Origin of the sequence: Bizionia argentinensis JUB59, assembly GCF_000224335.1 — a bacterium.
Lineage (GTDB): Bacteria > Bacteroidota > Bacteroidia > Flavobacteriales > Flavobacteriaceae > Algorimicrobium > Algorimicrobium argentinense.
This window is the reverse complement of sequence record NZ_AFXZ01000067.1, coordinates 115,344-230,686: the sequence shown is the minus strand read 5'-3', so window position 1 is coordinate 230,686 and position 115,343 is coordinate 115,344. Positions and strand designations below refer to the sequence as shown.

General features: G+C 34.3%; 107 protein-coding genes and 3 pseudogenes (1 of these 110 only partly in view). 49 read left to right on the top strand and 61 right to left on the bottom strand.

All coding sequences use genetic code 11. The features are described 5' to 3' along the window. Nucleotides 1–290: 290 nt before the first annotated feature. From BZARG_RS14690 to BZARG_RS16210, 3 genes and pseudogenes are all read right to left on the bottom strand, one after another. A pseudogene (locus BZARG_RS14690) lies at nucleotides 291–1,297 on the bottom strand (SDR family oxidoreductase). A 410-nt stretch (nucleotides 1,298–1,707) separates the two neighbouring features. Then, nucleotides 1,708–2,985, bottom strand: a complete 1,278-nt coding sequence (locus tag BZARG_RS14685; RefSeq protein ID WP_008639700.1) for a nucleotide sugar dehydrogenase — start codon at nucleotides 2,983–2,985, stop codon at nucleotides 1,708–1,710. A 723-nt stretch (nucleotides 2,986–3,708) separates the two neighbouring features. Continuing rightward, nucleotides 3,709–3,897 (bottom strand): annotated as a pseudogene (locus tag BZARG_RS16210) (hypothetical protein); the annotation flags it as partial. Nucleotides 3,898–5,011: 1,114 nt separating this feature from the next. Between BZARG_RS16210 and BZARG_RS14680 the strand changes: the two are divergent. Next, nucleotides 5,012–5,911: a metallophosphoesterase family protein gene (locus BZARG_RS14680; RefSeq protein WP_008639718.1), complete on the top strand. Its 900-nt coding sequence runs from the start codon at nucleotides 5,012–5,014 to the stop codon at nucleotides 5,909–5,911. A 450-nt stretch (nucleotides 5,912–6,361) separates the two neighbouring features. On the opposite strand, the gene BZARG_RS14675 is transcribed toward BZARG_RS14680, so the two are convergent. From BZARG_RS14675 to trmB, 7 genes are all read right to left on the bottom strand, one after another. After that, nucleotides 6,362–6,694, bottom strand: a complete 333-nt coding sequence (locus BZARG_RS14675; RefSeq protein ID WP_008639787.1) for a 2Fe-2S iron-sulfur cluster-binding family protein — start codon at nucleotides 6,692–6,694, stop codon at nucleotides 6,362–6,364. 81 nt (nucleotides 6,695–6,775) lie between these two features. Beyond that, nucleotides 6,776–7,837 carry an NAD(P)/FAD-dependent oxidoreductase gene (locus tag BZARG_RS14670; protein WP_008639766.1) on the bottom strand — a complete coding sequence of 354 codons (1,062 nt, stop codon included), beginning with the start codon at nucleotides 7,835–7,837 and terminating at the stop codon, nucleotides 6,776–6,778. A gap of 218 nt (nucleotides 7,838–8,055) precedes the next feature. Then, on the bottom strand, nucleotides 8,056–8,298 hold the full coding sequence (locus tag BZARG_RS14665) for a NifU family protein (protein ID WP_008639672.1): 243 nt from the start codon (nucleotides 8,296–8,298) through the stop codon (nucleotides 8,056–8,058). Between the two features lie 3 nt (nucleotides 8,299–8,301). Further along, a complete protein-coding gene (locus BZARG_RS14660; RefSeq protein WP_008639698.1) occupies nucleotides 8,302–9,444 on the bottom strand; it encodes an Mrp/NBP35 family ATP-binding protein in 1,143 nt (380 codons plus the stop codon). Nucleotides 9,445–9,866: 422 nt separating this feature from the next. Beyond that, nucleotides 9,867–10,196, bottom strand: coding sequence for an MGMT family protein (locus BZARG_RS14655; RefSeq protein ID WP_008639582.1), 330 nt, complete (start codon nucleotides 10,194–10,196; stop codon nucleotides 9,867–9,869). Further along, entirely contained in the window at nucleotides 10,196–10,825 is a 630-nt protein-coding gene (locus BZARG_RS14650; protein WP_008639645.1) for a LysE family translocator, read from the bottom strand. The genes BZARG_RS14655 and BZARG_RS14650 overlap by 1 nt, the downstream gene beginning before the upstream one ends. Further along, nucleotides 10,825–11,502, bottom strand: coding sequence for a tRNA (guanosine(46)-N7)-methyltransferase TrmB (gene trmB, locus BZARG_RS14645; protein ID WP_008639782.1), 678 nt, complete (start codon nucleotides 11,500–11,502; stop codon nucleotides 10,825–10,827). Before trmB ends, BZARG_RS14650 begins: the two co-directional genes overlap by 1 nt. 80 nt (nucleotides 11,503–11,582) lie before the next feature. Between trmB and BZARG_RS14640 the strand changes: the two genes are divergently transcribed. Then, nucleotides 11,583–12,644, top strand: a complete 1,062-nt coding sequence (locus tag BZARG_RS14640; RefSeq protein WP_008639422.1) for a glycosyltransferase — start codon at nucleotides 11,583–11,585, stop codon at nucleotides 12,642–12,644. Here the strand turns inward: BZARG_RS14640 and BZARG_RS14635 are convergent. Further along, the gene (locus tag BZARG_RS14635) at nucleotides 12,618–13,655 is read right to left on the bottom strand and encodes a sensor histidine kinase (protein WP_008639810.1); all 1,038 of its coding nucleotides are present in this window, start codon (nucleotides 13,653–13,655) and stop codon (nucleotides 12,618–12,620) included. The genes BZARG_RS14640 and BZARG_RS14635 overlap by 27 nt on opposite strands. Then, nucleotides 13,643–14,338: a response regulator transcription factor gene (locus tag BZARG_RS14630; RefSeq protein WP_008639784.1), complete on the bottom strand. Its 696-nt coding sequence runs from the start codon at nucleotides 14,336–14,338 to the stop codon at nucleotides 13,643–13,645. The genes BZARG_RS14635 and BZARG_RS14630 overlap by 13 nt, the downstream gene beginning before the upstream one ends. Before the next feature lie 192 nt (nucleotides 14,339–14,530). On the opposite strand from BZARG_RS14630, the gene BZARG_RS14625 reads away from it, so the two are divergent. Continuing rightward, complete coding sequence (locus BZARG_RS14625; RefSeq protein WP_040288914.1) at nucleotides 14,531–14,866, top strand: T9SS type A sorting domain-containing protein; 336 nt, start codon at nucleotides 14,531–14,533, stop codon at nucleotides 14,864–14,866. Nucleotides 14,867–14,988: 122 nt separating this feature from the next. Further along, entirely contained in the window at nucleotides 14,989–15,969 is a 981-nt protein-coding gene (locus tag BZARG_RS14620) for a LuxE/PaaK family acyltransferase (protein ID WP_008639703.1), read from the top strand. A 109-nt stretch (nucleotides 15,970–16,078) separates the two neighbouring features. Here the strand turns inward: BZARG_RS14620 and tyrS are convergent, their stop codons facing one another. Then, the gene (tyrS, locus tag BZARG_RS14615; RefSeq protein ID WP_008639447.1) at nucleotides 16,079–17,386 is read right to left on the bottom strand and encodes a tyrosine--tRNA ligase; all 1,308 of its coding nucleotides are present in this window, start codon (nucleotides 17,384–17,386) and stop codon (nucleotides 16,079–16,081) included. Between the two features lie 90 nt (nucleotides 17,387–17,476). On the opposite strand from tyrS, the gene BZARG_RS14610 reads away from it, so the two are divergent. Then, the gene (locus BZARG_RS14610) at nucleotides 17,477–18,472 is read left to right on the top strand and encodes an NAD-dependent epimerase/dehydratase family protein (protein WP_008639652.1); all 996 of its coding nucleotides are present in this window, start codon (nucleotides 17,477–17,479) and stop codon (nucleotides 18,470–18,472) included. Nucleotides 18,473–18,488: 16 nt separating this feature from the next. Here the strand turns inward: BZARG_RS14610 and BZARG_RS14605 are convergent, their stop codons facing one another. Genes BZARG_RS14605 through BZARG_RS14595 form a run of 3 tightly spaced genes read right to left on the bottom strand, consistent with a single transcriptional unit; the run spans nucleotide 18,489 to nucleotide 21,000 of the window. Beyond that, nucleotides 18,489–18,926: a DUF4296 domain-containing protein gene (locus tag BZARG_RS14605; RefSeq protein ID WP_050807320.1), complete on the bottom strand. Its 438-nt coding sequence runs from the start codon at nucleotides 18,924–18,926 to the stop codon at nucleotides 18,489–18,491. Then, the gene (locus BZARG_RS14600) at nucleotides 18,923–20,272 is read right to left on the bottom strand and encodes a dihydroorotase (RefSeq protein WP_008639556.1); all 1,350 of its coding nucleotides are present in this window, start codon (nucleotides 20,270–20,272) and stop codon (nucleotides 18,923–18,925) included. The genes BZARG_RS14605 and BZARG_RS14600 overlap by 4 nt, the downstream gene beginning before the upstream one ends. A 5-nt stretch (nucleotides 20,273–20,277) precedes the next feature. Then, nucleotides 20,278–21,000 carry a polyprenol monophosphomannose synthase gene (locus BZARG_RS14595; protein ID WP_008639469.1) on the bottom strand — a complete coding sequence of 241 codons (723 nt, stop codon included), beginning with the start codon at nucleotides 20,998–21,000 and terminating at the stop codon, nucleotides 20,278–20,280. A gap of 107 nt (nucleotides 21,001–21,107) precedes the next feature. Here BZARG_RS14595 and BZARG_RS14590 point away from each other — a divergent pair, with 107 nt between their 5' ends. Next, nucleotides 21,108–21,755: a DUF4271 domain-containing protein gene (locus BZARG_RS14590; RefSeq protein WP_008639771.1), complete on the top strand. Its 648-nt coding sequence runs from the start codon at nucleotides 21,108–21,110 to the stop codon at nucleotides 21,753–21,755. Nucleotides 21,756–21,779: 24 nt separating this feature from the next. After that, nucleotides 21,780–22,529 carry a uroporphyrinogen-III synthase gene (locus BZARG_RS14585; protein WP_008639574.1) on the top strand — a complete coding sequence of 250 codons (750 nt, stop codon included), beginning with the start codon at nucleotides 21,780–21,782 and terminating at the stop codon, nucleotides 22,527–22,529. Nucleotides 22,530–22,597: 68 nt separating this feature from the next. Here BZARG_RS14585 and BZARG_RS14580 read toward each other — a convergent pair whose 3' ends face one another. From BZARG_RS14580 to BZARG_RS14570, 3 genes are all read right to left on the bottom strand, one after another. After that, nucleotides 22,598–23,572: a T9SS type A sorting domain-containing protein gene (locus BZARG_RS14580; RefSeq protein ID WP_008639632.1), complete on the bottom strand. Its 975-nt coding sequence runs from the start codon at nucleotides 23,570–23,572 to the stop codon at nucleotides 22,598–22,600. A 106-nt stretch (nucleotides 23,573–23,678) separates the two neighbouring features. Continuing rightward, entirely contained in the window at nucleotides 23,679–25,292 is a 1,614-nt protein-coding gene (gene pckA, locus BZARG_RS14575; protein WP_008639440.1) for a phosphoenolpyruvate carboxykinase (ATP), read from the bottom strand. 59 nt (nucleotides 25,293–25,351) lie between these two features. Beyond that, a complete protein-coding gene (locus BZARG_RS14570; RefSeq protein ID WP_008639538.1) occupies nucleotides 25,352–25,747 on the bottom strand; it encodes a DUF423 domain-containing protein in 396 nt (131 codons plus the stop codon). A gap of 78 nt (nucleotides 25,748–25,825) precedes the next feature. Between BZARG_RS14570 and BZARG_RS14565 the strand changes: the two genes are divergently transcribed. The 3 genes from BZARG_RS14565 to BZARG_RS14555 all read left to right on the top strand — a co-directional run bounded on the left by BZARG_RS14565 (nucleotide 25,826) and on the right by BZARG_RS14555 (nucleotide 28,349). Beyond that, entirely contained in the window at nucleotides 25,826–27,190 is a 1,365-nt protein-coding gene (locus BZARG_RS14565; RefSeq protein WP_008639439.1) for a saccharopine dehydrogenase family protein, read from the top strand. Nucleotides 27,191–27,221: 31 nt separating this feature from the next. Then, nucleotides 27,222–27,692, top strand: coding sequence for an Lrp/AsnC ligand binding domain-containing protein (locus tag BZARG_RS14560; protein WP_008639723.1), 471 nt, complete (start codon nucleotides 27,222–27,224; stop codon nucleotides 27,690–27,692). A gap of 129 nt (nucleotides 27,693–27,821) precedes the next feature. After that, a complete protein-coding gene (locus BZARG_RS14555) occupies nucleotides 27,822–28,349 on the top strand; it encodes a hypothetical protein (RefSeq protein WP_008639736.1) in 528 nt (175 codons plus the stop codon). 72 nt (nucleotides 28,350–28,421) lie between these two features. Here the strand turns inward: BZARG_RS14555 and BZARG_RS14550 are convergent, their stop codons facing one another. From BZARG_RS14550 to BZARG_RS16175, 3 genes and pseudogenes are all read right to left on the bottom strand, one after another. Beyond that, nucleotides 28,422–29,393, bottom strand: coding sequence for a T9SS type A sorting domain-containing protein (locus BZARG_RS14550; protein ID WP_008639457.1), 972 nt, complete (start codon nucleotides 29,391–29,393; stop codon nucleotides 28,422–28,424). A 483-nt stretch (nucleotides 29,394–29,876) separates the two neighbouring features. Next, a complete protein-coding gene (locus BZARG_RS14545; RefSeq protein WP_008639657.1) occupies nucleotides 29,877–30,572 on the bottom strand; it encodes a zinc metallopeptidase in 696 nt (231 codons plus the stop codon). A gap of 622 nt (nucleotides 30,573–31,194) precedes the next feature. Next, nucleotides 31,195–34,220 (bottom strand): annotated as a pseudogene (locus BZARG_RS16175) (leucine--tRNA ligase). A gap of 202 nt (nucleotides 34,221–34,422) precedes the next feature. Here BZARG_RS16175 and BZARG_RS14535 point away from each other — a divergent pair. From BZARG_RS14535 to BZARG_RS14515, 5 genes are all read left to right on the top strand, one after another. Continuing rightward, nucleotides 34,423–35,301 (top strand): cell division protein FtsX, encoded by an 879-nt coding sequence (locus BZARG_RS14535; RefSeq protein WP_008639611.1) that lies wholly within the window; start codon nucleotides 34,423–34,425, stop codon nucleotides 35,299–35,301. A gap of 283 nt (nucleotides 35,302–35,584) precedes the next feature. Next, a complete protein-coding gene (locus tag BZARG_RS14530; RefSeq protein ID WP_040288913.1) occupies nucleotides 35,585–35,854 on the top strand; it encodes a DUF3098 domain-containing protein in 270 nt (89 codons plus the stop codon). Between the two features lie 77 nt (nucleotides 35,855–35,931). After that, entirely contained in the window at nucleotides 35,932–36,744 is an 813-nt protein-coding gene (locus BZARG_RS14525) for an undecaprenyl-diphosphate phosphatase (protein WP_008639635.1), read from the top strand. Continuing rightward, the gene (gene truB, locus BZARG_RS14520; protein WP_008639527.1) at nucleotides 36,745–37,440 is read left to right on the top strand and encodes a tRNA pseudouridine(55) synthase TruB; all 696 of its coding nucleotides are present in this window, start codon (nucleotides 36,745–36,747) and stop codon (nucleotides 37,438–37,440) included. A gap of 58 nt (nucleotides 37,441–37,498) precedes the next feature. After that, complete coding sequence (locus BZARG_RS14515) at nucleotides 37,499–38,221, top strand: hypothetical protein (protein WP_008639462.1); 723 nt, start codon at nucleotides 37,499–37,501, stop codon at nucleotides 38,219–38,221. Here the strand turns inward: BZARG_RS14515 and BZARG_RS14510 are convergent. Then, nucleotides 38,218–38,838, bottom strand: a complete 621-nt coding sequence (locus BZARG_RS14510; protein WP_008639489.1) for a thioredoxin family protein — start codon at nucleotides 38,836–38,838, stop codon at nucleotides 38,218–38,220. The genes BZARG_RS14515 and BZARG_RS14510 overlap by 4 nt on opposite strands. A 168-nt stretch (nucleotides 38,839–39,006) precedes the next feature. Between BZARG_RS14510 and BZARG_RS14505 the strand changes: the two genes are divergently transcribed. Continuing rightward, the gene (locus tag BZARG_RS14505) at nucleotides 39,007–39,570 is read left to right on the top strand and encodes a DNA-3-methyladenine glycosylase I (RefSeq protein WP_008639653.1); all 564 of its coding nucleotides are present in this window, start codon (nucleotides 39,007–39,009) and stop codon (nucleotides 39,568–39,570) included. A gap of 40 nt (nucleotides 39,571–39,610) precedes the next feature. Here BZARG_RS14505 and aat read toward each other — a convergent pair whose 3' ends face one another. The 3 genes from aat to BZARG_RS14490 all read right to left on the bottom strand — a co-directional run bounded on the left by aat (nucleotide 39,611) and on the right by BZARG_RS14490 (nucleotide 41,581). After that, nucleotides 39,611–40,237, bottom strand: coding sequence for a leucyl/phenylalanyl-tRNA--protein transferase (aat, locus tag BZARG_RS14500; RefSeq protein WP_008639751.1), 627 nt, complete (start codon nucleotides 40,235–40,237; stop codon nucleotides 39,611–39,613). Between the two features lie 74 nt (nucleotides 40,238–40,311). Next, nucleotides 40,312–40,689, bottom strand: coding sequence for a DUF3127 domain-containing protein (locus BZARG_RS14495; RefSeq protein ID WP_008639671.1), 378 nt, complete (start codon nucleotides 40,687–40,689; stop codon nucleotides 40,312–40,314). Between the two features lie 22 nt (nucleotides 40,690–40,711). Then, nucleotides 40,712–41,581: a flavin reductase family protein gene (locus BZARG_RS14490; RefSeq protein ID WP_008639694.1), complete on the bottom strand. Its 870-nt coding sequence runs from the start codon at nucleotides 41,579–41,581 to the stop codon at nucleotides 40,712–40,714. A gap of 121 nt (nucleotides 41,582–41,702) precedes the next feature. On the opposite strand from BZARG_RS14490, the gene BZARG_RS14485 reads away from it, so the two are divergent. After that, nucleotides 41,703–42,872, top strand: a complete 1,170-nt coding sequence (locus BZARG_RS14485; RefSeq protein WP_008639702.1) for a sensor histidine kinase — start codon at nucleotides 41,703–41,705, stop codon at nucleotides 42,870–42,872. A gap of 2 nt (nucleotides 42,873–42,874) precedes the next feature. Next, nucleotides 42,875–43,228, top strand: a complete 354-nt coding sequence (locus BZARG_RS14480; protein WP_008639560.1) for a hypothetical protein — start codon at nucleotides 42,875–42,877, stop codon at nucleotides 43,226–43,228. Here the strand turns inward: BZARG_RS14480 and BZARG_RS14475 are convergent. Beyond that, entirely contained in the window at nucleotides 43,223–43,612 is a 390-nt protein-coding gene (locus BZARG_RS14475; RefSeq protein WP_008639615.1) for an HIT family protein, read from the bottom strand. The genes BZARG_RS14480 and BZARG_RS14475 overlap by 6 nt on opposite strands. A gap of 302 nt (nucleotides 43,613–43,914) precedes the next feature. Next, a complete protein-coding gene (greA, locus tag BZARG_RS14470; protein WP_008639501.1) occupies nucleotides 43,915–44,388 on the bottom strand; it encodes a transcription elongation factor GreA in 474 nt (157 codons plus the stop codon). 270 nt (nucleotides 44,389–44,658) lie between these two features. On the opposite strand from greA, the gene BZARG_RS14465 reads away from it, so the two are divergent. Beyond that, a complete protein-coding gene (locus tag BZARG_RS14465; protein ID WP_008639786.1) occupies nucleotides 44,659–45,114 on the top strand; it encodes a hypothetical protein in 456 nt (151 codons plus the stop codon). Nucleotides 45,115–45,334: 220 nt separating this feature from the next. Here the strand turns inward: BZARG_RS14465 and BZARG_RS14460 are convergent, their stop codons facing one another. The 8 genes from BZARG_RS14460 to BZARG_RS14425 form a co-directional block, all read right to left on the bottom strand. Next, nucleotides 45,335–47,563 (bottom strand): TonB-dependent receptor, encoded by a 2,229-nt coding sequence (locus BZARG_RS14460; protein WP_008639748.1) that lies wholly within the window; start codon nucleotides 47,561–47,563, stop codon nucleotides 45,335–45,337. A gap of 280 nt (nucleotides 47,564–47,843) precedes the next feature. Next, nucleotides 47,844–48,248: an alternative ribosome rescue aminoacyl-tRNA hydrolase ArfB gene (gene arfB, locus BZARG_RS14455; protein ID WP_008639717.1), complete on the bottom strand. Its 405-nt coding sequence runs from the start codon at nucleotides 48,246–48,248 to the stop codon at nucleotides 47,844–47,846. Between the two features lies 1 nt (nucleotide 48,249). Further along, the gene (locus BZARG_RS14450; protein WP_008639778.1) at nucleotides 48,250–49,806 is read right to left on the bottom strand and encodes a DUF4301 family protein; all 1,557 of its coding nucleotides are present in this window, start codon (nucleotides 49,804–49,806) and stop codon (nucleotides 48,250–48,252) included. A gap of 3 nt (nucleotides 49,807–49,809) precedes the next feature. Next, nucleotides 49,810–50,370, bottom strand: a complete 561-nt coding sequence (locus BZARG_RS14445) for an AAA family ATPase (protein WP_008639456.1) — start codon at nucleotides 50,368–50,370, stop codon at nucleotides 49,810–49,812. Continuing rightward, nucleotides 50,331–50,963, bottom strand: a complete 633-nt coding sequence (pnuC, locus tag BZARG_RS14440; protein ID WP_008639460.1) for a nicotinamide riboside transporter PnuC — start codon at nucleotides 50,961–50,963, stop codon at nucleotides 50,331–50,333. The genes BZARG_RS14445 and pnuC overlap by 40 nt, the downstream gene beginning before the upstream one ends. Next, nucleotides 50,947–51,207, bottom strand: coding sequence for a thiamine-binding protein (locus BZARG_RS14435; RefSeq protein ID WP_008639740.1), 261 nt, complete (start codon nucleotides 51,205–51,207; stop codon nucleotides 50,947–50,949). The genes pnuC and BZARG_RS14435 overlap by 17 nt, the downstream gene beginning before the upstream one ends. Nucleotides 51,208–51,299: 92 nt before the next feature. Continuing rightward, nucleotides 51,300–52,025 carry a geranylgeranylglyceryl/heptaprenylglyceryl phosphate synthase gene (locus BZARG_RS14430; RefSeq protein WP_008639639.1) on the bottom strand — a complete coding sequence of 242 codons (726 nt, stop codon included), beginning with the start codon at nucleotides 52,023–52,025 and terminating at the stop codon, nucleotides 51,300–51,302. Beyond that, nucleotides 52,025–52,657, bottom strand: coding sequence for a 4'-phosphopantetheinyl transferase family protein (locus BZARG_RS14425; protein WP_008639497.1), 633 nt, complete (start codon nucleotides 52,655–52,657; stop codon nucleotides 52,025–52,027). The genes BZARG_RS14430 and BZARG_RS14425 overlap by 1 nt, the downstream gene beginning before the upstream one ends. Nucleotides 52,658–52,790: 133 nt before the next feature. Here BZARG_RS14425 and ahcY point away from each other — a divergent pair, with 133 nt between their 5' ends. Both ahcY and BZARG_RS14415 read left to right on the top strand, forming a co-directional pair. After that, nucleotides 52,791–54,107, top strand: a complete 1,317-nt coding sequence (gene ahcY / locus BZARG_RS14420; protein ID WP_008639709.1) for an adenosylhomocysteinase — start codon at nucleotides 52,791–52,793, stop codon at nucleotides 54,105–54,107. Nucleotides 54,108–54,491: 384 nt separating this feature from the next. Beyond that, nucleotides 54,492–54,956: a DUF1569 domain-containing protein gene (locus tag BZARG_RS14415; RefSeq protein WP_008639495.1), complete on the top strand. Its 465-nt coding sequence runs from the start codon at nucleotides 54,492–54,494 to the stop codon at nucleotides 54,954–54,956. 52 nt (nucleotides 54,957–55,008) lie between these two features. Here BZARG_RS14415 and rpmA read toward each other — a convergent pair whose 3' ends face one another. The 3 genes from rpmA to BZARG_RS14400 form a co-directional block, all read right to left on the bottom strand. Next, nucleotides 55,009–55,269 carry a 50S ribosomal protein L27 gene (gene rpmA / locus BZARG_RS14410; RefSeq protein WP_008639552.1) on the bottom strand — a complete coding sequence of 87 codons (261 nt, stop codon included), beginning with the start codon at nucleotides 55,267–55,269 and terminating at the stop codon, nucleotides 55,009–55,011. 34 nt (nucleotides 55,270–55,303) lie between these two features. Then, nucleotides 55,304–55,990 (bottom strand): 50S ribosomal protein L21, encoded by a 687-nt coding sequence (gene rplU / locus BZARG_RS14405; protein ID WP_008639607.1) that lies wholly within the window; start codon nucleotides 55,988–55,990, stop codon nucleotides 55,304–55,306. A gap of 102 nt (nucleotides 55,991–56,092) precedes the next feature. Continuing rightward, nucleotides 56,093–56,536: a DUF4199 domain-containing protein gene (locus BZARG_RS14400; RefSeq protein WP_008639737.1), complete on the bottom strand. Its 444-nt coding sequence runs from the start codon at nucleotides 56,534–56,536 to the stop codon at nucleotides 56,093–56,095. Nucleotides 56,537–56,712: 176 nt separating this feature from the next. Here BZARG_RS14400 and BZARG_RS14395 point away from each other — a divergent pair, with 176 nt between their 5' ends. Further along, nucleotides 56,713–58,032: a M16 family metallopeptidase gene (locus tag BZARG_RS14395; protein WP_008639506.1), complete on the top strand. Its 1,320-nt coding sequence runs from the start codon at nucleotides 56,713–56,715 to the stop codon at nucleotides 58,030–58,032. A 1-nt stretch (nucleotide 58,033) separates the two neighbouring features. Next, nucleotides 58,034–60,100 (top strand): M16 family metallopeptidase, encoded by a 2,067-nt coding sequence (locus tag BZARG_RS14390; RefSeq protein WP_008639820.1) that lies wholly within the window; start codon nucleotides 58,034–58,036, stop codon nucleotides 60,098–60,100. 46 nt (nucleotides 60,101–60,146) lie between these two features. On the opposite strand, the gene BZARG_RS14385 is transcribed toward BZARG_RS14390, so the two are convergent. Then, the gene (locus tag BZARG_RS14385) at nucleotides 60,147–61,025 is read right to left on the bottom strand and encodes a DMT family transporter (RefSeq protein WP_008639731.1); all 879 of its coding nucleotides are present in this window, start codon (nucleotides 61,023–61,025) and stop codon (nucleotides 60,147–60,149) included. A gap of 91 nt (nucleotides 61,026–61,116) precedes the next feature. Here BZARG_RS14385 and BZARG_RS14380 point away from each other — a divergent pair, with 91 nt between their 5' ends. Continuing rightward, nucleotides 61,117–61,635, top strand: coding sequence for a heavy-metal-associated domain-containing protein (locus tag BZARG_RS14380; protein WP_008639662.1), 519 nt, complete (start codon nucleotides 61,117–61,119; stop codon nucleotides 61,633–61,635). 52 nt (nucleotides 61,636–61,687) lie between these two features. Here the strand turns inward: BZARG_RS14380 and gldD are convergent, their stop codons facing one another. From gldD to mutY, 4 genes are all read right to left on the bottom strand, one after another. Then, nucleotides 61,688–62,272: a gliding motility lipoprotein GldD gene (gldD, locus tag BZARG_RS14375; RefSeq protein ID WP_008639603.1), complete on the bottom strand. Its 585-nt coding sequence runs from the start codon at nucleotides 62,270–62,272 to the stop codon at nucleotides 61,688–61,690. 49 nt (nucleotides 62,273–62,321) lie between these two features. Beyond that, complete coding sequence (locus BZARG_RS14370) at nucleotides 62,322–63,626, bottom strand: gliding motility-associated protein GldE (protein WP_008639596.1); 1,305 nt, start codon at nucleotides 63,624–63,626, stop codon at nucleotides 62,322–62,324. Nucleotides 63,627–63,648: 22 nt separating this feature from the next. Next, nucleotides 63,649–64,122 carry a single-stranded DNA-binding protein gene (locus BZARG_RS14365; RefSeq protein WP_008639617.1) on the bottom strand — a complete coding sequence of 158 codons (474 nt, stop codon included), beginning with the start codon at nucleotides 64,120–64,122 and terminating at the stop codon, nucleotides 63,649–63,651. Between the two features lie 74 nt (nucleotides 64,123–64,196). Then, nucleotides 64,197–65,237 carry an A/G-specific adenine glycosylase gene (gene mutY, locus BZARG_RS14360; RefSeq protein ID WP_008639712.1) on the bottom strand — a complete coding sequence of 347 codons (1,041 nt, stop codon included), beginning with the start codon at nucleotides 65,235–65,237 and terminating at the stop codon, nucleotides 64,197–64,199. Nucleotides 65,238–65,372: 135 nt separating this feature from the next. On the opposite strand from mutY, the gene BZARG_RS14355 reads away from it, so the two are divergent. Both BZARG_RS14355 and BZARG_RS14350 read left to right on the top strand, forming a co-directional pair. After that, complete coding sequence (locus BZARG_RS14355; protein WP_008639609.1) at nucleotides 65,373–65,663, top strand: HU family DNA-binding protein; 291 nt, start codon at nucleotides 65,373–65,375, stop codon at nucleotides 65,661–65,663. Between the two features lie 388 nt (nucleotides 65,664–66,051). Next, a complete protein-coding gene (locus tag BZARG_RS14350; RefSeq protein ID WP_008639738.1) occupies nucleotides 66,052–67,602 on the top strand; it encodes an Rne/Rng family ribonuclease in 1,551 nt (516 codons plus the stop codon). A gap of 124 nt (nucleotides 67,603–67,726) precedes the next feature. Here the strand turns inward: BZARG_RS14350 and BZARG_RS14345 are convergent, their stop codons facing one another. From BZARG_RS14345 to BZARG_RS14335, 3 genes are all read right to left on the bottom strand, one after another. Further along, nucleotides 67,727–68,764, bottom strand: coding sequence for an aldo/keto reductase (locus BZARG_RS14345; RefSeq protein ID WP_008639572.1), 1,038 nt, complete (start codon nucleotides 68,762–68,764; stop codon nucleotides 67,727–67,729). 156 nt (nucleotides 68,765–68,920) lie between these two features. Next, complete coding sequence (locus tag BZARG_RS14340) at nucleotides 68,921–69,880, bottom strand: OmpA/MotB family protein (RefSeq protein WP_008639816.1); 960 nt, start codon at nucleotides 69,878–69,880, stop codon at nucleotides 68,921–68,923. A 22-nt stretch (nucleotides 69,881–69,902) separates the two neighbouring features. Next, nucleotides 69,903–70,664 carry an exodeoxyribonuclease III gene (locus BZARG_RS14335; protein ID WP_008639577.1) on the bottom strand — a complete coding sequence of 254 codons (762 nt, stop codon included), beginning with the start codon at nucleotides 70,662–70,664 and terminating at the stop codon, nucleotides 69,903–69,905. 173 nt (nucleotides 70,665–70,837) lie between these two features. On the opposite strand from BZARG_RS14335, the gene BZARG_RS14330 reads away from it, so the two are divergent. From BZARG_RS14330 to BZARG_RS14310, 5 genes are all read left to right on the top strand, one after another. Next, nucleotides 70,838–74,296, top strand: coding sequence for a hypothetical protein (locus tag BZARG_RS14330; RefSeq protein ID WP_008639470.1), 3,459 nt, complete (start codon nucleotides 70,838–70,840; stop codon nucleotides 74,294–74,296). Nucleotides 74,297–74,350: 54 nt separating this feature from the next. Continuing rightward, a complete protein-coding gene (locus BZARG_RS14325; protein WP_008639666.1) occupies nucleotides 74,351–74,740 on the top strand; it encodes a hypothetical protein in 390 nt (129 codons plus the stop codon). 71 nt (nucleotides 74,741–74,811) lie between these two features. Beyond that, nucleotides 74,812–79,116 (top strand): CusA/CzcA family heavy metal efflux RND transporter, encoded by a 4,305-nt coding sequence (locus BZARG_RS14320; protein ID WP_008639760.1) that lies wholly within the window; start codon nucleotides 74,812–74,814, stop codon nucleotides 79,114–79,116. An 11-nt stretch (nucleotides 79,117–79,127) separates the two neighbouring features. Further along, entirely contained in the window at nucleotides 79,128–80,273 is a 1,146-nt protein-coding gene (locus tag BZARG_RS14315) for an efflux RND transporter periplasmic adaptor subunit (RefSeq protein ID WP_008639464.1), read from the top strand. 10 nt (nucleotides 80,274–80,283) lie between these two features. Continuing rightward, nucleotides 80,284–82,248, top strand: coding sequence for a heavy metal translocating P-type ATPase (locus BZARG_RS14310; protein ID WP_008639675.1), 1,965 nt, complete (start codon nucleotides 80,284–80,286; stop codon nucleotides 82,246–82,248). Nucleotides 82,249–82,376: 128 nt separating this feature from the next. Here the strand turns inward: BZARG_RS14310 and BZARG_RS14305 are convergent, their stop codons facing one another. Both BZARG_RS14305 and BZARG_RS14300 read right to left on the bottom strand, forming a co-directional pair. Continuing rightward, nucleotides 82,377–83,918 carry a glycine--tRNA ligase gene (locus BZARG_RS14305; protein ID WP_008639634.1) on the bottom strand — a complete coding sequence of 514 codons (1,542 nt, stop codon included), beginning with the start codon at nucleotides 83,916–83,918 and terminating at the stop codon, nucleotides 82,377–82,379. A 134-nt stretch (nucleotides 83,919–84,052) separates the two neighbouring features. Then, a complete protein-coding gene (locus BZARG_RS14300) occupies nucleotides 84,053–84,649 on the bottom strand; it encodes a hypothetical protein (RefSeq protein WP_008639651.1) in 597 nt (198 codons plus the stop codon). Between the two features lie 158 nt (nucleotides 84,650–84,807). Here BZARG_RS14300 and BZARG_RS14295 point away from each other — a divergent pair, with 158 nt between their 5' ends. Together BZARG_RS14295 and BZARG_RS14290 are read left to right on the top strand one after the other, a co-directional pair. Next, entirely contained in the window at nucleotides 84,808–85,485 is a 678-nt protein-coding gene (locus BZARG_RS14295) for a ComF family protein (RefSeq protein WP_008639785.1), read from the top strand. Between the two features lie 56 nt (nucleotides 85,486–85,541). Beyond that, the gene (locus tag BZARG_RS14290) at nucleotides 85,542–87,152 is read left to right on the top strand and encodes an Ig-like domain-containing protein (protein ID WP_008639706.1); all 1,611 of its coding nucleotides are present in this window, start codon (nucleotides 85,542–85,544) and stop codon (nucleotides 87,150–87,152) included. Here BZARG_RS14290 and BZARG_RS14285 read toward each other — a convergent pair. From BZARG_RS14285 to BZARG_RS14270, 4 genes are all read right to left on the bottom strand, one after another. Further along, complete coding sequence (locus BZARG_RS14285) at nucleotides 87,139–87,918, bottom strand: amidohydrolase (protein WP_008639818.1); 780 nt, start codon at nucleotides 87,916–87,918, stop codon at nucleotides 87,139–87,141. The two genes, BZARG_RS14290 and BZARG_RS14285, sit on opposite strands and share 14 nt — an antisense overlap. A gap of 4 nt (nucleotides 87,919–87,922) precedes the next feature. Beyond that, nucleotides 87,923–88,465: a hypothetical protein gene (locus BZARG_RS14280; protein WP_040288909.1), complete on the bottom strand. Its 543-nt coding sequence runs from the start codon at nucleotides 88,463–88,465 to the stop codon at nucleotides 87,923–87,925. A 142-nt stretch (nucleotides 88,466–88,607) separates the two neighbouring features. Continuing rightward, nucleotides 88,608–89,087 (bottom strand): HlyD family secretion protein, encoded by a 480-nt coding sequence (locus tag BZARG_RS14275; RefSeq protein ID WP_008639531.1) that lies wholly within the window; start codon nucleotides 89,085–89,087, stop codon nucleotides 88,608–88,610. 83 nt (nucleotides 89,088–89,170) lie between these two features. After that, on the bottom strand, nucleotides 89,171–90,313 hold the full coding sequence (locus BZARG_RS14270) for a methionine aminotransferase (RefSeq protein WP_008639780.1): 1,143 nt from the start codon (nucleotides 90,311–90,313) through the stop codon (nucleotides 89,171–89,173). Nucleotides 90,314–90,392: 79 nt separating this feature from the next. Here BZARG_RS14270 and BZARG_RS14265 point away from each other — a divergent pair, with 79 nt between their 5' ends. Beyond that, nucleotides 90,393–92,528 (top strand): S46 family peptidase, encoded by a 2,136-nt coding sequence (locus BZARG_RS14265; RefSeq protein WP_008639677.1) that lies wholly within the window; start codon nucleotides 90,393–90,395, stop codon nucleotides 92,526–92,528. Nucleotides 92,529–92,708: 180 nt separating this feature from the next. Further along, a complete protein-coding gene (locus BZARG_RS14260; RefSeq protein ID WP_008639519.1) occupies nucleotides 92,709–93,602 on the top strand; it encodes a tetratricopeptide repeat protein in 894 nt (297 codons plus the stop codon). Between the two features lie 55 nt (nucleotides 93,603–93,657). Here BZARG_RS14260 and BZARG_RS14255 read toward each other — a convergent pair whose 3' ends face one another. The 6 genes from BZARG_RS14255 to brnQ all read right to left on the bottom strand — a co-directional run bounded on the left by BZARG_RS14255 (nucleotide 93,658) and on the right by brnQ (nucleotide 101,523). Beyond that, on the bottom strand, nucleotides 93,658–95,430 hold the full coding sequence (locus BZARG_RS14255) for a MutS-related protein (protein ID WP_008639429.1): 1,773 nt from the start codon (nucleotides 95,428–95,430) through the stop codon (nucleotides 93,658–93,660). 15 nt (nucleotides 95,431–95,445) lie between these two features. Continuing rightward, nucleotides 95,446–96,360 (bottom strand): M20/M25/M40 family metallo-hydrolase, encoded by a 915-nt coding sequence (locus tag BZARG_RS14250; RefSeq protein WP_008639701.1) that lies wholly within the window; start codon nucleotides 96,358–96,360, stop codon nucleotides 95,446–95,448. 86 nt (nucleotides 96,361–96,446) lie between these two features. Then, nucleotides 96,447–97,193: a succinate dehydrogenase/fumarate reductase iron-sulfur subunit gene (locus BZARG_RS14245; RefSeq protein ID WP_008639696.1), complete on the bottom strand. Its 747-nt coding sequence runs from the start codon at nucleotides 97,191–97,193 to the stop codon at nucleotides 96,447–96,449. A gap of 9 nt (nucleotides 97,194–97,202) precedes the next feature. Beyond that, on the bottom strand, nucleotides 97,203–99,200 hold the full coding sequence (locus tag BZARG_RS14240; RefSeq protein WP_008639789.1) for a fumarate reductase/succinate dehydrogenase flavoprotein subunit: 1,998 nt from the start codon (nucleotides 99,198–99,200) through the stop codon (nucleotides 97,203–97,205). A 14-nt stretch (nucleotides 99,201–99,214) separates the two neighbouring features. Next, complete coding sequence (locus BZARG_RS14235; RefSeq protein WP_040288906.1) at nucleotides 99,215–99,892, bottom strand: succinate dehydrogenase cytochrome b subunit; 678 nt, start codon at nucleotides 99,890–99,892, stop codon at nucleotides 99,215–99,217. 350 nt (nucleotides 99,893–100,242) lie between these two features. Next, complete coding sequence (gene brnQ, locus BZARG_RS14230; protein WP_008639642.1) at nucleotides 100,243–101,523, bottom strand: branched-chain amino acid transport system II carrier protein; 1,281 nt, start codon at nucleotides 101,521–101,523, stop codon at nucleotides 100,243–100,245. 75 nt (nucleotides 101,524–101,598) lie between these two features. Between brnQ and BZARG_RS14225 the strand changes: the two genes are divergently transcribed. Continuing rightward, a complete protein-coding gene (locus BZARG_RS14225; RefSeq protein ID WP_008639565.1) occupies nucleotides 101,599–102,372 on the top strand; it encodes an alpha/beta fold hydrolase in 774 nt (257 codons plus the stop codon). A 61-nt stretch (nucleotides 102,373–102,433) separates the two neighbouring features. Then, the gene (locus BZARG_RS14220; protein ID WP_050807319.1) at nucleotides 102,434–102,718 is read left to right on the top strand and encodes a hypothetical protein; all 285 of its coding nucleotides are present in this window, start codon (nucleotides 102,434–102,436) and stop codon (nucleotides 102,716–102,718) included. Here BZARG_RS14220 and thiL read toward each other — a convergent pair. Then, nucleotides 102,715–103,761 carry a thiamine-phosphate kinase gene (gene thiL, locus BZARG_RS14215; RefSeq protein ID WP_008639455.1) on the bottom strand — a complete coding sequence of 349 codons (1,047 nt, stop codon included), beginning with the start codon at nucleotides 103,759–103,761 and terminating at the stop codon, nucleotides 102,715–102,717. The two genes, BZARG_RS14220 and thiL, sit on opposite strands and share 4 nt — an antisense overlap. A 370-nt stretch (nucleotides 103,762–104,131) precedes the next feature. Between thiL and BZARG_RS14210 the strand changes: the two genes are divergently transcribed. The 12 genes from BZARG_RS14210 to BZARG_RS14155 all read left to right on the top strand — a co-directional run bounded on the left by BZARG_RS14210 (nucleotide 104,132) and on the right by BZARG_RS14155 (nucleotide 115,253). Beyond that, the gene (locus tag BZARG_RS14210) at nucleotides 104,132–104,461 is read left to right on the top strand and encodes a HesB/IscA family protein (protein WP_008639540.1); all 330 of its coding nucleotides are present in this window, start codon (nucleotides 104,132–104,134) and stop codon (nucleotides 104,459–104,461) included. Between the two features lie 174 nt (nucleotides 104,462–104,635). Next, entirely contained in the window at nucleotides 104,636–106,081 is a 1,446-nt protein-coding gene (gene sufB / locus BZARG_RS14205) for a Fe-S cluster assembly protein SufB (protein WP_008639646.1), read from the top strand. Between the two features lie 19 nt (nucleotides 106,082–106,100). Continuing rightward, nucleotides 106,101–106,532, top strand: a complete 432-nt coding sequence (locus BZARG_RS14200) for a hypothetical protein (protein WP_008639476.1) — start codon at nucleotides 106,101–106,103, stop codon at nucleotides 106,530–106,532. Nucleotide 106,533: 1 nt separating this feature from the next. After that, complete coding sequence (sufC, locus tag BZARG_RS14195; protein WP_008639708.1) at nucleotides 106,534–107,289, top strand: Fe-S cluster assembly ATPase SufC; 756 nt, start codon at nucleotides 106,534–106,536, stop codon at nucleotides 107,287–107,289. A gap of 121 nt (nucleotides 107,290–107,410) precedes the next feature. Beyond that, a complete protein-coding gene (sufD, locus tag BZARG_RS14190) occupies nucleotides 107,411–108,724 on the top strand; it encodes a Fe-S cluster assembly protein SufD (RefSeq protein ID WP_008639441.1) in 1,314 nt (437 codons plus the stop codon). Nucleotides 108,725–108,861: 137 nt separating this feature from the next. Further along, a complete protein-coding gene (locus BZARG_RS14185) occupies nucleotides 108,862–110,076 on the top strand; it encodes an aminotransferase class V-fold PLP-dependent enzyme (RefSeq protein ID WP_008639713.1) in 1,215 nt (404 codons plus the stop codon). A gap of 87 nt (nucleotides 110,077–110,163) precedes the next feature. Beyond that, a complete protein-coding gene (locus BZARG_RS14180; RefSeq protein ID WP_008639505.1) occupies nucleotides 110,164–110,961 on the top strand; it encodes an META domain-containing protein in 798 nt (265 codons plus the stop codon). A gap of 50 nt (nucleotides 110,962–111,011) precedes the next feature. Next, entirely contained in the window at nucleotides 111,012–111,434 is a 423-nt protein-coding gene (locus BZARG_RS14175) for a SufE family protein (protein ID WP_008639486.1), read from the top strand. A 75-nt stretch (nucleotides 111,435–111,509) separates the two neighbouring features. Further along, nucleotides 111,510–111,833: an iron-sulfur cluster assembly protein gene (locus BZARG_RS14170; RefSeq protein ID WP_008639563.1), complete on the top strand. Its 324-nt coding sequence runs from the start codon at nucleotides 111,510–111,512 to the stop codon at nucleotides 111,831–111,833. Between the two features lie 80 nt (nucleotides 111,834–111,913). Beyond that, nucleotides 111,914–113,749 carry an ABC transporter ATP-binding protein gene (locus BZARG_RS14165; protein WP_008639598.1) on the top strand — a complete coding sequence of 612 codons (1,836 nt, stop codon included), beginning with the start codon at nucleotides 111,914–111,916 and terminating at the stop codon, nucleotides 113,747–113,749. Nucleotides 113,750–113,767: 18 nt separating this feature from the next. Next, nucleotides 113,768–114,274, top strand: coding sequence for a DUF2480 family protein (locus BZARG_RS14160; RefSeq protein WP_008639670.1), 507 nt, complete (start codon nucleotides 113,768–113,770; stop codon nucleotides 114,272–114,274). A 43-nt stretch (nucleotides 114,275–114,317) separates the two neighbouring features. Further along, entirely contained in the window at nucleotides 114,318–115,253 is a 936-nt protein-coding gene (locus tag BZARG_RS14155) for a DUF3078 domain-containing protein (RefSeq protein ID WP_040288900.1), read from the top strand. An 84-nt stretch (nucleotides 115,254–115,337) separates the two neighbouring features. Here the strand turns inward: BZARG_RS14155 and BZARG_RS14150 are convergent, their stop codons facing one another. Beyond that, a protein-coding gene (locus BZARG_RS14150; protein WP_050807318.1) for a transglycosylase domain-containing protein crosses the window boundary here: on the bottom strand, nucleotides 115,338–115,343 show its final stretch. It continues 2,250 nt past the right edge of the window; only the last 6 of its 2,256 coding nucleotides appear in the window; its start codon lies off the right edge, out of view; its stop codon occupies nucleotides 115,338–115,340.

Below are 115,343 nucleotides of genomic sequence, written 5' to 3'. Positions count from 1 at the left end.
TATAAATATGCAGTATTGCGTCACAAATTGCTCGTTTTATAAATTCAATAATCGTAATCTGTATTTTCTAACTGGCTTATAATAAGCATATTTAATATGAAATAAAACTTTCCATTTATAAAAAGTGATTTTTGAAATTTCTTGAAACTAGTTATAGTATTACCTTTATTAATGGCCTCCAAACTAATTGGAATAAAGATAATGACACGAAAGTTTACAAAAGGACTTATTCTTTTTTACCTTTAAAATAAATCTTTAAGCTTCACATCTAAATTACTTTATAATTATACTTAAGAATCTATTTTCAAATTCCCCCAATACCATTCTACAGCTTCTTCAATCCCATTATCAATAGTATGGCTGGGCTCATAATTTAATAAGCGTTTGGCTTTCTCTACAGAAGCCAATGAATGCGGAATATCACCTTGACGGCTTGGCCCGTGAACGATATTAACATCTACTATTTTAGAGTCGTATTTTAATAAGTTTTTTTTAGTAAGTCGGTTAATTGTACCAAAGTGGTACGATCTCCCACCGCAGTATTATAAATTTGGTTGAGGGCAGCATTATTGGTGGTGGTGATGGCGAGTAAATTCATTTGCACCACGTTATCGATGTAGGTGAAATCGCGGGAAAAACTTCCATCCCCATTAATAATTGGGCTTTCGTGACTCATAAATTGTTTTACAAATAAGGGGATTACTGCTGCGTACGCACCATTAGGGTCTTGACGTCTGCCAAAGACATTAAAATAGCGTAAACCAATGGTATTTAGTCCGAAAGTATTGAAAAAATTCTCGGCGTATAACTCGTTCACGTATTTAGTAATAGCATACGGTGATAAAGGTTTGCCTATAATCTCTTCCACTTTTGGCAAAGCTTCAGAATCCCCATAAGTTGAGGAACTGGCAGCGTAAATGAATCGGTTTACTTTATTGTCACGTGCTGCAACAAGCATATTTAAAAAACCACCAATGTTGACGTTGTTGGTGGTAATGGGATCGGCAATGGATCGTGGTACGGAACCTAATGCTGCTTGGTGTAATATGAAATCTTGACCCTTACAAACTTTTTGACAGGTTTCTAAATCGCGGATATCGCCTTCAATTAGCGTGAAGTTTTTGTTTTCTAGAAAAGGTTGGATGTTGTGGCGGTGGCCTGTAGCAAAGTTATCGAGACAGGTTACTTTTGCATTTATTTGCAATAGGGTTTCGCAAAGGTTGGAGCCGATGAAGCCTGCTCCTCCTGTTACTAATATGCTTTTGTTTTTTAAATTTTTAAATGGGTCTAAATTCATGTATTTCTAGCTTGAATTATAATTGTATAGTTATTCTTAATGTTCATTTTTTTACTCACGCACCTATTGTTTTATTGTTAGTGTTCGTGAATCTTCAATTTCATTGATGAAAAAACGAACCAAACCTGCCTACCGTCAGGCCGGAAAATCCAGGCTGATTTTAGTTTTCTTGAAAACGGCATACAAGTCTTTTCCTGCGGATGGCAACCACTGCGCTAGGCCATCCTCCTCTGCCATAAGCTAAATCTTTTATTTATTTTGCTACGAAAACGAAAAGTAGGCCATTTGGCAGTTTTATTAAAATGGTTTAAGATCTTATTAAACTACGATAATAAACCTAATACCTCAAACCTAATGCCTTTTTAATGCTGTGAATGAAACTGAACACTGCGACTCCACAACTAACAACTTTACAGCGTTCCGCAGGCATTTGGTAACACGCCTTTTACATCATAGATAATTCCTTTATCCGATTTTATAGCTTCTAAATCTAAACTTAAAAACTCGTTATGGGCTACCGCTAAAACAATAGAATCATACGGGCCTGTTGGCAATTTTTGTGTGGTGGTTAGGTTGTATTCGTGAGCCACTTGTGCTGGATTGGCCAAGGGATCGTAAATACAAATATCGGCGCCGTATTGTTTTAATTCGCGAACGACATCTACGACTTTGGTGTTACGAACATCTGGACAGTTTTCTTTAAAAGTAATTCCTAAAATTAAAATCTTGGAGCCTTTTACTTTTAAATCGCTTTGCAGCATGAGTTTCACTACTTCTGAAGCTACATACGCGCCCATAGAATCATTCATACGACGACCTGCTAAAATAATTTCTGGGTGATAGCCTAATTCTTGTGCTTTTTGTGCTAAATAATACGGATCCACTCCAATACAGTGTCCGCCGACTAATCCTGGTTTGAAGGGTAAAAAATTCCATTTGGTGCCGGCAGCTTCTAATACCGCTTTGGTATCGATATCCATCCGATTAAATATTTTTGCCAGTTCATTTACAAAAGCAATATTAATATCACGTTGTGAATTCTCAATGACTTTGGCCGCTTCCGCTACTTTTATACTCGGTGCTAAATGGGTTCCTCCTGTAATTACGGATTTGTATAGTTGGTCTATTTTCACACTCGCTTCTGGTGTTGAACCCGAAGTGACTTTTAATATTTTTTCCACTGTATGCTCTTTATCACCTGGATTAATACGTTCTGGAGAATACCCCACAAAGAAATCAACATTGAATTTTAAGCCGCTATGTTTTTCTAAAACAGGCACGCATTCTTCTTCAGTAACACCAGGATATACGGTAGATTCATAAATAACGGTATCGCCTATTTTTAAAACGCTGGCAACGGTTTCACTGCTTTTATATAAAGGTGTTAAATCGGGGCGGTTATTCTTATCTACGGGCGTTGGAACGGTTACCACGTAGTAGTTACAATCGGAAATAGCTTCCAACTGATTGGTACAAAATAAGCCGTTAGCACTATCTGTTTCTACTGATTTCTGCAATAAAACCTTTTGCAGGTCAGCATCATCCACTTCCAATGTGCTATCATGTCCGTTTTGTAATTCAGCAATACGATGTTGGTTTATATCAAAACCAATAACTGGGTATCTGGTGGCAAATAATCGCGCTAATGGTAATCCTACGTAACCTAATCCGATGACAGCTATTTTCATTTTATATGTTTTAACCTTTTATGAGTATATTTTTTAATCCTTAATGTGTAATGCAGCATTAGGACCACTTCACTTTGATTGTAAAGACTGAATTCATAAGGCATTAAAAATAAACAATTTCTCTGTATTAATTTGTTTAAAAAGAGCTTTAAACTTTAAAAACATTCTACAATTGTTGTTTTAACATCTAAACAAGTTAAACTTCTATTATTAGAAAAGGAGTTATAACCATTAAAATACTTACGGGTAAAAAGATGGCAAAGACTATAAGCTATAGGCAAATCATTTTAAAGAAATACTGGGGTCTTAATCCAAACCGTATAAAATGTAATTATTAAAATCGCTTATTTATGTTGGAAATCAAATTCCAATAAACGATGATCTTTATGGCTTTTGTCCGCCATAAAAGGACTTTATTTATTCTTAAATATAATTATAAATACATGTCGAGTTTCAAACAAAGGATAAGATAAAAATTGTGCATTTTTAAACACTGTGAATTCTGGATCTTCAGAAATTTAATATTAAACCATTTGATATACCCATACAAAATCAAAAACCATACATCGGATATCGCAAAGAAACATTTTGCGTTTGCGAGAAGAATTAGTAATTAAGAACTCTATTAAATCTCCGACAAATGATAAAGACAAGCCGCAATAAAGGAAGTGATTCCTAAAAAAAGAAAATTAAGTCCATAACACCACATGCAATAAAACCCAACTAACCAGCTAAACCGTCAATTAAATTGTAGCTATTAATACCTAAAACAGTAACAAAGACCGTAGAGATAATAGCGAATATTGTTGGTAAATCATTAATAGTAAACAGGCACGCAAAAGAATGAATGTAGATACTGATTTCGAGTATCGATATTAAAGCAATTAAGAGTTGTAAGAGGATTTTTTCTTTATTGCTAAAATGATAATCTCGTCCGGAACACCAATTAGCAACAAAATGAGAGCAAAAATATTAAAAATTAATGAATTAATTATTTGGCTATAATCAGCAAACATTAAAGGACATATAGAGTGTTAGCAGCAGGCCTGTAAAGCACCAACAACTTAAATAATGGTTACTATGCCTTTATGAGAGGTTCGGTCATTGGATGCCGTTAGACGAATTTTCGCCTTACTTATAGCTATAATTTTAGGTGCATTTTGCCTACCAAAAAGTTTTAAATGTTAGATTAAATTAAATCTTTTGTCTAAAAACCATCCAATTAAAATAAGCTCTTACCATGAAACGTAATAAGTTTTAATTAGTGGATTTACCATTACCCGTAAAATAAAGAGTTTGACTAAAATAGTTTTTTAATAAACCTATTTGCAATAATTTTATATTTTGAATTTAACACCATTTTTAAAAAACACTTGAATTGTTCAAGTAATTAGATATAACTTCCATAGGTTGGGCTTAAAAGTTATTATGCACCTAAACTTTCATCTTCAAATATAAGTGCTGTTTTCCGAAACTTCATTCAATATCATACTTTCTAAAATAAATATAAAATTTAAAATCAATTATGTTTTGTTATTTACTACACATTCTTTTTTATTCATTCTTTCTCCTTAATACAAAAAGAACCAAACTTGCCTTTCAGCAGGTAGGAAATTAAAACCATTTAAAGAAAATGACTACGCCAAGCAAGCCAGTTCCTTAATCTTATTCAGGAATATTCACAGAATTTTAGTCATAACTCCCTTGAACCTTTATAGCTCAATTCGTTATATAGTTTGATGTTTCTAAAAATAGCTGAACTGGCATATTAAAATCGTTTAGAATTTTGAAATTGTGACTGGAAATGCAACTAAAAATTAGACGAATAAACCTCATACCTTTTTTAGCCGTTTAGACTGTCTACCCGTCGGTAGACAGGGTGATTAACCCGTCATTCGTTTTAAATTATGACTTCAGATGAATACCACAGACATTTACTTAACACACAATAACGCAGACCCCTTTAGCCTGTATTTTCCCATCTGCCAACAAGCTAGTTTCTTACTTTTTTGTTTACATTTACTAAATGCTATCCAGTAAAAAACGTTTAGACCGCGCTTATAAAGAAGCCAAAATCATTGATTTTGATAATACGAGTAAATTTGTATTGTTTAGCGATGTGCATAGAGGTGATAATAGTTTTGCTGACGATTTTGCAAACAATGCAAACACTTATTTTCACGCTTTAAAACATTATTACGCGGAAGGTTTCACATATATTGAATTAGGTGATGGCGATGAACTTTGGGAACATCGAAACTTTAAAACTATTTTTGAAGCGCATAAACATGTGTATCTATTACTCAAGGAATTCCATAAAAATAATAGGCTGCAGATTCTCTATGGTAATCACGATATGGCTTATAAGGATCCTGATTATGTAAAAAAACATCTTTCTACCTATTTTGAGCCTATTACTGGAAAAAAGGAAGCGTTGTTTACAGACATTACTATTAATGAGGCGCTGATATTAAAGCATACTGAAAACCATCAGGAATTATTTTTAACCCATGGACATCAAGCCGATTGGTGGAATTATACCTTTTGGAAGTGGAGTCGGTTTTTAGTTCGCGTACTTTGGAAACCACTCAATGTTATGGGGATTTCGAACCCGACAAGTCCGGCAAAAAATCGTATGGAATTAATGCGCATTGAAAAACTCTTGAAACACTGGATTATTAGTAAAAATAATATGGTGACTATTGTCGGACACACCCACAGGCCGCGTTTTCCAGAAACAGACGATATTGCTTTTTTTAATGATGGTTCTTGTGTTTTCCCACGAAGCATAACAGGCATTGAAATTGAAAATGGTGAAATTGCACTTATTAAATGGCAGATTGCAACAACCGATGATGGCACGCTGAAAGTGGTGCGTGTTTTATTGGAAGGGCCGCGGAAGTTATTGGATTATGAGGGGGGCTAGTTTTTCTAAATATGAAATAAGAATCTATAAGAAGAAGCTAGACCGTCTCGATAAAAATCATATGTTTTAAAGAATAGAGAAGAGAGTATACTATAGTTGAAAATTGCTAGATTAAAGTTAGATTTACATGCTTTTGCATTATTTTAAAATCCCACGACTTCTCGGCTCTTGCTAAAACCTCACAGTCCCGACGTTTCGGGATTAAAACCTGTGAGGTCTGTTTTTAGAATGCTCCCTGATAAATAAATCACTAGGAAACTTTAGTCCATAGATTTTTAAAACAGACTGAAATCTGTAGCATTGGTTAAATTTATAGAAAATGATTTGCGCCGATTCTTTCAAGGAACCAGTGAATTTTTGAAATTCGTAAAATTAGTCTCAAAACTTTTTAGAAGCTAAAGCGAGATGCCATAAAGCACATATTTTTAACTTGATTTCAGACCAATAAATCTATTCAGCTGGTGCCAACTTAACTTCCAAACCTTCCATAGCCGGTGTCATCTGAATTTGACAACCTAAACGTGAATTATCTTTAACAAAAAAAGCTTCGGAAAGCATCGCTTCTTCATCGTCTTGCATTTCTGGCAATAGTGTATTGCTTAATACATAGCATTGACAACTGGCGCACATAGCCATGCCGCCGCAAATACCAATAGTTCCCTCTGGAGCCAGCTCGTAAACTCGAACAACTTCCATAAGGTTCATAGCCATATCGGTTGGCGCTTCAATTGTATGCGAAATGCCTTCGCGATCTATGATTGTTATATTTATATCTTGCTCCATGTTTTCTTCCCGTGAAAACGGGAACCTGTTTTTAATTATACGCTAATATCAAGCTTTGTCGCTAAAAGCAATAAGAAACCACTAATCGAATGCTTTAACAACAGCCTTCGGTGCTTCTTTTCTGGTTCCATCAAAACCATCGACACCAGCTACCGTTGTATATTTTAATACATATCGTTTTCCAGGATTCATAATTTGATAAGCCGCTTGACACATTAATGTCGCTTCATGGAAACCACAAAGAATTAGCTTTAATTTACCGGGATAAATATTAACATCGCCAATGGCAAAAATACCAGGAATATTTGTCTGATAATCCAACGCATTATTAACTTTAATGGCATTTTTTTCAATTTCTAATCCCCAGTTGGCTATCGGTCCTAGTTTAGGAGACAAGCCAAATAGTGGAATAAAATGATCGCATTCTAATTCAAATTCTTTTTCTATATGTTTTGCTTGTGAAACGACCACAGCTTTAACCGCACCATCTCCAACAATACCTGTTACTTCAGCAGGTGTAATTAAATTTATTTTACCTAAATTTTTTAGCTCTTGAACTTTGTCTACCGAATCTAAATGGCCTCTAAATTCATTACGACGGTGAATAAGCGTTACTTCACTAGCAATATCACTTAAAAAGATACTCCAATCTAAAGCAGAATCGCCACCACCAGCAATAACTACTTTTTTATCGCGATAGAATTCTGGATCTTTAATCATGTATTCCACACCTTTATCTTCAAAATCGGCAATATTATGAATTAGCGGTTTACGCGGCTCAAAGCTTCCCAATCCACCAGCAATAGCCACAACGGGTGCTTGGTGCTGCGTGCCTTTATTAGTGGTAACTATAAAACTACCATCTTCTTGTTTCTCTATAGTTTCGGCACGTTCGCCAAGCGTAAAGCCTGGTTCAAATTGTTTACATTGCTCCAACAATTTCATGGTAAGATCGCCTGCCAGAATTTCTGGATAGGCTGGAATATCGTAAATCGGTTTTTTAGGATATAATTCGGTACATTGTCCACCTGCTTGTGGTAATGCATCGATAAGGTGACATTTTAATTTTAGTAATCCTGCTTCAAAAACGGTGAATAATCCGGTTGGCCCTGCGCCAATAATAAGTATATCTGTCTTTATCATAGTCATTCCCAAAAATGTTGGGTACTTCTTTTATTCGACTTTTGTTTCAGTTGCAAATTTCGGATAATTATCACGGGTTTTTCATGATATTTATCAGTTTGTATGATGGATTTGGTCTCGACGATTCTAGGTTGTTAACGCTCCCGAAATTCTCATGGGTTAAGCGGGTAGTGAAAGTCAAAGGCTAAAGCAACACTGTTTGCTAGCAATAATCTGCTTTAAGCCTCTACATTGACAACCTGTTCTATTTGAGGCGCATATTTTTTGATAGTCATTTCCACTCCCATCTTAAGCGTCATTTGGTTTACGCTACAACCTACGCACGCGCCTTCTAACTGCACTCTTACAAGTTTACCATCCTCTATGGAAAGCAAGGAAATATCGCCACCATCACTTTGTAAAAATGGACGAATTTCATCAAGTGCTTTTTCAATATTTAATGTGAGTTCTTCTGTGGTCATAACCTATTTTTTAACGGCGGAACATCCAGCCATGGTTGTAATTTTAATGGCTTCAGTTGGCGGCAATCCATCATTTCGTTTTACCACTTCTTCGACCACATTTTGTGTGAGTTTTTCAAAGGCTTTTTCCAATAGCGTACCTGTTTGCATAGCTGCTGGACGACCTAAATCTCCCGCTTCACGAATGCTTTGTACCAATGGAATTTCTCCTAGAAAACGTACATCTAAATCGGAAGCTAAATTTTTAGCACCTTCTTTTCCAAATATATAATATTTATTGTTTGGCAACTCCTCTGGTGTAAAGTAGGCCATATTTTCTATAATCCCTAAAACAGGCACATTTATACTTTCCTGTTGAAACATAGCAACTCCTTTTCTAGCATCGGCAAGTGCAACATTTTGAGGCGTACTGACTACAACAGCGCCAGTAATTGGCAAGGATTGCATAATACTTAAATGAATATCGCCTGTTCCTGGTGGTAAATCGATTAACATAAAATCGAGTTCGCCCCAATGTGCATCAAAAATCATTTGATTTAATGCTTTCGAAGCCATAGGGCCACGCCAAACAACCGCTTGATCGGGTTGCGTGAAAAAGCCAATAGATAATATTTTAACACCGTAATTTTCTACAGGTTTCATTTTAGACTTTCCATCCACAGTTGTAGCTAAAGGTCTTTCATTCTCGACATCGAACATAATAGGCATAGATGGTCCGTAAATATCCGCATCAAGAATTCCAACTTTAAAACCCATTTTGGACAAGGTTACCGCTAAATTAGCTGTAACTGTCGATTTACCAACACCTCCTTTTCCTGAAGCAACGGCGATTATATTTTGAATACCTGGAATAGATTTGCCTTTAATCTCATTGGCCGTTTTAGGTTTAGCTGGCGGTGCATCTACTTTTGTGTTGATCGTGATTTTTGCTTTCTCATAAACCTGATCATGAATAGCTTTCAATATTTCAACTTCCATTTTCTTTTTAGCTTGTAGCGCTGGGTTGCTAATGGTAATATCTACAATAACCTCATCACCAAAAGTCATAATGTTTTTAACGGCACCACTTTCCACCATATTTTGGCCTTCGCCAGGAACGGTTATGGTTTCAAGTGCTTTTAATATATCTTCTTTATTTAATTTCATAATGCTACTATTTATACACAGATAAAACAGCTTATGAGTATGATATCTATACGATTTGCTGTTTATTTATTCAGAACTATTCTAAACTACAAATATACAGTGAATTGTTTAGAATTTGAAATGCTTTAATTGAAATGATTGATGTTTAAATTTGATTTTGTTATGAGGTGTTAATTATTTCTAAAAATAGAGAATAGAGCCTAAATCACCGCGCTTTTTTTTAAAGATTAAAAATAGAAATATTTAGAATTGAATGGTGAGTTGTCGCGTTTTAGGAATAAAATATTGTGTTATGCCGAATGATTGTGGGCGGATGGAAAAATGTACATGACCAATTAAACGAGGTGACTAGTAAGATTTATATAATGACATTTTTGTAATTATCTCCTAATTCTTAACAAATTAGTAAATAACAGGAAGTTCTATAAGGCTTTACGCGGTTCCCAAAACACGCTATCGAAATCCTGAATTTGATTATCGATGACTTGTATGCCTTCACTTTCTAAAAGCTGTTGCATCAGGTTAGTACCATCAAAATGATGCTTGCCAGTTAATAAGCCTTTTCTGTTTACTACCCGATGGGCTGGAACATCTTTATTATGTGAACCATTCATTGCATAACCAACCATTCTAGCACTTTTGGCTGCGCCGAGAAATGTGGCAATAGCACCATAACTGGTTACGCGTCCAAAAGGAATTTGTCTAGCAACCTGATAAACTTTATCATAAAAACTTACCGTTTCAGGCTTCATTACAAGTCTTTTAAAATACTAATTAGAGTATAAATAGCTACCACTCCCGTAATAGCGCCAATCATATAGTTCATAACTTTCTTTGAGGCTATTTTATGGTCTTTTATCTTTTCAAAAAAGTGCATATATAAATATAAGGATACAAAAGCGCCAAAACTAGAACTTATTACAAAAGCGGCAATATCTAAATTCTCGAATTTCATAAAACCGTATGAGGCCATAGTCATAGCTACATATGCTTGAAACGGAATTGGAAAAAAGTTAATACCAGACAAAAACATGCCATGAAAAAAGCGTTTGGTTTTACTACGTGAATCATCCTCTTTTTTATTCTGTTCATTATGCTTAGCAATAAACAAAAAGTAAATACTCAATAACGCAAAAATAATCATAGCCACAATACGCAAAACACCTACAACGTCCGGATGATTACTTAAGTAACGAGCAGAAATAGTTGCTATTAAAGCTTGAACAATAATTACTAAACACGCGCCTAAAGCAAACATAACACCTCTCGTGTGACCTTCGTTTAAACTAATCTTGGCAGACGTAATATTTATCAAACCGGGCGGTAAAGTTGCAATAAAAGTCGCCAGAAAACCGAATATTAATACAAGAGCTAAATCCACTAATTTTTAATTTTAAATTGAATATACGTAATTGGTTTGTTCTGTTCTAAATACTGACTTTCGTAAAAAGTTTGTATACGCGTTACATCTTCCGGGCTGCCTTCCTGTTTATAAACATTATGATTGGCATATAATACTTCATGTCCCGCGCCATGCAACAACCCTAATGTATAACCGTGCATAAATTCGCTATCTGTTTTTAAATTAACAACGCCGTCTGGTTTTAATATGGTTTTATAGCGTGCTAAAAACTCTGCATTGGTCATACGGTGTTTGGTTCGCTTGTATTTTATTTGCGGATCTGGAAAAGTTATCCAAATTTCGTCAACTTCGTTTTCTGCAAAAGCATGATCGATTAATTCAATTTGCGTACGTAGAAAACCCACATTGCTCATGTTTTCTTCGAGCGCTGTTTTAGCACCACGCCAAAAACGTGCTCCTTTAATATCCACTCCAACAAAGTTTTTATTCGGATACCTTTCTGCCATGGCAGTTGTATATTCTCCCTTACCACAACCCAACTCTAAAATTATTGGGTAATCGTTTTTGAAAAAATCGCGATTCCAATTTCCTTTTAAAGGAAATTCTTTATTAACGAGTTCTTCACGTGATGGCTGCACCACATTTTTAAAGGTCTCGTTTTCGTTAAAACGTTTTAATTTATTTTTACTTCCCACTTTTACTAAACTGATTTATAAAACTTTTGGCAAAATTACGGAATTAAGTGGAAGCTCTTATATGCTTACCTTTGTTTTTAATGTTAGAGAAGAAACACATTTTAGTGGCGCCATTAAATTGGGGTCTTGGTCATGCCACCAGATGCATCCCGATTATTAAAGAATTAATGCACCATAAATTCACGCCTATACTGGCTAGTGATGGCGCTGCTCTAGCTTTACTTCAAACTGAATTTCCGAATCTTACTTGTTTAACATTGCCTTCATACAATATTAAATATGCCAAAAATGCTCGTTTTTTTAAATTTAAATTGCTGACCGATACGCCTAAAATTTTAAGAAATATGGCTGCTGAAAAATCGGCAATCGACAAAATTCTTAAAGAACATTCTATTTCGGGCATTATTTCAGATAATCGATTTGGTGTTTTCTCTTCTAAAGTCCCTTCGGTATTTATCACGCATCAGCTAAACGTATTGAGCGGAAACACCACTTGGCTAAGCAGCAAAATTCATAGAAATATTATTAAAAAATTTGATGAATGTTGGATTCCTGATGCTGAAGGAGCAATTAATTTAAGTGGTAAATTGGGTCATGTGAAGAAATTGACTTCAACTATTAAATACATGAATCCTATAAGCCGATTCACTAAAAAAGACACGCCTATAATTTATGATATTCTCGTTTTATTATCTGGTCCGGAACCACAACGACAATTTCTGGAAACGAAACTTTTAAAGGAATTAGCTAATTACCCTGGAGCAATCTTATTTATTAAAGGCTTAGTTGAAAACGAAATTAAAAAAGAAGTTATCGGCAATTTTACGATTTACAACTATTTAACAAGCAGATTATTGGAAGATGCTTTAAATAAAAGTCAGCTCGTTATTTCAAGATCCGGTTATACCACACTCATGGATTTGGCAAAACTAGAAAAGCAGGCTTTTTTTATACCAACACCCGGACAGTTTGAACAAAATTATTTAGCAGAACGATTACAACAAAATGAAATGGTTCCGTATTGCCAACAAAATGATTTTACGGTAGAGCAATTAAAGCGTGTTTCTAAATTTAAAGGATTGCGTAGTTTTAAAGAAGCGACTAATTACACCGAATTATTTAGCCTTTTCCATACTAAATGAAAACTCGCTACCTACTTCGGCTTCGCTTTCAATATAGATGCCTTCGTCATGGGCTTCAATAATATGTTTTACAATAGATAAGCCTAAACCAGAACCACCTTCTTTACGCGAGCCGCTTTTATCGACCCGGTAAAAGCGTTCAAAAATTCGTGATAAATGTTCTGCAGCTATGCCTTCGCCATTATCGGTAACGCGTACAAGGACTTTATTTTTAATTAGATTTTCTATACCAATTTCAGTCGTCCCTTTTTCTCTGCCGTATTTAAGGGAATTTACTACAAGATTGGTAATAACTTGTTCAATACGCTCTTTGTCGGCATAAACAAAAATAGGATCTGGATAATCGGCGTCGAAAGTCAAGGTTATTTTTTTTCTAGCTGCTTTCATTTCCAGCAATTCAAATACGTTTTCTATGAGTTCAATAATATCAAAAAACTCTTTGTTCAAGCTTAAATCGCCTACTTCCAGTTTGGTAATCATATCCAAATCTTTCACAATATAAATAAGGCGCTCTACACCTTTACTTGCGCGATTTAAATAGCGCTTGCGAATGCGTTTATCATCTATTGCGCCATCCAATAATGTTAAAATGTAACCTTGAACGGTAAATAAGGGCGTTTTTAATTCGTGAGAAACGTTTCCTAAATATTCTTTACGGTATTCTTCACGGACTTTTAATGTTTCAATTTCTAATTTTTTGTCTTTCGCATACTTATCAATTTCTTTAGTAAGCGTAGCCATATCGGTAGTAATTGGCTGTTTTGTTAAGCTAGCAGATTCCAGAAGTGTTAAATCGTCATAGATTTTTTTCACCCGTCTGTAAATAAAACGCTCTACACGATATTGAATAATTACAAATGATAGGAACCCGAAAAATAAAACAAAGGGAAATAACCACCAGGTCCAAACCTGCAGCGCATAAAGAAAAACACTTAAAAAAAATGTTAATAGTAATGTAGAAAGTAAGGCTGTTTTAACAGCAAATTTATAAGTTTTCTTTAGTTTTTGCATGTTTCGATAAACTTATAGCCAACACCTTTTACGGTTTTAAAAGAATCATCGCCGATTTTCTCACGAAGTTTTCTAATATGAACATCAATCGTGCGGCCACCAACAACTACTTCATTTCCCCAAACGCTATCCAGAATATCTTCGCGTTTAAAAACCTTACCAGGTTTAGATGCTAATAAAGATAATAATTCAAATTCTTTACGTGGTAAAATCAATTCATCACCATTTAAAACAACTTTATATTCATCTCTATTAATTATAAGATTCCCAATTTCCACTATAGATTCCGCAGAATCTTCTTCTTTAAAACGACGTAGTAAGGATTTCACCTTGCTTACTAAAACTTTTGGCTTTATGGGTTTAGTAATATAATCATCGGCACCTGCATCAAAACCTGCAACTTGAGAATAGTCTTCACCACGAGCGGTTAAAAAGGTAATAATGGTTTCGCTTAAATCGGGCACTTTTCGTATTAATTCGCAAGCTTCAATACCATCCATTTCTGGCATCATAACATCCATAATAATAAGATGTGGTTTTATTTTTTTTGCTTTTTTTACGGCTTTTACGCCATTTTCAGCTGTAAAAATCTCATAGCCTTCAGCAGATAAATTATAACCAACTATTTCTAAAATATCTGGTTCATCATCCACTAATAATATCTTAATATCGCGTTTTTTCATAGAAATTTAATGGTTCAAAAAGGTAAAGATAAAACTAATCGGCTAGTGGAAACAGCTTATCTCGTATTAATAACATTATGGTAACCTTTAGGTTAACTGTTGATAATATAACAACAAATTTCTTAAAATAGAATTTTGGTGAACTATTTGCAGTAATATTACGTATATTTATCTTTATTTTAATTTGACCACATGAAAAAAACTACTTATTTAATTTTTCTTTTTTTTACCCTTTTCTCGATAAGCGAAAGTTTTTCGCAATCGTTGGATAGGGAAGCTACGGCAAATTCTAAAAATATAGAAAACCTTTTAATCTACCCAAATCCGGTAAGTAATGGTAAATTGTATGTTGCTACCAAGAATAACTTTGTAAAACAAATTTCTGTTTATAATGTTTTAGGCAAACAAGTCATGTCTCAATCACTTTCTGGTAAAGAATTAAATATATCCGAATTAAAAGCAGGTATATATATTATTAAAATTACCGAAAACAAGTTAAACGCAACCAGAAAACTGATTGTCAAATAAGTAGCTCCATGTTATTTATTTGTAAAATTTAAATTAATTTAAAAAATCAGCACTTAAAATAGCATCTGTTTTTAAAGTGTTACCAATTGGTAGCGCTTTTTTATTTTCCATACTTTTGCACTATGATACATTCGTCGGACATATTCGAAATCGATTCTGCGGAAGCATTCGAAAAAAAAGCTTTACAGGTTTTTAAATTTCAATTTGAAAACAATGGCGTTTATCGTTCCTTTTGCGATTTATTATATAAAAACCCAAGTGATATTCATCGTATTGAAGACATTCCTTTTCTGCCTATTCAGTTTTTTAAGTCGCATGATGTCGTGAGTTCCTCCGCTCCTGTTCAAAAAATATTTGCTAGTTCAGGAACTACGGGACAAACAACCAGTAAACATCTAGTAACAGATTTATCGGTTTATGAAAAGAGTTATGAAAACGCTTTTCAAAAATTTTATGGTAACAATGAAGACTATGTAGTATTAGCTTTACTACCGAGTTATTTAGAACGCGACGGCTCTTCCTTAATATATATGGCGGATGCACTTATAAAGCAATCCAAACAGCCTGAAAGTGGGTTTTACCTGGATGATCTGGAGGCTTTAAAGAATATACTTTTAAAATTAGAATCTGAAAACAGAAAAATTTTACTAATTGGCGTGTCGTTTGCCTTATTAGATTTGGTAGAGCACCATCAATTCCAGCTTAAAAGCACCATTATTATGGAAACCGGTGGTATGAAAGGCAGGCGAAAAGAATTAATACGAAATGAGCTTCACGCTATTTTAAAAAATGGCTTTGGCGTTTCGGAAATCCACAGTGAATACGGCATGACAGAACTGTTAAGCCAGGCTTACTCCAAAGGTGATGGCCTTTTTAATTGTCCTCCGTGGATGCGTATTTTAACGCGCGACACAGAAGATGCGCTAACTATTCACGACGCTAACAAAACAGGTGGTTTAAACATTATAGATTTGGCTAATGTTAATTCTTGCGCCTTTATAGCCACACAAGATTTAGGAAAGGTCCATGCTAATGGATCTTTTGAAATTATTGGCAGATTCGATAATTCAGATATACGTGGCTGTAACTTAATGGCTTTGTAAGGAACTTAAACTTTTTACGACTAAATAAGTGCTATGAAAAAGATTAATTTTTTTTAGTTAATTGGTTAATAAGAGAAACGCCCCGATATTTATCGAGGCGTTTCTTATTTTATAACACTTTTATGATATACGTGTTTTTCTTTCCTTTGTTGATAATGATATAATGATCATTAATTAAATCATTATTTGAAAGCGAATAATTCTCGGTTACTTTTTCTTTATTAACGGAAATAGCGTTTTCTTTTAGCGCTCGCCTGGCCTCACCATTGGAAGCTAAAAAATTAGTATGGGCCGATAAAGCACCAATCATATCAATACCGTTTTCAAAATCTGCTCTTGAAATTTCTGATTGCGGTACACCTTCAAAAACATCTAAAAACGTTTTTTCATCCAAGGTTTTAATATCTTCTTTAAACGATTTACTAAAAAGAATATTAGATGCTTTTTCAGCGTTTTCATAGTCTGCTTTAGAGTGAACAAATGTGGTTAACTCTTCTGCTAAACGCTTTTGAAGTAATCTTAAATGCGGGGATTCCTGATGCTCTTTGATTAAAGCTTCAATAGTTGACTTATCTAAAAACGTGAAAATTTTAATATACTTTTCAGCATCTTCATCAGAGGTGTTTAACCAAAATTGGTAGAATTTATAAACAGAGGTTTTATCGGTATCTAACCAAATATTACCACCTTCACTTTTTCCAAATTTAGAACCATCGGCTTTTGTAATTAACGGACAAGTCATAGCAAAGGCTTTACCTTCTTCACCAACCGTCATCCGCCTTACCAATTCGGTTCCTGTGGTAATATTCCCCCATTGGTCACTACCACCCATTTGTAATAAAACGTTATGGTTTTTATATAAATAATAAAAGTCGTAACCCTGAATTAGCTGATAGGTAAATTCAGTAAAAGACATCCCAACATTCCCATCTTCACCTGAAAATCGTTTTTTAACCGAGTCTTTGGACATCATATAATTTACGGTAATACGCTTACCAACATCTCTAGCAAAATCGATGAATGAAAAATCTTTCATCCAATCGTAATTATTTACTAAAACAGGTGCGTTTTCCGCTTTGGAATCGAAATTTAAAAAACGTGATAATACGCTTTTAATTCCCGCTACGTTTTTACTTAAAGCTTCTTCGTCTAAAAGATTACGCTCATCACTTTTTCCAGATGGATCGCCAATCATTCCAGTAGCACCACCTATTAAAGCCATAGGCTTATGCCCTGCTTTTTCCAGATGAACCAACAAAATAATAGGTACTAAACTTCCAATATGTAGAGAATCGGATGTGGGATCGAAACCTATATAAGCGGTTGTCATTTCTTTTGAAAGTTGCTCTTCCGTTCCGGGCATGATATCATGTAACATACCGCGCCATCTTAAATCTTCAACAAATGCATTTGCCATTTTATATACTAATAAAATTAAATAAATGCAAAGATAAAAATCAATACATTAACGGCTGTACTTTCTGAATAATTCTTTACATTGTAACCTATGATTTTAGTCACAGGAGGAACCGGTTTAGTCGGATCGCATTTATTATACCAACTCGTTTACGCAAATAAGTCGGTAAGAGCTATTTACAGAACAGAAGAGAAGCAAGATGTTGTAAAACGTGTGTTTTCTTACTATTCCGATGATTTTTTAACACTTTTTAATAAAATTGAATGGGTAGAAGCCGATTTATTGAATATCCCGAAACTTTCGGATGCCTTTAAAAACGTGGATTACGTCTATCATTGTGCTGCTATGGTTTCCTTTGCGCCTAATGATTATCATAAACTTCGCAAAACCAATATTGAAGGCACAACCAATATTGTTAATTTAAGCATTAGCAACCATATTAAAAAGCTTTGCTATGTAAGTAGTGTTGCTGCCATTGGAGAAAATATTAAGAACGAACCATCAAACGAAGAAAATTCCTGGAACAAGGAAAAAGATAACAGTGTATATGCCATTACAAAATATGGTGCTGAAATTGAAGTTTGGCGTGGTACGCAAGAAGGTTTAGATGCGGTTATAGTAAACCCAGGTGTTATTTTGGGCCCAGGGTTATGGAATCAGGGAACAGGTGAGATTTTTAAACAGGTTAAAGGTGGTTTACCATTTTACACCAAAGGTCACGTGGCGTGTATAGACGTATTTGATGTGGTTAAGATCATGATTGACCTTTTAGAAAGCCCTATTAAAAATGACCGCTTTATCCTGGTTGCTGACCATGTTTCTTATAAAGAATTTTTAGGAATGATTGCTAAAAACCTGAATGCTAAAGCGCCTTATATAGAAGCGAAATCATGGCTATTAGGTATTGTCTGGCGATTAGATTGGTTAAAACATAAACTAACTGGAAAACCAAGAAAACTAGTAAAACACATGGTTAAGTCCACACAGAATAAAGTGGTTTACGATAATACCAAGATAAAAAATCAGTTAAATTATAAATTTACGCCTATATCTGAAAGCATTGCGTCTGTAGCAGAAAAATTTTAAAAATATAATAAAACTATTATGGGGCTTTCGTGCCTTTAATTTCACTCGCTTCTTTGCCCACACTGTCCGCTATTATCTGTTTAGCTTCTCGTTCTTTAATTAAATTTTCTTCAAACTGTGTATTGTATTTAACTTTCAGTTTATTTAAACTGTCTTCAACACGATCTATAATAAGACTATAATCTTCAGTATACCAAGAATAGTATTTATTACTATTTAAAAACTGTAAACTATCTATATTATGCGTTTTATAAACATAGGCTTCTGGTGAAATTCCGTTAGTTTCAAGTATTTTCTTATTAATACCTTTCGCGGAAGATAATATAGACAAATCCACCAAAATAGATACCATATCATTTTTTGTGATTAAATTCTTGGGTTTTTTAGGTTTACTAAAAGGATTGCATCCAACTAAAATTAAAGTTAATAAAGAATAAACTACAACTTTTTTCATCTGTTAAAAGTTAAACGTTTTGCGGCCTTTTCTGCGCTAAACTTATTTTGTTCAAAAACCAAACGACCATTTAAAATTGTATGTGTAACACGCGATTTAAATGTAGCTCCTTCGAATGGAGACCAACCACTTTTACATAAAATATTTTCTTTTTTAACGGTCCAAGGATTATTAATATCTACAATTACCAAATCGGCAAAGTAACCTTCCTTAATATAACCCCGTTTTTCAACTCGAAAAAGAATTGCCGGATTATGACACATTTTCTCCACTAATTTAGGAATAGATATTTTTCCTTGATGATGCGTTTCCAACATTGCCACCAGTGCGTGCTGAACTAAAGGGCCTCCAGATGGCGCTTTTGTATAAACATTATTTTTTTCATCTAATGTGTGCGGCGCATGATCGGTTGCAATAACATCTATCCGGTCATCCAAAAGTGCTTTCCAAAGACCATCACGGTCTTTAGCTGTTTTTACCGCTGGGTTCCATTTAATATGTGTTCCCTTTTTCTCGTAATCTTCATCGCTAAACCATAAATGGTGTACACACACTTCAGCCGTAATTTTCTTATCTTTCAATGGAATTTTATTACTAAATAACGTCGTTTCCTTTGCAGTAGACACATGAAAAACATGTAAACGCGCACCTGTTTTTTTAGCGAGTTGAACAGCTTTGGACGAAGATAAATAACAAGCTTCTTCGCTACGAATTACGGGATGTAAACTCATAGGAATATCCGCTCCATAAAGTTCTGTATAGGTTTCTAAATTCGCTTTAATAGTATCTTCATCTTCACAATGCACCGAGATTACCATATCCGTGCTGGAGAATATTTTTTCTAAAACTGCTGGATCATCGACCAACATGTTTCCAGTAGACGATCCTAAAAACAACTTTAAACCAGCCACTTCTTTCGGGTTAACCTTTAAAATTTCGTCTAAATTATCATTAGTTCCTCCAAACATAAAAGAATAATTAGCGTAAGATGTCTCGGCAGCTATAGCAAACTTTTCTTCTAATTTTTCAATGGTTGTAGTCTGTGGATTGGTATTTGGCATTTCAATAAAAGACGTGATTCCTCCGGCAATCGCTGCCTTGGATTCGCTTGCAATATCACCTTTATGTGTTAATCCTGGTTCTCTAAAATGCACTTGATCATCAATAACACCCGGTAAAATATAATTTCCTTCGGCATCAATTACCTTAACATTAGAGGATTTAACGCTTATAAGTGGGGCTACTTCAATAATGATATCATTTTCAATATAAATATCGCCTTCTAAAATAGCACCTTCATTAACTATTTTACCGTTTTTAATTAATAACGCTGTTGATAAACTCATATTTATTATTTTTTAAAAAAGCTGTTAATCTTCATACTTATAACACCTAAAATAGCTTCTGAAATTATACCGCCACTCATTTTAGATTTCCCTTTAGATCTATCCGTAAAAATAACGGGAACCTCAACAATGGTAAATTCCTTTAAATAAGCTTTGAACTTCATTTCAATTTGAAAAGCATAACCTACAAACTTTATAGCTTTCAAATCAATGTTTTCTAATACATGCCGTTTATAACATACAAAACCGGCTGTGGTATCGTGAATTTTCATTCGCGTTACAAATCGCACATATTTTGACGCAAAATAGGACAATAATATCCGACTCATAGGCCAATTAACCACATTAACCCCTGTTATATAACGGGATCCTACAGCAACATCTGCGTTTTCTGTATGACATGCATTATACAACCGAATTAAATCGTTTGGATTGTGTGAAAAATCAGCATCCATTTCAAAAATGTACGAATAATCTCGTTTCAAACACCATTTAAATCCGGCAATATAAGCCGTACCCAAACCTGTTTTTTCTTCACGCTCTAAAAGATACAACTGTTCTGGAAATTCTCTTTGTAATTCTTTAACTTTCTGGGCTGTTAAATCGGGTGAATTATCATCAACTACAAGCACATGAAACAATTTATCTTGAGAAAAGACAGCCCTAATAATGGCCTCAATATTCTCAATTTCGTTAAAAGTGGGGATTATGACAATAGTGTCTGACATGACAAAGCGTAATTTTTAGCAAATGTAAACTATTTAAAAGATAGTTTTTTTTAAATATTACTTAAAATAGTAGATACAAGTACAATAAATTATAATAATTTTACATCATGCTTCGTAATTACATTTCAAACGACTTATTTACCATTTTAATTGTTGTAGGCTTTATTCTCATAACAATTACAAAGGTTCTTTTCACCAAACGTTTTCAAGATTTCGTGTTGGTTTTAGGTAATTCTAAATACCTTAAAATCTATTCAAAAGATCAGAAATTTTTTGATGTTTTTGACAGCTTATTATTCTTAAACTTCGCTCTTGCCGTTACCATCTTTGGCTTTATTACCTTTAATCAGATTTCTCCGGATTTAGACATGTCAGGTATTGTATTATTAAAACTGATAGCTATAACCGCCATCTACCTAATCATGAAGACACTAATAGAGAGACTTATAGGAAGTGTTTTTGACATCGATTTTATTATCGAAAATTACCTGTTTCAGAAAACAAGTTATAAAAACTTTATAGGCCTAATTCTAATGCCTCTAAATGCTATTGTAATTTATGGCGATTTAGCATCTAAAGCTATCATATACGCTACATGGAGTATTATTTTAATAGTCTTTGTAATTGGCATTATAACAACGATTAAGACTTATCATAATCTTATTAAAGAGAACATGTTTTATTTTATTTTGTATCTTTGCACACTTGAAATAGCACCATACATCATTTTATACCAAATGGCTATAAATGTTTAGTGCTTCAAATTAAAGAAATATCCTATGAAAGTGAAAACAATTTTAGTATCTCAACCGGAACCTAAAATAGAAAATTCGCCATACTTTGATCTCCAGGAAAAGCAAAAGGTAAAAATTGACTTTAGACCGTTTATACATGTAGAAGGCGTTGATGCAAAAGAAATTAGACAACAAAAAGTTGACTTAAATAAATTTACAGCTATAATTTTGACCAGTAGAAATGCTGTAGATCATTTTTTTAGAGTGGCTGATGAAATGCGTTTTAAGGTACCTGATAGTATGAAATATTTCTGCCAGTCTGAAGCTGTTGCTTATTATCTTCAAAAATATGTAGTATACAGAAAACGAAAAATTTATGTAGGAAAACGAAATTTCGCTGATTTATCACCTTTAATTAAAAAATACAAAGGCGAATCTTTTTTATTACCAACTACGGATAAATTGAAGCCTGAAGTTCCTGAAACCTTAAACGCTTTAAACGTGGAATGGAAAGAGGCTATTTTTTACAAAACAGTTATTAGCGATTTATCAGATTTAGCTAACGTATCCTATGATATTTTAGTGTTTTTTAGTCCTTCAGGAATTGAATCTTTATTTCATAACTTCCCGGATTTTGAACAAAAAAATACACGGATAGCTGTTTTTGGAAACACAACAATTAAAGCAGTTGAAGAGCATGGTTTACGTGTGGATATTTCTGCTCCCACGCCTGAGACGCCATCTATGACTATGGCTTTAGACAAGTATATAAAAGAAGCAAATAAAAAGAAATAGGAAATATTTTATACCTAAAAAAGCTCAATTGAATTTTCAATTGGGTTTTTTTATGTTCTTTTTAAAACCTATTTTATAATGAGCTTTTTTGTAATTGTTTTAGCTGGTGTAGAAACCCGCATTAAATACACTCCGGACGATAATGATGAAATATTTAATCGGTTTTCACCAAAGGAGATGGTGTTAGATAATACTAGCTTGCCGGTAATGTTGTAAACCGCTAACTTCGTTTTTTGATTTAAGTTGGAAGATATATTTATTGAACCAGAGGCCGGATTAGGATAAATTGAAAATGCGACTACGTTTGTTTTTCCGGTACTAAAAGTTGGACAAGCTCCTTCGGTTTCATACAAAGTCAATTCACCGAGGTTCCAAGAAACTAAATTAGATTCAGTTTCATCATCTACAATTATACAACCAGGCCCAACATTATTATCAGCCCTGAAAACCGTATTTGCATTATTGCCGTTTCTCATATCAATAAACAGCAAAGCATTATTTCTTACATTAACATTGGATAGTAATGTATTACCGGAAAAATCAATAGATTGAAGTGACGCATTTCGAGCATTGAATGTCAAGAGTCCTGTATTCGTCAATAAATCTACCGTAGTTAAAGCAGTATCATAAACATTAATCTCCTCCAAAAAAGTCAGTCCTGTAACGTTTAAGCTACTCAAACCAGAACACCCTTCTAAATTAAGCTCAACCAAATTTACATTAGCGGATAGATCCAAAGTAGTAATACCCGTATTATATGATAAATTAAGTTCTTCAAGGTTAACAAAAGCTTCTAATCCAGTTAAATCAGCAATACCTTTATTAGAAAAGCCAAATGTGCCTGTTACCGCTATTGCATCAGCGGTTAAAATTTGCCCATCTAAAACACCTAGACTGTCATAATTATAAGTAATTAAAGCTTGTTCAAATGCTACATCAGGAACACAGGTATATCCAGGATCTGGAGTGCCAGGACATTGCGCGAACGTCCATGATTGAAAAGCAGTAAAAATTGCGAGTAATAAAAATGTAGTTTTTTTCATAAAAAAAAGGTTTAAAAAATTAGTTTTATTAAAACTACAATTTTAAACCTTTTCAAACAAGTAAAAGAGAAACTTTTTTAAACCAAATCAATTGGCTTGCAATGGGTTACAACTTTACTTTTGGAGCTCCAGACATGATATCATCGTTTGCATACTCCTCATATTTCTTGAAGTTTGCTTTAAATGAATCGGCTAATTTGTAAGCTGTCTTATAATAACCTTCGTCATTATTCCATGTTGCTCTCGGACTTAATACTTCCGAAGGCACATTTGGACATGTATGTGGTTGCAACACGCCAAAAACAGAATGCTCATGATAACTATCTTTATTAGCAGCCTCTAAACTACCATCCATTGCGGCAGTAATCATTGCGCGCGTGTATTTTAATTTCATTCGTGTTCCTACGCCATAAGGACCACCGGTCCAACCCGTATTTACCAGCCAAACATTTACACCAGATTCTTGCATTTTATTACTTAACATTTCTGCATATTTAGTTGGGTGCAACGGCATAAAAGGTGCACCGAAACACGCTGAAAAACTTGGTAATGGCTCGTCAATACCTGCTTCCGTTCCAGCGACTTTAGCCGTATAGCCAGAAATAAAATGATAAGCCGCTTGCCCTGGCGTTAATTTTGAAATTGGAGGTAACACACCAAAAGCATCAGCTGTTAAAAAGAAAATGTTTTTAGGATTCTTACCTGTTGATGGTACTTGAATGTTGTTTATATGATAAATTGGATAGCTAACACGCGTATTCTGAGTGATAGAAGTGTCCGCGAAATCCACATCGCCTTTTTCGTCTATAATAACGTTTTCAAGAATAGCGCCTGGCTTAATAGCGTTAAAAATATCTGGCTCATTTTCTGCCGATAAATTAATTACTTTCGCGTAGCAACCACCTTCAAAATTGAAAACGGTATTTTCATTCGTCCAACCATGTTCATCATCACCAATTAATTTACGATTAGGATCTGCAGAAAGAGTAGTCTTTCCTGTTCCTGATAATCCGAAGAAAATAGCAGTATCGCCATCCTCTCCAACGTTAGCACTACAGTGCATTGGCAAGGTATTTTTAAATACTGGTAAAATGAAGTTTAAAGCAGAAAATATACCTTTTTTAACTTCACCTGTATATCCTGTTCCACCAATTAACACAATTTTTCGAGTAAAATCTAAAATCGCAAAGTTGGATTGACGCACACCATCAACTTCAGGGTCTGCCATAAATCCCGGTGCATTTACAATAGTCCATTCTGGATCAAAATCCTTAAGTTCAGATTCCTCTGGTCTTAAAAACATATTATGCGCAAACATATTGATCCAAGGAAATTCCGTAATAACGCGGATATTTAATCTGTATTCATCATCAGCGCAAGCATAACTGTCTCTGACAAAAACTTCTTTATCCGATAAGTAGTCGGTTACTTTGTTATATAATTTGTCGAATGCATCAGATTTCATTGGGATATTAATATCTCCCCACCAAACACGATCTTTAGTAACATCGTCTTTAACAATAAAGCGGTCTTTTGGCGAACGTCCAGTAAACTCTCCTGTGTTTACAGCTAAAGCACCTGAAGATGCTTCAACCCCTTGCCCTTTTTTAATTGTTAGATTGTGTAGTTGTTCTGATGATAATTGATATTGAACTTTAGCATTTTTAATTCCATATTCTTCTAATGAAACTGTTTTTGATGCTTGAGTATGATCCATCATAATAATTTGTGTTGTTTATACTGCAAAATTAAACATTATTTTAACCTATGCACTTAATTTCAAGAAATTTCAGGTTTGTTTTTTAAAAACTTCAATAATAATAGGAACCAAGAAATAATTAATAGTAAGCCACCTATTGGCGTAATAAATCCTACTGATTTAAAATTGAATCCTGTTAAATTATTTGTTGCCAAACCATATATAGAGCCCGAAAACAATAGTACACCTCCAAGAACCAAGTAAAAAACAACCTTCTTGGTTTTTTCATCTATTGAAGAAAGACTTCCTACAACAAGTAAAAACAAGGCGTGATACATTTGATAACGTACACCTGTTTCAAATGTTGTAATCTGCTCTGGTAAAATTAACGCCTTAAGGCCATGTGCTCCAAATGCGCCCAAAATTACAGCTGTTAACCCTAAAAAAGAACCTAAAATTAACATCTTCTTATCCATATTATTTATGATTTCCGTTTATAAAACACTTACTATTTCTTACTTTCGTGACTACAAAAATACTCAACATAATTCATTATGCGAAAGATATTGCTCATTGGTGCCGGAAAATCCGCATCTTACCTTATAAAATATTTACTAGAGAAATCTAAAGAAGAGAATTTAAAAATCATTGTTGGCGATTTAAATCTTGACAACGCCAAAAAACTCATAGACAATCACGAAAATGCAGAGGCGATTACTTTGGATGTTTTCGACAAGGAATCACGCCAAAACGCGATTCAAAAATGTGATATTGTTATATCTATGTTACCAGCTCGCTTCCATATTGAAGTAGCCCGCGATTGCATCACCTTTAACAAAAATATGGTAACGGCTTCTTATATTAGTAAAGAGATGCAAGAACTTGATGAAGCTGCTCGTAATAAAGGCTTAATTTTTATGAATGAAATTGGCGTAGATCCAGGAATTGATCATATGAGTGCCATGCATGTTATTGATAGAATTCGCGATGCTGGCGGTAAAATGATTCTTTTTGAATCCTTTACAGGTGGTTTAGTAGCTCCAGAAAGCGATAATAATTTATGGAATTATAAATTCACTTGGAACCCAAGAAACGTAGTTGTTGCTGGACAAGGAGACGCTGCAAAATTCTTACAAGAAGGCACTTACAAATACATTCCTTACAACCGTCTATTTAGAAGAACTGAATTTTTAGATGTTGAAGGATACGGCCGTTTTGAAGGTTATGCAAATCGTGATTCGTTAAAATACCAATCTGTTTATGGTTTAGATCATGCACGTACATTATATCGAGGAACCATGCGTCGCGTTGGCTTTAGTCGTGCTTGGAATGTGTTTGTTCAATTAGGAATGACAGATGATAATTATACGATGGATGATAGCGAAAACATGAGTTACCGCGATTTTGTAAACGCATTTTTACCATACAGCCCAACAGATTCTGTTGAGCTGAAATTTAGACATGCTTTAAAAATTGATCAAGATGATATGGTTTGGGATAAACTTTTGGAATTAGATCTTTTTAATGGCCAGAAAGCTGTTGAATTGAAAAAAGCCACACCCGCTCAAATTCTTCTTAAAATACTTATGGATAGTTGGACTTTATCTCCAGAAGATAAAGACATGATTGTTATGTATCATAAATTCGGATATGAATTAGATGGTAAAAAACACCAAATAGATTCAACCATGGTTACTCTTGGCGAAGATCAAACTTACACCGCCATGTCCAAAACAGTTGGATTACCGGTTGCTATTGCAACGCTTGCTATTTTAAACAAAAAAATTGTTACGCCAGGTGTTCAAATGCCCATAACAAGAGAGGTTTACGAACCTATTTTAAAAGAATTAGAAACATACGGAATAGCTTTTAGCGAAAAGGAAGTGCCATATTTAGGCTATAATCCATTAAACTTATAGCATTTTAGTAGCGCTCATGAAATACTAAACCATGAAAGTAAAAGACAAAGAAATAACCATAGATGGTATTGATAAAACCATCTTGCGCTCCTTAATGAAGGATGCTAGAACGCCGGTTCTAGGAATTGCACGTGAAGTAGGTATTTCAGGAGCTGCTATTCATCAACGCCTTCGAAAACTTGAAAAATCGGGTATTATATCAGGCTCTAAATTTGTTATAAACCCCAAATTTTTAGGCTATACTACCATGGCTTTTATTGGAATTTATTTGGATAAAGCCATGAGTAACCCCGAAGCTGTAAAACAGCTTCAGAAAATCCCAGAAGTTTTGGAATGTCATTATACAACGGGTAATTGGAGTGTTTTTATAAAAATACTTTGCAAAGATAATGAGCATTTAATGCATTTACTGAATAAAGAAATTCAGTCTATTGCAGGAGTTTCTAGAACAGAAACCTTTATTTCTTTAAACCAACAAATTGATAGACAGATTGAAATTTAAATTTAAAAGGGGTTTTAATTACTTCCAGAACTTTAATGTATTAATTTTGCTCCCAGAATAAATTAACTCCCAAAATCTAGTATCTAAAAAATAAAAGGTACTATTTACACGTAACCTAAATTTTATATTATGAAAAAACTGTGTGTATTTACATTTATTTTCTTTTCTGTTAACATTTTGCTATCCTGCAGCAGTGATGACGATAATGGTAATGATAATTCCCCTGCACAAGATGCTACTTTTCAAGCAGTAATTAATGGAGGTAATTACAGTGAGTACTCTTTTACATTGGGCATTTACGACGTTTCAAAAGGAACAAATGGAAACACTTTAAATATCGAAACTGTAGATACTCAAGGTGAATTAATTACTTTATTCTTAAATGGAACTGGTGGTTTTGGAAGCGGTACGGTTAAAGAAATGGGAAATGTAGATTCAAATAAATTTACAAACTATATTTTAATAAGACAAAAACAGCCACAAATCTCTTATTACTCTTCTAACGGGAATGTTACCATTACTAAAAACAGAGAACATCCAACAAAACCTGGTTATCGTTTAATTTCTGGCAAATTTAATACAACTGCAACCTCTCCGGATGGAAATCATACAACAACCATGTCCGGTACCTTCAAAGAATTAGAGTACGAAGATTAATTTTCTTTTAGAAATTTTCTAATACTGAAAAAGCTCTTAAATTATTTAGGAGCTTTTTTTATTTCTATTTGCCTATTGAATAATAATTTTCTTAATTATTGAATTACTACTGGATGTTATTGTCATAAAATACATACCTGAAGATAGTAATGAGCTTAAATCCAAACTGGTAATTGTCGTTGTCCCGTTAAAATTCTGAGTACTAATTGTTCGTCCATTAATATCTTTGACGGTGACTTGATCGAAAACCACTCCAGAACTTTTAATAGTTATTAATCCTTTTGAAGGATTGGGCGCTAATGTAATTTGGTTTTCTAAAAACGCATGATTGGCGACATTTAAAGTAGCCAAAATATCACATAATACTGGATACTGCATATAGGGAAACTCATCATCTCTTTCCCAGTTTACAGCTGTATTAAGCAGCGTTCTAAGTGAGGCTACATCGGTAAAACTTCCACAACTAGCGGCTGAAATTCGTGCATTATCAATTTCAGACTCGATAGACACTGCATTAATTCCTTCGGTAAAAATATCAGGCTTTTCTGTAGTTGTTGTGTTTCCTAAAAGACTTCCACTAGTTGACCATTCTCCAGTCATATTAATAGCAGCAATGAAACCAGAGTCATCAGTTGTTGTAAGTACTGCACCAACATTATAAGCAAAAATAGAATCTCCTCCTGTTGCAAGACCTAAACCCGTGCCAGTTACTGCTCCTGCACTATCCCCATTTTGATCTACTGCTTCAAAAGGTATTCTCGAAATAATAATTTGTGTCCCTGCAGCGTATGCATTTCCAAAAGTAAAAGTTAAAACACCCTCACCAGTTCTTAATCCCCCCAGTTGAAAGAACCAACCGTTTTCATCAAATACAATTTGTTCGCCGACAACAACATCTCTTAATACAACAAAAGTAAAAGCGTCATCTTTTATTGTTGAATCAGAATTATAAGCTGAAAAAGCAATGTCTCCCAACGCAAATTGAGCGCTAGCAAATTGATACGTTGTAATTAGAGCCACCGTAAAAAGTAGTTTTTTAATCATAAATATTTGGTTTTAAGAAGATTAGTGAGTTATAAATGTACAAAAAAATATTCCTGAAAAGATAAATCTCTTAAATAAAAACCAAAAAGATCAGGAGGAAACACGAATACATACTCCTTATCTGCAATGAATTACGAATATTATTAGGCTATATTTTTTTAGAAACAGCAGCATATTCTTATGCGCGATTTGCTAAAACATAAAGTTTAACTTGAAGAGTCGTTTTTAACCCTGGATCATTTATAAAATGAATGCTTCTATGAGAACATTTTGAAGTAAAAGTGCTCAAAACAAATAAAGATATCAATTAGCACACATGCATAGGTGTTTTTGGAAAAAAAATATAAAAATCAGATAAGTGCTCAAGAAAAATTTATACTTAAACTTATTTTGTATAATAAAACTGAATGGTAGTTTGAATTTAAAAATAAAAAAAGTCAGATGTATAACACCTGACTTTTAAATATTACACTAATTTTTGTTTTAATCGCGACCTCCAAAAATTTGAAGAGCCCAATATGCCAATGATGCTAATGCACCAATAGCCGCAACCAAATAGGTTCTGGCAGCCCATTTTAAAGCATCTTCTGCTGCAGCATGTTCATCACGTGTTAACAAGTGTTTGTTTTCTAACCATGCTAATGCACGGTTGCTGGCGTCGTATTCTACCGGCAAAGTAATAAAACTAAATACCGTTGCTAAACCCATCATAGTTACTCCGGCAGCTGCAACCCACCAGCCAATTCCGATTCCTGCAGCACCACCAAGAACTAAACCACCAATAATTAACCACTGAGACATACCCGATGAAACACTTACCACAGGCACTAATTTTGAACGCATAGTTAACCAACTATAAGCTTGCGCATGTTGCACAGCATGACCACATTCGTGAGCGGCCACAGCAGCCGAAGCAGCATTTCGTTGGTTATAAACCGATTCACTTAAATTAACTGTTTTGTTTTTTGGGTTATAATGGTCTGTTAATTGTCCGGGTGTAGAAATAACCTCAACATCATAAATACCATTATCAGAAAGCATTTTTTCTGCTATCTCTTTTCCGCTCATCCCATTTTTTAAATGGACTTGAGAATACTTTTTAAACTTCTTTTTTAATTGATTACTTACCGCCCAGCTTACTAATGCTATAACACCAATTAATATATAATATCCAATCATTTGTTTTCTTTATTTGAAGGGTAAATTTACAGAATATATAGCAAATAGTGCGCCAAATACATGTTAAGAAATTATGTCAGTTTTCCGAATTCTCGAGACACTCATTTTTTAGAAAATCACTACTTTTTTTAATAGAAGCTTTTGATCAAAAAAAGGCTTCACAACTAATTTGTGAAGCCTTTTACGTGAATAATATGTTTAATAAGGTTGTTTTCGCTGAACCTAAAAGGTTTCTGCCTGCAACTTAACAGCAATCACTTTTTTATGAGACAAAACAGTTTTCTTGATGTGTTCTTTGCATATTTCTCGTTGCAACTCCTACTTAAAACAAATTGCATCATTAAAATATTTTGACTTTTTTTATAATGAGATACCTGCTTGCCTGTCTGCCGACAGGCAGGCAGGAGTGCTTAACCAACGATATTTAAAATCTTCCCAGGAACAACGATTATCTTTTTAGGTGTGCGTCTCCTAGCTGTTCTTGTGTGTTTTCATATGCCATAACGCATTTTCTAATATCTATTTCACTCAAATTCATTGATAATTCTAATGTGAAACACATTTAACGAGTAAATAACTTTGGCATTTAGTATAATGAGATTCCTGCTTTCGCAGGAATATGTTACCCGACTATATTTACAATCTTCCCAGGAACGACAATCACTTTTTTCGGCGTACGACCTTCCAGTTGTGCTATTGTTTTTTCGTGAGCCATTACGGCTTTCTCAATATCCTCTTTACTCATATCCATAGGCAACTCTAATGTAAAACGCATTTTACCATTAAAGGAGATTGGATAATTTTTACTGCTCTCCACCAAATGCTTGGCTTCAAATTTTGGGTAATCTGTTATTGAAATAGACTCTTCATAACCCAACTGACTCCATAATTCTTCAGCAATATGCGGCGCATACGGCGACATTAAAACAATAAGCGGTTCTAAAATAGCACGACTTGTACATTTCTGGGCTGTTAATTCGTTAACAGCAATCATAAACGTAGATACAGATGTATTGAATGAAAAACTCTCAATATCTTCTTCTACTTTTTTAATGGTTTTATGTAATGTTTTTAAAGCATCTTTTGTCGGTTCAGAATCCGTTACTTTAATGCCATTATCATCAACATACAATTTCCATAGTTTTTTAAGGAAACCGTGAACACCGGAAATACCAGCTGTATTCCATGGCTTATATTGTTCTAATGGGCCTAAAAACATTTCGTAAAGTCTTAAACTATCTGCGCCGTAATCCTGACAAATACTATCTGGACTTACAACGTTATATTTGGATTTAGACATTTTTTCGACCTCACGACCCACTTTATAAGCCACTCCTAAATCATTTTCAGAAGAAATAACTTTGCCGTTTTCTCCTATAAAAATCGCGTCTTTATAATCTGAACCAAATTCACCGTCATTTTTTAAACCTTCAATATCCAATTCATCAGACGCATTTACATATTGTACTTTTACATGAATAGGTAGTGGTACAACTATTAAATTCTCTAGTGTATCAGCATTTGGTAAACCAGCAATTTCTGCAAGCGTATTTTTAAGTTCTTTTAAAGCGTCTTTATCCGATGCTAAATCTCCTTTACTAATAAAATCTGAATGCGAAATAAAAATATTTTGTAATTTCTTTAATAGTTTGGCCCCAACTACTTCCTCAACTTTAGGATCAAGAAACATATAGCTCAACCTATAAACATAAGCACTTGTGCCCAAAATCATCCCTTGGTTTATCAGCTTTTTAAAAGGCTCTTCAATTTCAACAAAACCACGATCTTTCATAAACTTCACCCAAAAACGCGAGTATAATAAATGACCTGTAGCATGCTCGCTACCACCAATATATAAATCGACATTTTCCCAATATTTGAGTGCATCTTCACTTGCAAAGTCCAAGTCGTTCTGCGCATCCATATATCTAAAGAAATACCAAGAGCTTCCCGCCCAACCTGGCATAGTGTTCAATTCTAGAGGAAACACCGTTTTATTATCTATCAGTTCATTGCTAACCACTTCATTTTTATCAGCGTCCCAAGCCCAAACATCAGCACGACCTAAAGGCGGCTCACCAGTTTCGGTTGGCAAGTACTTTTCTACATTTGGTAAACGAATTGGCAGATGTTCTTTATCAATCATCTGCGGCATACCATTTACATAATAAACAGGAAATGGTTCGCCCCAATAACGTTGTCTGGAAAACACTGCATCACGTAAGCGATAATTTGTTTTTCCTTGGCCTTGGCCTATTTTTTCCAATTCGAAAATAGCACGTTTTGAAGCTTTTTTATACGGGAAACCATTTAAAAATCAGAATTAGTAATAACCGTTTTCTCCTTATCTGAAAAAGCTTCTTCAGAAATATCTACTCCTTCAAAAATATTAGGAATAGGAATATTAAAATGTTTTGCAAAATCGTAATCACGTTGATCACCACAAGGAACAGACATTACTGCGCCAGTTCCATAACCTGCCAAGACGTAATCGCCAATCCAAATTGGAATTGGCTCTTTAGAAAAAGGATGCTCCGCATAAGCACCGGTAAATACACCAGAAATGGTTTTTACATCGGCCATACGATCACGCTCACTTCTTTTTGCTGATTTTTCAATATAAGCGGCAACTGCATCTTTTTGTTCTGGCGTAGTAATTACAGACACTAATTCGTGTTCTGGTGCTAGTGTCATAAAACTCACACCGAAAATGGTATCAGGACGTGTTGTAAAAACTTCGATGTTTCCTTTAAAATTATTATTTTCAACAATAATTTTAAAGGAAACAGAAGAACCTATCGATTTCCCAATCCAATTTCGCTGACTTTCCTTTAAGGAATCCGTCCAGTCAATCGTATCTAGGCCTTGGAGTAAACGTTCCGCATAAGCAGAAATTCGCATAGACCATTGGGTCATTTTTTTTCTAACAACTGAGTGACTTCCGCGTTCGGAAACGCCATTAATAATTTCATCATTAGCTAAAACGGTTCCTAATCCCGGACACCAATTTACTTCGGTTTCTGCTAAATAAGTTAACCGATATTGTAATAATATTTCTTGTTGTTTTCCTGATGAAAAGCTATTCCACACGTCTGCAGTAAACGCTTCAATATGATCATCACAAACGGCGTTAACAGTAGCATTTCCTTCCGAAGAAAATTTCGAAATCAACGTATCTATTGCTTCTGCTTTTTGCGTATCATTATTATACCAAGACTCGAATAATTGAATAAAAATCCACTGTGTCCATTTATAATAACTAGGATCCGATGTGCGTACTTCTCGACTCCAATCAAATGAAAATCCTATTTGATCTAGCTGACGTCTGTAGGTTTTAATGTTTTCTTCTGTCGTAACCGCAGGATGCTGACCCGTTTGAATAGCGTATTGCTCTGCCGGTAAACCAAAGCTATCATAACCTTGTGGATGCAATACATTAAAACCTTTATGACGTTTATAACGCGCATATATATCGCTGGCAATATAACCTAGCGGATGTCCAACATGTAGTCCAGCACCACTTGGATACGGAAACATATCCAAAACATAATACTTGGGTTTTTCGGATTGATTTTCGGCTTTAAACGTTTCGTTTTCTGCCCAATACTTTTGCCACTTGGCTTCTATGTCGTTAAAATTATATTGCATCTATATTGTTCTAAATATTAAAGGTCCTAAACAAATAAGCTTAAGGATTTCGGCATCAAATTACCTGGTATTTATCCTAGCAATCATTCCTTTTAGGAGCGCAAATTTAAACTTATTATAACAATGTTGAAAGTTTAAACGTTGTAATCCTAAAGGAATAGGATTTCTTTCATATTTTTACAGCATTAACGTATCTAAATTTATGAGTTCATCTTTTGAAAATTATCAAAAACGCCGTTTAATATCATCTTATTTTTCAGTGGTATTAAGTATTGGGTTGGTTTTATTCCTTTTAGGTTTGTTGGGGATGCTTGTTTTAAATGCAAAAAAAGTATCTGATCATTTTAAAGAGCAGGTAGTTGTTACCATTTACTTGAAAGATACAGCCAAAGACGTTGAAACAAAACAGTTAGAAAAAAGCCTAGCGATGTCCGATTATGTAAAATCGACAGAATTTGTTTCCAAAGAACAGGCTGCCGAATCTATGAAAGCAGAAAACGGCGAAGATTTTATGGCTTTTTTAGGTTTTAATCCACTACAAAACTCTATTGATGTTCATGTAAAAGCAGATTTTGTCACCGCAGAGCAATTAGATATTATTGCCCAAGAAGCACTTAGCAAAAACTTTGTGGATGAAGTCCGTTACGATAATGATCTAGTTAATTTGATGAATGACAACGTTAAAAAAATCAGCTTTTGGATTTTAGTTATCAGTGGTTTATTTACACTTATTGCAGTATTATTAATTAATAGTTCAATTCGTTTATCAATTTACTCCAAACGTTTCACCATTAAAACCATGCAAATGGTTGGTGCTACCAAACAATTTATTAGACGTCCATTTGTATGGAAAAGTGTTCGACTAGGGGTTATTGGCGCTGTTTTAGCAATCACAGGTATGGCAATTGTGCTTTATTACATTGATAAAACTTTCCCGGAATTAGAGCTTTTAAATAACAGAATTCTATTGGGTGTTTTATTTATGACCATATTTGTTTTAGGCGTAATTATTACATGGATCAGCACATTTATTGCAACCCAACGATTCTTGAATTTAAAAACCGATCAGTTATATTATTAAAAAAGTAAGGATTAAAAGCACTTTTAGAAATTAAAGAAACCTCATTAAACCCGACTATTTTAGCCTTCAGCATTTGCTTAATTTATTATATAAATTCGGGTTTTGAAGGCTAGTTAAATTTCGATTCTCTTAACGTGAAAGTTTTAAATAATTCAGTTACTTTGCAGAGATTGAAAAAATTAGCTGTGTGTATGGTAAAACATGCTGCACTTAGCACTTCAATGACACTATTTTTAAAGAATTTTTATCTGGATTTAAAATTTCAGAAAATTAATTACGAATTATGGGCGAACAAAAACAAAAATCAGACACAAAAACCGAATTTGTTTTCGGAAGAAAAAACTATAAATTCATGCTAATAGGTTTAGCCTGTATTGCTCTAGGATTTATTCTTATGTCGGGTGGTGGACATGACGACCCCAATTTTTTTAACCCCGAAATATTCAGCTTTCGTCGTATTCGTTTGGCACCAACATTAGTACTGTTAGGATTTGCCATCGAAATTTACGCTATTTTACTGAACCCAAATAAAGCTAAAAGCTCAAATCAATAACTTTAAACATTCCTTTTTTACAATCAAATTCTGTTTACAAATAGAGTTTGCTGCCTAACTATCGATTACTTTTCTACATGGATTTATTAGACGCTATTATACTCGCAATTATTGAAGGTATTACGGAGTACTTACCAGTATCTTCAACAGGGCATATGATTATTGCTTCATCATTTATGAAAATTGCCAGTGACGATTTCACCAAGCTTTTCACTATTGTTATTCAACTGGGTGCTATTTTAGCCGTAGTTGTTTTATATTGGAAACGCTTTTTTCAAAGTATGGATTTTTACTATAAATTATTAGTGGCTTTTATTCCTGCAGTTATTCTAGGCCTGCTACTAAACGATGTAATTGATGGTCTTTTAGAAAGCCCATTAATAGTTGCTACCTCCTTAATTATTGGTGGTTTTATCTTATTAAAAGTAGATGATTGGTTTGCAGCAAATGAAATAGAAGACGAAAAAAATCCCACAGCACACACAGAAATAAGTTATGCAACTGCCTTAAAAATTGGATTTTTTCAATGTTTGGCTATGATTCCAGGAACCTCAAGAAGTGGCGCATCTATTGTAGGTGGTATGACACAAAAACTGAATAGAAAAACAGCTGCCGAATTTTCATTCTTTCTAGCTGTACCAACCATGTTCGGTGCTACAGCAAAAAAATTATTCGATTATTACAACGCAGGTTTTGAACTAAATAGCGACCAAATCAATTATTTAATCCTTGGAAATGTTATAGCTTTTATTGTTTCTTTAATTGCTATTAAATCATTTATAGATTATTTAAGCAAAAAAGGATTTAAAATCTTCGGTTATTATAGGATTGTTGTAGGTATCGCTTTATTTGTAATTCATTACTTTATTTTCCCTCTAACCACTATCTAAATGCTAACAGCTGAAGATTATCTTTCCGGACAAGTTTTACTCATAGACAAACCTTTAAACTGGACCTCTTTTCAAGCCGTTAACAAGCTACGATGGGAAATACGTAACGCCTTTGATATTAAGAAAATAAAAGTTGGCCATGCGGGCACTTTAGATCCTTTGGCTACAGGTTTACTTATTATTTGTACAGGGAAAATGACCAAGCAAATAGACTCCTTTCAAGGTCAAGATAAGGAATACACCGGCACGATTGTTTTGGGCGGCACTACGCCGTCTTATGATTTAGAGACCGAAATAGATACTACTTTTCCAACCGAGCATATTACAGAAACAATGATTCATGAAGCTACCAAGCAGTTTATTGGTGATATCGATCAATTTCCACCTGTTTTTTCGGCTCTCAAAAAAGAAGGAAAACGTCTTTATGAATATGCACGTGCTGGTGAAGAAGTCGAAATTAATTCGCGTAAGATTCATATTTCAACTTTTGAAATCACCAAAATTAAAGACTTAAATATCGATTTTCGCATTGTTTGTGGGAAAGGAACTTATATTCGTTCCATAGCACACGATTTTGGAAAAGCCTTGAGTTCTGGTGGTCATTTATCGGTTTTGCGACGAACCAAAATTGGTGATTTCCATGTGGATAAAGCACTTTCACCAGAAGCATTTATTAAAAGCATAGCAACTAAATAGCTACTTTTTTTGTATATTAATCTGATATTTAACTATTAAAAAAGATATTTCACAAACATTGAACATTTCAGATCAACATAAAGCAATCCTTCTTACAGCCCTGATTTCGGCAACGGTTTTAATGATGCTATTTGGCTTTCATATTACGCAACACCGCGAAAAACTTGCAGAAAGCTATTATGTAATGGAACCTAAAACTGAAAAAGAATTAGAAGCCGAAACCTTGGAGAAAATAGCAGCTGAACAGACTGAAAAAGCCGAAACCAATAAAGCTTATAACGAAACCGAAGACTATAAGAAATTCAGCCAAGCTTATCAGCCAATTGCTCCGCCTAAAGATTACGAATATACCAAGCCAGATACTGCCACAGAAGAAACCACGAGTGAAGATACAGGAGAAGGGTTCAGTTCTGAAATAAATGAAGATTTAATGACCTCATATAACGAGGCAAATGCCGTGCTTAAACAACAGCAAGGAAATTTAGCCGCACAATCGGTTAACAACAAAAGTAGCATGCATTATTCATTGGTGGGGAGAACGCATAAATATTTACCAACGCCAATTTACCTGTGCGATGTAGGGGGAAAAGTAGTCGTAAATATTGCCGTAAATAATAAAGGAATTGTTACTAAATCAACGATTAACAAAGCTGCCTCTGTCAACAATGATTGCTTACATGAACACGCTATTGAATATGCCAATGAGTCGCGTTTCAGTATAGATAATTCTAAAAAAACGCAACTCGGCTCTATTACTTTTTATTTTGAAGGCAAGCGTTAAACGCCTAACATTTGAAGTAAATCTTCAATAGTACTCTGACCTTTATCGTTGTTGTACCAGACTTGCAGATCTTCTTTAATCTCTGCTGTTATTTCACCATGTTTCGCTTTATAATCAGCTACTAATTTATTGGCAGCTGCTGGTCGAGGCCCATAAGTATTTAAAACCTCAATCGTTTCCGTGTCAATCATAATTAGTTTAGGAACAGATTTTCCGCCATTGGTTAGAAATTGGTTCATAAGCGCTTCATTCGTATCACGCAGCACTAGTTTTAAATCGATATGATCGCTTTGCTCGGCTACTTTATGGATGGCAGGCACCACATGAGCAGCATCTCCACACCAACTTTCTGTAATAACAATCCAGGTAGCGTTTCCTTTAAAATTAGAAATACGCATTAAAGTATCTTCCGATAATTTAACCGTTTTATCCCAGCGCTTCATACGTCTATCGTTCAGCTTGGTATATTCTACCATGTCTTCAGATTTGTCGTTACCGGTGGTCGATTCATTAGCGACCAAATTTATTACCAAATCGCGATAATCAGGGTACGTATAACTCGTTTTTAAACTTGCTTTAATGATATCTGAAATGTCAGTTGTATTCAAAGTTTCCATAGAATTTATTTCATTTTATATTACTACAAAGGTACAGTCTTATCTTATTGCTAATGGTAACCTTTATTACATAGCATGGTCAAAAATAATAAGTTTCACCTTCTTAACTTATGATTTATATCATATCTATGTCTATCTTTAAGTTGAAAACTTACAATTTTTATTTTTATGAAAAAGCATAGATGCGGATGGTGTGTTGGAGATGATTTATTCGAAGCCTATCACGACAAAGAATGGGGTGTTCCAGTTTATGATGATGCGATTCTTTTTGAATTTTTAGTATTGGAAACTTTTCAGGCAGGGTTAAGTTGGATTACTATTTTACGAAAGCGTGAAAATTTCAGAGATGCTTTTGATGATTTCAACTATAAAAAGATAGCAAACTATCAGCAACCAAAAATTGATAGTTTATTGCAAGATACTGGTATTGTTAGAAATAAACTAAAAGTAAATGGCACCGTTACTAATGCAAGGCTATTTATGGAAGTTCAAGAGGAATTTGGAAGTTTCAGCAACTATTTATGGCGCTTTGTAAATAATAAACCCATAAAAAATAATGTAGAAAATTACAAAGAAGCAGCCACTACAACGGCAATTTCGGATACGTTGAGTAAAGACTTAAATACACGTGGTTTTAAATTTGTAGGTTCTACTGTAATGTATGCTTTTATGCAGGCTGTAGGTTTAGTTAATGATCATGAAGTGGCTTGCTTTAGAAATGAAGAAGTTTAAACGCGGGCTACAACAGGAATTTTGCCAAACTAGACTAAAATTACTTTAAATACGCCAAAAACGATTCTCTAGCAATCTCTTCCGCACCCAATCTTTCCAAATGATTGGTGTAAACCTGGCAATCAATTAACTTATAATTAGTGTTTTGGATAAAGGTTATAAAAGCCACTTTACTAGCATTGCTGACCTTAGCAAACATACTTTCGCCACAAAAAATGCCGTTTCCTAAATCTATTCCATAGAATCCGCCCACCAATTCATCGTTTTGCCATACTTCTACCGATTTGGCATAACCTGTTATATGCAGTTCATTATAAGCAGCAATCATACTATCTGTAATCCAAGTGCCAGCTTGACCAGATCGTTTTACTCGTGAACATTCCGTAATAACCTGATTAAAATCTTGATTTATTGAAACGGTAAAATCAGCATTTCGCAACACCTGTTTCATACTTTTAGAAACTTTCAACTTCTCTGGAAATAATACAAATCGTGGATCTGGCGACCACCACAAAACAGGCTGTCCGGCTTCAAACCACGGAAATATCCCTGATTTATAGGCGAGGAGTAAGCGCTCAACAGATAAATCGCTACCCATAGCCAAAAAACCATCGGCATCAGATTGGCTAACATCGGGAAACCATAAATCTTGATTGAGAAATTGCATAAATTTTAATCTTAAAAATCAAAAACCTCAACGCAGTAAAACGTTGAGGTTTATTATACGTGATTAGTCACTAATTAAAATGGTAAATCGTCGTTATCTTCTTCGTTCAAATCGCTAGCAGGCTCAAAAGCTTGTGCTGGTGGAACAGGTGGCATTTCTGGACTTGAAGCATCTGCTTGAGCTACTTCAATACGCCATCCCTGAATAGAGTTAAAATATTTAGTTTCACCTTGTGGGTTAACCCATTCTCTACCGCGTAAGTTAATATTTATTTTTACTTGCTGTCCTACTTGATAGCTGTTTAATAAATCCGTTTTATCTTGAACAAATTCAACCATTATAGTTTGTGGGTACTGCTCTTCTGTTGTAACGACTACTTCTCTTTTTCTAAAGCCATTGCTACCAAACGATTGAGTTTCACCAATAACTTTAATTCTTCCTTGTACTTCCATTGTTAAAATTTGATTTTCTGTGTTATGATAATAATATTTTCCAGGCACTATCTAAATCGCCGAAGCTTAAATAGTTTTGTGCCAATTTATGTTTATTTCTGTGTGAAGCTTCCTTAATATTTGGATGGTTCTGACTAACCGTTTCCAAAAATTCCTTTACAGCTTCGGCTGTTGGCAATTTCTCTACATTACCTAACATACCTAATTGGTTCCCTGTTAAAATCATGCTATTTTTTACATGATCTGGCATAACATCTACACCAATTCCTAATGTTGTTAATGGCTTCGGAATTTCAAAAAAGCCATTTTTAGCGCGGCTGTAATAACTTCCACCAGCACGAGATACTAGATCCAATTTCTCTTGATTAATTTGATCATTTTCATCTAAAACATCCTCTTCGATGTGTAATTTTACAACTTCGCAAATTATTAAATTTCCAGCGCCACCTTCTGTTCCAAGATGAATAATATCATTTACCTTGCATTCAAACTGAACAGGCGATTCTGCAACACGAAATGGTTTTACAATATCCGATTTCAACATATTAAAACCAGCCTTTTCAAATTCATTTACGCCTATAGGATAATCTGTACTACTTAATGACATTTGCTGAACCATATCAAAACTCACCACATTTATCACGACTTCTTTAGTTGCTAATATATTTTCTAATGTATGTTTAGTCGTATTATCACGAACACGACGTGCTGGTGAAAAAACCATAATCGGCGGATTTGCACTAAAAACATTAAAAAAACTAAATGGCGATAAATTTGGATTTCCATCCGCATCAATCGTACTAGCAAAAGCTATAGGCCTTGGCGCTACGGCACTTAACAAATAACTATGCAACTTGCCTGTTGATAACTGATTAGGTTCGTATGAAATCATGGGTACTTTATAATTTTGTACAAATGTAATTAATCTAAGAATGAACTAAAAACGATTTGCTAGGCATCTCACACAATATTATTAACAGATTTCCATTATATTGACATTACAAACTATACCTATGCTTTTTTATAAATACCGAAACCTTACTCATTGGATTATTGTTGCCGCCAGTTTTGTTATTATATCCCTTATTCTGTGGAACACTTTTGTGTTCTTTCAATATTTTAAAGAAGAACAACGACAGAAAATGGATATCTGGGCATATGCTCAAATTGAATTTCAAAAAAACATGTTAGAAGATGATGTAAACCCAATGGTTGCCCGTGTTTTAATCAGTGCAAATGACAACAAAATTATTGTTGTAGATAAAGCTGGAGCCGTTGGATTAACTAATAATATAGAAGATAAAAGCCTGAAAAATGAAACGAGTACAAAAAAACTAATAGAACAATTAACAGCTGAAAATGTACCTATTGAATTTTCTTATATTGACCCCAAAACGAATCAAAAAGTACATGATGGTTATCTATATTATGGCAACTCACCCTTAATAACTAAACTAAAATATTATCCTCTCGCACTCCTACTCATTATCATATTATTTGGGGCGGTTGCATATTTCTTTTACCGAAGCACAAAAATTGCCACTCAAAACAAATTATGGTCTGGTATGGCCAAGGAAACTGCACATCAAATTGGTACGCCATTATCCTCTTTAATTGGTTGGACGGAAATTTTAAAAATAGAACACGTTAATCCTGAATATATAACTGAAATAGAAAAAGACATTAGTCGCTTGCAAACTATTACCGAGCGCTTTAGTAAAATTGGTTCTTTGCCAAAATTAGAAAAAGCAGATATTGTAGCCGAAACTTTAGAGTCTTACGATTATTTAAAAACACGGTCATCCAAACTCATTCAATTTGAAATATCAGTTCCTGAAAATCCTATTTATGTCCAATTAAATAAGCAGCTGTACAGCTGGACAATTGAAAATATAGTGAAAAATGCTATAGATGCTATGCGTGGAAAAGGCAAATTAATTATCCAGATCTCCCAATTAGAAGACAACGTAAAAATAACCATTATAGATAGTGGAAAAGGGCTTTCTAGAACGCAATTTAAACGTATCTTTGAACCTGGATTTACAACTAAAAAACGGGGTTGGGGATTAGGTTTATCGTTAGCCAAGCGTATTATAGAAGAATTCCATAATGGTAAAATTCATGTGCTTGAATCTGAAATTGATAAAGGAACCAGCATGCAAATCGTTTTTAAATCTATTTAAGTATGGACGATCAATTTATTACTATTAAAGAAGTTGCTATTAATAATAACTGCCCAGAGTGTTATAACACTAATGGTTTGCAACTTACTTTTAAGCAAAAATTTAAGGACACACGTTTTTACAAAACATTAACTAGTGAAACTGCTCATCAGTTATTTTGTAAAACCTGTGAAACAGCTATATACCCCATAAACTGGACAGATGATATTGATCGTGTTTTTGATTATCACCAACGCGCATTTGAACCTAAAAAAGCATCTTTAAAACTAAAAAGATCTGCTTATATTGCCATTGGCACTCTAGTTGGAATTATAGTAATTGCTATTGCTGTAACTATATACCTTACTAATTTATAAGTGGGCTCGAATAGCTTCAGCAACCGCTTCAAAATCTTGTTCCGTTAATGTTTCTTTAGTCATAAATCGAGCATCATCCATTGAGTTTAGTGGAATTAAATGCACATGTGCATGTGGTACTTCCAATCCTATAACTGTCATTCCCACACGTTTGCAAGGCACTGCTTTTTCTATAGCCAATGCAATTTGTCTGGAAAACTCCATCAAACCGTGATAACCTACCTCATCTAAATCAAATAATTTATCTACTTCCTGCTTAGGAATACAGAGTGTATGTCCTTTAGCATTGGGGTTAATATCTAAAAATGCGAAATAATCGTCTGTTTCCGCAATTTTATAACACGGAACTTCGCCATTAATAATTTTTGTAAATAGTGATGCCATAGCTTCTATTATTGATATACCTGTAAATATAACAAGATTCCTGACATGCAAAGAATCATCCATACCAAATTTTTACAAATTATAAGTAAATGAAATACGCTTAAGAACCAAAATAAAGTTAGGGTTATGGTATAAAAAAACAGCGACATGTTGGATTAACATGTCGCTGTTAGTATATTGAATACTTTTTTTCCGGAGATCGTGTGTTAAAACAGCGGCTATTTCTACTTTATTAGCAGATTAGCTTCACTAATTTTCAGTTTACCTACTTTCATGTTAACTGACAGGTAGACGTAGGAATTTTATCTAGATATTTCTAGAACATCAAACTTAATGATCCCACTTGGCACGTGCACTTCGGCAACATCGCCAACCGATTTGCCTAGCAAACCTTTTCCAATTGGAGAGTTAACCGATATTTTACCTGAAGCTAAATCTGCTTCACCATCGGCAACCAATGTATATATAACTTCCACACCATTGGTTTGGTTTTTAATTCTCACTTTAGAAAGCACCAAAGCTTTCGTTAGGTCTAATTGCGATTCATCAATAAGGCGTGCTCCAGCTAAAACACCTTCTAGTTTCGAAATTCTCATTTCTAACATACCTTGTGCTTCTTTGGCGGCATCATATTCAGCGTTTTCACTTAAATCTCCTTTATCTCTAGCTTCTCCAATAGCTTGTGATGCTTTTGAGCGCTCAACATCCTTTAATTGGCGCAGATCATCACGTAATTTCTTTAACCCCTCGGCGGTGTAATAAGATATTTTACTCATAATTTTATGATTTATAATAATAATAAAAAATGCTGAAAACAAATATTAGCTAGCACCAAATCTGTTCAGCATACAAAAATCCCGCTTCCACGAGATATGAATACAAAGCTACACAATTTTTTTGATTTCTATAAGTTTAAGAATTGTTAATAATATGATAAGTAGCTTGCTCATAATCCTTTTGAATAGAAATCTTACAAAAGACGTTAAGAAACGAAGTTTTACGAACTTCACTTTTTGTTGTAAATTGCACCTAAAAAACAATCAGTTATGAAAATTATAAAATACCTATCGCTCCTCGCTTGTATTACTTTCATATTTACGTCTTGCAGTAAAAATGATGACAACGTACGGCAAAATGAGTTTATACCAGATTATCAATTTGATACAGGCTCTTTAATCAACACCAATTTACCGCAGTATAACGATATGGAGTTCCCTAACAACTTTATAATATTGAGTAACACATACGGTATTAATGGTGTGGTAGTGTTTTATGCAGGCGGAAATAATTATAGTGCTTTTGAATTAACTGATCCCAATCACGTTATCCGTGATTGCTCAAAATTAACCGTTACTGGTGTTATAGCGACTTGTAATTGTGATGATGCTAAATCCTATGATATTCTAACAGGCCAACCTCAAGAGGGCACAACTGGACGTTATGGTTTAAAGCGTTATTACGTTGAAAAAACTGGAAACATTATTCGAGTTTATAATAATTAGAAGTTTATTTATTCTTCTTAAAAAAGCTTACAAACAAAAACTGCTTGGAACCATTATAAGTTTCAAGCAGTTTTTTGAGTTTAGAAAATTGTCAGTTTAAGTGTTATTGCAAACTAATATGTTAATGAAATATAAAACTTTTTGATTCCACTAGAACTGACGGTTGACTTACTAGAAATAGAGATCTCTGTTTTCGCCTATCTGCCGACAGGCAGGAATTCTAAAACTTCAAAGTCATTCCCAACAAGAAATTAGTTGTTGATTGCGGGTAAAAACCAGCACCATGAATTGTGGTTACCTGAGGTGGGTTTGAATAATCATCATCATATGTGTAATAAAAACCATTAGAGGCATATTTTACATTAAATATGTTATTCACCAATCCTGAAAATAAGATAGATTTTAAAATACGATTCGTTTTAATTTCATAATTAATATTAAAATCATTTATAAAATAATTATCCAATTTAGATGCTTTTGCTTCCGTGTTACTCATAAATTGATCGCCAACAAACTTACTTAATAGTGTTAGCTGTAAATTATTTATAGGTTGAAATGTTATCGCATTCGATGCAATCCACTCTGGTGAAAACGAAATAGACGTTTGTCCTAAATTCACCAAGCTTCCATCAATTTCCGTAATCGTTTCCTTATTTTTATTGGAACTCCAAGTAACACTAGGCTGTAAACTCCATTTTTCACCTAACTGAACAGCCGCTTCTATTTCCAAACCTAAACGGTAACTGTCACCACTATTAGTCCGAATAGGACTGCCCGACTGATCGAGGTCTCCAGTAAGTATTAACTGCTCATTATACAACATATAGTAGGCATTGACATTAATTCGGAATGCTTGCTTATCATGGCGCCAGCCTAACTCGAAATCATTTAACTGTTCCGGCTTAACGTCTGCATTATTTTCAAAATCATCACGACTAGGTTCACGGTTAGCACGGGCATACGAGAAATACATGCTGTTTTCAGCATTGAACTTATAGTTAATTCCTGCTTTCGGATTAAAAAACGTGTAGTTTTCGTCTACTTGAAGTAGCGTCATATAAGAGTTTATTCCATTAATTTCATAATCAACTAATCGTATTTGTAAGTCGGCAAACAGACTCATTTTATCATTCAACTTAAAAGTTCCTTTTCCGAAGAAATTAATATCTGTTTTAGTCCCTTTATTATCGTAATAACGATCCGTATTCATACTATTACTGGCAAATTGCGACCAGATAATTTCACCAAAATGATCGCCATTATAATAGCTATAAGAACCTCCAAAAAGCAAATCAGCAGCATTCTTTTTATAATTGGCATTGGCATTTACAACATAGAAATTATTATCTAACCAACGGCGGCGAACCAAATCCGTTTCCAAAATGGTTTCACTACCAATGGTTACATCATTAAGTCCATAATCGGCAAAAGAGGCGTCTTCCTTATATTGCTCGAAATAACCATGACCGGCTGTATAATTTAGAGCCATATTGGTAGACCAATTATTATCAAAACGTTGATTCCAGTGCAACTGATAATGGTCTTGCTGATAATCGTCTACTTCATTTTCATAAAACTGGATATCGCCATTTTCATCGGTGTATTCTCCAGCGGTGTTATAGGTTCTATCATTTTTTAATTTGTCCTTATCTTCCAAACCATTCCATGATTGGTATGTGACTTCTTTACCAGAAAATGTAATTGCTTTTATTAAGGTATTGTCGGTTTTATAAGATCCTTGTAGGAAATAGGATTTTAAATTAGATGTGGCGCGATCAATATAACCATCCGATTTAATATTCGATAAACGTCCAGCAAATTCAATACGATCATCCAGTAAACCTGTACTAAATTTCATGGTATGTTTACGTGTATTAAAACTCCCAAAAGAGTTAGATAACTCGCCATATGCCTCTTTTGAAACCGCATCCGTTAGCACATTAACACTCGCGCCAAAAGCTCCAGAACCGTTGGTTGATGTTCCTACACCTCGTTGTAACTGTAAACTTTCAACTGATGAAGCAAAGTCGTTTAAATTAACCCAAAACGTCCCTAGCGATTCCGAATCGTTATAAGGGATACCATTAATGGTTACATTGGTAGATTGTGCATTAATTCCACGCACCCGAATACCAGTATAACCAACGCCTGCACCAGCATCTGTAGTGGTTACAACAGATGGTAAAAAGTTTAATAAAATAGGAATATCTTGCCCTAAATTACGTTCTTGAATATCTTCTTTTGAAAGATTGGAATGTGTAATAGGTGAATCTGCCTTCACACGTACTGCGCGCACTAAAACCTCGTCTAAAGTTTCCAGCTTTGTGGAATCCTTTAGTTTTTCTTGTGCAAAACCAACAATTGAAGACGTTAAAAAAATGGAGAGTAAACTTACTTTTTGAAAATGTTGCCAGCGAAAAATTGACGCGTTGTTGAATAAAAATTTCATCCGATAAATAAATTTAGCGAATAAAAAGAGGTGATTATTCTGATTAAAATTAATTGTTTTTGCTGCTACACTTTATTACAAAGTACAACATCACAAAAGTTTGTGTTTTTCCTAAACAGCATTATCTGTTCTAGGTTCAATGGGTATGATCTCAGCCGTTTTGGGCACCCCTTTATGAGAACGCCGCAAAGGTAGTCTAGTTTTTCGGTTTAAAAAACACGAATGAAGAATATTTGTTTTATCAAAAGCAGTATATAAAATAGTGGCTAAAAACCATCAGCTATATTTCAGGTGGTTTCCTATTCGTCTTTTTATCCGCTTGCTTTTTCTTATTGGAAAGTCGTTTGAGCTTTACAGATCTTGGAACTTTTGTTGGTCTTCGTTTTTTAGGCACAATAAGTCCTTGCCTAATCAATTCTAAAAAGCGTTTGATAACCAAGTCTTTATTCTTATGCTGACTCCGACTTTCTTCGCTACTTAAAATTAAAACACCTTCCATTGTTAAACGATTACGTAAGCTTTTTTGAAGGCGTTCTTTTTGTCTTTCTGAAAAGACTTGTGAATTTGGTAAATCCCAATTCAAAACTACTTTAGAGGACGTTTTATTCACATGCTGACCGCCAGCACCCGAGCTTCTAGTTGCTTTAAATGATAATTCCGTTATAAGAAAGGCGGCATCAAACATATTATTTTATTTGGTGCGGTGATTTTAGTAAATCGTTAACCGTTTTAACAGGGTTAAAAGTAATTAGCGGTACTTCAACAAAAATAGTATTCCAATTCGCCATACTACCATTCCATAAACCTGGAATCTCTAGAGCTTTCAACTCTTTTCCTAAACGCGTTTTTTTAGATATAAATGCCGTATTATGGTCAACGAATTCAGTCAGATCGAATTTATTTCCTTTATAATCTTTAACACCACAAACCAAGTCGACAGGATTAAAATGAGTTGCGCTTTTTAATATACTTTTTTGCTCCTTATCCTTTTGATTAATTTGTGCCGACTCTACAATTTGAAGTGAAACTGTACCGGCTTCATCTTTAACCCAAAATGGACCACCACCAGGTTCTCCCTCATTTTTAACCATTCCACACACGCGAATTGGTCTATTTAATTTATCGTGAAGGTATTCAATCTGATACTTTTTGGCATATTTTTCAAATTCTGATGAAATATTCACTTGTAATTTACGTGATAAGAATTCGGCAATAATTATAATTTCTTTATGGCTTAAATTACCTGCTTCAATTTTATTTAAATATTGAAATGCCTGTTGTTGAAGTGTTATAAGAATGCCTCCTAAAATCTTTTTGTTTTTAGCTACCTCTTCCTTGTATTTATAAACGACGACATTATCAATGTTTTTGATAAAAATGATATCGGCATCTAAATCGTTTAAATTTTCAATTAATGCACCATGACCGGATGGGCGAAATAGCAATTCACCATTTTCCAAACGGAAAGGTTTATTTTCCATCGTTACCGCAATAGTATCCGTACTCGCTTTTTGGTAAGAGTACGTAATATCAAATTGTGAGTTTGTTTTACGCTCAACTTTATCTTCAATTCTCTCAAACTCTTGACTAAATTTATCTTTATGAATTTCAGAAATCGTGAAATGTAATTTAGCTTGTTTATTACAGGATGCGTACAAAGCAGATTCAAACAAATGCTCTTCAAAAGCGGTTGACACAATTTGATTTTTATACTCATGAAAAGGTAAAAGCCCTTTGGGGAAATCACTATAATTTAAGCCATCTTTATCCAGCATTGCCTTTACAAATAACTGCGTTCGATAACTGACATCAAGTTCTGAAAATTCAGGATAGGTTTTATTTAAAAGTTCCATAACCTCATGGTAAAAAGGAAATTTCTCTAATCCAACGAAGAAAATATGCAAATCTTTTGCGTCACGGTTGTTTAAATAGGAATTGATAGTTTCTTCAGCTGGATCATACTCCTCCAAAAACTGAAATAAAAACTTAAACATACGTGTAGCAGCGCCGGAAGCTGGAACAAATTTTATAATATTAAAATGATCTTTCTTTTTATTAAATAATGAAATTATTTCATCAATTTCAGTAACGTCAAGGCGTAAAACACCATGATTAACAGTCGCGGCAGCAACCAAATTTGAAAATGGTAAACCGGTAACAAATTTTTTTAATTGCTGATTAACCTGTTCTACTTTTAAACCTTTAAGCTGTATTTGCTCTATGTCTTTTTCGGAAAAAGTCATGCGTTATTTTTTTAATAATTCATCAATATGCGATACGGCAGTTATAAAACGATTAGTCATATCTCCTTCTAATAAGACATAGGGTTTTTTATGTGATTCCAAAGCGTTTTGGAACGCTCGAAACATCGATTCTCGTTCATGTGGTTTATCGCGAATGCCGTCAGATTCCCAAGGAAGATCAATATTAGTCAAAAAATAAAGATTATAGTAATTTTCCGATGCAAATCTATCTAATGCTTCCGAAGTAAAACCCTGATAATAAGCTTCACCATAAACTTTTGTTTCTAATAGATCGGTATCGCAAATTAGTAACTTATTGGCTTCTAAAGTCAATTTATTTTCCAATGCCATCTGACCTTCTGCTATTGGCAATACATCATCTTGGGTTAGAACCTCATTCTTTTGCGCCTTCTTTTCGGCATAAATTCTTGAAAATTCAGGCACCCAAAGCGTATTATAATGAGCAGCTAGTTTTTTAGCTAAAACGGTTTTTCCCGTCGATTCCGGGCCAAACAAAACAATTTTCAAGCAATTACTGTCTCTTTGTTTAAGTGTTTTTTCCATGCTATATAACCATAAATTGCTAAAACTGTAAAGCCTAAATACTGCAGGCTTGTAAAGGTAAATCCTTTATAAAAATATAAAGGCACTGAAATAATATCGCCTATAATCCAGAAAATCCAGTTCTCTACTTTTCGCTTGGCCATAAGCCACATACCGACGAAAAATATGGCTGTTGTTAAAATATCTACATAAGACACAAATCCTGACCATTTATCAAAAATCGTATAGATTATAATGACAGCAATAATGGCAGCAATAAAAATACCAACTGAAATTTGTCTATCTTTTTTAGTGGTTAAAGTAATAGGCGTTTCATGTGTGTCATCCACTTTTCGCGTCCAAATATACCAACCATAAATACTCATGGTAAAATAGTAGATATTAATCATCATATCGCCAAGTAAGCCCCATTTTAACAATAGATATACAAAAATAGCTGTGCTAATAATACCTGTGGGAAAAACAAAAATATGATTCTGTTTAGAGTACCAAACCGACATAAAACCGAAAATAACGGCTATGATTTCTAAAACAATATCTAAAGTATCGTACGTACTGTACTGACCGAATAAATAATCAAAAATGAGGTTCATAATCCTGTCTGTCCGATTTTGCAATTTTCATATGAAGCAAACCACGCTCAATAAGTTGAAAAGCTTCTTTAATTTCTACAGTTAGTAAATGCATAACTGCATCATAATCGCCATAAACTTGTGTGCTTAAAGGGTTTTCAAGAACGGTTAAATCTGACGCTCGTAATTTTTTAATAAAATGAATGATGGCTGGTTCATAGTCATCATGCAATGGCGTTAAGGTTAATTCTACTGATATTTTCATATTTATTTGTCTTGTCGCAAAAGCGGTGATCTATTTTGTAATTATTATTATTTTAGTTTTTCTATCTCTAAACTCTGCTCGAGGTGCCACAATCAATTTTGAAGTTCTTGAAAAAACGTTTCATCATCTTCAAAAGCGGTTCCTATCACGACCATATCGGCTCCAGCTTGATAAGCTTGTTTCATTTGTTTTACACTTCGAATACCGCCGCCGACAATTATTGGTAAATTAACATCTGTTTTTACCGCGTTTATTATTTCTGAAGAAACAGGTTTTAAAGCACCACTACCCGCTTCTAAATAAATTAATTTCATACCGAGTAATTCGCCAGCTTTGGCAGTATCAGCAATCAATTGAATATTTTCATTTTGTAGCGGCTTCGTTTCTGTTACACGCTGTACCCCCGTTTGTTTCCCATTTTCAATGAGCAAATAACCTGTTGGAATAATTTCCATCGTAGAGTTTTTCAATTTGGAAACCGCTTGTACATGCTTACCTATTAAATAATCAGGATTTCTTCCAGAAATTAATGATAAAAATAAAATAGCATCTGCATGGTTCGTTATTTGAGAGACATCACCAGGAAATAAAACGATTGGTAACTTTGTGTGTTTCTTAATTTCTTGTACTAACTTATCCGTGAGCTGTTCTTCGACTTCACTTCCGCCTACAAATATATGTGTGGCAATAGATAGGTTTGCTTTCTTAATAAAACCAGGCACATGACTTAAATCCATTTTATCGGGATCGATTAAAACGGCTAATAATTTTTCATTATTAGAAAAAGACTGAGTTATATTTTTATAAACCGCTTTCATTAGGACTTTGGTAAGGCAAAAGCGCATGTAAAACCTTCGAATTCTAAAAACGTTGTTTGATAATCATATTTTCTATTGTTGTAATCTATCCAAGCAATAGTTTCACAGTCTTCTATTTCAAACGGAATGACTAAAGTATGCTGTAAAAAGCTTAAACCTGGTGTGGCAAATAATTTATAAAGCGATTCTTTAACACACCAAATAACGGTTAGTTTTCTAATATAATCTGTACAATCAGTATTCAAATACTGACTTTCATAATCCATGAATTTATGGGCAATAACACCAATTTTATCGCGCTGCTTTTCAATGTCAATACCAACTTCACAATCACTAACAACAACCCCTGAAAACGTAAAAGAATGCGTAATGGAAATATGCTTTCCGTCTTTTAAATGTGGTTTCCCATTTTCATCATAAAACAAATCGGAATCCGTATAACCAAACTCCGCTAGCAAATGCCTAACACTTAAAAATCCACGCTGGTGCAGTTCACTTTTCATACCTAAAACACGCTTTAAACTTTCTGGTTTTAGACTAATAGGCTGAATCAAGTCATCATACGACTCCTCTATCTTCCAGATTTTAACAGTAGTTTGTGAGTTGGGATTAAGGGTTTTATAAAGCGGCATTTAATTTTCTAAAAGTTATTAGTTATCTTTGCAATGCTTAAGGCAGGTTTGACAATTATGACAAGCGAATTTAACTATTTTATGTCCTATTGCCAAAGTTGTTAGACTTTAAAAAAATTAGAAAAAAATTATTATGACTACAAAAACTGTTACTTATATACCGAATAAGGTAAAAGATATGTCGCTTGCGGCTTGGGGAAGAAAAGAGATGAATTTAGCCGAAGCAGAAATGCCAGGACTAATGAGTCTTCGTGAAGAGTACAAAAACGAACAACCATTGAAAGGTGCACGTATTGCAGGATGTTTACATATGACTATCCAAACGGCTGTTTTAATTGAAACACTACAAGCTTTAGGCGCAGAAGTTACTTGGAGTTCTTGTAATATTTTCTCGACACAAGATCAGGCTGCTGCAGCTATTGCAGAAGCAGGAACGGCTGTGTACGCATGGAAAGACATGACCGAAGAAGAGTTTGATTGGTGTATTGAACAAACCTTATTTTTTGGCGAAGACCGCAAACCTTTAAACATGATTTTAGATGATGGTGGCGATTTAACCAATATGGTTTTAGATAGATACCCAGAATTAGCTGCTGGAATTAATGGTCTTTCTGAAGAAACGACTACCGGTGTTCACCGTTTATACGAGCGTGTAAAAGCTGGAACATTACCAATGCCTGCCATTAATGTGAATGATTCGGTTACTAAATCGAAATTCGATAATAAATACGGTTGTAAAGAAAGTGCAGTTGATGCCGTTCGTCGTGCAACAGATATTATGTTAGCTGGAAAACGCGTTGTTGTTTGTGGTTACGGCGATGTTGGTAAAGGTACTGCTGCTTCTTTTAAAGGTGCTGGAAGCATTGTAACCGTTACAGAAATCGATCCTATATGTGCGCTTCAAGCGGCCATGGACGGTTTTGAAGTTAAGAAACTAGAAACGGTTGTTGCTAATGCAGATATTGTTATTACTACAACAGGAAATAAAGATATCGTTCGTAGCGAACATTTTGAAGCTATGAAAGACAAAACAATTGTATGTAACATCGGACACTTTGATAATGAAATCGATATGGCTTGGTTAAACAAAAACCATGGTAATACCAAAGACGTTATCAAACCACAAGTTGACAAATATACTATAAACGGAAAAGACGTTATTCTTTTAGCGCAAGGTCGTTTAGTTAATTTAGGTTGTGCAACAGGTCACCCAAGTTTTGTAATGAGTAACTCTTTTACAAACCAGACGTTGGCGCAAATTGAACTTTGGAAAAACAAAGACGCTTACGAAAACGATGTGTATATGTTACCAAAGCATTTAGACGAAAAAGTAGCTAAATTGCACCTAGAAAAAATTGGCGTGGAGCTTACGGAACTTAAAGAAGATCAAGCCAAATATATTGGTGTTGATGTTGCTGGTCCTTATAAGCCGGAATACTACAGATACTAACAAATTCCTGCGAAGGCAGGAATCTCATATTAAAAATCCCAAGCAGCAATGTTTGGGATTTTTTTTGGGCAATTGCCACTTCACAAAAGCTACGTAGCAACACGCCTTCCACTATATCTTTTTATCCTGCCTCAAAAAAGGATGTCGTTACAAATGCACAGCATTCACGATTTCTTATTTATTAAAGTAGAAATACATGAGTAATCCCTATCACGAGCATATCTCTAAATAAACAATTTTGATCCAGACCTCACAGGTTTTATCCCGAAGCATCCGGACTGAGAAGTCTTTAAAAAAAAGGTTCTTTTTTAAATAAAAACCTCATATCAATACACACCTACAATAATTCTAAAATCGTAACTTGGTTTACTTAAAACGTCATTTATGAGTTCACAAAAAATAGATAATTTAATAAATATTTTAGAAAATAATATTGAAAACCGCGATATGGCAAACTCAAAAGTTTCCAAAGCAAATGTTGCATGGCATATAGATCATAGCTTTAAGGTAATTAATGGGGTAATTAAAACCCTTCAGACTTCAGATTCTTCTTTATATAAAAATAATTTCAGTTTTTTAGGGAAATTATTTTTCTCTTTAGGCTTTTTTCCAAGGGGAAAAGCACAAGCACCAAAAAATGTAAAACCGCCCGAAATAATTTTAGAAGAAGACCTTATAAATCAACTGGAGCAATCTAAAATACTTATTAAAGCCCTACCTGATTTAGATAAAAATGCGTTTTTTAAGCATCCCATGTTTGGAGACATTAACAAACCAAAGATTTATCGTTTTTTAGAATTACATACAAATCATCACGTGAAGATTATAAACGAGATTATGGCCAAATAAAAAACCCTCTCTGTTGCCAGAAAGGGTTTTAATATATCAAAGAATCTGTTTCTTAAGCCTCGAAAGGTTCAATAGAAACATAAGATTTGTTATCTTTTTTCTTTGTAAATTTCACAAGTCCGTCTACTTGAGCATGTAACGTGTGATCTTTTCCGCCATACACATTTTCACCTGGGTGATGTGTATTGCCTCTTTGTCTTACGATGATATTTCCAGCAATAGCAGCTTGTCCACCAAAAATCTTAACACCTAGGCGTTTTGATTCTGATTCTCTACCGTTTTTAGAACTACCAACTCCTTTTTTGTGAGCCATTGTCTTAAGGTTTTATTTATTAATAAAAACGAAATTATTTTTCGATTCCGCCGTCTAATTTATCTTGTAATTCTTTAAGTTCATCCCACTTACCATCAGCAGCTAAAGCTGCTTGTTTTGGCCAAGTGTCAGTCACAATGTGAGCTAATCTTGAACTTGCATCTGATAACACAGTGCTTAATGCTTCAGGTGTCGCTTTAGCTATTTTAGCAAAAGTTTCAAATCCTGCATTTACCAAAGCTTCTGCAGCTTTTGGTCCAGCACCTTCAATTTTCTTTAAATCGTCTGCTTTTGCGGTTGATTTTTTAGGAGCAGCCTTTTTAGCTTCCGCTTTTGGCGCTTCCTTTTTAGCTGGAGCAGCTTTTTCAGCTGGTTTAGCTTTTTCAGTTTTAGCAACAGGCTTTGATCCCGAAGCTACAATGCTTTCAATTACGATTTCAGTTAAAGCTTGTCTGTGTCCATTTTTGACACGGTAACCTTTACGTCTTTTCTTTTTGAAAACGATTACTTTATCACCTTTAAGGTGCTTTAAAACTTTTGCTCCTACTAGAGCTCCGTTTATAGCTGGGGCGCCTACAGTTATATTGTCACCATCTGCAATTAAAAGAACGTTATCGAAAGAAACTTCCTTACCTTCTTCTGTTGCTAAACGATTAACAAAAACTTTTTGGTCTTTTTCAACTTTGAATTGATGCCCTGCTATCTCTACAATTGCGTACATAGCGTAACGTTTTTATTAAATTAGTTTATAAATTTGCTAACCTCACGGAAAGCGGATGCAAATATACTTCTAAATAATTAAACTACAAACCTTTTACTTATTTTAAGAAACATTCCAACTTTTTTTATAATACTGCATAACTGTAAATGCCGAGATAACGGTTGTTGCAATTCCCATAATTCCAACTACAACCGTTATTACACCAATACTTACAGGTGTTCCAACATTAACAACTTCTAAAAGCTGCGGTAAAAAATCACTATTAATTTCTGTAATATAAACTAAAAAAAATATTGTAAAAATAACTGTTGCCATAATTCCCGTTGTCAAAGCGGCCATAAACCCACCCGTATAAGTATATTTATCACCTTGCTCTAATTTATAGTAACGTACCGTTTCAAAAATCCCAAAAGCCGTAATAAAAGCATTTAAAAAGCTAAAAACTGGATTTGTATGCTTATCAATAAGTGCTAATAGTAAAAAATAGGCGATAAGTACTATACTCGTTATCAAACCAAAACGAACCGGTAATATTAAATTCTTCATATATCATTGTTTTTAGTGGTTCTTAAATTTCGTGAAAATTTATGTCAATAAATAATTTGTTTATGTTTTTTTAGCAATCAGCAGGAAAGCGCTAAGTATTTCTTATTTTTGAAAAACTGTAACATTTTCATTACAACATAGACATATATTATGTCATTTAACAAAAACAAACACATATGAAAAAAGGATTATTAACTTTTTCTGCATGTTTACTAGCCTTAATAGCTAGTAACGCTCAAGAAGTGAAATTTGAAGAATTTGATTTAGATAATGGATTGCACGTTATTCTTCATCAAGACAATACAGCACCAGTAGTATCTACTTCGGTAATGTATGATGTAGGTGGAAAAGACGGTGATAGAAGTCGTACTGGTTTCGCTCACTTTTTTGAACACCTATTATTTGAAGGGTCAGAGAATATTGGTCGTGGTGAATTCATGAAAATTATTCCTGCAAACGGCGGAACATTTAATGCCAACACAATGCAAGACAGAACCTATTATTATGAAGTATTTCCTTCTAATAAATTAGAGTTAGGCTTATGGTTAGAATCTGAACGTATGCTACACCCTGTTATTGATCAAGTTGGTGTAGACACGCAAAATGAAGTGGTAAAAGAGGAAAAACGTCAAAGTCTTGACAACAGACCTTATGGAAACTTACTAAATTCTATTGGCGAAAACTTATTTACATTGCACCCTTACAACGGATCGCTTATTGGTGAAATGGAACATTTAGATGCTGCAACTCTTGAGGAGTTTATGGCATTTTTCAACAAATACTACGTTCCTAATAACGCTGTATTAGTTATTGCTGGTGATATTGATGTGGCAAAAACAAAATCTTTAGTTAAAGATTATTTCGGTGCTGTTAAAAAAGGTCCAGCTGTAGTTCGTGATTTCCCTATGGAAGAGCCAATTACTGAAACTATTAAAGCAACCACCTATGATAAGAACATTCAAACACCTGCAATTATTGCTGCATACAGAGCACCTGGAATGGCAACTAAAGACGCTCGTATTTTGGATATGATTTCAACCTATTTAAGTGGCGGTAAGAGTTCAGTTTTATACAAGAAATTAGTAGACAACCAAAAACAAGCGCTTACAGTACAAGCTATAAACTTAGCACAAGTTGATTACAATATTTTTGCTTTGTTTGCTTTACCACTAGGTGATGTACCACTTCAAACAATTCTATCTGAAATGGATGAAGAAATTGTAAACCTTCAAAACGAATTAATTTCAGAACGCGATTACCAGAAGCTTCAAAATCAATTTGAAAATCAGTTTGTAAATGCAAATGCTAGTATTGCTGGAATTGCAGAATCATTAGCCTCTTACTATTTATTATATGGCGATGTTAATTTGATTAATAAAGAAATAGAGATTTACCGTTCTATTACAAGAGAAGATATACAAAACGTGGCTAAAAAGTATTTAAATACTAATCAGCGCGTAGAAATAGAATATTTACCAAAAAAAGATGATCAATAAGATGAATACATATAATATAAAAACAAAACTATCTGCTTTTGTTGTCCTATTTTTTATAGCTTTTAGTGTTTCGGCTCAGATAGACCGATCAAAGCAACCAAAAGCAGGACCTGCACCAAAAATAATTTTGGAGGAGCCTGGCGAATTTCAATTAAAAAACGGCCTAAAAGTATTAGTTGTAGAAAACCACAAACTACCGCGCGTTTCCTATTCTTTACGTATAGATAACAGCCCAATTTTTGAAGGTGATATCGCTGGTGTAACAAGTGTATTAGGTGCTATGCTAGGAAACGGAACAACATCTATTCCTAAAGATGCATTTAATGAAGAAATTGACTTTTTAGGCGCTAGCCTTAATTTAGGTTTCGGTAGCGGTTATGCAAGTTCGTTATCTAAATACTCGGAGCGTATTTTGGAATTAATGGCGGATGCCGTTATGAATCCATTATTAGTGGAAGAAGAATTTGAAGCTGAAAGAAATAAACTTATTGAAAGTTTAAAAAACAGCGACAAAAACCCAGACGCTATTGCAAGTCGTGTTGGTAGTGCTTTATCTTACGGAAAAACACATCCCTATGGTGAGTTTACAACGGAAGAAACGCTTAAAAACATTTCTTTCAACAACATCAAAGCTTACTACCAACAATACATGAATCCTAATGAAGCGTATTTAGTGGTTATTGGTGATGTAGATTTTAAAACTGTTGAAAAGCAAGTAAAAAAATACTTTAAGAAATGGGAAACTGGCGCTAGTGTATCGTCTACGATTCCAAAGCCAGCTGAAAGTTTACCAGTACCACAAATTAACTTTATTGATGTACCTGGTGCTACACAATCCAATATTTCTGTAACAAATAATGTATCGTTAAAAATGAACGATCCAGATTATTTTTCAGCGTTAATAGCAAACGAAATCCTTGGTGGTGGCGGTGAAGGTTATTTATTTTTAAATCTTCGTGAAAAGAATGGTTATACGTACGGTTCTTATTCTAATGTTGGCGCTAACCGTTACGGTATGTCTCGTTTTAGTACAACAGCTAAAGTAAGAAATGCGGTAACAGACAGTTCTGTTGTTGAAACTTTAAAAGAAATTAAACGTATTAATAACGAGCCAGTTGATGCTGAAGTATTACGTAATGTAAAAGCAAAATATACGGGTAACTTTGTAATGGCTCTAGAGCGTCCGCAAACTATTGCGAGCTATGCACTGAACATTAAACTAAATAATTTACCAAAGGATTTTTACGAAACATATCTTCAAAGAATAAACGACGTAACAATTAAAGACGTTCAGGCTGCTGCAAACAAATTTATGCGCCCAGCGAATGCGCGTATAATTGTAGTTGGAAATGGTAGCGAAGTGTTAGAAAACCTAGAAAAAGTAGGTTTACCTATTCGTTATTACAGCAAATTTGCTGACTTAACTGAAAAGCCTGAAACAAGTATTGAAATGCCAGCTGATATGGATGCAAGCAAAGTGCTTAACAACTATATTAATGCTGTTGGTGGTTCAGATGCTGTAAACAAAGTGAAAACTGTTTATTATTCTGCGGAAGCGGAAGTGCAACCGGGTGTTGTGGTTAATTTAGAAATGAAAAATTCTACTAAAAACCAATCTAAACAACAAGTTAGTGCAATGGGACAAACGCAACAAATCCAAGTATTAAATGGTGATGCGGGTTATTCAATTGTGCAAGGTACACGTACCGAGATGACTGAAGAGCAAGTTAAAGCAGCACAAGTTAATTCATCTCCTATTCCAGAATTAAACTACTTAAATAGCGGTGTTACTCTTGAGAAAATCGAAAAGGTTGACGGTGCAAATGCTTATAAGATTAAAGTCGACGAAGAAACATCTATTTATTACAGTGTTGAAACAGGCTTAAAAATCAAAGAAACTAAAACTTCAGAAAACGGACAATCGTCTACATTATTTGGCGATTACAAAGAAGTTAAAGGCGTTAAGTTTCCATTCAAAATATCTCAATCAATGGGACCACAATCTATTGATTTAATCGTAAAAGAAATGAAGGTAAACGAAGGTGTTTCGGATGCTGATTTCAAATAAATAAAATCGATTAGATACTTAAAAGCCTGAAGGAAACTTCGGGCTTTTATTTTTTACGCTTATGAGATAAGTAAACACCTATTAAAATAATAAACGATCCAAATCCTTGCAACAAACTAAATCCTTCTCCATCTAAAACTCCCCAAAACAAGGCAATAACAGGCATTAAAAAGGTTACAGAGGATGCGAACACAGGTGTAGACATTTGCACCAATTTAGCAAACAGTACTTTTGCCAAAGCAGTTCCAAAAAAGGCTAAAATTGTTACATAAACCATGGCCATTTTCAAGTTTGGGTTCTCAAACGTTTCTGAGGTAAAGAAATCGGAGAAAAACAAAACAATCAGTGCTGGTATACTAATTACAGCATAGTTTCCCGCAGCAATAGCCAAAGGCTTTACATCTTGTAAGTACCGCTTAATAATATTCACATTAGCAGCATACATAACTGTTGAAATAATAATAAAACCAGCATACAAATAGTTTTGCTCCGGATTTAACTCTGCTCCTTTCAAAATAAGAATGGCCGTCCCTACAAAACCGACAATTACACCTAAAACTTGACGTTTAGTTGAAGCAATTCGAAAAACAGCAAAACCTAGTAAAATAGTATTCAAAGGCACTAATGAATTTAATATGGAAGCCACAGCACTATCTATTTCCGTTTCGGCGATAGCAAATAGAAAAGCTGGAAAGAAAGACCCTAATAAACCTGAAAGCCCAATCCATTTCCATTGTCGCTTATCAATCGTTTTAAGCTTATTAAAACCGACAGCTAACAGAAAAAATCCCGTGATAATAGTTCGTAAAGCACCTAATTGATATGGTGTTAGCCCTAAAAGTGATTTTTTAATAAGAATAAACGATGTTCCCCAAATCATGGAAAGCACCACCAAATATAACCACTTGCTATTAATTTCCTTCATGTAAAATAGTTAAAGGCACAAAATTGGAGTTTTAAATGCAATAAATGGCAATATTTAGTAAATTTGTAAAGAACTTAATAAACGATTTAAAATGAAGAGCTTAAAAAACATAATGACGCTTGTTGTATTAATTTTAGTATTTGCAAGTTGTAAAAATGAAACAACACCGGAGGTAGTAAACGTTGAAACAACACCGACTCCAGAAGTTACTAAAGCAGAATTAGATCCAAATGCGACTTATGCTAAAGCAGAATTTACCATTGAAGGTATGACATGTGCTATGGGATGTGCTAAAACAATTGAAAAGAAAATGGCAAGAATGGATGGTGTAAAATCGGCTAAAGTTGATTTTGATACCCGTTTAGCTATGGTAGAATATGATGAAGCCAAAGTAAACGCAACATCTTTAGAAGAAGCTGTTAAAAAATCTGGAGAAATCTATTCTGTAAAAGACATGAAAACGGTTGATAGTTTTGATGCCGATATGAAAACTTGCGATAAAGATTGTAAAAAAGCTTGTTGTGCTGATAAAACAGAAGCGGAAAAAACAGAATGCGCTGAAGACTGTAAAATGGCTTGTTGCGCGGATAAAAATAAGGCCAAAGCCTAATCAAACACATTATATTGTAAAACAAGAAAGCCACTCTATTGAGTGGCTTTCTTTATTTCCAAGTAATCGTTTCCATAATTTGCTGGATATCCTTTTGTAAATATTTAGCAGCAGGCAGAATAGAGTCGAAATTAGGTTTTGCGTAAAAGTAAAGCGAACCTGTTAAAAAATGATTAATGCTATCGGTCACATAAAACTGGGATTGTGAAGCGGCATTCCCACCTACTTCATAAAACATACCATAAACGCTTCGATCTTTGTTAGCATAAAGTTGTTCTACAATCGCATCTGCTTTAACAGTGTGTTCTTGAGTAAAACCTTGAGCATCTCTTAGCAAAGTTGTTAAACGTTCTTTACTATTATTTATGGGCTTGTATGTTAAATATATGGTTCCCTTTAAAGATGGATACTTGATATCAATACCATAACTTCCCGAATCATTAGATATAGATCGGGCTTTAAATTGAGTAGCTAACTCATTTTTTTCAAACGTAAACGGAAAACCTGCTTCCATTTTTTTATACTCCGCCTTTGGGTATTCTAACCGTAAATGTGCTGCAGGTTTTGGCATAGTGTCGTTGCCACAGGCAGTCAATAATAAGGTTAGGAATATAATTGATAAGCTTTTAAATTTCATGCAATTCGATTTAATAAAAGATAATATAACTGTTTTTTTACGACCTATTTTAAGGTATTGTCACCTTTACACGTGTAATCCGTTTATTATCCAAGGCTTCAATTATAAAAACGTAATTATCAAAAAATATTTTAGCGCCTTTCTTCGGAAAGCTTTTAGAAAACTCTAGAATAAATCCTGCTAAAGTTTCAGCATCACCTTTCCCTGATTCAAATAAACTATCATCTTCTAATTTAATGATTTTATAAAAATCCTTTAAAGCTGTTTTCCCTTCAAAAACATAGTTATTATTGTCTAATTTGGAATAAATCAAATCTTCATCATCAAACTCATCGCTAATATCACCTACAATTTCTTCAATAATATCTTCTAAAGAAATCAGTCCGGAAGTTCCGCCATATTCATCTACAACAACCGCTAAATGGACTTTCTTTTCTTGAAATTCCACCATTAAATCATCCAGTTTTTTATTCTCTGGAACAAAAAATGGCTCACGTAATAAGGTTGTCCAATCAAATTGCTTTCTATCTATATAAGGCAACAGATCTTTTACATATAGAATTCCTTTTATTTTATCGATGTTTTCTTCATAAACGGGAATTCTAGAATAGCCGTTATCCACAATTTCTGGAATAATCTCCAAATACTTTAAATTAATGTTTAAAGCAAAAATATCTATCCGCGGGCGCATAACTTGTTTGGTATCCGTATTTCCAAAAGAAACGATACCTTTTAATATTTTCTGCTCTTCTTGCGTGGTATCGGCTTCGCTGGTAAGTTCTAATGCTTGAGATAATTGATCGACACTTAAATTAGATTTTTGTTTCCCTAACTTATGATGAATTCCTAAAGTTATGCTGCGCATTGGCAAGCTTAATGGTGAAAAAACAATATCTAAAACCCGTAAAGGATATGCCATTAATACAGAAAACTTCATCCGGTTTCTACTGGCATAAATTTTAGGTAAAATTTCTCCAAAAAGTAGTATTAAAAAGGTTACAACAACAACTTTTAATAGAAACTTTAAAATTGGTGAAGCTATACCCTGAAATAGAGTTTCCCCTAAAAAAGCAAAGAGAATAACGATACCGATATTAATGAAATTATTAGCCACTAGAATAGTTGCTAGCAATTTTTTAGGTCGCTCTAGTAATTTGATAATAATATTAAGCGCTGTAGTATTTGGTTCCGTTTCATCTTCAATATCCGATCTAGTTAATGAAAATAGGGCGACTTCAGCTCCTGAAACTAATGCCGAACAAAGAAGCAAAACAAATAATAAGACTGTTCCAAATAGTAGGGAATAATCGACTGAAATAATTAATGATAAAAAACTGGGAGGTTCTATGTCCAATGATCGTTTGTATTAAAAGCGTTTAAAATGGTAAATCGTCTTTTGGCATATCCACTTCCGGTTTGGGTGTAATAGGCTCTTGACGCGGTTGCGTACTTTGTGTTGGTTGTTGCTGTTTTTGCTCTTGTGGCTGGTTGGCTTGTGTGTTACCACTTTCGCCTTTAGTAGTTAAAAACGTAAAATCTGTACACTGAATTTCGGTTGAATATCTATCATTTCCACCCTCATCTTGCCATTTTCTAGTTTTTATACGGCCTTCTATATATACTTTATCACCTTTACTTAAATATTGTTCGCAAATTTCAGCAGCTTTATTTCTAACCACAATATTATGCCATTCCGTGTTAGTAACACGCTCATTAGTTTGCTTACTTGTATATGTTTCGTTGGTAGCCAAAGGAAAACGGCCAATACAGCCACCACCTTCAAAGTAGTGCATCTTAACCTCATCTCCCAAATGCCCAATTAGCATTACTTTATTTAATGTTCCTGACATGATAATTTATTTGTTTGGCAAAATTACGCTTTTGCTATTCATAAACTTAAATTTAGTAAAAAAATATGAGCTTGCTAAATTTCATATTCAAAATTAAATTCTTCAATAAAATTTTTAATTAGAACGGGCACCGCATAGTCTTCAATTTGTGAAATATCAGTGCCCTTTTCAGGCAACTCTTGCGTTTTTATTATCCAAAATTTCGTGTGTAAATGTTGATGTGACAATTTATGAACAATATCAACCGAATTAAACAAGGTAACGTCCTGAAAACTTTCAACGCTATTAAGGCGTTTTAAAAATTCAGTTTCATCAATACTTTTTTCTGTTTCCATTAAAGGAAACTGATACAAATTTTGCCAGATGCCTTTACCTACTCGCTTCTCTATAACCGTTTTGTCACTATCTGATATATAAACCAAAAAATTAAAATACTTATTTTTAGGTTTTTTATTCTTTATCTTAACCGGCAGAATACTAATTTCATTTTTCCTGTATGCCGCACAGCTTTCAATTAAAGGACAAATTAGACAATCGGGACCGCTAGGTTTACATTGTATAGCACCAAACTCCATGATAGCCTGATTATACTCTGCTGGATTTTCAATATCTATAGCGTCATTCGCTAACGCTTTAAACACCTTTTTACCTTCTGTACTATTTATAGGCGTATGAATACCATAATATCTTGACAAAACTCGATATACATTGCCATCCAAAACGGCAGCAACCTCATTAAAACAAAAAGATGCAATGGCACTCGCCGTATAATCGCCAACTCCTTTTAATTTGAGTAAATCTGTATAATTATCAGGGAAAATCCCGTCCAATTCAACCGCAACATATTTAGCCGTGGCATGTAAATTTCGAGCTCTAGAATAATAACCTAAACCTTGCCAAAGTTTTAAAACAGCCTCTTCTTTTGCGTTTGCTAGCTCAAAAACGGTAGGATATTGGTGCACAAAGGCTTCATAATAAGGTAAACCTTGCTTGACTTGAGTTTGTTGTAAAATAATTTCGGACAACCATATGTAGTATGGCTCCTTGGTATTTCGCCATGGCAACTCACGCTTATTTACTGAATACCAAGCTATTAAAGATTTATTAAATTGCATTTATTAAAAGGGCTAACGGCAAAAGTACAGGTTTATAATCTTAAATTTTAATGAATTAGGTTTGAAATATTGAATTATAAATTCCTATATTTGCATCCCTTAATAGATTAATAGCAATACATTAAAATAATTAACATGACAAAAGCTGATTTAGTAGCAAAGATTTCTGAAAAATTAGGAATTGAAAAAGGCGATGTACAGGCAACTGTTGAAACATTTATGGAAGAAGTGAAATCTTCATTAGAGAGTGGTGATAATGTTTATTTAAGAGGTTTTGGAAGCTTTATAATAAAAGCTAGAGCAGAGAAAACTGGTAGAAATATTTCTAAAAATACCACTATTAAAATACCTGCTCACAATATCCCTGCATTTAAACCTGCAAAAGTATTTGTAGAAGGTGTTAAATCGAACGTTGAGATCAAGTAAAAACATTAAATTATTAACTTAAAACAAGTAACTTATGCCAAGTGGTAAAAAGAGAAAGAGACACAAGGTAGCAACGCATAAGCGTAAAAAGAGAAGACGCGCTAACCGTCACAAGAAGAAGAAGTAAGCTAAAAAAGTAGTTAATTTTAACTACTTTTTTGGTTTATAAAACAAAGAGTTCTTTGAAATTGAGTTACTCGAAATGCATGTATATGTTATTTTGAGTATCTCTTCGGATTTAAAAAAATCCTGTGAGATGCCTTAACTATGTTCAGTATTAAAGCTGTTTATAGTTTGGGTATTCTTTCTACTGTTTTGTTTTAAACAGTAGAAAAAATAGTATTAATCCATCTGTCATACTTTTGTATGGTAGATAAAAATTAACATAATGGATAAAGAATTAATTATTCGGTCTGGTACAGACACTGTTGATTTTGCCTTATTAAAAGATGGAAGACTAGTTGAATTACAGAAAGATGAAGGCGGTAATAACTTTTCCGTTGGCGATGTGTTTATCGCCAAAATACGAAAAGCTGTTCCGGGTTTAAATGCTGCATTTGTAAATGTAGGGTATGAAAAAGATGCCTTTTTACATTATCATGATTTAGGACCCAAACTCCCTTCCCTTTTAAAATTCACAAAAAGTGTAAGCACAGGTAAACTAAAAGACTATTCTTTAAAGAATTTCCCATTTGAAAAAGATATTGATAAAAACGGCAAAATTAGTGACGTTATCAAATCTAATCAGTCTACATTAGTACAAATAGTAAAAGAGCCAATTTCCACCAAAGGACCTCGGGTTAGTTCCGAGTTATCCATAGCTGGTAGATATATAGTTTTAGTGCCTTTTTCAGATCGTATTTCTGTCTCTCAAAAGATAGAAGACAAAGAAGAAAAAGACCGCCTAAAACGCCTTGTAAAGAGTATTACTCCCCAAGGTTTTGGTGTAATTATACGTACAGTAGCAGAAGGCAAAAAAGTCGCAGAACTAGATAAAGATTTACAAAACTTGATTGGTCGTTGGACCGCAATGAGTAAAAAACTAGACAAAGCAAAACACCCCAGTAAAGTACTGGGTGAAATGAATAAAGCCTCGTCCATTTTACGAGATATTTTTAACGATACGTTCACAAATATCCATGTAGATGATGAAGCGCTTTATCTTCAAATAAAAGATTATGTGCATGAAATTGCACCAAATAAAGAATCAATAGTGAAATTATATCAATCCAATGTTCCCATTTTTGAGAAGTTTGGTGTAGAAAGACAGATTAAAACCTCTTTTGGAAAAACTGTTTCTATGTCCAAAGGCGCTTATCTGGTTATAGAACACACTGAAGCACTGCATGTGATAGATGTTAACAGTGGTAATCGTTCCAATAAAGCAAAAAATCAAGAAGACACGGCATTGGAAGTTAATATGATATCGGCTACAGAAATTGCTAGACAACTTCGTCTACGTGATATGGGCGGGATAATCGTAGTTGACTTTATTGATATGACGAAAGCTGAAAACAGAAAAACGCTTTACAATCATCTTCGTGATGAAATGAAAGATGACCGAGCGAAACACAAAATATTACCACCAAGTAAATTTGGTTTAATACAGATTACAAGACAACGCGTACGTCCAGAAATGAACATTAAAACGCGTGAGGAAAATCCTGATACTACTACAGGTGCAGAAGCAGAAGTTGAAGCACCAATAGGAATAATTCCGAAAATAACTCACGATCTTGAGCAATTATTAAAAAAAGACTATAAGAAGGTGACCTTAAACACACATCCCTTTATAGCAGCCTTTTTAACAAAAGGTATTCCATCAATACGTTCAAAATGGTTTTTTGAACATAAAAAATGGGTCAAAGTTTTACCAAGAGATGCTTACACATACTTAGAATATCACTTCTTTGATGAAGATGGTAATCAAATTAAATAATAAAAAAGCGTCCTTGCTATTAATTTAGCAAGCTTTTTTTATTTCTAGTCATCACTAAAATAAAATTACGTTAAAATCAGTTCCTAAAAGGTACAACCTAACGCGTTCCTCCTACTTATTAATATTAAGGGGCCGGATTTGGTAAAATGTTGTGAATATCATTAATAGACTCTATTAAAGAGTCGTTCAATTCTAAATCTATACTTTTTATATTCTCTTTTAGTTGAAGCATGTTTGTAGCACCAATTATTGTACTCGTAACAAATGGTTGCTGCGTTACAAAAGCTAAAGATAATTGGGCTAAACTTATTTCATGTTTCTCGGCCAGTTTTAGATACAATCGGGTGGCCTCCGAAGCTTTCTCACTACTATATCTTGAAAATCTAGAAAACAGTTTTAATCGCGAGTTATCAGCTGCTTCATTTTTTATATATTTTCCAGAAAGAACACCAAATGCCATAGGAGAATATGCTAGTAAACCAATATTTTCACGAATAGCAATTTCCGCCATATCGCCTTCGAAAACACGGTTTAGCAAAGAATATGCATTTTGAATACTTACCATACGTGGCAAATTATGGTTTTTAGATTCTTCCAAAAAACGCATCGTTCCCCAAGCCTTCTCATTAGAAGCGCCAATATGCCTTATTTTACCGTCTTTAATTAGGCCTTGAAAAGTGTGAAGAACTTCGTTAAAATTATCTTCCCATTTATCTTCTAAATGATGCTTATAGTCTCGAATTCCAAACGTGTTGGTTTGGCGCTCTGGCCAATGCAACTGATACAAATCAATATAATCCGTTTGAAGCCGCTTTAAGCTTTGATTAACGCCATCCACCAAAGCTTCCTGACTGAAGCCATTGGTTCTAATATGCGCTGTATAATCGCCAGGGCCGGCTATTTTAGAAGCTAAAACAACCTTATCACGATTTCCATTTTTCTGGAACCAATTACCAATTATACGTTCGGTTTCAGCGTAAGTTTTTTCTTCGGCAGGAACGGGATACATTTCAGCCGTATCAAAAAAATTAATACCGCTGTCTAATGCGTAGTCCATTTGCTCATGACCTTCGGCTTGGGTGTTTTGATTTCCCCAAGTCATAGTTCCTAAACATAATTTACTGACTTTAATATCGGTTTGTGATAAGTTGGTATATTTCATCTTCATTTCCCGTAAAAACAGGAATCTATTTTTTAGTTAAACTTAAATATAAGAAAGTCTTTCATGTTTTAACTCTATTAGCTATCCAGACTGTGAGTTCCAAATGAATGTTAAAGCTTTATTTATTAAAGAAACTCCTACTTTTGCAGGAACTGGTTAAATATCATTCAACAATCTCGAAATCTCATCTAATTTCGGTGTCAATATCACTTCAATACGTCTGTTTTTTGCTTTACCATCCGCAGTATCATTAGTAGCAACTGGCGCATATTCGCCACGTCCTGCTGCCGTTAAATTCTCTGGCTTAATAGATGCGTTCTCACGCAAAATATTTACAATCGCCGTAGCACGTTTGGTCGATAAATCCCAGTTACCACTTAACTGTCCGCTTCCACCGTAAGGTACGTTGTCCGTATGACCTTCAATTAAAATAGCTATCTCTGGATTATCTGCCAACACAGATCCTAATTGATTTACAGCCTTTTTACCTTGAATTCCCACTGCCCAACTACCTGAATGAAATAATAATTTATTCTCCATAGAAACATACACTTTTCCACCGCGCTGCTCTACTGTTAATCCTTTCCCTTCAAAATCGGTTAATGCACTCGAAATAGCATCTTTTAAACGTTTCATATCAGCATCTTTCGCTGCTATCATGCTTTCTAGTTCCGCTACACGATTGGAACGCTCTCCTAATTCCCTCTTTAATTTTTCTAATCGTGCATTTTCAGTTGCAAGCGCTTGCTCTTTAGCTTCTAATTGCGCTAACAATTCACGGTTTTTATTAGAGTTTTTAGCAATTGCTGCCGAACTGTTTGTTTCTAAAGCGTTATAAGATGCTTTCAAAACATCAAATTTCGACTGTAAACCATTATAATCCTGTTGCAATTTATCGCGTTGTGCTACTGTTTCGTCATAAAATTTCTGTAAGGCTTCTAGTTCATTTAGAGCCTTGTTTTTTGCTGAAGTTAAATCGGTGTTTTCTGAAGACAAGTCGCTATTCTGACTCTTCAGTGTATTATATTTTTCTTCTAAATCTTTATAAACTTTTGGCGACACACAAGCTGTTGATAAAGCAACCAGTAGTACTGATACTATAAAATGTTTTTTCATTCTTATTTTGTTGATTTGGGTATTAATTATTTATTTCTAGTAATATAGGACAATGATCACTATGAACCGCATCCGTAAGTATAACGGCTCTTTCAATCTTTTCGTGTAAGGGTTGCGAAACCATTGCATAATCTAAACGCCAACCTTTATTATTGGCTCTGGAATTGGCACGATAACTCCACCAACTAAACACCTGTTTTTCAGGGTGTAAAAATCGAAAAGAATCGGTAAAACCACTATCAATAAATTTACTTAACCAATCGCGTTCTTCTGGTAAAAACCCTGAAACACCTTTCATTTTCGGATTATGAATATCGATAGCTTCATGGCAAATGTTATAATCTCCACATATAACCAAGTTTGGAATTTCACCACGCAGGTTGGCAATATATTCATGAAACATATCCATATAATCAAACTTATGCTGCAGTCGTGCATCGTTTGTTCCAGAGGGCAAGTATAAACTCATAACAGATACACCAGGGAAATCGGCACGAATATTACGACCTTCATGATCCATAGACTCAATTCCGGTTCCATATTCCACATGATCGGGCTTGGTTTTACTTAAAATAGCAACACCACTATACCCTTTTTTCTGTGCCGAATACCAGTATTGGTATTTATAACCAGCTTCTTCAAAAAGCGTTAAATCTAATTGTTCTACTTGGGCTTTAATTTCTTGTAAACATATTACATCTGGATCTGCAGCTATTAACCAATCAATAAAACCTTTTTTTAATGCAGCGCGAATACCGTTTACATTGTAAGAAATAATTTTCATGAATATTTGTGTTTTTTTGCGATTAAAATGCGCGTTTACCGATGCTTTTTAAGGCAGACCGAAATAATTTTAGCTAAAATAAATAATGCGTTACTTTTACGCTATTAAATTATGGCACTTTTAACAAAAGCTATCAACAAAATATATTCCTGAATCCACAGTTTTAGTAATACATGAACTACCGTTTTACTTGTATCGTTTTTTTTATTTGCTTTTATGCATTTGCACAGGAGACGGATTCTAATTACAAAACAAAAACGGTTGCAGTAACTGATTCAATTAGAATTGATAGCGTTAGTATTAATTCTAGTTTCTTCTCCTTAAAAAAATTAGATGCCTCTTTTATTGATGAATCTTATTATGAAGTCGATTTTGCCAAAGCCATCCTAAAACTCAAAAAACCGATTGATGCCGATTCCATCGTGATTAACTATCTAGCATATCCAGAGTTTTTAACCAAGACTTACCGACAATTAGATGATAAAATCATTTTAGCGAACACAAATAATCAGCAACTTTTATATAAATTTTCGCAATCTAGCGAGCAATCCAATTTCATGCCTTTTGATGGATTAACAACTACTGGAAGTATTTCACGAGGTGTTGTTATTGGAAACAATCAGAACTCGGTTTTAAATAGTGAATTAGATTTGCAAATCACTGGTAAATTAAATGATAAAGTTTCGCTCCGTGCTTCCATTCAAGATTCAAATGTTCCACTACAAGAAGCTGGTTATTCTCAAAGGCTAGATGAATTTGATCAGGTTTTTATTGAATTGTTTAGCGATAATTGGAAAATTCGTGCTGGCGATGTGGATTTAGAAAACACCGACTCCTATTTTGGAAATTTCACCAAGCGTGTTCAGGGTTTAGCGGTTAACGCGAAATTGAATCACGACGCAGCATCTACTAACCTGTTTGCTGCTGGCGCATTAGTTCGTGGACAATATACAACTAGTCAGTTTACAGCTCAAGAAGGTAATCAAGGGCCTTATAAATTAAAAGGTTCTAATGCGGAATTATATGTGTTAATCGTTTCTGGAAGTGAAACCGTTTATGTAAATGGTATTGCATTGGAACGCGGTGAAAACAAAGATTATATCATTAATTATAATGCAGGAGAAATTATATTCAACTCTACCTTCCCTATTACTTCGGAAATGCGAATTACCGTAGATTATCAATTTAGCGAACGGAACTACTCGCGATTAGTCGTTTTTGGTGGCGCTAAATATGATAGTGAGAAATTTAAAATCGGGGTTTCTATTTACAGCGAAAACGATTCAAAAAATAGTCCACTGCAGCAAAACCTTTCCGAAGATCAAGTGGAAATCCTTGCAAACGCTGGAGATGACAAAAGCCTAATGGTAGCACCGTCAAGTTCACCAGAAGCTTATAATGAAAATCGTATTCTATATAAAAAAGAATTGATAAACGGTATAGAAGCCTTCGTGTTTTCTAATAATCCAGAAGATGAATTATACAGTGCTCGTTTTATGCCTGTTGGTTTTAATCAAGGGAATTATATTATTAGTGATGAATTTAATGGTGAACAAATTAACGCTATTTCCACTATTTTTAAATATATAGAACCCATTGCTGGTGAACCCCAGGGAAATTACGAACCTATTATTCAACTCGTAGCGCCCACCAAATTACAAATGGCCATAGTAAATGGTAGCTACGCGCCTACAGAACAAACAAATATTGATTTTGAAGTGGCTGGTAGTAAAAACGACCTCAACTTATTTTCTAATATTGATAATGAGAATAATGACGGTTTTGCTGGTAAAATTAAAGTCGATCAAGCCATCATAAAAAAAGATAGTCTGTGGAATATAAACGCCATGATTGACACAGATTTTGTTCAAGAGGATTTTCGCTCCGTACAACGTATTTATAATGCCGAGTTTAATAGGGATTGGAATTTAGATCAACCCACAATGGCGAATCAAACAGTTGTTCCCCAATTAGGAAATCAGCTATTCTTTAAAACTGGTTTACGCACTTTTCACCCTGAAAAAGGATTAGCCAGCTATCAATTTGAACATTTAAATTATTCCGAAAATTTTAATGGTAATCGCCATGTTACTTTTGCCGATTTACATTTGAATAAATGGCATATTCTTTCAAATTCCAGTTTTTTAACAGCTAATTCTATTAATTCTACTTCTAATTTTATTCGTTCTTATAATCGAATTACTTATAGTTTAAATAAAGCATGGGTCGGCACTCGTTTAGCCTTGGAGGACAATGAGCAAAAAGATAAAATCACTAAAGAATACACCGCTTTAAGTCAACGTTATAAATCCTACGAAGTTTTTACAGGAATTGGCGACAGCACAAAAGTTTTTGCAGAAATAGGATACAAACACCGCGTCAATGACAGTGTTCGCGATGGCAACTTGCAGAAAGTAAATACCTCAAATACCTTTTATATCGATTCGCGAATTATTAAAAATACAAAAACCAACTTGTCCATTTACGCCAATTACCGAACTTTAAAAGACACCGGAAAAAATACCGAAAATGAAAACTCACTCAATTCTCGTATAATTTTTAGTCAGCGCTTTTTCGATCAATTAGTTTTTTGGAATACAGTTTTCGAAACTAATTCTGGAACCTTACCGCAGCAGGAATTCACCTATATAGAAGTCGAATCTGGACAAGGTGTTTATACCTGGATTGATTACAACAGCAACGGCATTCAAGAATTGGAAGAATTTGAAATATCGCAATTTCCTGATGAAGCTGATTATATTCGTGTACTTTTACCTAATCAAGTCTTTATAAAAACGCATCAAAATCGTTTAAGTCAGTTGTTAACATTAAATCCACAACAATGGATTAATAGTAAAAATAGCTTTAAAAAACTCCTATCTCGGTTTCATAATCAAACGTCATATTTAGTGGATAGAAGAGAGAAACGATCTGGAAATAATTTCAACTTAAATCCGTTTGAAGGCAGCGAAGTTGATCAATTAGCTTTACAACTAAACTTTAGAAACGTCTTATTTTTCAATCGTGGGAAGCAACATTATACGACGTCTTACACGTATTTGAGCAATAGCTCCCAAAACACGCTGTCATTTGGCTTTATTGAAAATAATTTACAAAGTCATAAGTTACAATTCACCCATAAGTTTGCCACAAGTTGGTTAGCAAATTTGGAATCGAGTTTTAATAATAACATCAGTATTAGTGAAAATTATGCGAGTAAAAATTTCGATATTGATGAGTCAAACATCAACCCAAAAATCTCCTATTTATTAAATGACAATACGCGTTTTGATATCTTTTATCAGTACACGAGCAAAGAAAACACCATCAGTAATTTTGAAACTTTAAAGCAGCAAAAATATGGAGCGGCTTTTACATTTGCCAATTTCCAGCAATCGGCCATTAGCGGAGAATTTAATTATTTTAAAAATGATTTTGCTGGTAGTGCTAATACCGCAGTTGCTTATCAAATGATGGAAGGTTTACAACCAGGAAAAAACTTTACTTGGAGTGTGTTGGCACAGAAGAAACTAACTAGTTTTTTAGATTTGAATCTTACCTATTACGGTAGAAAAAGCGAAACAAGCACTATTATCCACACCGGAAACGTACAGTTAAAAGCTTATTTTTGAGAACTGTAACATAAGTTACTTAAATACTCGTAAAAATTTGTACTTTTGCATAGTATGTCAAAACTAGTATCCATAGCGTTTTCATTCCTAATTCTTTTTCAGAGCGTCAACATTAGCTTTGAAGATTTTGCGCGTTTTGGAGTCCTTTTAGAACATGCCGAATATCACCAAGAACAGTATGGCGATTCGTTTTTCGAATTTCTAGCCGAACATTATGGTGATGCCGAATTTCATCCTGCCAGCGAGCATAAAGAACACGAAGAATTACCGTTTAAAGAACATCATAATACCTGTGTTCACAGTGCGACCGTTTTCACTTTAACAGTTCAAGATTATCAAATTGCATATCCATCTTTTATAGAAATTCCTTTTAATTTCTTTTATCAGGATTCTATTTCCCTATTTGAAAAGCCAGCTGTTTTTCAACCGCCCAAACACGCATAATTCAATTTTATCTTTTTTAAATCACTAGTTATGCAGTTCCTGTATGACTAGCAACTCTATTAAAATGAATTATGTTAGAAAAAATCATAAAATTCAGCTTAAACAATAAGCTGATTATACTGTTGGGCGCAGCTGCCATTGTAGCCTTTGGCGCGATTTCCTTAACGCAAATATCTATTGGAGCCGTTCCAGATATTACCAACAACCAAGTACAAGTTATTACCACGTCTCGAAATTTAGCAACCCAAGATGTGGAACAGTTTATCACCTATCCTATTGAGCTAGAAATGGCGAATTTACCCGGCGTTCAAGAAATTCGGTCGGTATCAAAATTTGGACTTTCCGTTGTAACCATTGTTTTCGATGATGATTTAGGAACCTATTTACCGCGACAGCTAATTGCTGAAAAAATAAAATCGGCTTCCGAGAAAATCCCTGAAGGTTTTGGCTCACCAGAAATGGGACCTATAACCACTGGTTTAGGCGAAATCTATCAATACATTTTAGATGTTAAGCCCGAATTTAAAGATCAGTACACAATTACAGATTTACGTACCATCCAAGATTGGATTGTTAAAAGGCAATTATCTGGAATTCCTGGTGTGGTAGAAGTCAATACTTGGGGAGGCTATTTAAAACAATATGAAGTTGCTATCAATCCGCAGAAATTAACGGCCATGAATATTTCTATTTCATCTATTTATGATGCATTAGAAAAAAACAACAGTGTTGCCGGTGGTGGTTATATTGAAAAAACCAACAAAGCCTATTTTATTCGTGGCGAAGGATTAGTCACTTCTTTAAAAGACATAGAAAATATTGTTGTTAAAAACGACGGTACGCCTATTTACATTAAAGATGTGGCTAATGTTGGTTTTGGTCATGCTACCAGATTTGGTGCTATTACAGGAAATGGCGAAGGCGAAAAAGTTCTTGGCCAAATCATGATGCTTAAAGACGGGGATTCTAAAAAAATTATCGATGCCGTTAAAGAACGTGTGGCAAGCATTGAAAAAACACTTCCTGAAGGTGTTTATATTAATGGGTTTTTAGAGCGGAGTGAACTAATTAACAAAACAACCTTCACCGTTGCCGAAAACCTCATCCTAGGTTCACTGATTGTTATTTTTGTGGTGGTTTTATTACTCGGTAATTGGCGTTCGGGATTAGTAGTGGCATCGGTTATTCCATTGAGTTTACTATTTGCAATTTCCCTGATGAATGTTTTTGGTGTAGATGCTAACCTAATGAGTTTAGGTGCTATTGACTTCGGAATTATTATTGATGGCGCCGTAATTATCGTCGAATTTATAGCTTTTCAAATTACAGCGCAGAGTGCCAAATTGAAAACAGTTACCAAAGAAGCAATTGATAACATTACGCTGAAAAGTGCTTCAAAAATGATGAATTCGGCTATTTTCGGACAGCTGATTATTTTAATCGTTTTTATTCCTATCCTTTCATTAAGTGGCATTGAAGGTAAAATGTTTAAACCCATGGCTATGACTTTCAGTTTTGCACTGATTGGGGCCATGATTTTATGTTTAACCTATGTGCCTGTTGTGTCGGCCATGTTTTTAAAACCGTCTAGTCAGTCACCTAAAAACATTTCGGTTAGACTGATGAATAAGCTAACAAGTTGGTATGAGCCAATTATTAATTGGGCCTTACATAGTAAACGTTTAGTTATTGGTTTAGCTGTAGCGCTTTTAGTTTTTAGTGCTGTTATTTTTAATAATATGGGTGGTGAATTTGTACCAACTTTAGATGAAGGTGATTTTGTTATTCAACCCGTTTTAAAAACAGGAACGTCTTTAAGTAAAACCATAGAAATCACCACTAAAATTGAAAGTATTCTTCTTGAAAACTTCCCAGAAGTAGATCAAGTTGTAAGTAGAATTGGTGCTGCTGAAGTTCCAACCGATCCCATGTCCATGGAAGAAAGTGACGTGATTATTAAATTAAACCCTAAAAATACCTGGGTTTCTGCAAGTTCTAAAAATGAACTAGCCGAAAAGTTTAAAGAAGCTTTAGCCATAATTCCCAATATGGAGGTGGAGTTTACACAACCTATAGAAATGCGTTTTAATGAACTTATTACAGGTGTTCGTGCCGACGTGGCGATTAAAATTTTTGGTGACGATTTATCAATTTTGGCATCCAAAGCTGATGAAATAAAAAATGCCATTGCAAATATTGATGGTGCCTCCGATATTATTGTCGAAAAAGTAGAAGGGCTGCCGCAAATGAGTGTCAATTACGATCGTTATAAAATTGCCCGCTACGGACTCAACATTTCCGATTTGAACAGTATTGTGTCCATGGGGTTTGCTGGCGATGTAGTTGGTCAAGTCTTTGAAGGTGAAAAACGCTTCGATTTAGCTATTCGACTCGATGAGAAGAATAGAAAAAACATTACCGATTTGCAAAACCTATATGTAGATGTGCCAAGCGGTGGAAAAATTCCTTTAAGTGAATTAGCAGATATTTCATACACAACTGGTCCGGCGCAAATATCAAGAGACGATACTAAACGTCGAATTGTAGTGGGCGTTAATGTTAGAAATCGAGATTTACAGTCGGTAGTAACCGATATACAGGAACGCATTAATGCAGATATTCAATTACCAGTTGGTTATAGTATTACCTATGGTGGTCAATTTGAAAATTTACAAAGTGCTAAAGACCGTCTATTAATTGCTGTTCCAGTAGCTCTAGTACTTATTTTTATACTACTCTATTTTGCTTTCCATTCAGTAAAAGATGCCTTGATGGTGTATTCCGCTATTCCTCTAGCCGCCGTTGGTGGCGTTTTACTATTATGGATGCGTGACTTACCGTTTAGTATTTCCGCAGGTGTTGGCTTTATTGCCTTATTTGGTATTGCTGTATTAAATGGCATTGTACTTATTGAACATTTTAAAGAACTGAAATCTCAAGGTGTAACAGACATTGAAACTCGCATAAAACGTGGTACAACCGAACGTTTACGTCCTGTATTATTAACAGCTTCAGCAGCGGCTCTTGGATTTTTACCAATGGCAATTTCAACAAATGCTGGTGCCGAAGTTCAACGACCTTTAGCAACAGTTGTTATTGGTGGATTGGTAACGGCTACTATTTTAACGTTGGTGGTACTTCCAGTTTTATACGCTTGGATTGAAGAAAAGAAAACACTTAAAATGAAGAAAAATCATATAACAACTTTAATCGTTCTATTGGTTTCTTTGTCTGGATTTTCACAGCAAGCACCAATAAACGTGAATGAAACTTTTGAGTTAGCTTTAAAAAACAATGCACAACTAAAAGCGTCCAGATTACAACTCAATGAAGTGGATGCCAGAATTTCTGGTGCGTTTGATTTCGATAAAACGCATGTTTTTTATACCTACGACGAAAATAATCTAGCCATTAATAATGAGCCTTTAAAAATATATGGCGTGGCACAAGACTTTATGTTTCCGACGCGCTATTTTGCTGAAAAGCGCGTAAATAAAGCTGCCTATAATTTGAAAGCTTCAGAAAACACAATTCAAATTTTACAGCTCAAACGCAATGTGTATTCAAATTACTACGCTTTAAGCTATGCTAAAAATAAAGCTAAAAGCTACAAGTATTTAGATAGTCTGTATTCCAAGTTCGCTCAAAATGCCAAGAGACGTTTTGAGTTAGGTGAAAGCAATTATTTGGAAACCATTACGGCCGAATCTAAAGAAAAACAAATGGAAACGCGGTATATTCAATCGCAGCAGGAGGTGATGATTCAAACGGAACAATTAAAGAAAATCGTTCAAATCGACTCTTTAGAAACTTCCAATGAACCATTAGAAAAACTTACGTTAACTGCATTAGCAGTTTCCGAAGAAAACCCCGGTTTGTTGTATTTTGAAGAATATAAAAATTACTATCAAGCTTTAAAAAACAAAGAAAAGCAGGCGTTGTTACCAGATATTTCAGCTGAATATTTCGTAGGCACCAACCGCACTTTAAACTCCAATATTCAAGGCTATCAAATAGGATTAAAAATCCCCTTATTTTTCTCTGGAAATGCATCACGGATTAAGGCTTCAAAGATCGCAGAAGAGGTTGTAACCATGCAGCAAATAGATTATAAAACCAAACTGCAAGGGGAATATCAACGTCTTTTAGCACAATTAGAACAGCATCAAGCGGCTATTTTTTATTATGAATCGCAAGGAAAAACACTTCAAGAAGAAATTATAAAAACCGCTAACCGTAGTTTTCAGGAAGGTGAAATAGATTTCTTTCAATACATACAGAGTGTTGAAACGGCTAAAGATATGGAGCTGGAATATTTGAGCCAATTAAACAATTACAACCAGACGATTATTACATTAAATCATTTAACTTTATAATATTCAAAATTATGAAACCACTATATATAATTACATTTTTATTACTTTTTATGGCTTGTGGCAATAGCGAGAGTGACACAACAGAAGCTGTAGAAACAGTATCTCACAACGACAAAATTAAACTATCTAAAGAACAGTTTAACAGTGAAGGCATGGAATTAGGAACCATAGCTGAACACACGTTTAACGAAACCGTTATCGTAAACGGGATGATTGATGTTCCACCACATAACAAATCGCGAGTTAGCACATATCATGGCGGTTATATTACGAAAACACCTTTATTAGTTGGCGACAAGGTAAAAAAAGGTCAACTTTTGGTGACACTTGAAAATACTGAGTATGTAGAAATTCAACAGCAATTTTTAGAAGTAGCGGAACAGTTAAGCTATTTAAAAAATGAATATACGCGCCAGAAAACACTTTTTGATGAAAAAATAACCTCGGAAAAGAATTATTTAAAAGCTGAAAGTACGTACAAGAGTAATCTGGCGTTTCACAACGGATTGGAAAAGAAACTGCAGATGCTAAATATTAATCCAAAGTTCGTATTAGCAGGAAATATGAGTTCTACTATTAATATTTATGCCCCAATTAGTGGTCATGTTACTAAAGTTAATGTGAGTAATGGCGCCTTTGTTTCAGCAAGCGATGTTATTATGGAAATTGTAGATATTGACCATATGCACTTGGAACTTTCCGTTTTTGAGAAGGATATTATGAAGATCAAAAAAGGCCAGAAAATTAATTTTACTATTCCGGAGTCTTCACAAAAAACCTACTCTGCCGATGTACACTTGGTTGGTACAACTATTAATGAAACGACTAGACGCGTTCAAGTTCACGGTCATATTGACGATGCGGAATCTAACTTTATAGTTGGTATGTTTGTAGAAGCAGAAATTAATATTGATGAAGTAAAAAGCATGGCTTTACCACAAGAAGCCGTTATTAAAACTGGTGACGGTTATTACATTCTTATGTTAGAAGAGAAAACGGCAGATGGTTATGTTTTCGAAAAAAAGGAAGTGAAAATAGGAAAGCAAACCGAAGATTTCATGGAAATATTAAACTCTGAAAATTTACTTATTAAACAACTAATTATTCAAGGCACCGCCATGCTACTTAATGATAGCGAAGGTGGTCACGGCCATTAATTAATACACTATGTCAAACGATCATAATCATGACCATTCTAGCGGTTTTTTTGGTAAAAACACCGAATTATACTTTTCATTTTTATCCGGATTTTTTCTAACGCTCGGTTTTAGTTTAGATACTTGGGGAGGATTAGAAAGCTATTTTCACCTTACCTCTTATATTATTTCATATGGTTTTGGAGCTTATTTTATAAGTCAAGAAGCTGTTCAAAAACTGCGACAAGGTATATTTGAAATTGATTTTCTAATGATTGCAGCTGCTATTGGCGCAGCTTATATTGGCAGTTGGGCGGAAGGAGCACTTTTACTATTCTTATTTAGTTTAGGGCATGCTTTAGAACATTATGCCATGAATAAAGCTGAAAAGTCTATAAAGTCCTTGGGGAATTTATCGCCAAAAACAGCATTGCTTAAAACTGGTGATTCGATTGAAGAAATAGCAATTGAAGATTTAAAAATCGGCGATGTTATTGTCGTAAAACCCCACACCAAAATTGCCGCGGATGGCGTTATTATCTCTGGCGAAAGCAGCATAAATCAAGCACCTATTACTGGTGAAAGTATGCCTGTTGATAAAAGTCCATTTCCTGAAAATCAGCAAATTCCTAGTTTTTCAGATATAGACAAAGATCATACGGTGTTTTCAGGAACTATAAATGGCAACAGTGCTTTGGAAATTCATGTCCTTAAATTAACAAAAGACTCTACCGTTTCTAGACTGATTAGTTTAGTTAACGATGTGGAAACTAAAAAGTCACCAACGCAACGCTTAACCAAGAGATTTGAAAAAGTTTATGTTCCAATCGTTATCATACTGGTAGCACTATTATGCTTTGCCTTTCTGGTTATTAACGAAACGTTTAACGAAAGTTTATATCGTGCCATAACAGTTTTAGTAGCTGCTAGCCCTTGTGCTTTGGCTATTTCTACGCCAAGTGCCGTATTGAGTGGAATTGCTCGTGCTGCGCAACGTGGTGTTTTAATTAAAGGCGGGAAAGCTTTGGAAGATTTAGGTAGTATAACAACTATTGCTTTTGATAAAACGGGAACGCTTACTGAAGGAAAACCAAGTTTAAAACAAGTCATAGCTTTTAATGACTTTAATAAAGAAGAATTACTTCAATTGTTATATGAAGTAGAACGTTTAAGCAATCATCCATTAGCAAAAGCTATTGCAAAATCTATTAAAGAGCAGGAAAAACTAGAGGATGCAAATCTGGCATCAAATGTTCAAGCCATTCAGGGCAAAGGTGTTGAAGCTATTTATAAAAATGAACCGGTTTATATTGGAAATACCCGACTCATGACTGATAATAGTCTAGTGATTTCTGAAGCTATTGAAACCCAGATTAACCAACTATTGGAAGTAGGCGAAACCGTTATGTTGGTTGGTTATCAGAATCAGATTATCGGTTTGGTAAGTGTTATGGACATTCCGAGAAAAGCCGCAGCCGAAACACTAAAAAGGCTAAAAAGTATAGGCGTTAAAAACATGATTATGCTTACCGGTGATCATGAACGTGTAGGTCAAGCTATTGCCAAACAAATTGGATTAACCGAAAGTCGCGGAAATTTATTACCAGAAGATAAAGTAGATGCCATTCGATTATTAAAGGAACGCGATGGGAAAGTCGCCATGGTTGGCGATGGTGTAAACGATGCGCCTGCAATGGCCTTAAGCACGGTAAGCGTCGCAATGGGAGCAGCAGGAAGCGATGTTGCATTAGAAACTGCCGATGTAGCCCTTATGTCGGATAAAATTGAGATGCTACCATTTGTAATTGGCTTAAGTCGCGCATCTAAACGTATTATTAAACAAAATATATTTATAAGCTTGGGTGTGGTTGCCATTTTGGTTCCAGTAACCATTTTAGGATTAACAAATATTGGACTAGCGGTTCTATTTCATGAAGGCTCCACTATTGTGGTTGTTTTAAATGCTTTGCGGTTGTTGGCTTATAATGAGGATTAGTAAATTTGTTTTCAACAATAAAATAGATATGAATAAAAAATCCCAAGCTATAGCTTGGGATTTTTTTGTGACTTTATATTTCTATTAAATTAATGGGTTTTGAGGCACCTGTTTTCACAGGTGTTGGGTTACATTCTCATCAACCACTCTTTAACATCTACTTCTTTTTTAATAATAGCAGTTAAATCGCTAATATTAACACGTGATTGTTCCATAGTATCTCGATGACGAATAGTTACCATTTGATCATCTAAAGTATCATGATCTACAGTAATACAAAATGGTGTTCCATTGGCATCTTGACGTCTGTAACGTCTTCCAACAGCATCCTTCTCATCATAAGTTACATTGAAATCCCATTTCAAATCATCAAAAATTTGACGTGCAACTTCAGGTAAACCATCTTTTTTCACCAAAGGTAAAATAGCTGCTTTTACTGGTGCTAAAACTGCTGGTAATTTCAAAACAGTTCTCGTGGTATTATTCTCAAGCTCTTCTTCAACTAATGAATTAGAGAAAACTGCTAAAAACATACGGTCTAAACCAATTGATGTTTCTAAAACATACGGAGTATAGCTCGCATTATCTTCATGGTCAAAATACTGTAGCTTTTTACCTGAAAACTCTTCGTGTTGTTTTAAATCGAAATCAGTTCGTGAGTGAATTCCTTCCAATTCTTTAAAACCGAAAGGAAATTTAAACTCAATATCAGTCGCTGCATCAGCATAATGCGCTAATTTATCATGATCATGGAAACGGTAATTTTCTGCTCCCATGCCTAATGACATATGCCATTTCATTCGCGCTTCTTTCCAATATTCAAACCACTTCATTTGTGTTCCTGGTTTGATAAAATACTGCATTTCCATTTGTTCAAACTCACGCATTCTAAAAATAAATTGCCTTGCAACAATCTCATTTCTAAACGCTTTTCCGGTTTGCGCAATTCCAAAAGGAATTTTCATACGCCCCGTTTTTTGAACATTTAAGAAGTTAACAAAAATTCCCTGTGCTGTTTCTGGACGTAAATATAAATCTAAAGCATGTTCTGCAGAAGCTCCAATTTTAGTACCAAACATAAGGTTAAATTGCTTTACTTCCGTCCATTCTCTAGAACCGGATAAAGGACAAGCTATTTCTAATTCTTCGATTAGGGCTTTAACATCGGCTAAATCTTCAGCTTCTAAAGATTTCCCCATTCGGGATAAAATCTCTTGAATCCTCTCATAGTAACCTACAACACGCGGATTAGTACTTATAAATTCTTCTTTATTAAAAGAATCACCAAAACGTTTTTGCGCTTTAGCCACTTCTTTGTCGATTTTAGCTTCAATTTTAGCGCAATAATCTTCTATTAAAACATCGGCACGATAGCGTTTTTTGGAATCCTTATTATCTATTAAAGGATCGTTAAACGCATCTACGTGGCCAGAAGCCTTCCATGTGGTGGGATGCATAAAAATTGAGGCATCAATACCCACAATATTATCATGCATTTGCACCATGGCTTTCCACCAGTAATCGCGAATGTTCTTTTTAAGCTCTGCTCCATTTTGTGCGTAATCATATACTGCACTTAACCCATCGTAGATTTCACTACTCTGGAATACGTAACCATACTCTTTTGCGTGAGAGATTACTTTCTTGAATTGATCGTCATTATTTGCCATAGTGCAAAAATAGTAAACCGCTACAATTAAATGAGCGGTTTTACAAAAATTATAAAAGGTTCGTTAATTAAGCCTAATTTTAATTGGAAATACACTTATAAACAAGAGGTTATATGATTTTATTATCAAAAAAATCAAACTTCTTTCTTATGTATCTTTAAAGATTTTAATGTTTTATCATATTGCTTTCTTCCAGTAATTTTAGATTCGACTTTTAGCTTTTTAGCTGTAATGACAACTATGCTTCCAATAATAGCGTTGAGTTCCTTATTTTTTTCTGCCAATTTCATTAAAGCTACCATATTAGATTCAACATCCTGGTTTCTCGTTTCCGATTCTTTTTTTAAAGTTTCGTTTTGAGCTATAAGATTCGAGATTTCAGAATCTAAAATACGGCACTCTTCTTTCAATGCGATAATTTCTTCTTGACACTTTACAATTATTGCTGCTTCAGTACTTACTGCGCTAAAAGTTTCTAAAGCCATCAAGTCTTTAGATTTAAATTGTTGAAATCGCTCTATTAAAATGTCATTTTCAGAACGTGAGTCTTGATAGATCATTATCATTTTAGACAATTCACTTTGAACAAGTTTTAGTTCTTTAGCCATGAACTCCTCTTGTTCCTTCGTGTTTCTGTAACTTGTTAAACTAATGAAAATTAATAAAACCATAGCTATTAGCAGTGTTCTATTAAATAATTTGTAGTTAAAAGTTTTAGGGTTAACTTTCATATTATAATTGTGCTATTAACTTACAAAGTTATAACAAAAGATTGGAAGTACATTTTTTATTCGATAAAGAGAGAATAATCTTGTTAAACTCTCACATTAATTCAATAATTACTATAAAAAACAAAAAGTAGTTATACATTTAGTGTTAAATAATTAATTTGTTCACTGCACTTCTCAATTTATTCTTTCCTAAAGTGTGCTATGGCTGTAATGGGCTATTACACGATAATGAATTGTATGCTTGTACAGCATGTAGACATAATTTCCCAATCACTAATTTTCATTTAAATAAGGATAATACATTACTAAAAGTTTTTTATGGTCGCGTACCTATTGAATCAGCAACAGCCCTTTTACGTTTTGAAAAGAAAGGTATTACCCAAAACTTAATTCATAATTTAAAATACAAAGGATATGAAGACATTGGCATTTTTCTCGGCAGTTGGCTTGGTGCTGAATTGAAAAATCTTCCAGAATATGAAAATATTGACATGATTGTTCCAGTTCCACTTCATAAAAACAAATTGCGGAAACGCGGATATAATCAAGTGACTAAATTTGGTCAGGAATTGGCAAAAAGTCTAGAAGCGGAATATGTAGATGATGTATTGATAAAAGTAACCAATACTAGTTCCCAAGTTACTAAAAGCAGATTAACGCGCTGGTTGTCCAACGTGGAAGTTTTTAAAGTAATTAATGCCGAAAAAACACAACACAAACATATTCTTTTGGTGGACGATATTATTACTACAGGGGCAACTTTGGAAGCTTGCGCAGCTGTTTTAATAAAAAATAGTGATGTTAAAATTAGCATTGCCACCATGTCAATAGCATAAAGGATGTTTAGTTAATGATAAATATGTTGTTTATTTGTAAAAAAAGTAGAGTCCGTATGCGTCAAGCGCTTTCACAATTAATTTTAGTCGTTTTTATAATTTTAGTTATTGCTAGTTGTGCCAATCGGGGGCGACCAAGTGGTGGTATAAAAGATACAACACCTCCAAAAATAACCAAATCGGAGCCAAAAAACTATACGACAAACTTTTCTGGAAGTGAAATAAGAATATATTTTGACGAATATATTAAAATAAAAAATGTTACTAAACAGCTTATTATTTCCCCTCCAATGGAAATAACTCCGGAAATAATTCCGCTTTCTAATGCCAGTAAATATATACAAATCAAAATTTTAGATACGTTAGACCCGAACACAACTTATGCATTTAACTTTGGAAATAGTATTGTAGATAATAATGAAGAAAACCCATATCCCTATTATAAATATGTGTTTTCTACAGGCGATTATATAGACTCTTTATCCATAAAAGGTATTATGGTTGATGCCACTTTAAGGCAGCCTGACGATTTTATTTCGGTAATGCTTTATGAAGCCGACTCCACCTACAACGACTCTGTGGTTTATAACAAAACACCTAGATATATTACGAATACTCTAGACAGCACAACAACATTTTCTTTAGAAAATTTGAAGGCGGGTAAATATAAACTGGTTGCTTTAAAAGATAATAATCAAGACTTTAAATTTCAACCTCGAGTAGATAAGATCGCATTCCACGAAGAATTTATTAATGTTCCCGTAGATTCGACAACTTTCTTTACTTTAAAATTATTTCAAGAAGATTTAAACCCGCAGATAATTAGACCTCGATTGATTTCTGGCGAGAAAATTGCTTTCGGTTTTGAAGGGGATTCTGAAAACATGCGCATTCAGAATATGTCTGCTCTTCCAAATAATTTTGAATCGCGCATAACAAAAGATTCTAAAACAGACTCTTTATATTACTGGTATAAACCAAGATTAGAAGTCGATTCCTTATTATTTAATGCTACCAACAAAAATTACGATGAAAATTTTGTGGTTAAAATAAGCGAGCAAAAACGAGATACTATGGTTATTACAGCAGAACCAATTGGTCTTTTAAACTTTAACGATGAATTTAAAATTACAAATGCCGTTCCTTTTACCAAATTTGACAAAAGTAAAGTAACCGTTTTAGATAAAGATTCGCTTGCTGTCGATTTTAAGGTGAAATTAGATTCGCTTGCCAACAGCTATGTATTTCAATTTGAGAAGAAGGAAAGCGAATCCTACAGTATACAGATATTACCAGAAGCATTAACCGATTTTTTCGACAATAAAAATGACACTTTGAGCTATAGGTTATCAACAAAAACGTTCTCCGATTATGGTAACGCACGCGTTATATTAAGTAACGCTACTTATCCTATTATTATACAAATAACGGATGTAAAAGGCAAGGTTGTAGCGGAACAATATTCCACGAAACCAGAACCCATAGACTTCAGGCATTTACAAACTGGTGATTTCTATTTACGCGTAATTTATGACAGCAATGAAAACGGAAAATACGATTCTGGAAATTACTTAAAAAACCAGCAGCCAGAGCGCGTAAGTTATTACAAAGATAAACTAGAAATACGCTCTAACTTTGAGATGATTTACGATTTTACTCTATTTTAAACTGATCCCGATCATTTAAAAATTTAAGTTTTTCGCGATAACGTGTAATATGTTTTTTGTCCAATGTAACAATTTCAATATGGTCTTTATGAGGTCTAATTGGCGTAATATTATTTCCTAAAACATCATAGACGGTAGAGTGTCCCGAATATTCATTTTGATTTTCATCAATACCAATTCGATTTACACCGACACAATAACACATGTTTTCAATGGCGCGTGCTTTTAGCAAAGCATCCCAAGCAGCCATTCGCGACTTTGGCCAACAGGCAACATAAATCAGCGCATCATAATCGGTTGTATTGCGTGCCCAAACGGGAAAACGTAAATCGTAACAAACTTGCAAGCAAAGATCCCAACCTTTATAATGGACAATTACTTTTTCGGTACCAGAAGTATATACTTTATCTTCTCCCGCTAAGGAAAATGTATGACGCTTATCATACGTTTTTATAGTGCCATCTGGAAAAACAAATAGCATCCGATTGTAATAGTTACCATTTTCATGAATAACAATGCTACCAGTTATGGCGGAATTAGCTTCTGAAGCTTGTTTCTGCAACCAACCAACTGTTTCACCATCCATTGTTTCGGCAACAGCTTGCGCGTTCATAGTAAACCCTGTTGTAAACATTTCTGGTAGCACTATAACATCTACTGACTTTTTAATACTTTTTATTTTGGCTTCGAAATTTTGGCGATTGGCTTCTGCATTCTCCCAAACTAAATTTGTTTGAATAAAAGCTAAATTTAATTGATCGGTCATAAATCTATATTTTATTTAATTTCTTTTCTGCCTTATCAAAATCCTTCGTTAATTTATTTAACTTTTTAGCCCATTTATATTCATCTTTAGGTGTTAACTTTCCTTTATCATGCAACTTTTCATATTTGGATTGTGCCTTTTTTAATTCGTTTCTGGATTTGACGTAATTATCACGCGTCTTCTTTTCGTTCTTTAGTCTCTTCTGCAGTGCCTCAGATTCTTTTTTAGCTTTCTTTTGTGCTTTTATAGCCTCTTTTTGCGCTTTCTCTGCGTCTTTACGCAGCTCTTCTGAGTGATCTTGGGCATCTTGCAATGCTTTTTGCTGTGCCGCAACTTCTGCTTCGCTTTCTAATCTTTTATTTAAAGTAGTAATGATACCATCTTTATCTTCCGCGGAAATTAAACTTGTTACCTCTTTCCCTTGATTAAAAAATTTATCACCTTGAACCTGATAAATTTCTCCAGATTCTGTTATCACTTGATGTTTTGTAGCGCATGCACTTAAACTAAACACTAATGCTATTGATAATATTTTGAATAATTTCATGTTTTTTATATTTAAATTAAGGTAATAAATGGTCTCTTTAAAATAACAAGATTTTTTTACCCAGAAAAAGCAATATCTATTTATTTTCAGCATCTATATGGAAATGTATTTTCCGAAGATGTTGGCAGGTTTTAAACTAACACTATAAAGTGTTCAATGTTTCTTCTGCCTCTAAAACTTTTTCAGACAAACCATCTAGTTTCATAGCCCATTTTGCTTCATCATTAGGCGATAAATCTCCTTGATCATGAAGTCGTTGGTATTTTTTTTGTGATTTTTCAAAATTATTTTTCGCTTTAATATAACCATCACGCGCTGCTTTTGCATCTTTTAATTGTCTTTCCAATGCATTTGCTTCAATTTCGGCGTTTATTCTTATTTGATCTAAAGAGTCTTTCTCTGCTAATATTTCGGCTTCAGATTCTAATCTAGTATCTAAAGTACTTATTATATGTTGCTTTTCTTCTGAAGAAATTGTTCCTGTAACAACTTGGCCTTGCTTATAAACCTGACCTTGATGAACTTCATAAACTTCTCCAGAATCGGTAATTACTTGATGTTTTGTTGCACAAGAGCTTGCAATTAACAAACATACAAATGGTACTATTTTTAAATACTTCATGACTATTTTATATAAATTAAAGGGTTTACAAATTTGGTACAGACTTGGAGATAAGATGCGTTCTTTAATAATAATTTAACATATTAAAGCCTATTTAATATATCGGCTGCTTTTTTCAATGTATCATTAGTTTTAGCAAAGCAAAATCGCAACATTTTATCATCTTTTTGATCGAGGTTAAATACGGATAATGGAATAGATGCCAAGCCTTTTTCTACTGTCAATTTTTCAGCAAATTCCACATCATTTTCTTTTGTTATTTTAGAAAAATCCAAGACTTGAAAATACGTTCCTTGGGATGGCGTAAAGGTAAACTTTGAATCCTGAATAAGGCTCAAGAAATAATCACGCTTTTCCTGATAGAAATCGGCCAACTCTAAATAATGTTTAGGCTCTTGTAAGTAGTCCGCCAATCCTTTTTGCATGGCACTATTAACAGAAAAAACATTAAATTGATGTACTTTTTGAAATTCTGTCATCAATTCTTTAGGCGCACAGCAATACCCCATTTTCCAACCTGTATTATGAAATGTTTTTCCAAAAGAAGCCACAATAAAACTACGTTCCTTTAATTCGGCAAACAGGCAAATACTTTGGTGCTTTAAAGCATCGAATATCATGTGTTCGTAAACCTCATCACTTAAGATAATAATTTCCGTTCCGATAGTTAATGCTTGCAGTTTCAGCATATCTTTTCGCGCTAAAACCGTTCCACTCGGATTATGCGGCGTATTAATGATAATCATCTTTGTTTTTGTTGAAATTTTAGCAGCTACTTCCTCCCAGTTTATCTTATAATCAGAACCTTCCATTTGGATAGCAATGGGCTTTCCGCCATTAATTTTAACAGTAGGTTCATAACAATCGTAAGCGGGTTTAAAAATAATCACCTCATCATCCGTATGAATAAAAGCAGAAATTATGGTATAAATTGCTTGCGTTGCTCCTGCTGTTACGGTAATCTCATTTTCCGGATTATAACTAGAATTATAGAGTAATTCAAACTTTTTAGAAATAACTTCACGCAATTCTAAATTTCCTGCCATGGGTGCATATTGGTTAAAACCAGAATTCATGGCCTGACTAACAAAATCAATCAACTTTTGATCACTTTTAAAATTAGGAAAGCCTTGAGATAAATTAATGGCCTCATGCTTATTAGCTAAAGCACTCATTATGGTAAAAATACTGGTTTCTACCTGCGGAAGTTTGGAAATATGTCTCATAACTGTAAAGGTAATAAGTTCTAAATACAATAATGTTCCCAGAACTCTTTATCTTTGGGGAATTCAAAATTATCATACTATGAAATTATTAAGATTATTAGTGCTTTTTATCGTTTTTCAGGCATCGGCCCAACAAGGCGGAATGTGGATTCCTTCGCTTTTAGAAGGCATGAACGAAGACGAAATGACTGCTTTAGGTAGTAAACTAACTGCTCAAGACATTTACGATGTTAACAATTCTAGCTTAAAAGATGCTATTGGGCATTTTAATGGCGGTTGTACGAGTGAAGTTATCTCCGATCAAGGTTTAATTCTTACCAACCACCATTGTGGTTTTGGTCAAATTCAATCGCATTCATCATTAGAAAACGATTATTTAAAAGATGGCTTTTGGGCCATGAATTTTGAAGATGAATTGCCAAACAATGGTCTTTATATTGAATTTATTGTACGTATTGAAGATGTTACAGACCAAGTTTTAAATGGTGTAACAGATTCTATGACGGAAAAAGAAAGACAATCGACAGTCGATAAGAACTCTAATAAACTACAAACAACAGTAACCAAAGAAGCTTGGCATGATACTAAGGTGAAATCATTTTATAAAGGAAATCAGTATTTCTTATTTGTTACCGAGCGTTTTAACGATATCCGTTTAGTAGGTGCTCCACCAACAAGTATTGGTAAATTCGGTAGCGATACGGACAACTGGGTTTTCCCTAGACATACAGGCGATTTTGCGTTATTCCGCATTTACGCTGATAAAGACAACCGTCCAGCGGAATACAGCAAAGACAACGTTCCTTACAAACCAAAGCATCACTTACCTATTTCTTTAGATGGTGTTGAAGAGGGTGATTTTACTATGGTTTTTGGTTTCCCAGGAACAACGGATGAGTATTTACCAGCCGTAGCTATTGAGCATATTACTCAAGAATTCAACCCAAGTAATATTGCTATTCGTGAAGCAGCTGTAAAGATTATTGATGCTGAAATGAAGGTGAATGATGATGTTCGAATTAAATACGCATCTAAACAAGCGCGTATTGCTAACGCTTGGAAAAAATGGATAGGTGAAAATTTAGGAATTAAAAAGAGTAATGCCATTGCCGAACGTCGTGCTTTTGAAGCTTCGTTTACAAAAGCCTTAAAAGAAAAAGGTTTGGAAGACAAATACGGCCATATTTTACCAGAATTCGACCGACTATATAAAGATTTCGCGGATGTAGATATCAAACGTCGAAACTTTATTGAAGTGTTTTTAGTGACTAATGAACTAATGACGATGACCTATAGAGCATACCAAGTAGAACAGTCATTGCTACAGAGTCCGGAAAGCATTGAAAAAGGAAGAGAATATATAACAGGTGTTTTAGAAGGAATTCATAAAAACTACGATGTAAAAGTCGATAAAGGGGTTTACGAAAATGTCATGCCTTTCTACAGCAAAAATAATGTTGATCCTACCATTTATGATAAAACAGCGTTTACTGATTTGGATTCTGCTTTAGCTTTATTTGAAGGATCTGCAGATGATGTTATCAAGAAGTTGAATGATGATACGGCTTACGCGTATGCAAAACCTTTTATTGAAGAGTTTTTCAATACTATTGATGCTGAATTTCAACAAAAAAACGAACCTATCACCGCGCTTCAAACAGAATACATGACCGCGTTAATGATAGCATTACCAGAAGAACGTTATTTCCCAGATGCTAACGGAACCTTGCGTGTAACTTATGGTCAGGTAAATGGCTATTCGCCAAGTGATGCTGTTCATTACAGTCCAGTGAGCTATTTAGATGGTGTTATTGAAAAATATATTCCAGGTGATTATGAGTTTGATGTACCACAAAAATTAATCGACTTATACGAGGCTAAAGATTACGGTCAGTATGCAGACACCAACGGAAAAGTGCCTGTTTGCTTTTTAGGAACGAACCATACAACAGGTGGAAACTCTGGAAGTCCAGCAATTGATGCACATGGAAATTTAGTCGGATTAAATTTTGATCGTGTTTGGGAAGGAACGATGAGTGATATGAATTACGATCCTGAAATTTGTCGAAACATTATGGTAGATGTTCGATATGTACTTTTTATAGTTGATAAATTTGCCGGTGCCCAACACCTAATTGATGAAATGACTTTGGTAAATCCTAAAACAGGGAAAAGCAAATCTAAAAAGAGAAAAAATAAGAAGAACAGAAAATAGTATTTAGTTCTTATTTATTAAAATATAAACCTCACAGTTCCATAAATTCGGAATTGTGAGGTTTTTTTATTAGCCCTAAATATGATCCTTTTTCAAATCTCACGGGTATTAAAAACCTGTGGGATCTTATTAGCAGAGAATTATAATTACATTTACTTTCTAATCAATAATTATAATAACATGAAAAAAATTTTTACACTTTTTACAGTCTTTTTTGGACTTCAAATGATGGTTGCCCAAACATTAAATCATCAACAAAAAGATTCAAAAGGCAAAGAAATGCTTTTAGGAACCATTGATAAAGATGGATTAATGAAAGCACCTTTTGCCGAATGGTTTAATAAAAACCATGATGATTATGCCGTAAACGATAGGATTGTAAGACAGTTGAAAGACTCCTTGAGTCAATATACCATTAAATTATTTTTAGGAACTTGGTGTGGCGATAGTAAACGTGAAGTACCTCATTTTTATTCCATTTTAGAAAACGCTGACTTCCCTATCAATCAACTAGAGGTAATTGGTGTAGATCATGAGGGCTATGATTATAAAAAAGGACCAAACGGCGAAGAAAAGAATATGCTTATACACCGCGTACCCACTTTTATCTTTTATAAAGATGGTAAGGAAGTAAATAGAATTGTTGAGTTCCCACAAGAAACATTAGAACGTGATATCCTTAAAATAGTACATAAAAACAACTACTACTCCAAATACTATGTGGCTAATATTATTTTTAGCACTTTAGAGAACAATTCTATTGAAGCGCTTCAGAAGAATGAAATAAACTATCTAACATCTCTACCAGAATACTCTGAAGGCAGCAAGGAATTGAATACCCTAGGCTATGTGTACAAACATGACAAACAGTACGAAAAAGCCCTTTATATTTTCGATTTAAACACAAAAATGTTTCCTTATAACCCTAATGGTTATGATAGTCTAGGCGAAACCTATTTCAATATGAAGAAATATCCTGAAGCTTTAAAAAACTATAATAAAGTATTAGAATTAAAGCCTGAAGACGAAAACGCTTTGAAAATCATTGCTGAAATTAAAGCATCTAGTAAGTAAAATAATTAAGATCTCACAGTACCGATATCTATCAATACTGTGAGGTCGTTTTTTATTAGATAATCTCCATTTTTTTCAACAAGAAACTAGCATTCATATTCTGACAAATTCCTTTTTTGAATTTATAATCGAAAAAAAGTTCATCATTAATAATTTGCGCATCGAAATAGTAGTTTTTTACCGGTTCTAATTGGGTTTCAATTTCGCATAAGCTTAAATCGTGTGTGGCAATAATACCTGTCGCATTAGAAGCCACTAGCTTCTCAACAAACTTTTTAGACCCGATGGCTTTATCTGTAGAATTGGTTCCTTTTAAAATTTCATCTAAAATAATAAAATACGGTTCTTCCTGGATAGCGTCTACAATGAATTTTAAGCGTGTTAATTCTGAAAAGAAGTAACTACTATCATCAGTTAGCGAATCACTGGTACGCATGCTTGTTATTAATTTAATTGGCTGATAATTACTTGATGTCGCACAAACCGGTAAACCTACATTCGCCATAACAATATGTAAAGAAACGGTTCGTAAAAATGTACTTTTCCCAGCCATATTAGCACCGGTAACAATAAAAAATTCTTGGTTTTTGATGGTTAAATCGCTTGCAACACGTTTTTTTGCATCCAGTAACGGGTGTCCTAGTTGTTTGGCATCGATAGTTGCTGTGGTATCAATAATATTTGGAAACACATATTCTGGATGATTAAAAGCATAATTACCCAAACTGTTATAGGCATCGAAAAACGAAACGACCTCAAACCAATGGGCAACGGTTTCATTGTATTGACCAATCCACTGTTCAACTTTATAGCTGTTTTTTAAATCGGTAAGCAAAAAGCCATTTCCTAGAATAGCCGAAATAAAATTATTCCTGTTATCTAAAGCATCTAAATGTTTAGAAAACTTGGCGAAAATAGCAGAAGCTTTTTGGTTTTCTAATTGAATTTGTTCTTGCTTTTCCTTCAATAAAGTAGAAGTGAATGTTTCTTGTTCAATCTGATCTAAAAGTGTGGCATATTGCCTAAACGTGTCTTTAACCTTGTCGGTATTTGTAGCAAGATTATTGATTTTCTTTAAATAAACACCTGTCAAAATAAGGCCTAAAAACATCCATAATCCAGCAATAATAGGAGGAATAAATTGGAATACAGAAAGCCCAACAATAACTAAAGAAGCAATACTAAATGCCAATGGCATCCATTTCATAATGTTAGGCAAAAACAACTGGTGACTTTTAAGCCATTCAATAATTTTCACTGCCGGGGTTTCAACATGGATTAAAGTTGCAACACCAGCAAAGTTTTGACGCCAGTTAGGTTTATCAGCTAGTTCTTTAATGGCTTCTTGTCGGGGTACAACATGATTAATATCATTCGCATTTAAAGCTTCAGCCAATTTTATAGATCCTTCATTAATCGTAGTTCTATTAATAAATTGAAAGAATGAACCTTTTCCAAATAAATCAATATCCAAGCTATAAAAATGCATAGGATCTTGAAATTCCAGACCTTCTGGCCGTTCATGAAAATCTCCTGAAGCAATGGCTAATTCTTCTTTGTTGATAGTTACTAAAGCACGATGTAAATTCCGTAAATATTTTATATCTGTGTATTTAGAAACGGTAAAAATAAAAGCTATAATTCCTAAAAAACCAATTCCTAAAGCAATTCTCCAATTTTGAAAAGTGAGATAAATACCAACTACTACAGCTAAAAAAATAGCCAGTCGTAGCATACTGAATTTAAAAAGTGCATTATTATGCTTTTTAACTACAGTTTGATAAATGTTTAGTTGTTGATCATAATAAGAATTTGGCGTGTTTTCCATAGGAAATATAGTTTTCTAAAATGTCATTTTATCAATTTTCTCGAAAAACCTAATGATACTTTCTACGGCATTCTTGTAAAATACTGGATGTATGTTTTCATAATCATCGGTAGGCTTATGGTAGTCTTCGTGATCTTCAACACCGAAATATACAAATGGAATTTTTACTTTAGCAAAAGAAGCGTGATCTGAAGAATATGTCCAATTATCCTTTCTGTCTGTACCATCATGGCCAGCAATTAAGGTTAAACCTTCTACTATTTTATGATTTTTATAAACGGCTTCCAAGTTTGGGTGACTTTTAATACCTACAGCATAAAGTTCATTATTCACATTACGAGATACCATATCCATATTAATATTCAACACAATTGCATCTAAAGGAACAATAGGATTAGCCACGTAATATTTAGATCCTTGAAGCCCTAATTCTTCAGCATCAAAAAAGGCTAGGATTACTGAATGTTTTGGTGGATGCTTTTTAAAATATTCAGCAAATGCAAATAAAGCACTTACGCCGGAAGCGTCATCATCTGCCCCATTATAGATTACACCATTCTTAATCCCTTCATGATCATAATGGGCACTTAAAACGATGTGCTTTTCGGGCTGTTCAGTTCCACGAACGTAGCCTAAAACATTAACACCTTTATACGTTTTCTTCCCTTTACCAAATTTAAACATTTGTTCATAATTACCATCTAATGGCCCAAATTCAATTGTTTTCAGATGATTAATAATGTATTCTTTTGCCATATTAGCACCAGCTGTTCCGGTTCGTCTGCCTTCATAAGCATCTGAAGCTAGTTCTTTAACATGTTCTAATAAGTTTTCAGAGTTAAAACTATAGGCCGAATTTTCTTGACCATAAAAGTGATTAGAAAACAGCGCAATACACACTATTAGTGATAGGTACTTAAAATTTTTCATGATTACAATTGCTAAAATTGAGAATCTAAAGAAACAAAAAAATCCCAAGTTAACACTTGGGATTTGTATAGAATTAACAAAGAATTTTATCCTTTTAAACTCGCTTTTAAAAACTCGCGATTCAGACGTGCAATATTTTCTAATGAAATTCCTTTAGGACATTCCACTTCACAAGCTCCAGTATTGGTGCAATTACCAAAACCTTCTGCGTCCATTTGGTTCACCATGTTTAAAACACGATCGGTTGCTTCAACCTGACCTTGCGGCAACAAAGCATATTGTGATACTTTAGCGCCTACAAATAACATAGCTGATGAGTTTTTACAACTCGCTACACAAGCCCCACAACCTATACAGGTTGCCGAATCGAAAGCTGTATCTGCATCATGTTTATTAACAGGAATGGTATTGGCATCAATTGTATTTCCAGAGGTATTTACTGAAACAAATCCACCTGCTTGCTGAATACGATCAAAAGCACTTCTGTCCACCACTAAATCCTTAACTACAGGAAATGCAGCAGCCCTAAATGGCTCGATAACGATTGTATCACCATCTTTAAACATACGCATGTGCAACTGACAGGTAGTTACGCCACGATCGGGACCGTGTGCTTCACCATTAATATATAAAGAACACATACCACAAATTCCTTCACGACAATCGTGATCGAATTCTACGGGCTCTTCACCTTTATTAATCAGGCCTTCATTTAATACGTCCAACATTTCCAAGAAAGACATATCTGGTGAGATATCACTTATTGGATATTCAACCAATTTTCCTTTATCGTTAGCGTTTTTTTGTCGCCATATTTTTAACGTTAAATTCATAGCTTTCTTTTATTTATAACTTCTTTCTTTCACTTCAATATTTTCGTAAGCCAAATCTTCTTTATGTAATAATGCATCTTTTGGCTCTCCATTATACTCCCAAGCTGCTACGTATTGGAACTCTTTTCTACGCTGCGCTTCACCATCTTCAGTTTGATGCTCTTCTCTAAAGTGACCACCAGCAGATTCTTCACGAAGTAAGGCATCTTTTGCAAACAATTCACCCAACTCTAGGAAATCGGCTACACGTAATCCTTTAGCTAATTCCTCATTAAATTCTTCATTTACTCCTGGAACTCTAACATCTCTCCAGAATTCTGCACGTAATTCAGCGATTTCAACAATAGCAGACTTTAAATCTTCAGCATTACGAGCCATACCACATTTGTCCCACATAATCTTACCTAAACGCTTATGGAAATGATCCACAGAATGGGTACCGTTATTATTGATTAAATGTTGGATATTATCGCGGACACTCTTTTCAGCTTCATCAAACGCTGATGAATTTGTAGGAATTGGACCTGTTCTAATATCATCGGCTAAATAATCACCAATAGTATAAGGCAACACAAAGTAACCATCGGCTAAACCTTGCATTAATGCCGAAGCTCCTAATCTGTTAGCACCGTGATCCGAGAAGTTAGCTTCTCCAATAGCGTACAATCCGGGAACTGTAGTTTGTAAATTATAATCTACCCAAATTCCACCCATTGTATAGTGGACAGCAGGATAAATCATCATTGGTGATTCGTATGGATTTTGATCTACAATTTTCTCGTACATCTGGAATAAGTTACCATACTTATTTTTTACTACTTCTTGACCTAATTTTCTAACAAGTGCAGCATCATCTTCATTTAAACCTTTAATATGCGCTTGTTCTTTTCCGTAGCGCATAAATGCCGAAGCAAAATCTAAATAAACAGCTTCACCAGTTGCGTTAACACCATAACCAGCATCACAACGCTCTTTAGCTGCACGTGATGCAACATCACGAGGTACTAAATTACCGAAAGCTGGATAACGACGCTCTAAATAGTAATCGCGATCTGCTTCTTCTAATTGTGTTGGCTTTAAAGTACCCGCACGAATAGCTTCTACGTCTTTTTTATGCTTTGGAACCCAAATACGACCATCGTTACGTAACGATTCCGACATCAGAGTTAATTTTGATTGATGATCTCCTGAAACAGGAATACATGTTGGGTGAATTTGTGTATAACAAGGGTTTGCAAAGAAAGCACCACGTTTGTAAGCTTTCCAAGCCGCTGTTACATTAGATCCCATAGCATTTGTAGATAGGAAGAATACGTTTCCGTATCCACCAGTTCCTAAAACAACAGCGTGAGCTGAATGACGTTCTATTTCCCCAGTTACTAAGTTACGAGCAATAATTCCACGTGCTTTTCCGTCTACAATAACAACGTCTAGCATTTCATGACGACTGTACATTTTTACTTTACCACGACCTATTTGGCGGTTTAATGCCGAATAAGCTCCTAATAAAAGCTGCTGACCAGTTTGACCTGCTGCGTAAAATGTTCTAGAAACAAGCACACCACCAAAAGAACGGTTGTCTAATAACCCACCATATTCACGAGCAAAAGGAACCCCTTGCGCCACACATTGGTCAATAATATTAGCCGATACTTCTGCTAAACGGTATACGTTAGCCTCACGTGAACGATAATCGCCACCTTTTACCGTATCGTAAAATAAACGGTAGGTAGAATCCCCATCACCTTGGTAATTTTTCGCTGCATTAATTCCACCTTGTGCTGCAATCGAGTGCGCACGTCTAGCAGAATCCTGAAAGCAAAATGCTTTTACGTTGTAGCCCAATTCCGCCAACGTTGCCGCTGCCGATCCACCTGCTAAACCTGTACCAACAACAATAACGTCTATTAAACGCTTGTTGGCTGGGTTAACCAAATTAATTGAGTTTTTATGATTCGTCCATTTATCTTTTAAAGGACCTTCTGGTATTTTAGCATCTAAAGCCATATTAGATATAGTTTTTAATTATTAAGATGATGGAACAATGCAATAAAAATAAATCCTAATGGAATAATTATTGCGTAAGCTTTTCCGAAACCCTTTAATCCTTTTGTGTATTTGTTATTTGCGCCAACCGATTGGAAAGCAGACATAAAGCCATGCATTAAATGCAGTGCTAATAATACAAATGCCAAACAGTAAGCTGCAACGCGGATTGGATTTTCAAACTTATGAACTAACTCTTCATAATATCTAAAACCTTCACCATCGGCTAATAACCCGGACATATCTCCTTGGATATATTTCAGGTTAATTTCTGGAAACCAAAAATCGATGAAGTGAAGAACGATAAAAGCTAAAATAGCCGCACCACTCCAAATCATGTTTCTACTCATCCAGGAAGAATTGGCATTTCCGTTGTTTTTAGCATAGCTAATTTTCCTAGACTTATTGTTTTTAATTTCAAGTACAAATCCCATAACGAAATGGAAAATAACACCCAAAATTAAAACAGGCTGAAAAATGTATTGCACTAACCAAAAGGTTCCCATAAAGTGAGAAACCTCATTAAAGGTATCTGGACTGAATACAGATAACATGTTAATAGCAAAATGCTGTAGTAAAAAAATCATTAGGAAGAATGCCGAAAGTGCCATGGCAAATTTTCTTCCAATCGAAGAATTCAAAATTCCGCTCATCGTTGAAGTTTAATATTTATCAAGCAAAGATACGCTTCAAATCAGTTTTAGGCAAAATACCGTAACTAATAATGAGTATTTAGAATCATTTTAAACAGAAACGAATGTTATGTAACATCAAACGCATTCTAATTCATAACAAATTCCTGAAATTAAGTTGATTTCATTCAGCACATTCTAAATGAAACTTAATTCTTTTTACTAATTGGAAAGTCAAAACACGTAAACAAAGAAAAAGACTATGAGATTCGTTAGAAATATGACTATGTCAATCATAAACCCTAAAAGTTAGTAGATTTAATGAATTCAAAATAATAAAAAATCGAACAGAACCTCTTCATTTTAAATTATTATGGCTCTTTTCTTTCTATTGCATTCAATATTAAAAATATAATGAAAGCAGGTAAAACCCAACCCAAACTGTAATTTGCTAATGGAATTATACTAGTGATATTTTCCAAGTACTCTATGGAAACTAAAAATTTCAAAAAATCTGGAACACTAAATATAAATGTAATAAGCACAACGCCTTTAAAAACGGTTTTAGAAGCAAACCTTTCAGGAACGGCATTTAAAAGGATTAATATAATGGTAATAGGATAAATAAACATGAGCGCTGGTAAGGCCACGTCAATAATGAAAGCCACATTATAACTTCCAACTAATATACCAATTACCGAACTTATGACTGCTGTTATCGTATATACTTTTTTAGAACCTTTAAACAAACTACTCACATAATCCGATGCACCTGTTATTATACCAACTGCGGTTGTAAAACAAGCTAAAGCGACTAAAACACTTAAAAATGTTGTACCAATTCTGCCCAATGTCAACTGACTTAAACTGGTTAACACCTCCGTTCTGGAAGCGTTTTCCGGAAAACTAGACTGCAGTAAATAACCACAAGCAATAAGTCCAGCGTAAATAACAAATAATCCAAAACCAGCCATCAAGCCAGACTGTGAAATCAGTTTTTTCTTTTCCGCATAAGTTCCTTCTGTACTTGCATTTAGGGAAACCACAATAACAGCGCCGACCACTACGCCTGCAATAGCATCGAAAGTTTGATAACCTTCTAAAATACCTGATGTAATTAGGTTGAATGGCGAACTTACAACCGTTGCAACTGTTTCTGTTGAACCCGCAAAAATACCTATACCAATAATGACTAGTAATATTATTACAATTAACGGTGTCAGATATTTCCCAATTAAATTTAAAAGCCGCGAACGATTCATGACAAACAGAAAGACTAATCCGAAATAAACACAGCTTGTTACTATTGTTGGAATACTAAAAAAAGGTGCAATTGCCATTTCGTGAGTTACGGAAGCTGTTCGTGGCGCAGGCAACGCAACCGCAATACTGTACATAATTATACAATAAATAGAACTAAACAGCGGTGAGACTTTTTTAGCAAAATCGAACATAGTTCCTTGCAATTTCGCATGTGCAAGAATCCCTAATATAGGAACAACAACAGCGGTTAAAGCAAAGCCAAAAGCTACAAAATACCAATTTGCTCCAGACTGCACACCTAAAAACGGTGGTAGGATAAGATTACCAGCACCAAAAAATAAGGAGAAAAGCGCAAAAGCGACAATAAGTGTTTGTTTGGTTTTATTCATATAATTGCAGAAAAACAAAAGGGATTAATCTTTTAAAATTTAAACTCTGTTATCTTTGCCGAAGATACTTTAAAAATGACATTAGATTATAAAGGAACGTCTGTTTTTTACACGGACCAAGGCCAAGGAACACCTATTGTGTTGCTTCACGGCTTTTTAGAAAACAGCACGATGTGGCGGTATATTTTACCAGAACTTATAAAAACAAATAGGGTGATTACTATTGACTTATTAGGTCACGGCCAAACAGGTTGTCTAGGTTATATTCACAGCATGGAAGTCATGGCAAAAACCGTGCATGCCGTTTTAAATTCATTACATATAGATAAAAGTATATTTATAGGCCATTCCATGGGCGGCTATGTGGCTTTGGCTTTTGCAGAGCAATTTCCGCATAAAGTTTTAAAATTATGTTTAGCAAACTCCACATGTAAAGAGGATAGTTCTGAACGTAAAAAAAATAGAGATCGCGCTATTTTAGCCGTAAAAAAGAATTACACCATTTTTGTGCGCTTGGCTGTTGCAAATTTATTTACAGTTGAAAATCAGTCAATACTTGAGAAAGAAATCACTTTTATAAAGGGAGAAGCTTTAAAAACACCTTTACAAGGAATTATTGCTGCTTTGGAAGGCATGAAAATTAGATTAGATCAAACAGCGTTTTTCAAGAAAGCAAACTTTCCAAAACTGATGATAATTGGACGAAAAGATTCTGTTATTGAGTATAAAAATCAAATAAATGAAGCTATTGAAACAAACAGCACATATGTTGTATTTCCGGATGGACATATGAGTCATATTGAAAATAAAAGTTTATTCCTAAATAAAATAATGCATTTCATCGAATAATTTGTGTTTTCATCGGTTATTCTATAATTTTTGTTAATTTTATCATAACCAAACCAAAAACATGAATACTATTAACCAAAAACCTGCTTTCATCCCGAAGGTATATTGTAATATTTTCGGGCATGATTTTAAAATTTCACGAAACGTAACACTTCACGTTAAAGAATACAAATGCAAAACGTGCAAACAACAGGCAACAACCAACAGTAACGGAAAATTAACAATTCTAACACCTAAATTCAGAGAGATAAATAATACCTTGGAAAAAGTTTATAATAGACGAACTGCAAGATTAGCTCCTCCAATATTTACTGAAAGCGATTTAGGCCCTCCTATTATCGCCTAACCCTTAAAATTTTTCCAGCCTTGTGCTTTTATTGGAATTTTAGTTTCAGCCCGTGTTACCAAATGAATACCCGCGCTTTCCTCTTGCATATACCCTATTACACTAAAATTAGGATTGGATTGTATTTTAGGAAAGTCATCTTGCGAAATAGTAAAAAGCAACTCATAGTCCTCACCACCATTTAAGGCAACGGTTGTACTATCAATATTAAATTCTTCGCATGTTGATATGACTTGCGGATCTAATGGGATTTTATCCTCATATAAATCGCAACCAACCTTACTATGCTTGCATAAGTGTAAAATTTCAGAAGACAAACCATCACTAATATCAATCATAGCGGTTGGCTTTACATCTAAATCCTTTAATAACGTTATGATATCTTTTCGCGCCTCTGGCTTTAGTTGTCTTTCAATTATATAAGTATATTGATCTAAATCTGGCTGATTGTTTGGGTTTACTTTGAATACTTCTTTCTCACGTTCTAAAACTTGCAATCCCATATATGAACCTCCCAAATCGCCAGTTACCACCAGCAAATCATTAGGTTTAGCCCCACTTCTGTACACCGCTTCATCTTTATCTATTTCACCAATGGCAGTTACCGAAATTAACAATCCGGAAGTGGACGATGTGGTATCGCCACCCACAACATCAACACCATAAACATTGGCAGCCGCATGAATTCCTTCGTACAATTCTTCAAGTGCTTCTAAAGGAAACCTGTTGGACACAGCAATAGAAACCGTTACTTGCGTCGCCGAAGCATTCATAGCGTAGATATCAGATAAATTGACCATTATAGCCTTATATCCCAGATGCTTTAATGGCACATAACTCAAATCAAAATGGACACCTTCTACTAATAAGTCTGTAGAAACAACAACTTGTTTTTTACCAAAATCCAGCACAGCAGCATCGTCACCGATTCCTTTGATTGTCGATTTTTGCGATATTTTAAAATTTGCAGTCAAATGGTCTATTAAACCAAATTCTCCTAAATCCTCCAATTGGGTCCGTTGTTGATTTTTATCTTCTATCATAGCACAAAAATAAGAAGCTTTCAGCTATTTGCAAGCATGGAAATCTAATAAATTACTTTTTAATACAATCGAATTTAAATTCCTTATTAAAACCTAAAGAAACTTATAAAATCTAAATTAATATTAAAGTTTATTTATAAGCATAAACAATGTTCTCAATTTTACAAAAACGCTGTTTTTCGAGTATATCATAAAACCTAATTCATAATAAAACCTCTTTATTTTCAGGCTATCCTAGACTATCAACTATTCCTTGGAGTGTATAAGTATTATCTATACATCGATCTATTAATATCATGTCATCTTATGCGGAAATCCATGACTTATGTTGTATATTTGTGCTCTATTTAGAGCAAATCTAATTAAGGTTATGATAAAAGTATCTGAAACAGCAAAAAAGAAAGTCTCCGAGCTTATGAGCGACGACGGCTATAATGCCGCAACTGACTATGTTCGTGTTGGTGTAAAAAGTGGTGGGTGCTCTGGTTTATCTTATGATTTAAAATTTGATAAAGCCCAAGCAGAGGGTGATAAAGTTTTTGAAGATAATGGTATTCGAATCATTATTGATAAAAAAAGCTTTTTATACCTAATTGGAACAACGCTAGAGTATTCTGGCGGATTAAACGGTAGTGGTTTTGTTTTCAACAATCCAAACGCCAATAGAACCTGTGGTTGTGGTGAAAGTTTTTCACTATAACCCATACTAACCTTCCTGAAACGAAGGTGTTTTAAAACTGAAAACCCACACTTTAAAATAAAGTCAAATGGTTTCAGATTTTATAAATTATTTAATTAAGAGTGATTTCAAAGGACGCAAGTTTAAAATTTAACCCCTTGCACCTTTGGATTTTGAACACCAAACTTTGAATTAATGAAGTATACAGAAGACGATTTAAGAGAAGAATTAAAAACCAAGGAATACGAATACGGTTTCTATACAGATATAGAATCTGAAACATTTCCTGTTGGTTTAAATGAAGATGTTGTTCGGGCTATTTCTAAAAAGAAAGAAGAACCTGAATGGATGACGGAGTGGCGACTTGAAGCGTTCCGCATTTGGCAGACCATGGAAGAGCCAGATTGGGCTAACGTGCATTACGAAAAACCCGATTTTCAGGCAATTTCCTATTACTCTGCACCAAACACCAAACCAAAACTCGACAGTTTAGATGAAGTAGATCCCGAGTTATTGGAAACTTTCAAGAAACTAGGTATTTCTATGGACGAGCAGAAAATGCTTGCAGGTGTAGCCATGGATGTGGTTATCGACTCTGTTTCGGTAGCAACAAGTTTTAAAAAGTCGCTAGGTGAAAAGGGAATTATTTTCATGAGTATTTCCGAAGCTATCCAAAAACATCCTGAATTAGTAAGAAAACATTTAGGAACAGTAGTTCCACAATCAGATAACTTCTATGCCGCTTTAAACTCGGCTGTTTTTAGTGATGGATCTTTCTGCTATATTCCAAAAGGCGTTCGTTGTCCGATGGAATTATCAACTTACTTTAGAATTAACCAAGCAGGAACTGGACAGTTTGAAAGAACACTGGTTATAGCAGATGAAGGAAGTTACGTAAGTTATCTAGAAGGTTGTACAGCACCAAGTCGTGATGAAAATCAATTACATGCGGCAGTTGTAGAACTTATTGCTATGGACGATGCTGAAATAAAATATTCAACCGTACAAAACTGGTACCCTGGAAACAATCAAGGAAAAGGTGGTGTTTTCAACTTTGTAACCAAGCGTGGTATTTGTGAAAAGAACGCAAAAATTTCTTGGACACAAGTAGAAACAGGTTCTGCAGTAACATGGAAATATCCGAGCTGTATATTAAAAGGTGACAACTCTGTTGGTGAATTTTATTCTATTGCCGTTACTAATAATTACCAGCAAGCCGATACAGGAACCAAAATGATTCATTTAGGAAAAAATACTAAATCGACCATTATTTCTAAAGGTATTTCAGCAGGTAAATCACAAAACTCATATAGAGGTTTGGTTCAAATTGCATCACGTGCCGAAAATGCCAGAAACTTTTCACAATGTGATAGTTTATTAATGGGTAATGAATGTGGCGCACACACCTTCCCATATATTGAAGCGAAGAATAAAACGTCCATCATAGAACACGAAGCCACCACTAGTAAAATTGGTGAAGACCAAATATTCTATTGTAACCAACGTGGAATTGATACCGAAAAAGCCATTGCACTTATTGTAAATGGTTTTAGTAAAGAAGTATTAAATAAACTACCAATGGAATTTGCTGTAGAAGCGCAAAAACTATTAGAAATTAGTTTAGAAGGATCCGTAGGATAATTAAATGAAAACGCTTTTTATGAGAAAATTAATCCTTATTTTATTTATAACTCTAGGTTTTACTAGCTGTAAAAATGACAGTAAAACTGATGAAACCATTCAGGAAATAGAATCTAGTGAATTGGATGGACCTGATCGCACCAAAAAACAAAGTGATGGATTAACCTTATTGCAAGGTGAATTTGTTTATTACGGTGATGCAGCCGTTTTACAAACAAATCGTGAAATCTATGGTGTTGTTCTCGATGATAAAGTAACGGAACTCAATAAAATGGCGAAAGCTTACAAAAAAGAAGCGACAGATTATACCACAGTATCCATTCGAGGTAAAGTTATATCTAAACCAGAAAACGAAGAAGGCTGGCCTTTTCGTATAGAAATAAAAGAAATTTTAAGTGTTTCAGCCTCAAAACCTGAAGCCAATAATGTAGTAAAATTGGAATCCAAATAACATGTTAAAAATAAGCAACTTACACGCAAGTGTTAACGACAAAGCCATTTTAAAAGGCATCAATTTAGAAGTAAAACCAGGTGAAGTTCACGCTATTATGGGGCCTAACGGCTCTGGAAAAAGTACGCTAGCTTCTGTAATTGCTGGAAAAGAAGAATATGAAGTAACTGAAGGTTCTATTTCATTCGGAGGCGATATCCTGGATGAAATGGACGCTGAAGAACGTGCACATAAAGGTATTTTCTTATCCTTTCAATACCCTATTGAAATTCCAGGCGTTTCTGTAACCAATTTCATCAAAACAGCCATTAACGAGACACGTAAAGCAAAAGGTCTTGACAATATGCCGGCAAAAGAGATGCTAAAAATGATTCGTGAAAAATCGGAAATGTTAGCAATCGACAGAAAGTTTTTATCACGTTCTTTAAACGAAGGTTTTTCAGGTGGTGAGAAAAAACGTAATGAAATTTTCCAAATGGCTATGTTAGAACCTAAATTGGCTATTTTAGATGAAACCGATTCAGGTTTGGATATTGATGCGTTACGAATTGTTGCCGATGGTGTCAACAAATTTAAAAGCAAGGACAATGCAGTAATTGTTATTACACACTACCAACGTTTATTAGATCATATTGTTCCAGATTTTGTTCATGTAATTCATAATGGTCGTATTGTAAAAACGGGAACCAAAGAACTTGCATACGAGCTTGAAGAAAAAGGTTACGACTGGATTAAAGAAGAAGAAGCAAACGCGTAAAAGTTTGCTTTCTGTAAAGCTTGGCAATAGATAAGCTGAATCCGGAATATTCAAAATTTTCAAAAATGGCAAACAGTCTATTTTTTATTTTACTGAAAAGTGAGACTGAAAACTTAAAAACATGGAATTAAAAGATAAATTAGTAACCTCATTTATGGCTTTCGAAGATCGTATTGATGTCGATTCGCCAGTACACGATATTAGAAGTGAAGCGATGAAAACCTTTGAAGCCGATGGTTTCCCGGGTAAAAAAAATGAAGACTGGAAATATACCTCTTTAAAAAGTGTTTTAAAACACGATTATAGCGTATTTCCAAAGCAAGAAAATCACATCGATTACCAAGCGGTAAAAAAATATTTTATCCACGATATCGACACCTATAAAATTGTTTTTGTTGACGGAAAATACTCATCGTATTTATCTGAAACAACACACGAAGGAATTGATGTATGCTTAATGTCATCAGCATTAAACAAACCAAAATACCGTTTAATTATTGAAAATTATTTCAATAAAATTGCTGGTAAAGATAGTATCACATCCTTGAATACGGCGTTTTCGCAAGAAGGTGCTTATATTCATATTCCGAAAAACAAACTGGTTGCTAAACCAATTCAAATTATTCATTTTGCAACTGGAAACGAATCGGCTTTAATGTTACAACCACGAAATTTAATTGTGGTGGATGAAAATTCGCATGTACAAATTATCGAGCGTCACCAAAGTTTAACGGACAATCCCGTTTTAACCAACAGTGTCACCGAAATATATTCAAACAAGCGAGCAATTGTAGATTATTATAAAATTCAGAATGATAACGAAAACGCCTCTTTAATTGACAACACGTTTGTGAATCAGAAGCGCGAAAGTCATAGTTCTGTTCACACATTCTCTTTTGGTGGAAAATTAACTCGTAACAATTTGAGTTTCTTTCAAAATGGCGAACGTATTGATTCTACTTTAAAAGGTGTAACAATTATTGGTAAAAAGCAACATGTAGATCATAACACATTGGTGCATCATATTGAGCCAAATTGCGAAAGTCACCAAGACTACAAAGGCATTTATGCTGATAGTTCTTCAGGTGTTTTCAATGGTAAAGTGCTCGTAAGCAAAGAAGCGCAAAAAACTAACGCATTTCAAGCTAACAATAACATTTTATTAAGTGATAAAGCGAGTATTAATACCAAACCGCAATTAGAAATTTTTGCAGACGACGTGAAATGTACTCATGGTTGTACTATTGGCCAACTAGACGAAAGCGCTATGTTTTACATGCGTTCCCGTGGTATTCCTGAAAAAGAAGCCAAAGCGTTACTTATGTTTGCCTTTAGTAATAACGTATTGAGTTCGGTTAAAATTCCTGAAATTAAGGAACGTATCACCAAAATTATAGCTAATAAATTGGGTGTAAATATTGGTTTCGATCTGTAGTTAAAATATAAATATAATTACATTTAGCGGGAAATAAACTATTCTTTTTGTAGCTATTTCCCGCTATTCGTTTTTACCTGATTGCTAAAAAAGCAAAAAGGAAAGCACTACTATCGGGGCTATTTTAAAACAAAATTATGTTTAACGTAGAAAAAATAAGAAAAGATTTCCCCATTCTTCAAAGAGAAGTTAACGGCAAAGCGTTAATTTATTTGGATAATGCAGCTACATCACAAACCCCACAACAGGTTATTGATGCTATTGTAGATTATTACACGCATTACAATGCTAATATTCACCGCGGCGTGCACACCTTAAGTCAAGAAGCTACGGATAAATACGAAGCAGCCAGACTAACCGTTCAAAAACATTTTAATGCCAAAGAAGCTCATGAAATTATTCTGACAGCTGGCACCACTCATGGCATAAATTTAGTTGCCCATGGTTTCGCCTCCATATTAACAAAAGGAGATGAAGTTTTAGTTTCAGCCTTGGAGCACCATAGTAATATTGTGCCTTGGCAAATGCTTTGTGAAAAAACTGGTGCTACATTAAAAGTGATTCCCATGAATACTGATGGCGAATTGATTATGGCAGATTACAATCAATTGCTTTCAGAAAAAACCAAGTTGGTTTTTGTAAATCATATTTCCAATGCACTTGGAACCATTAATCCAATTGAAGAAATAATAACCAAGGCGCATCAGGTTGGCGCTGCTGTTTTAGTGGATGGCGCGCAGGCCTGTCCGCATATAAAAGCAGATATGCAAGCGTTGGATGTAGACTTTTATGTAGTTTCAGCTCATAAAATGTGTGGCCCAACTGGCGTTGGCATGCTTTATGGGAAAGAAGAGTGGCTTAATAAATTACCGCCATATCAAGGTGGTGGCGAAATGATTGCTGAAGTGAGTTTTGAAAAAACAACCTACGCTGGTTTACCTCATAAATTTGAAGCAGGAACACCAAATATCTGTGGAGGAATTGCTTTTGGAGCTGCCATTGATTATATGAATACCATTGGATTTGAAGCTATTGATAAGTACGAACATGAACTTCTAGAATATGCAACGGCTGAATTACTGAAAATTGAAAACTTGAAAATTTTTGGAACTGCCAAAAATAAAACATCGGTTATTTCGTTTAATTTAGAAGGCATTCATCCCTATGATATTGGAACGCTTTTAGATAAAATGGGCATTGCTGTCCGTACTGGACATCATTGTGCACAGCCAATTATGAGTTTCTTTAATATTCCAGGAACCGTTAGAGCCTCTTTTGCATTTTACAATACCAAAGCAGAAGTGGACGCCTTGGTTTCAGGGGTTAAAACAGCACAAAGGATGTTAGCTTAACATTAGGTTTATCTTATATTTAGTGTGGGAAGATTAGCTTAAAACAGTTTGGCTTTCTTTTTGCAAAGAGACTTAAAAACAATGATTATGAAATACATCGGTTTAATTTTTATCAGTCTTTATATGCTTTCATGCGGAAATGCCAGAGACGCTGCAGCTATGAATAAACAAAAGCCCTTATTAGGCGATTATATTATTACTGCCGTTGGTGTTAATTCATCTCTTTCTGAAGCTGTTACAATTACGTTTGACAAAGAAAAAAACACCATTTCAGGAAGCACTGGCTGTAATTTATTTAATGGAAATTACGCCTCCGGAGATTCAAAATTAGAATTTGGCCCCTTAGCAACAACACGTAAAATGTGTCATCCAGAATCTAACACTTTAGAGCAACATGTTTTAAAAGCTTTGCAGGACACGAAAAATTATTCCATTACTGATGATAAAATTCACTTTTATGATGAAGCACACTTTACTATTTTAACATTGGAGAAATCAGATATGACAAGTGCCAAAGCAACCGATACCCAAAACGGTTATCATGTAGAATACTCTGAAATTTCTCGTGGATCATTTATGATGATAACTTATGAAAACAATAAATTATCATTTCAAAAGGATAGAAATATTAAAACACAAACAATAGACTTATCCAATACTGAATTGGCTTCGCTTGATAAAAAACTAGAAGCTTTAGATTTAAAAGCGTTAACAACATTAGAGCCGCCATCTACAGCACATCAATATGATGGCGCGCGTATTGCCGCTTTAAAAGTAACTAAAAATGGACTAACTTATACAACACCTTCATTTGATGCTGGAAATCCACCAAAGGCCATTGAAGCCCTTATTTTAGAATTAATGGCACCAACTGAAAAGCTATAAATAATTGAATAGCTGCGTTACTTATTGTATTTTTGTATAAAATTATTCCTATGCAAATTGAAGAAATCCAAAACGAAATTATAGACGAATTCTCCATGTTTGACGACTGGCAAGAACGGTATCAATATATGATTGATTTAGGGAAATCACTACCCTTAATTGACGCCCAATATAAAACCGACAACAACCTAATTAAAGGTTGCCAAAGTAAGGTTTGGGTTCACGCTGACTTAGTGGATAACAAGATTATTTTTACTGCGGATAGTGATGCTATTATTACCAAAGGTATTATTGCTATATTAATTCGTTCGTTTTCAAATCAAGAACCCAAAAATATTATTAGCGCGAAAACGGATTTCATTGATGAAATTGGATTAAAAGATCATTTATCGCCAACACGGGCTAATGGTTTAGTAAGCATGATTAAACAAATTAAAATGTACGCCATTGCGTACCAAACACAACTTAATTAGTTTCGTTGTTTAGCGTGAGGTTTACCAAATAAAAACGACTAAACAAAAAACAACTGAACATAAAACGACAAGAAAATGAGTGAAACAATAGATACAGCAGCATTAGGCGAAGAGATTGTTCGTGTTATAAAAACCATATTCGATCCAGAAATTCCTGTGGATATTTACGAGCTTGGTTTAATTTACGACGTTTTTGTGAATGAAGATTACGATGTAAAAATCCTAATGACCTTAACAACTCCTAATTGCCCAGTAGCAGAATCCTTACCTTTAGAGGTTGAAGAAAAAGTAAAATCCATAGACAGCGTAAAATCTGTTGAAGTTGAAATGACTTTCGATCCGCCTTGGACACAAGAATTAATGAGCGAAGAAGCAATGTTAGAGTGTGGAATGCTATAATTTAGTTGACAATAATTAGAGTTCAATAGATAACGTCCAGTTATAAATTGAACTCTAAACTTTGAAACGGAAGCTAAACCATGGCAAAATCCAGACTTAAATCCTTAAAAGACAAAGAGAAAACAAGTTTAAGAAAATCTTTTAGTGCTTTAATTTATATTCCACGATTTTTCAAGGAAATTTGGAAAACAAATAAGAAACGCTTTATTATATCGGCTTTTTGCAGATTAATAGGCGCTGTTTTGCCAGTGATAATTTTGTGGGTTGGTAAAATAATTATTGATGAAATAATTTTACAGGCTGGCGCTGAAGTAACAGATTTTACCAGACTTTGGACCTATGTTGCTATAGAGTTTGTTTTGGTAGTTTTATCGGATTTGGTTAGTCGCGCTATTTCACTAACCGATAGTTTGCTGGGTGATGCCTACTCTATTGATTCTTCTGTAACAATTATTAAAAAGACCAATCAGATAGATATTAGTCTTTTAGAAGATTCCGAATTTTATGACAAGCTTGAACGCGCACGAACTCAAACCTCTGGACGTGTTGGATTAATATCAAACGCCTTGGGCGAAGTTCAAAGTTTAATTTCCATTGCAACGCTTGTTGCTGGATTAATTTATTTCGAGCCGTATTTAATTATTCTTTTGGTGTTAAGCATCATACCCTCTTTTATAAATGAAATTTGGTTTAGCCAGCAGCAATATTCTTTAGCTAGGGGCTGGACGGCAGAAAGACGCGAACTCGATTATTTACGATTTATAGGCGCGAACAATCAAACTGCCAAAGAGATTAAACTTTTTGGACTGACAGATTTTATTGTCGACCGTTTTAAAAACTTATCAGAAGAGTATTATCAATTAAACAAGAAACTCGCTGTAAAACGTTCCTCTCTGGGCTTTTTATTCAATGTATTAGGAACTTTAAGTTATTATGGTGCTTATATTTTTATTATTTATCGGGTTGTTTCTGGTGTCATTACGCTTGGTGAATTAACATTTTTATCAGGATCTTTTAACAGATTAACACGAAATCTTCAAGACTTTTTTTCCAAGTTTACTAGAATTACTGAAAGCTCACTTTATTTAAAAGATTACTTCGAATTTATTGATCTTTCTATCGTTCCTAAACATGATGAAGATCAACTTTTACCAGATAAAATTCAGACTGGTTTTGAATTCAGAAACGTTCATTTCTCCTATCCAGACTCTGATAAAGAAATACTAAAAGGTGTTAGCTTTAAAATTTCTGCTGGTGAAAAAATGGCTTTTGTAGGTCAAAATGGCGCGGGAAAAACCACACTCACCAAATTACTATTGCGATTTTATGAACCTACTTCAGGTGAAATACTTTTAGATGGCGTCAATATTAATCGTTTTAAACAAACAGATTATCAGAAATTTTTCGGCGTTATATTTCAAGATTTTTTCCGTTATGAATTTACAGTACGTGAAAATATTGCTATTGGTAATATCGATGAATTGCATAATCAAGAAAAAATTGAGAATGCTGCCGAATTGAGTTTAGCAAAAGATGTAATTTCTGATTTTAAAAAAGGATATGATCAACAACTTGGTAAGCGTTTTTATAGAGGACAAGAGCTTTCGGGTGGACAGTGGCAAAAAGTAGCTTTAGCCAGAGCATATATGAAAGATGCCGAGGTAATGATTTTAGATGAACCGACATCTGCGTTAGATGCGAAAGCAGAAAGCGATGTTTTTAAACGCTTTATTGGTTTAACTCAAGGCAAAACAAGCATTATCATTTCACACAGATTCAGCACCGTAAGACAAGCAGATCGTATATTAGTTTTAGAAGAAGGCAGCGTATTGGAAATTGGAACACACGAAACATTAATGGCTAATAAAGCGTTATATGCTCAACTCTTCCAGTTGCAAGCTGAAGGATATCAATAAATAACTTAATTTTGTATTATGGAAAATGAAATAATCAATAGAGTTGCCAGCAGTAAACTGGTAACCTTCGATTTAGAAGATTATTACCCAAAAGGCACACGCTTACAAATCGATATTAAAGATTGGTTGCTTGAAGGCATTGTACTGCGCGAAAAGGACTTTAGGGAATATGTAAAAAATCACGACTGGAATCAATACCAAGATGCTTATGTAGCTTTACACTGTTCAACGGATGCCATTGTACCTGCTTGGGCTTATATGCTAATGACCATTTCATTGGAATCCATAGCAAAAAGAACCATTTTAGGTGATTTAGATATGTTAGAGACAGCTTTATATCAAGATATCATTTCCAATATAGATGTTTCAGAGTTTCAAGATAAGCCTGTTATTGTAAAAGGTTGCGCTAAAAAACCGGTTCCTGTAAATGCTTATTTGTTGATTACTACAAAATTAAAAACAGTGGCAAAATCAATTATGTTTGGGGAAGCCTGCTCCAGCGTACCTTTATTTAAAAGAAAATAGTATTTTTGCAGTAATATTAAACCATATTTAATCCTTTACCCTTATGAAAAAAATTTTTATCATGAGCTTGATGTTGGTTGCAACAGCCTCATTTTCTCAAACGAAAGAAGAATTAAAAGAACAGAAGGCAAAAAAACAAGCTGCAGCTAATGCTTTACAATCTGAAGCAGATGCGTTACAAAAGCAAATTGATAATTTACCGGGTTGGAAATTTGGTGCTTTTGGTACTGTTGGTGCTAGCTTTTCAGAATTTAACAACTGGTATGGACAAGGAACGCCCAACAATGCTTCTGGAAACATATCGGTAACTGTAAATCCTTTTGCAAAATTGGATAACGAAAAATATTTCTGGTACAACACGGCAAACATTAATTTAAGTTGGGTAAAGTTTGATGATAAAGACGACCCAAGTGATGACGATAGCTTTAGAGAAGCTAATGATGTATTTAACGTCACGTCACTTTTTGGTTATAAAATTGCTAAAAACTTGGCCGCTTCTACCCTAGCAGAATATCGTACAACATTAATTAACAATTTTAATGATCCTGGATATTTAGATGTTGGTGTAGGTGTAACATGGACGCCTATTTCTAATTTAGTAGTCGTGGTTCATCCATTAAACTACAACTTTGTATTTGCTGACAATGATGCTATTTTCGATTCATCTTTAGGTGCTAAAGTTGTTGCTAATTACAGTCGCTCTTTTGGCAAACTAGGTTTAAATTCTAACCTATCTGCTTTTATGAGCTATAAAGACTCCAATTTATCTAACTGGACATGGATTAACGCTGTAAGTTATAAGTTATGGAAAGGTATTGGACTAGGTTTTGAGCTAGGTTTAAGAGACAACAATCAAGAAGCTGTTAATTATGCTTTTAAACAATGGGATCCTGCAGGAACAAACCCTGAACCAGGTTTTGATAACGTAGATAATAAATTACAAGTTTATACTACTTTTGGATTGAGCTACGCGTTCTAAACCCGATAGCATCACAATAAAAAAAGCACCGTATTTGGTAAAATCCAAAGTACGGTGCTTTTTTTTGTTGGTGGATATTTGATATTAATC

Excerpts from the sequence above, each read along its gene's own strand:
- BZARG_RS14685 (WP_008639700.1), bottom strand. The coding sequence starts at position 2,985 with ATGAAAATAGCTGTCATCGGATTAGGTTACGTAGGATTACCATTAGCG.
- BZARG_RS14680 (WP_008639718.1), top strand. The coding sequence starts at position 5,012 with ATGCTATCCAGTAAAAAACGTTTAGACCGCGCTTATAAAGAAGCCAAA.
- BZARG_RS14675 (WP_008639787.1), bottom strand. The coding sequence starts at position 6,694 with ATGGAGCAAGATATAAATATAACAATCATAGATCGCGAAGGCATTTCG.
- BZARG_RS14670 (WP_008639766.1), bottom strand. The coding sequence starts at position 7,837 with ATGATAAAGACAGATATACTTATTATTGGCGCAGGGCCAACCGGATTA.
- BZARG_RS14665 (WP_008639672.1), bottom strand. The coding sequence starts at position 8,298 with ATGACCACAGAAGAACTCACATTAAATATTGAAAAAGCACTTGATGAA.
- BZARG_RS14660 (WP_008639698.1), bottom strand. The coding sequence starts at position 9,444 with ATGAAATTAAATAAAGAAGATATATTAAAAGCACTTGAAACCATAACC.
- BZARG_RS14655 (WP_008639582.1), bottom strand. The coding sequence starts at position 10,196 with ATGAAGCCTGAAACGGTAAGTTTTTATGATAAAGTTTATCAGGTTGCT.
- BZARG_RS14640 (WP_008639422.1), top strand. The coding sequence starts at position 11,583 with ATGTTAGAGAAGAAACACATTTTAGTGGCGCCATTAAATTGGGGTCTT.
- BZARG_RS14635 (WP_008639810.1), bottom strand. The coding sequence starts at position 13,655 with ATGCAAAAACTAAAGAAAACTTATAAATTTGCTGTTAAAACAGCCTTA.
- BZARG_RS14630 (WP_008639784.1), bottom strand. The coding sequence starts at position 14,338 with ATGAAAAAACGCGATATTAAGATATTATTAGTGGATGATGAACCAGAT.
- BZARG_RS14625 (WP_040288914.1), top strand. The coding sequence starts at position 14,531 with ATGAAAAAAACTACTTATTTAATTTTTCTTTTTTTTACCCTTTTCTCG.
- BZARG_RS14620 (WP_008639703.1), top strand. The coding sequence starts at position 14,989 with ATGATACATTCGTCGGACATATTCGAAATCGATTCTGCGGAAGCATTC.
- tyrS (WP_008639447.1), bottom strand. The coding sequence starts at position 17,386 with ATGGCAAATGCATTTGTTGAAGATTTAAGATGGCGCGGTATGTTACAT.
- BZARG_RS14610 (WP_008639652.1), top strand. The coding sequence starts at position 17,477 with ATGATTTTAGTCACAGGAGGAACCGGTTTAGTCGGATCGCATTTATTA.
- BZARG_RS14605 (WP_050807320.1), bottom strand. The coding sequence starts at position 18,926 with ATGAAAAAAGTTGTAGTTTATTCTTTATTAACTTTAATTTTAGTTGGA.
- BZARG_RS14600 (WP_008639556.1), bottom strand. The coding sequence starts at position 20,272 with ATGAGTTTATCAACAGCGTTATTAATTAAAAACGGTAAAATAGTTAAT.
- BZARG_RS14595 (WP_008639469.1), bottom strand. The coding sequence starts at position 21,000 with ATGTCAGACACTATTGTCATAATCCCCACTTTTAACGAAATTGAGAAT.
- BZARG_RS14590 (WP_008639771.1), top strand. The coding sequence starts at position 21,108 with ATGCTTCGTAATTACATTTCAAACGACTTATTTACCATTTTAATTGTT.
- BZARG_RS14585 (WP_008639574.1), top strand. The coding sequence starts at position 21,780 with ATGAAAGTGAAAACAATTTTAGTATCTCAACCGGAACCTAAAATAGAA.
- BZARG_RS14580 (WP_008639632.1), bottom strand. The coding sequence starts at position 23,572 with ATGAAAAAAACTACATTTTTATTACTCGCAATTTTTACTGCTTTTCAA.
- pckA (WP_008639440.1), bottom strand. The coding sequence starts at position 25,292 with ATGATGGATCATACTCAAGCATCAAAAACAGTTTCATTAGAAGAATAT.
- BZARG_RS14570 (WP_008639538.1), bottom strand. The coding sequence starts at position 25,747 with ATGGATAAGAAGATGTTAATTTTAGGTTCTTTTTTAGGGTTAACAGCT.
- BZARG_RS14565 (WP_008639439.1), top strand. The coding sequence starts at position 25,826 with ATGCGAAAGATATTGCTCATTGGTGCCGGAAAATCCGCATCTTACCTT.
- BZARG_RS14560 (WP_008639723.1), top strand. The coding sequence starts at position 27,222 with ATGAAAGTAAAAGACAAAGAAATAACCATAGATGGTATTGATAAAACC.
- BZARG_RS14555 (WP_008639736.1), top strand. The coding sequence starts at position 27,822 with ATGAAAAAACTGTGTGTATTTACATTTATTTTCTTTTCTGTTAACATT.
- BZARG_RS14550 (WP_008639457.1), bottom strand. The coding sequence starts at position 29,393 with ATGATTAAAAAACTACTTTTTACGGTGGCTCTAATTACAACGTATCAA.
- BZARG_RS14545 (WP_008639657.1), bottom strand. The coding sequence starts at position 30,572 with ATGATTGGATATTATATATTAATTGGTGTTATAGCATTAGTAAGCTGG.
- BZARG_RS14535 (WP_008639611.1), top strand. The coding sequence starts at position 34,423 with ATGAGTTCATCTTTTGAAAATTATCAAAAACGCCGTTTAATATCATCT.
- BZARG_RS14530 (WP_040288913.1), top strand. The coding sequence starts at position 35,585 with ATGGGCGAACAAAAACAAAAATCAGACACAAAAACCGAATTTGTTTTC.
- BZARG_RS14525 (WP_008639635.1), top strand. The coding sequence starts at position 35,932 with ATGGATTTATTAGACGCTATTATACTCGCAATTATTGAAGGTATTACG.
- truB (WP_008639527.1), top strand. The coding sequence starts at position 36,745 with ATGCTAACAGCTGAAGATTATCTTTCCGGACAAGTTTTACTCATAGAC.
- BZARG_RS14510 (WP_008639489.1), bottom strand. The coding sequence starts at position 38,838 with ATGGAAACTTTGAATACAACTGACATTTCAGATATCATTAAAGCAAGT.
- BZARG_RS14505 (WP_008639653.1), top strand. The coding sequence starts at position 39,007 with ATGAAAAAGCATAGATGCGGATGGTGTGTTGGAGATGATTTATTCGAA.
- aat (WP_008639751.1), bottom strand. The coding sequence starts at position 40,237 with ATGCAATTTCTCAATCAAGATTTATGGTTTCCCGATGTTAGCCAATCT.
- BZARG_RS14495 (WP_008639671.1), bottom strand. The coding sequence starts at position 40,689 with ATGGAAGTACAAGGAAGAATTAAAGTTATTGGTGAAACTCAATCGTTT.
- BZARG_RS14490 (WP_008639694.1), bottom strand. The coding sequence starts at position 41,581 with ATGATTTCATACGAACCTAATCAGTTATCAACAGGCAAGTTGCATAGT.
- BZARG_RS14485 (WP_008639702.1), top strand. The coding sequence starts at position 41,703 with ATGCTTTTTTATAAATACCGAAACCTTACTCATTGGATTATTGTTGCC.
- BZARG_RS14480 (WP_008639560.1), top strand. The coding sequence starts at position 42,875 with ATGGACGATCAATTTATTACTATTAAAGAAGTTGCTATTAATAATAAC.
- BZARG_RS14475 (WP_008639615.1), bottom strand. The coding sequence starts at position 43,612 with ATGGCATCACTATTTACAAAAATTATTAATGGCGAAGTTCCGTGTTAT.
- greA (WP_008639501.1), bottom strand. The coding sequence starts at position 44,388 with ATGAGTAAAATATCTTATTACACCGCCGAGGGGTTAAAGAAATTACGT.
- BZARG_RS14465 (WP_008639786.1), top strand. The coding sequence starts at position 44,659 with ATGAAAATTATAAAATACCTATCGCTCCTCGCTTGTATTACTTTCATA.
- BZARG_RS14460 (WP_008639748.1), bottom strand. The coding sequence starts at position 47,563 with ATGAAATTTTTATTCAACAACGCGTCAATTTTTCGCTGGCAACATTTT.
- arfB (WP_008639717.1), bottom strand. The coding sequence starts at position 48,248 with ATGTTTGATGCCGCCTTTCTTATAACGGAATTATCATTTAAAGCAACT.
- BZARG_RS14450 (WP_008639778.1), bottom strand. The coding sequence starts at position 49,806 with ATGACTTTTTCCGAAAAAGACATAGAGCAAATACAGCTTAAAGGTTTA.
- BZARG_RS14445 (WP_008639456.1), bottom strand. The coding sequence starts at position 50,370 with ATGGAAAAAACACTTAAACAAAGAGACAGTAATTGCTTGAAAATTGTT.
- pnuC (WP_008639460.1), bottom strand. The coding sequence starts at position 50,963 with ATGAACCTCATTTTTGATTATTTATTCGGTCAGTACAGTACGTACGAT.
- BZARG_RS14435 (WP_008639740.1), bottom strand. The coding sequence starts at position 51,207 with ATGAAAATATCAGTAGAATTAACCTTAACGCCATTGCATGATGACTAT.
- BZARG_RS14430 (WP_008639639.1), bottom strand. The coding sequence starts at position 52,025 with ATGAAAGCGGTTTATAAAAATATAACTCAGTCTTTTTCTAATAATGAA.
- BZARG_RS14425 (WP_008639497.1), bottom strand. The coding sequence starts at position 52,657 with ATGCCGCTTTATAAAACCCTTAATCCCAACTCACAAACTACTGTTAAA.
- ahcY (WP_008639709.1), top strand. The coding sequence starts at position 52,791 with ATGACTACAAAAACTGTTACTTATATACCGAATAAGGTAAAAGATATG.
- BZARG_RS14415 (WP_008639495.1), top strand. The coding sequence starts at position 54,492 with ATGAGTTCACAAAAAATAGATAATTTAATAAATATTTTAGAAAATAAT.
- rpmA (WP_008639552.1), bottom strand. The coding sequence starts at position 55,269 with ATGGCTCACAAAAAAGGAGTTGGTAGTTCTAAAAACGGTAGAGAATCA.
- rplU (WP_008639607.1), bottom strand. The coding sequence starts at position 55,990 with ATGTACGCAATTGTAGAGATAGCAGGGCATCAATTCAAAGTTGAAAAA.
- BZARG_RS14400 (WP_008639737.1), bottom strand. The coding sequence starts at position 56,536 with ATGAAGAATTTAATATTACCGGTTCGTTTTGGTTTGATAACGAGTATA.
- BZARG_RS14395 (WP_008639506.1), top strand. The coding sequence starts at position 56,713 with ATGAAAAAAGGATTATTAACTTTTTCTGCATGTTTACTAGCCTTAATA.
- BZARG_RS14390 (WP_008639820.1), top strand. The coding sequence starts at position 58,034 with ATGAATACATATAATATAAAAACAAAACTATCTGCTTTTGTTGTCCTA.
- BZARG_RS14385 (WP_008639731.1), bottom strand. The coding sequence starts at position 61,025 with ATGAAGGAAATTAATAGCAAGTGGTTATATTTGGTGGTGCTTTCCATG.
- BZARG_RS14380 (WP_008639662.1), top strand. The coding sequence starts at position 61,117 with ATGAAGAGCTTAAAAAACATAATGACGCTTGTTGTATTAATTTTAGTA.
- gldD (WP_008639603.1), bottom strand. The coding sequence starts at position 62,272 with ATGAAATTTAAAAGCTTATCAATTATATTCCTAACCTTATTATTGACT.
- BZARG_RS14365 (WP_008639617.1), bottom strand. The coding sequence starts at position 64,122 with ATGTCAGGAACATTAAATAAAGTAATGCTAATTGGGCATTTGGGAGAT.
- mutY (WP_008639712.1), bottom strand. The coding sequence starts at position 65,237 with ATGCAATTTAATAAATCTTTAATAGCTTGGTATTCAGTAAATAAGCGT.
- BZARG_RS14355 (WP_008639609.1), top strand. The coding sequence starts at position 65,373 with ATGACAAAAGCTGATTTAGTAGCAAAGATTTCTGAAAAATTAGGAATT.
- BZARG_RS14350 (WP_008639738.1), top strand. The coding sequence starts at position 66,052 with ATGGATAAAGAATTAATTATTCGGTCTGGTACAGACACTGTTGATTTT.
- BZARG_RS14345 (WP_008639572.1), bottom strand. The coding sequence starts at position 68,764 with ATGAAATATACCAACTTATCACAAACCGATATTAAAGTCAGTAAATTA.
- BZARG_RS14340 (WP_008639816.1), bottom strand. The coding sequence starts at position 69,880 with ATGAAAAAACATTTTATAGTATCAGTACTACTGGTTGCTTTATCAACA.
- BZARG_RS14335 (WP_008639577.1), bottom strand. The coding sequence starts at position 70,664 with ATGAAAATTATTTCTTACAATGTAAACGGTATTCGCGCTGCATTAAAA.
- BZARG_RS14330 (WP_008639470.1), top strand. The coding sequence starts at position 70,838 with ATGAACTACCGTTTTACTTGTATCGTTTTTTTTATTTGCTTTTATGCA.
- BZARG_RS14325 (WP_008639666.1), top strand. The coding sequence starts at position 74,351 with ATGTCAAAACTAGTATCCATAGCGTTTTCATTCCTAATTCTTTTTCAG.
- BZARG_RS14320 (WP_008639760.1), top strand. The coding sequence starts at position 74,812 with ATGTTAGAAAAAATCATAAAATTCAGCTTAAACAATAAGCTGATTATA.
- BZARG_RS14315 (WP_008639464.1), top strand. The coding sequence starts at position 79,128 with ATGAAACCACTATATATAATTACATTTTTATTACTTTTTATGGCTTGT.
- BZARG_RS14310 (WP_008639675.1), top strand. The coding sequence starts at position 80,284 with ATGTCAAACGATCATAATCATGACCATTCTAGCGGTTTTTTTGGTAAA.
- BZARG_RS14305 (WP_008639634.1), bottom strand. The coding sequence starts at position 83,918 with ATGGCAAATAATGACGATCAATTCAAGAAAGTAATCTCTCACGCAAAA.
- BZARG_RS14300 (WP_008639651.1), bottom strand. The coding sequence starts at position 84,649 with ATGAAAGTTAACCCTAAAACTTTTAACTACAAATTATTTAATAGAACA.
- BZARG_RS14290 (WP_008639706.1), top strand. The coding sequence starts at position 85,542 with ATGCGTCAAGCGCTTTCACAATTAATTTTAGTCGTTTTTATAATTTTA.
- BZARG_RS14285 (WP_008639818.1), bottom strand. The coding sequence starts at position 87,918 with ATGACCGATCAATTAAATTTAGCTTTTATTCAAACAAATTTAGTTTGG.
- BZARG_RS14280 (WP_040288909.1), bottom strand. The coding sequence starts at position 88,465 with ATGAAATTATTCAAAATATTATCAATAGCATTAGTGTTTAGTTTAAGT.
- BZARG_RS14275 (WP_008639531.1), bottom strand. The coding sequence starts at position 89,087 with ATGAAGTATTTAAAAATAGTACCATTTGTATGTTTGTTAATTGCAAGC.
- BZARG_RS14270 (WP_008639780.1), bottom strand. The coding sequence starts at position 90,313 with ATGAGACATATTTCCAAACTTCCGCAGGTAGAAACCAGTATTTTTACC.
- BZARG_RS14265 (WP_008639677.1), top strand. The coding sequence starts at position 90,393 with ATGAAATTATTAAGATTATTAGTGCTTTTTATCGTTTTTCAGGCATCG.
- BZARG_RS14260 (WP_008639519.1), top strand. The coding sequence starts at position 92,709 with ATGAAAAAAATTTTTACACTTTTTACAGTCTTTTTTGGACTTCAAATG.
- BZARG_RS14255 (WP_008639429.1), bottom strand. The coding sequence starts at position 95,430 with ATGGAAAACACGCCAAATTCTTATTATGATCAACAACTAAACATTTAT.
- BZARG_RS14250 (WP_008639701.1), bottom strand. The coding sequence starts at position 96,360 with ATGAAAAATTTTAAGTACCTATCACTAATAGTGTGTATTGCGCTGTTT.
- BZARG_RS14245 (WP_008639696.1), bottom strand. The coding sequence starts at position 97,193 with ATGAATTTAACGTTAAAAATATGGCGACAAAAAAACGCTAACGATAAA.
- BZARG_RS14240 (WP_008639789.1), bottom strand. The coding sequence starts at position 99,200 with ATGGCTTTAGATGCTAAAATACCAGAAGGTCCTTTAAAAGATAAATGG.
- BZARG_RS14235 (WP_040288906.1), bottom strand. The coding sequence starts at position 99,892 with ATGAGCGGAATTTTGAATTCTTCGATTGGAAGAAAATTTGCCATGGCA.
- brnQ (WP_008639642.1), bottom strand. The coding sequence starts at position 101,523 with ATGAATAAAACCAAACAAACACTTATTGTCGCTTTTGCGCTTTTCTCC.
- BZARG_RS14225 (WP_008639565.1), top strand. The coding sequence starts at position 101,599 with ATGACATTAGATTATAAAGGAACGTCTGTTTTTTACACGGACCAAGGC.
- BZARG_RS14220 (WP_050807319.1), top strand. The coding sequence starts at position 102,434 with ATGAATACTATTAACCAAAAACCTGCTTTCATCCCGAAGGTATATTGT.
- thiL (WP_008639455.1), bottom strand. The coding sequence starts at position 103,761 with ATGATAGAAGATAAAAATCAACAACGGACCCAATTGGAGGATTTAGGA.
- BZARG_RS14210 (WP_008639540.1), top strand. The coding sequence starts at position 104,132 with ATGATAAAAGTATCTGAAACAGCAAAAAAGAAAGTCTCCGAGCTTATG.
- sufB (WP_008639646.1), top strand. The coding sequence starts at position 104,636 with ATGAAGTATACAGAAGACGATTTAAGAGAAGAATTAAAAACCAAGGAA.
- BZARG_RS14200 (WP_008639476.1), top strand. The coding sequence starts at position 106,101 with ATGAGAAAATTAATCCTTATTTTATTTATAACTCTAGGTTTTACTAGC.
- sufC (WP_008639708.1), top strand. The coding sequence starts at position 106,534 with ATGTTAAAAATAAGCAACTTACACGCAAGTGTTAACGACAAAGCCATT.
- sufD (WP_008639441.1), top strand. The coding sequence starts at position 107,411 with ATGGAATTAAAAGATAAATTAGTAACCTCATTTATGGCTTTCGAAGAT.
- BZARG_RS14185 (WP_008639713.1), top strand. The coding sequence starts at position 108,862 with ATGTTTAACGTAGAAAAAATAAGAAAAGATTTCCCCATTCTTCAAAGA.
- BZARG_RS14180 (WP_008639505.1), top strand. The coding sequence starts at position 110,164 with ATGAAATACATCGGTTTAATTTTTATCAGTCTTTATATGCTTTCATGC.
- BZARG_RS14175 (WP_008639486.1), top strand. The coding sequence starts at position 111,012 with ATGCAAATTGAAGAAATCCAAAACGAAATTATAGACGAATTCTCCATG.
- BZARG_RS14170 (WP_008639563.1), top strand. The coding sequence starts at position 111,510 with ATGAGTGAAACAATAGATACAGCAGCATTAGGCGAAGAGATTGTTCGT.
- BZARG_RS14165 (WP_008639598.1), top strand. The coding sequence starts at position 111,914 with ATGGCAAAATCCAGACTTAAATCCTTAAAAGACAAAGAGAAAACAAGT.
- BZARG_RS14160 (WP_008639670.1), top strand. The coding sequence starts at position 113,768 with ATGGAAAATGAAATAATCAATAGAGTTGCCAGCAGTAAACTGGTAACC.
- BZARG_RS14155 (WP_040288900.1), top strand. The coding sequence starts at position 114,318 with ATGAAAAAAATTTTTATCATGAGCTTGATGTTGGTTGCAACAGCCTCA.